Below are 113,438 nucleotides of genomic sequence, written 5' to 3' on the forward strand. Positions count from 1 at the left end.
CGTCTGAAAAAGGTGACTCGCCGTAAGGGCGAAACCGCCAGCAAAAACACCCGAAGCAACGGATATTCACCCAAACCAGACAAGAACCTGGTCGGCCCAGAGGCCGCCAAGTCCCCCCTAACCAACCCGTCCATACCCCCTTCTATACATATTCCTAAAAGTTAGTTTATTTAATTTTTACACAAGCTTAGGGTATATAAACCGGACCACCGGACATTCTTCCATTCGCCGCAAACCTGCGGCGTTTTTCATGAAATGTGAGGTAGGTAACATGGTCCGGAACCCAATCACCCCAGTGCAGATCGCCAGGGCATTGCGTGCAGCCAAGGAGCGGCACTGATGTCCAGTCTGGCAGACGCAAACGTCCAGAGTGACCTGGACATCGCCCCGTTGTTGTTGCCCGCGCAAGTCCTGCGCAACGACGCACAAGCCATCAAGGCCGCCCATGATCTGGCGCAAGTCGCCCGCGTGCAGGCCGCCAAACGCGACCGTCAGCGCAAGCTGCCGTGGTCGGAAATCGAACAGTTCACCCGCAGCGGCCTCGGCAGCATCGCCATTCCTCGTGAATACGGCGGGCCACAGGTCTCTTTCGTCACACTCGCCGAAGTATTCGCGATCATTTCCGCAGCGGACCCGGCCCTGGGGCAGATTCCGCAAAACCAGTTCGGCATCATCAATCTGGTGCTCGGCAGCGCCACCGAAGCGCAGAAACACCAGCTGTTCCAGAGCGTGCTCGAAGGCTGGCGCATCGGTAATGCAGGGCCGGAGCGCGGCACCAAAAACACGCTGGAACTGAAAGCGCGGATCACCGCCGATGGCGACGATTACGTGATCAACGGCCAGAAGTTCTATTCCACCGGCGCCCTCTTCGCCCACTGGGTCGCGGTCAAGGCACTGAACGATGACGGCAAACAGGTGCTAGCCTTCGTCAGGCGCGGCACGCCGGGTCTGCGCATCGTCGACGACTGGTCGGGCTTCGGCCAGCGCACCACCGCCAGCGGCACGATTCTGCTGAACAACGTGCGGGTCGAGTCGAACCTCGTGGTGGACAACTGGAAGATCAACGAAAAGCCCAACACCCAGGGCGCCGTGTCGCAGTTGATCCAGGCTGCAATTGACGCCGGCATCGCCCGTGGTGCCCTCGATGACGCCATCGAGTTCGTCAAGACCCGCGCCCGGCCATGGATCGATGCCAAGGTCGAACGCGCCAGCGATGACCTCTATGTGATCGCCGATATCGGCAGACTGAAAATCGAACTGCACGCCGCCGAAGCACTGCTGCGCAAGGCCGGACAAGTGCTGGATCAGGTGCATGCCGCGCCGCTCACCGCCGAATCCGCTGCCCGCGCCTCGATTGCCGTGGCCGAGGCCAAGGTGCTGACCACCGAAATCTCGTTGCTGGCCAGCGAAAAGCTCTTCGAGCTGGCGGGCAGCCGCGCCACCCTCGCCGAATTCAACCTCGACCGTCACTGGCGCAATGCCCGGGTCCACACCCTGCACGACCCGGTGCGCTGGAAGTATCACGCAGTCGGCGCCTATCGCCTGAACGGCACGTTGCCAGCTCGTCATTCCTGGATTTGACGACCAGAACATTTTTGACCAGATCTCTGGAGAAACACATGACTCTTTCTCATCCCGTCGCGGTCATCACCAGCGACGAGCAAGCCCTGATCGTCGCCAGCGACCTGGCCGAAGACTTCCAGCGCGACAGCAACCTGCGTGACCGCGAACGACGCCTGCCACTGGCGGAACTGGAGGTATTTTCCCGCTCCGGTCTGTGGGGCATCAGCGTGCCCAGGGAGTATGGTGGCGCCGCTGTGTCCAACGTGACCCTGGCCAAAGTCATCGCCCTGATCGCCCGGGCCGACGGCTCCCTCGGGCAGATCCCGCAGAATCATTTCTATGCCCTCGAAGTGCTGCGTGTGAATGGCAGCCACGAGCAGAAACAACGTCTCTACGCCGAAGCACTCGCCGGCCGGCGCTTCGGCAATGCGTTGGCGGAACTGGGCACCAAAACCGCCCATGACCGCATCACCCGCCTGACGCGCCATGGCGACGGCTTCCACATCAACGGGCGCAAGTTCTACGCGACCGGTGCGATCTACGCGCAGCGCATTCCGACGTTGGTGGTCGATGAAAACGGCGTGCAGCAATTGGCCTTCGTCCCTCGCGACAGCAAGGGCCTGACGGTGATCGACGACTGGAGCGGCTTCGGCCAGCGCACCACCGGCAGCGGCTCGGTGGTATTCGAGGATGTGTACGTCGCCGCCGAAGACGTGGTTGCGTTCCAGAGCGCTTTCGAGCGCCCGACCACGGTCGGCCCGCTGGCGCAGATTCTCCACGCCGCCATCGACACCGGCATCGCCCGCGCCGCCTTCGAGGACGCGTTGCACTTCGTGCGCAGCAAGACCCGGCCATGGATCGACTCGGGTAACGACAACGCCACCGAAGACCCGCTGACCCTCAAGAGCTTCGGCCACTTGAGCATCCGCCTGCACGCCACCGAAGCGTTGCTCGAGCGTGCCGGCGAATTCGTCGATGCGGCGCAGGCCGAGTCCAATGCCGAGACGGTCGCCGCCGCATCGATTGCCGTGGCCGAAGCCCGGGCGATCAGCACCGAAATCTCCCTCGCTGCCGGCAGCACCCTGTTCGAACTCGCCGGCAGCCAGGCCACCCTGATTGAACACGGCCTCGACCGGCACTGGCGCAACGCCCGGGTGCATACCCTGCACGACCCGGTGCGCTGGAAATACCACGCGGTCGGCAACTACTACCTCAACGATGAAAACCCTCCGCTGCGGGGGACCATCTGATGACGGCGGCAAAAAAGAAGATTCTGCTCAACGCGTTCAACATGAACTGCATCGGCCACATCAACCATGGTTTGTGGACGCATCCGCGCGATACCTCGACCCGCTACAAGACCATCGAGTACTGGACCGAACTGGCGCAACTGCTGGAGCGCGGACTGTTCGACGGCCTGTTCATCGCTGACATCGTCGGCGTGTACGACGTCTATCAGAACGCGGTGGACGTGACGCTGAAGGAGTCGATCCAGTTGCCGGTCAACGATCCGTTGCTGCTGGTTTCGGCGATGGCGGCGGTGACGAAAAATCTCGGTTTCGGCCTCACCGCCAACCTCACCTACGAGCCGCCGTACCTGTTCGCCCGACGCATGTCGACCCTCGATCACCTGAGCCGTGGACGGGTCGGCTGGAACATCGTCACCGGTTATCTGGACAGCGCCGCCAAGGCCATGGGCCTCAGCGAACAGGTCGAGCATGACCGGCGTTACGACCAGGCGGACGAGTACCTCGAAGTCCTCTACAAGCTTTGGGAAGGCAGCTGGGAAAACGACGCGGTGCTCAACGACCCGCAAGAGCGGGTCTACGCCTTGCCGGACAAAGTCCACAAGGTCGAGCACAAGGGCGAGTTCTATCAGGTCGAGGGTTATCACCTGTGCGAGCCGTCGCCGCAGCGCACACCCGTGCTGTTCCAGGCCGGCAGTTCGGATCGCGGCCTGCTGTTCGCCGGACGTCACGCGGAGTGCGTGTTCATCAGCGGTCAGAACAAGCCGTCGACCAAAACTCAGGTGGACAAGGTGCGCGCCAGCGCCGTCCAAGCGGGGCGCAATCCAGAGGACATCAAGGTGTTCATGGGCCTGAACGTGATCGTCGGCGCCACCGAGGAAGCGGCCTGGGCCAAACACGCCGAGTACCTGAGCTACGCCAGCGCCGAAGCCGGCGTGGCGCATTTTTCGGCGTCCACCGGGATCGATTTTTCCCAGTACGAGATCGACGAACCGATCCAGTACGTGAAAAGCAACGCGATCCAGTCGGCCACCAAGAACCTGCAGAACAACGACTGGACACGGCGCAAATTGCTCGACCAGCACGCCCTCGGCGGTCGCTACATCACCGTGGTCGGCTCGCCGCAGCAAGTGGCGGATGAGCTGGAATCGTGGATCGCCGAAACCGGCCTCGACGGCTTCAACCTGACGCGCATTGTCACCCCGGAAAGCTATGTGGACTTCATCGATCTGGTGATTCCGGAGCTGCAACGGCGCGGGTCGTACAAGACCGCTTATGACGACGGCAGCCTGCGGGAAAAGCTGTTCCACGGCACAGCGCATCTGCCACCGCAACACACGGGATCGGCGTTGCGCCGCTGAAAGTTTCGTGAGCAAGCCCGCTCCCACGGGCCTTGCCCGGACATAAAAACTCATGCACTGACTGGATAACCACCATGACCAAGAAACTCCTGACCCACCCAGTCAAAGCACTGGCCCTGGCCCTCGGCCTGTTCAGCCCGGCGGTATTCGCCGCCGATGCCCCATTGAAAGTCGGCACCACCGCCGCGTTCGCCATTCCGCTGGAAGCCGCCGTCGAAGAGGCCTCCAAACAAGGTCTGAAAGTCGAGCTGGTGGAGTTCACCGACTGGATCGCGCCCAACGTCAGCCTCGCGGCCGGCGACATTGACGTGAACTACTTCCAGCACATTCCCTTCCTGGAAAACGCCAAGACCGCCTCCGGTTTCGACCTGGTGCCGTTCGCGCCGGGAATCATCAACAACGTCGGCCTGTACTCGAAGAAATACAAGAGCTTCGACGAGTTGCCCGAAGGCGCCAGCGTCGCGATCGCCAATGATCCGATCAACAGCGGTCGTGGCCTGCAACTGCTGGCGAAGGCCGGCCTGATCACCTTGAAACCCGGCGTTGGCTACAAGGCCACCGAAGACGACATCGTCAGCAACCCGAAGAAGATCAAGATCCTGCAAGTCGAAGCCGTGCAACTGGTGCGCGCCTACGATGACGCCGATCTGGTGCAGGGCTACCCGGCCTATATTCGCCTGGCGAAGACCTTCGATGCCGGCTCCGCGTTGCTGTTCGACGGCCTCGATCACAAGGAGTACGTGATTCAGTTCGTGATCCAGCCGAAGAGCAAGACCGACCCGCGCCTGATCAAGTTCGTCGACATCTACCAGCACTCGCCAGCGGTGCGCGCCGCCCTGGATAAAGCCCACGGCAAGCTGTACCAGGCCGGTTGGGAAAGCTGAGCATGAGCGCCGCCATCCAACGGCGACTGGAGAATCCAGAGCCACACTCTCTTTCCGAGAGGCATGCCGACAGCACCGAACTGCACCCCGAGCTGAACCGCGCCCACGTGCGCTTCATCGGCCTCGGCAAGACTTACAACGGCGCCCAAGGCCCGGTCGCGGCGCTGCAAGGTATCGACCTGGCGATCCAGCGCGGTGAAGTGTTCGGCATCATCGGCCGCAGCGGCGCCGGCAAGTCGTCGCTGATCCGCACCATCAATCGTCTGGAACAGCCGACCTCGGGCCGGGTGCTGATCGATCAGGTCGACATCGGCGGGTTCGACGAGGACCGCCTGGTCGCCCTGCGTCGGCGGATCGGCATGATCTTCCAGCACTTCAACCTGATGTCGGCCAAGACCGTCTGGCAGAACGTCGAGCTGCCGTTGAAAGTCGCCGGCGTACCCAAGGAACAACGCGACAGGAAAGTCAGCGAACTGCTGGAGCTGGTTGGCCTGCAAGCCAAGCACAAGGCCTATCCGGCACAGCTGTCCGGTGGACAGAAACAGCGCGTCGGCATCGCCCGCGCGCTGGTGCATGACCCGGACATTCTGCTGTGCGACGAGGCGACCTCGGCGCTGGATCCGGAAACCACCCAATCGATCCTCGGCCTGCTGCGCGAGATCAACCGGCGCCTGGGCCTGACCATCGTGCTGATTACCCATGAGATGGCGGTGATCCGCGAAATCTGCGACCGGGTGGTGGTGCTGGAACACGGACGCATCGTCGAGCAAGGCCCGGTGTGGGAAGTGTTCGGCAACCCGCAGCACGAAGTCAGCCAGACCCTGCTCGCGCCGCTGCAGCATGCCCTGCCCGAAGAGTTGCAGAGCCGTTTGCAGGCGCAATCGCCCTCCCCCGACGCCGCCGTGGTGCTGCGCTTGCAGTTCACCGGCAGCAGCCAGGACGAACCGGATCTGGCGGCGCTGTTCGGCGCCCTCGGTGGCCGGGTGAGACTGTTGCAGGGTGGTGTGGAACGGATTCAGGGCCATACCCTCGGGCAACTGCTGCTGGCGGTGACCGGCTCAGGCTTGAGTGCCGAGCAATTGCGCCAGCGCGCCGCGCCATGGGCACAACGCACGGAGGTGCTGGGTTATGTGGTTTGATCGCTTGCTGCAGGGTTTCATCGACACGTTCCTGATGGTCGGTGTGTCGTCGTTGATCGCGTTGCTGGCCGGGATTCCCATGGCGGTGATTCTGGTCACCAGCGACAAGGGCGGCATCTACGAAGCGCCGGTGCTGAACCGCGCCCTGGGCGCCTTCGTCAATCTGTTCCGCTCGATTCCGTTTCTGATTCTGATGGTGGCGCTGATCCCGTTCACCCGGCTGATCGTCGGCACCACCTATGGTGTCTGGGCCGCTGTTGTGCCGCTGACGATTGCCGCGACGCCGTTCTTTGCGCGGATCGCCGAAGTGAGCCTGCGCGAAGTCGATCATGGCTTGATCGAGGCCGCGCAAGCCATGGGCTGCCGGCGCTGGCACATCGTCTGGCATGTGCTGTTGCCCGAAGCGCTGCCGGGGATTGTCGGCGGCTTCACCATCACGCTGGTGACGATGATCAACTCCTCGGCAATGGCCGGCGCAATCGGTGCCGGCGGGCTGGGCGACATCGCCTATCGCTACGGCTACCAACGTTTCGACAGCCAGATCATGCTCACGGTGATCGTGCTGCTGGTGGCGCTGGTGGCCGTGATTCAGCTCGGTGGCGACCGCTTGGCGAGGGGGTTGAACAAGCGCTGAAACACCCTGCCGATGAGCGATTTGGGCGTGGTCGGATCACAACGCGAATTCTCCGGAATTTCAGGCAATGTCCTCGGTGAAAAACCGACTTTTCCGACACGGAAAAGGCTGATTCGCCAGCCCGGATCAGGTTCGTTTGCAGGACGCTTCCGAGATGGTTTCCTGCGCTTGTGCCTGAAATTTGCGCTGGCTAATCTCCGATTATCACTGCCCTGCAGTGACCGGGTTCAGTCGTACGGATTTCGCAGGACACACAACCTCATCTGCTCCAGGGAGGCTGTGCGCAGCCTGGCGGTCAGTGACTGACCTGCGTGCAGCCGCTGCCCTGATCGTCCAGTCTCGGGACGGGCCGGCTCCCATCACCGCCAGGAGTTTGCTCATGGAAAAACGCCTTCCCGATCCGCCGTTCAACCTCGCGTCCAACAAGAGTTTCACCGAGGACTTGCTCAAGGATCGTTCCGCACTGTGCCGTGCCGTCGATTCCCACCTGACCGGCAACCCGGTCGCCGCTCCGGGGAATCTGCACATGTACAACATCAGCGACGAGGTGACACTCGAGGACGCCCAACTGTATATCGCCGATCTGCTGCGCTGCGCCTCGGTCACCGCGCATCAGTGTGGCGACCACCTCGATGGCGCGGACCGCGCCATGGTGTTCTCGGTCTGGCACTTGCTGGAGATCGCCAAGGCGATGGTCGATCGCTCGATCGATTGCCTGCACATCAAGCCACGCTGATCCCTTCTCGCTCCCAGCCGATCAATGTGGGAGCGAACCTGCTCGCGATGGACTGCACAGCAGCCGCCGGCCGCATGGCGTATATTCGGCCAATCTCCATCGCCTGCGCAGCCCGCCCATGAAGCAAAGTCCCGACGACCTCGAACAGATCACCACGACCACCCTGGGCCATTACAACGCCGTGGCCGAAAGCTTTCGCGAAGGCACCCGCGATCACGATGTCAGCCAGAACATCGATGCGCTGCTGCGACATCTCCAGAGATCGGCGCCGTGGCACATTCTCGATTTCGGCTGCGGGCCGGGGCGCGACTTGCAGACCTTCACCCGCCTGGGCCACGTCGCGGTGGGCCTCGATGGCTCACAGGAGTTCGCCCGCATGGCCCGCGAGGACAGCGGTTGCGAGGTCTGGCAGCAGGACTTCCTGAAACTCGATCTGCCGGCTGAGCGCTTCGACGGAATCTTCGCCAACGCGGTGCTGTTTCATGTGCCGTTGCAAGAATTGCCGCGGGTGCTCAGGCAACTGCACGGGACACTGAAACCGGGAGGCGTGCTGTTCAGTTCCAACCCGCGCGGGGACAACCGTGAAGGCTGGAACGGACCTCGGTACGGCGCCTATCACGATCTTGAGGCGTGGCGCGGTTTGCTGAACGCCGCCGGGTTCGTGGAGCTCGAGCATTACTACCGGCCGGCGGGGTTGCCTCGGGAGCAGCAACCGTGGCTCGCCAGCGTCTGGCGCAAGGCCTGACGCGGTTTTTCAGGGCTGCGCGCCGATCTGAAAATAACTCGACTCGCCCTGCGCGGAACGCACCGTAATGCTCTGCCCCGGCAATGTCAGCCCCTGAACTTCACGCGCCTGCACGGCGAAATTGGCCAGCAGGCGCGTGCCATCCGCAAAGGTCGTCTGCTGCACCCGCCGATCCTCGCTCAGCCACTGAAAACCGGTGAGCGCCTGAGTTGCGAGGCGTTCATGCAACGGGCGGAAAAAAGCATCCTGGCGCGCGATCAGCGGCAAACGCTGCTGCAACGTATCGGCGCTCAGGTGATAGAGCGGCGGCACGTTGTAGAGCAGTTGGGTCAACTCGTTTTCGACCCGCACATTGCTCAGTTTGAGATTGTCGAACAGCCAGTGATGGGTGGTGATCACCGAGCCGTGGAACACCGCCTGATACAGCGGCAAACGGGTCTGCGGGGCGAAATGCACCGTCCGGTAAGGCTCCTTGAGCGGCACGGTTTTGAAGAACACCTCGGGCCTTTCGTTGGGGAACCAGCGGCCCACGTAATACGGGGACTTGGGGTTCTTGCTCATGTCGGGGTCACCCCAGCCGATCACCGGGGTCTGCATGCCATGGGCAAACAGCACGCCTCGTGCCGTGGTGGCGTTGCCGTCCTCCGAGCCGGCCGGCAACTGCAAGGTCTCGTTCACCCAACGTGAGGCATCGACATTGCCCTCGGCGTTCTGCGCCTGGGTCATGGTCGCACCGGGGCCATAACTGTCGAACAGCATGCCGGTGGCGTAGGCATCGAGAAACCAGCTATTGAACCCGGCCCGGGCCTGAACGGCTTTGATCCGTGCCTCGAGCAATGGCCGCACGCACTGCGGCCGGGTGTAATGCCCCGATTGCTGAAAACCGCTCTTGAATGCGCCATTGCTCAAGACCACCACACACTCGCGGTTGGCCCTGGTGCCGAGGTGCGCGGTAGTCCAGTCGGAGTTTTCAGTGCTGGTCAGCGCGGTTTCGTATGAGTCGTAAGGCGCCAGCAGATACCCGGCTTCGACGCCCTGGCGCACGGTTTCAGGGTGCCAGAGACCGCCCTCCCAGCCTTCGCCGAGGCCCAGCCACAAACGCGACAATCCAGCGGCCTGCAACTGCTCGAGCGTTGCCGGTGACAACGTGCTGCCCCAGCGCTCCGGGGTTGTTGTCAGCGCGTCGGCAAACGTCTTCGCCACTTCCCCGCGCACCCGCCCGTAACCATCGGCCAGTGCCTGCATGTCCGGCTCGGCGACTGCCTGCCAGCCACTTCGGGCCTTCTGATTGATCGCCGCATTGAGGCCGCGCAGCAACGTGGTTTGCTGGTAGCGGTCGAGCGGCGGTTTGGCGCGGCTGAGGATCTGCAAGGTTTCAGCGTCGAAGCTACCACGCAACTCGCTGGCGAGAGCATCAGTGCTCCCCAGCCGTTTCAGCAACGCCGGCCAACTGCGAACATCGGCAGGGCCGAGCAGATCATTGCCCCACAGATAAACATGACTGGCACCGAGCAGCTTCTTCGCCTCGGGGGTTTTCCGCAGTTTGTCGCTCAAGGGTTCGTATTGGCGATTGTCGATCAGCCACTGACGATAGCGTTTGGCACCGGCCAGCGGGTCGGCATCACCCAGCGACAGGATGAACGTTAGCGCTGCATTTGGATCAAGCGAGGTGAATTGATGACGGGCGGTCAGCGCCAGGGCCTTGCCATCGGCGCTGAAACTCAATCGGTTGTTATAGGGATTGCTCAGCATCCAGTTCAGCGTGAAGCGACCATGATCGACGCCCCACAGCGGCAGGCTCAGGTCCTGGGTGGTATTGAACTCGCCCTGATCCAGCAGAAAGCCTTGCCACCCTGCATCCCCGGCAGGCACGTAATGCCCCTCCGCCAACGCCCAGATCAGGCCTTTGCCCATGGCGCTGCCCGGTTGCCTGAGGAAACTCAGCTCACCGGGATCGCGAGCGCGGATGGACAGCGACAGGTCACGCTGATCGAGACGAGCACTGAGCGTCCAGGCGCCGTCGTCCCATTGCCAGTCTGCGTGCGTGGCGCTCTGCGTGAGGTGGCTGACGGCGTGCGGATCGACGCCAGCCGAGGCCTGCACCGGTTTTTCCTGGGCGGGGGTGACGCGGATCGACAACGTTGCCGGGTCGAGTTCGACACGCCAGAACGGGTTTTCCAGCACAGTGCCGGCCGAGACCCAGGACGATGACAACCCGGCGCAAGCGAACAGGGCGTAGCGCAAAACGCGATGAAAAAGCTGCATGGGGATGGCCCTTCTGCGTCGAGAGCAGGGAGGGTAAGGGCAACCGGAACGGGATGTCTGTCAGCAAAATGTTGGAAATTTGTAGAGCGCTTTCGCGGGCATCTCGCCTCCAGGTTTTTGCCGAACAGTCCCGGTCGTTCGATCAAACCGACTGCCGGGCAGGTTCTTCGTGACATCTGACAGCCGTTTCACCGTTCGCCACCAGCCAGCGAAACAGCTCGCTGACCGAAACCGTATGGCTGCGCTCGATCCAGCGCACCAGCGCCGGGCCGTAATGCTCGCTGTAGCGGCTGAGTACCACCTGGCGGCAGTCGGGCGAAAAACTCAGGGTGATTTCACGGCAGTGCAGCGGTGCTTCCGGGTGGCGACTGACCTGTTGTTGAAGCAATTCAAAAACCATCGGCCGCGGCTCCTGTGCATTGAGTTTGCGTCGCCTGCGGGGAACCCTGCTTGCCGTCCATCACGAAACCGGCGCGATGTTCGGCGACCACATTGCGCAACGCGCTGTAGTAGTCCGGCAGCTTTTGCAGGCTGTCGGTCAGCGGCAAGGCTTCGGCGCGACCATCGACGATGTCGCCAGCGGTGTTGATCGTCGACAGCGTGTCCACGGTGTCGCTGCTGTCGCCGAACGGATCGACCACAAAACTCAACACCCGTCCGACCGCGTCGCGGCTGTTGGAGGTGCCGAGCAGCGGCAACTCGACAATCGGCCCGTTGCCGATGCCCCACACACCGAAGGTCTGGCCGAAGTCTGCCTGATGGCGGGCGATGCCGAGTTTGCCGGACACATCGAACAGACCGGCCACCCCCGCCGTGGTGTTGATCACGAAACGCCCCAGGGTGTTCGCCGAACGCCGTGGATTGCCTTGCAGCAGGTCGTTGATGAACACCTTGGGCTCGCCGAAGTTGGCGACGAAGTTATGCACTCCGGTCTGGAAGACATCCGGCAGGTAGCGATAGCCCCGGGCGACCGGTGCCAGGGCGTAGTCATCCACCACCCGGTTGAACGCGAAGATCCCGCGATTGACCGGCTCCGCCGGGTCGTACACGGAATAGGCAATATCGGCGCAACGCACATCGGCCGGAGCCGACGACTGGCTGCTGCAACCGGCCAGCCCGACGGCCAGCACGGCAATTGAGGTGTTGCGGGCCAGCCAGGGAGCACAGGTGTAACGCGGCATAGGGCAAGTCTCGGGAGAAATTCGCCGTGATGCTGAGCCCAGAGTCTTGCGCAAAAATGTCTGGTTTATTGCGCCGCTGACGCTTTGTTGCACGATTGAAATATATGACGCGCCGCCACGAATGGTTTTAGATGGCGGTTCCATTCACGCCCCTAAGTGACCCTCGGTGAACAGCCTGCTGATTGTCGACGACGACCTTGAAGTCCTCGACCTGCTGAAAAAATTCTTCGTGCAACACGGCTACCGCGTCGACGTCGCCACCGACGGCGCGTCGTTGTGGGCGGCCATCGAACGCCAGCCGCCAGACCTGATCATTCTGGATGTGATGTTGCCGGGCGACAGCGGATTGATCCTGTGCCAGCAACTGCGCATTCGCCACGCCATGCCGGTGATCATGCTCACCGCCATGGGCGAACTCAGCGACCGCGTGGTCGGGCTGGAACTGGGCGCCGACGATTACCTGACCAAACCCTTCGACGCCCGCGAGTTGCTGGCTCGGGTGCGCGCCGTGTTGCGCCGGGTCGACGAACGCCGCCCGCTGGCCGAGGAACGGCCACGGCCGCTGATCGACTTCGCCGGGTGGCACCTCGACGTCACCCGCCGCGAACTGCGCTCGCCGGACAACGTGATGATTCCGCTGTCGGCGGGCGAGTTCGACCTGCTGCTGGTGTTCGTCGAGCACCCGCAACGCATCCTGACGCGCGAACAGTTGCTGGACCTGGCTCGCGGTCAACGTCACGACGCCTATGACCGCAGCATCGACGTGCAAGTCAGCCGCCTGCGCCGCAAGCTGGAGTCCGACACCAAGCGCCCGGCGATGATTCGCACCGTGCGCAATGGCGGCTATCTGTTCACCCCCGGCGTGACGCGCCGATGAACTGGCTGAAGCGGATTCGCCGGGACACGGTGGCCCGCTGGGTCGCCCTAACCATCATTCTGGCCATGCTGATTTCACTGGCGCTCAATGGCCTGTTTATCCAATTGGCCGGGGTTTGGGCGCGACCGTCATTGACCGAGGCCGGCATTCTGGAAAACGCGGCGACCATCGCCCGCCTGGTCGATGCGGCGCCGCCATCGGTGCGTGCGCAATTGGCGCGCTCGGTGACGGAGGACGGTTTCACGGTCAGTTGGCACCTTGATCGGCAGGACCTCAAGTTGCCGACCGTGGACGATCCGGTTTCCGAGGAAGGCTCGAAGATCCTGCTGCCATTGCTGCACGCCACGAGCCGGCGGATCGAAGCCTATGAGCCCAGTGATTGGGCCGAAGCCCCGGAGCAGGCCCGATACATGCTGGTGATCCAGTTGTCGGATGGCTCATGGCTGAGCTTCTCGGCGCCCTCGCGCAGTTGGGGCCTCAACGAAACGCCGCGCGTGCTGATCATCATCCTGCTGGTGCTGATCTCCACCGCCCTCGTGGCTCTGGTCGCCACCCGCCGCCTGGCCACCCCGCTGCAACGCTTCACCGAAGGCGCCCGACGTTTCGGTACAGACTTCCGCGCGCCGCCCATCGAACCCCTCGGCCCCCAGGAAATCCGTCAGGCGATCCTCGCGTTCAATGCCATGCAGGCCCAGTTGCAGCACTTCATCCGCGACCGCACGCAAATGCTCGCCGCCATCTCTCACGACCTGCGCGCGCCCCTGACCCGCATGCGCTTGCGCGGCGAATTCATCGACGACGTCGAGCAACAGCAGCGGCTGTTTCGCGACGTGGATGAAATGCAGGCCATGATCAATTCGGCGCTGGAGTTCTTTCGCGATGATGCGCGGCTGGAACCGGCCACCCAGTTCGACCTGGCGGAGCTGTTGCAGACACTGGAGGATGATTACCGCGATCAAGGCATCGAGATCGCTTTCAGCGGGCCGCAGCGCCTGGTGTATTTCGGCCGGCCGCTGGGGCTCAAGCGGGTGATGACCAATCTGCTGGATAACGCGATCAAATACGCCACGGAACCGGAGATGAAGCTGGTGGCCGACGCCGGGGAAGTACGGATCAAGGTGCTGGATCGCGGGCCGGGTATTCCGGACGCCAGCCTTGAACACGTGTTCGCGCCGTTCTTCAGGTTGGAAGGCTCGCGCAACAAAAGCACCGGGGGTGTCGGTCTGGGCTTATCCGCAGCGCGGGCGATTGTGCTGGAACATGGTGGGGAGCTGACCTTGCGCAATCGCTGGAAGGGCGGATTGCAGGCGCTGGTGATATTGCCTGTGCATTTTTGACCGGTGACTGGCGCTGAAGCGCCAGATCCGGAGGCTCTGCGGGAGCGAGCGTGCCCGCTCCCGCAGGTTTTTATTCGCGGTCCTTCTTCGGCTCACGAATCTTGTACCAGGCCACATACAGCGCCGGAAGAAACAGCAACGTCAGCAGCGTGGCGATGATGATGCCGCCGATCATTGCGTAGGCCATCGGCCCCCAGAACACTTCCCGGGCAATCGGAATCATCCCCAGGCTCGCGGCAGCGGCCGTCAACAGAATCGGTCGGCGCCGGTGTTCCGTGGCCTCCACCACCGCATCCCACGGCGTATAGCCTTTGCTCTCGTAATCATCGATCTGGGTCACCAGAATCACCGAGTTACGGATGATGATGCCGATCAGCGCGAGAATCCCCAGGATCGCCACGAAGCCCATCGGCGTGCCGGTAGGAATCAGCGCCAGCACCACGCCGATCAGCCCCAGCGGCGCGACGCTCGCCACCAGGAACAGCTTCTGCACGCTGTGCAACTGAATCATCAGAAAGGTCGCCATCAGGAACAGCATCAGCGGCACGACCTTGGCAATCGGCCCCTGGGCCTTGCCGCTCTCCTCCACCGTACCGCCGGTGGCGACCTTGTAACCCACCGGCAGGCCGGCGGCGAACTTCTCGATGTCGGGCTGCAACTGCTTGACCAGGTCGGTCGGCTGAATTTCGTCGCGCACCGCAGCCTTGATGGTGATGGTCGGCTTGCGGTCGCGGCGCCACACCAGCGGCTGCTCCAGCTCATAGCGCACGGTGGCGAACGCCAGCAACGGAATCGAAGTGCCGCTCGGCGTGACGATTTGCAGATTCTGCAAGGTTTCCGGCGTGCCACGCTCGGCGTCTTCGGCGCGGCCGACCACGTTGATCAGATAGATGTCGTCATCGACCTGAGTCACCGGCGCGCCGACCACGATGCTGTTCATCAGGTTGGCGACATCTTCCGAGGACAACCCGAGTTGCCGCACCCGGTCCTGGGCGATGTCGATGCGCAGGACCTTGCCCGGTTCGTTCCAGTCGTAAATGATCTCGCCGATGTGCGAGTTCTTGTCCAGTTCGGTTGCCAGTTCGATGGCATGCTTGCGCACCTGATCGATGTCCTTGCCGCTGACCCGGTACTGGATCGGGCGCCCGACCGGTGGACCCATTTCCAGCGCCTGCACGTAGCTGCCGATGCCGACGAAGTCCTTGCGCAGGCGCTCGCGCAAGCGCTGGCTCAGAGCCTCGCGGGACTCGAAGTCCTTGCTGACGATCACCAGTTGCGCGTAGTACGGGTTCTGCAATTGCTGGTCGAGGGGCAGGTAGAAACGGATCGCACCCTCACCGATATAGGTGCTCCAGCGCACAATGTCCGGGTCGCCCTTGAGCGTGGCTTCGAGCTTGTCCACGGCTTTGCGGGTCTCGGCCATCGAGGCGTTTTGCGGCAGGTTCAGGTCAACGAGGATTTCCGGCCGGTCCGATGACGGGAAGAACTGGTTCTGCACGAACTGCATGGAGAACACCGACGCCACAAACAGCGCAACGGTGATGCCGATCGCCCACCAGCGGTTGCGCATGGCCCACAGCATGCTCGTGTTGAACGCGCGGCCGATGCGCCCCGGCTCGGCGTCGTGGGGTTTCACGTTGGTGCTGAGGATGTGCACGCCGATCACCGGCGCGAACAGCACCGCGACGATCCACGACACCAGCATCGCCACCGCGATCACCGCGAACAGGGTGAAGGTGTACTCCCCCGCCGAACTGGCGTTGAGGCCGATCGGCACGAACCCGGCGACCGTCACCAGGGTGCCGGTGAGCATCGGGAACGCGGTCGAGGTGTAGGCGAAGGTCGCGGCCTGCTCCTTGGTCTCGCCCATCTCCAGACGCGTGACCATCATCTCCACGGTAATCATCGCGTCGTCCACCAGCAGGCCGAGGGCGATAATCAGCGCGCCGAGGGAAATCCGCTGCATGGTGATGCCGCTGTACTCCATGAACACGAAGACCATCGCCAGCACCAGCGGGATCGAACACGCCACCACCAGCCCGGCACGCACCCCGAGGCTGACGAAGCTGACGATCAGCACGATCACCACCGCCTCGAACAACGCGCTGGTGAAACCGCCGACGGCTTTTTCCACCACCTCGGCCTGATCCGAAACGTTATGCACGCCGACGCCCACCGGCAGGTCGGCGGTCAGTTCGTCCATGCGCGTATGCAGGGCCTTGCCGAACTCCTGGATGTTGCCGCCCTTCTTCATGGCAATCGCCAGGCCGATGGCAGGGGTGCCGTTGAAGCGAAACTCCGGGCTCGCCGGATCGACGTAACCACGGCTGATGTTGGCGATGTCGGCCAGCCGATAGAAGCGGTCGTTGAGACGCAGGTTGACGTCGGCCAGGTCTTTTTCCGAAGCGAACTGCCCGGACGTGCGCACGGAAATCCGCTCCGGCCCCGCCTCGATCACCCCGGCCGGGGTCACCGCGTTCTGCGATTGCAGGCTCTGCACCACCTGGCGCTGATCGATGCCCAGCGCCGCCAGCTTGCGCGTGGAGAAATTCAGGTAAAGGACTTCGTCCTGCTCGCCGACCATCTCGACCTTGCCCAGGCCCGGCACATCGCGGATCTCGGCGCGCACCTGCTCGACATAGTCGCGCAACTGGCGCATCGACAAGCCGTCGGCGGTGAACGCATACACCGAACCGAACACATCGCCGAACTCGTCGTTGAACCCCGGCCCTTGCAGGCCTTTGGGGAAGTCGCCGCGAATGTCGTTGATCTTCTTGCGCACCTGATACCAGATTTCCGGGATGTCCTTGGCGCTGGTGGTGTCGCGCAGGTTGACGAACACCGTGGATTCGCCGGGGCGCGTGTAGCTTTTCACGTAGTCGAGGGAGTCGAGTTCTTCGAGTTTTTTCTCGATGCGGTCGGTGACCTGCTTGAGGGTTTCTTCCTGGGTCGCGCCGGGCCAGCGGGTCTGGATCACCATGGTCTTGATGGTGAACGAAGGGTCTTCCTCGCGGCCCAGGTTCATGTACGAAAACACGCCCATCAGCAGCCCGACGAACATCAGATACCACACGAACGACTGATGCTTGAGAGCCCACTCGGATAAGTTGAAAGGCCCTTTCATCGTGGACTGTCCTCGTCGATTTTGACTTTCTGCCCCAACTTGAGGCTGTTCACTCCTGCGCTCACCACCCGCTCACCGGCCTTCACCCCGGCGGTCAGCACCACCGTGCTGTCGTTGCGGCTGATCAGGCTGACGTCCCGTGGCGACACGGTTTGCGACTGCGGGTCGATGACCCAGATCCGCGTCTTGCCGTCGACCTCCTGCAACACGCTCAGCGGCAGTTCCAGACGCGGCTTGATCGCCGAACTGAGGGTCACGCTGACCGCCGTGCCGAGGCGAAAGCCCGGCGGCGTGTCGGTCATGGTCAGGCGTGCGCGGCGGGTGCGGGTGGCGCTCTGCGCCTGGGGTTCGATTTCGCGAATGATCGCGGTGGTGTTGACGCTCGGATCGAGTTGCGCGGCCACCAGAAACACCACATCCGCCGGCAGTTGATCGACCAGGGTATCGGGCAGATCGATCACCGCTTCCTTGATGTCCGGTTGCGCCAGGGTCACCACTTGCTGACCGGCGGTGACCACCTGCCCGGCCTCGGCATTCCAGGCCGTGACGATCGCCTTGTGGTCGGTGCGCAATTGCACGTAATCGAGCTGATCCTTGGCCTGGCTCAGTGCAGCCTTGGCCTGATCCAGCGAGGCCTGGGTGGTTTTCAGGTCGGTCTGGGCAATGTCCAGTTGCGCCTGGGCGCCGACTCCCCGGTCGAACAATTGCTGCTGGCGACGGGCATTGGCCTGGGCGTTGATGTATTGCGCCTGAATGCGCGCCAGGTCGCCCTCGGCGGCACGCAACTGGTTCTGCTGGTCGGTCGGGTCGAGGGTGGCAAGCAACGCGCCTTTCTGCACTTCGGCGCCGACATCGACGTTGCGGCTGGCAATGCGCCCCGGCACGCGGAAACCGACGTTGCTCTCATAGCGCGCCTGAATGCTCCCGGCGAAACGACCGAGGTCTTCCTGATCGAGAGCCTGGACCTCCACCGACAACACCGGACGCACCGGCTCCGGTGGCGGCTCCTTTTTCGAGCAGGCGCCCAGCGCCAGCAGCACGGATAACAACAGCACGCGCTTCATGGCCGGGCTCCTACTTGCAGATCCTTGTAGACGCCTTCGGCGACCTCGACCTTGATCCCCGGATGCAACAACTGGCCGCCGGCGATGATGACTTTATCGCCCGCCTGCAGGCCATCGCTGACGATCACCTTGCCGGTCAGGTAGCGGCTCACCGTGACGTTATGCAACTGCGCCCGGCCTTCACCGTCGATGATCCACACCGCCGGTTCGCTGAGGTTCTTGGTCAGGGCCGACCAGGGCAATTCGACGGCGGATTTGCCGGCAGTCTTAGCCGTGGCGCTGACCACCGAGCCAAGCTGCATGCCATCCGGCAAGCCGTCGAGGGAGACTTTGACCTGCACGGTGCCGGTCTGCGCCGATACCGCCGGGGTGATTTCGCGCACGGTGCCGTTGGTTTTGATGTTCGGGTTGTCGAGCAGGCTGACCACCACCGTGCGATTCGACGGCGGGTTGCTCAGCAGTGATTCATAGACGTTGAACACCGCGTCGCGCTCGCCGTCCTTCGCCAGGCTGTAGATCGGCACGGTGGCCTGCACCACCTGGCCGACTTCGGCCTGGCGCGCGGTGATGATGCCCGGCGCGTCGGCGATCAACGAGGTGTAGCTCAATTGCTCACGGGCGTTGGCCAATTGCGCCTGGGCGGCGGTCAGCGCGCTCTGACTGCTGCGCAGGGCGGCCTGAGCGGCGTCATATTCGGATTGGCTGGTGTAGCCCTTGGGCAACAATTTCTGCTGGCGGACGAACGCCGCCGCGCTCTGCTTGACCCGCGCCTGTTCGGCCAGCACCTGGGCCTGGGCGGAATCGACGTTGGTCTGCAGATCCTTGGGATCGAGTTTGGCCAGCACCTGTCTGGCCGAAACCCGGTCACCGACATCGACCATGCGCTGGATGATCTTGCCGCCGACCCGGAACGACAGCTCGGTCTGCACCCGCGCCTGAACATCACCGGTGAGGGTCACCGACGCCGCGTAATCCGCGGGCTTGACCTCTTGCACGAACACCCGGGGCAAGTCCTTCGCCGATTGCTCCTTTTTGCCGCACGCCCCCAGGAGGGCGAGCAGGCTCAGCATGACCACTGTTTTCAATCCGGGACTCGCCATGCAGACTCCTTCCTGTGTACGAACGTGCAAGTGACGATACGACTGTGAGCTTAGAACAGGGTTCCGGCTTCGCTCGCGTGAACGTAGTATTTCCTCCCGGACATTGATCGTTACCACGCTCTGCGTAATGAATGATCAATCTACACAAGGATTCAGCGTTTCATAGAGAAGGACTTTCATGCTCAAGACCCTGGCGGTCGCCAATTACCGCTCGATCAATAAACTGGTGATTCCGCTGGGTCGGCTGAACCTGATCACCGGCCCCAACGGCAGCGGCAAGTCCAACCTCTACCGGGCCTTGCGCCTGCTGGCGGAAACCGCCCAGGGCGGCGTGGTCAATGCGCTGGCGCGCGAGGGCGGGCTGGATTCGACCTTCTGGGCCGGACCGGAAACCATCAGCCGGCGGATGCGCAACGGCGAAGTGGCGATCGAGCCGACGGTGCGCCAGGGCGTCCGCCGCCTGCGCCTGGGTTTTGCCGGGGAGAATTTCAGCTACGCGATAGCCTTGGGCCTGCCCGAGCCGAGCCGCTCGTTTTTCGCTCTCGATCCGGAAATCAAAAAGGAATGCATCTGGGCCGGGCCGCTGTATCGCCCGGCCAGCCTGCTGGTGGATCGCGACGGCCCGATGATCCGCGCCCGTGAAGGTCGCGGCTGGGATGTGCTGGCCCAGCACACGCCGAACTTCGACAGCCTGTTCGATCAGGTCGGCAGCCTGCGCAACTCCCCGGAAGTGTTCCAGATGCGCGAGTTCATCCGCCGCTGGCGCTTCTATGACCACTTTCGCAGCGACGCCGACGCCCCGGTGCGCCAACCGCAACTGGGCACGCGCACGCCGGTGCTGCACCATGACGGGCGTGATCTGGCGGCGGCGTTGCAGACCATCCGCGAAATCGGCGATCCCGAGGCGCTGCAGGCAGCGATCAGCGATGCCTTCCCCGGCGCCCGGCTGAACATCGCGCCACTGGCCGGCGGACGGTTCGCCATCGAGTTTTATCAGGAAGGGTTGCTGCGACCGTTGTCGGCGGCGGAGTTGTCGGATGGCACGCTGCGTTATCTGCTGCTGGTCGCCGCCCTGCTGACGCCACGCCCGCCGTCGCTGATGGTGCTGAACGAACCGGAAACCAGCCTGCACCCGGATCTGCTGCCGGCGCTGGCCCGGCTGATCATGCGGGCTTCGCAGGAGTGTCAGGTGTGGGTGGTGTCCCATGCGCGGCGGTTGATTTCGGCGTTGCAGGAAGATCCGGAGTGCAATTGCATCGTGCTGGAGAAGACCCTCGGGCAGACCGGGATTGTCGGCCAGCGGGTGCTCGATGAGCCGGCGTGGAATTGGCCCTCACCCTGACCCTCTCCCAGAGGGCCAGGGCCTGATAAAAATCTTCAAAGCACAGGAATCGGCTCCCTCTCTCTCCGGGAGAGGGCTGGGGTGAGGGGATAGCCTCACCGCCAATCCAACAGGCAATCAAATCACCCTTGCCACTTCCCACCTTCGACAATCACGCTCTCAGGTCTGGTGTCATCGCTCAGCTCTTTACGCACATATTGGTCATACAGCTTGAGCAGATACTTCTCCTCGCCCAGTCTGGCCAACTCGGCATTCACCCAGTCACGCAGTTCGATATTGCCCTTCTTCACCGCCGGTGCAATCGGTGCCTCGGCGCCGAGTTTCTCGTCCAGCACGCGGTAGCCCGGGTTCTGCTTGGCCCAGCTGAACAGCACCAGATTGTCCTGCGCATAGGCATCGCCATGACCATTGGCCAGTGCTTGCAGGGACTCGGAGTTTTTCTCGAATTTCAGCAGTTTCCAGTCCGGGTGATTCTTGGTCAGCCAGATATCGGCGGTAGTGCCCGTGGTGACGATGGTGGTACGGGTCGCCAGGTCATCGAGGCTTTTCACCGTGCTGCTCTGCGGCACCAGCGCCTGCACCGCGACCTTCAGATTGGGGTTGGTGAATTCCACCGCTTCCTTGCGCTCCGGGGTCACGGTCATGTTGGCGAGAATCAGGTCGACCTTGTCGCTTTGCAGGAACGGAATCCGACTGGCCGGCTCCACCGCAACGAATTCGACCTTGTTCTCGTCACCCAGCAGATCCTTGGCGAATTGCCGGCCGATGTCGGTATCGAAACCGACGTAACGCCCGGCTTCATTGACGAAGCCGAACGGCGGCTTGTCGGTGAACACGCCGACGATGAGTTTGTCGCGGGCCTTGATCTTGTCCAGGTAACCGGCCGGCGCAGTGCTTTCGCTGGCGACTTTCGGCTTGGCCGGTTCTTCGGACTTATTGCAGCCGGCCAGCAAGGCCAGGCCGAGCAGTGGCAGGACAAACAGTGATTTGGCAGTTTTCATGGCAGTTCCAGTTCCTTTGTTGGAGTCGTTTTGGGCGAAGCCGTCGAGGTCAGGGCCTCGACGTAGGAGAACTTCTCCAGGAACTGCTGCGCGCGTGCGGTTTGCGGGTTCGTAAAGAAAAGCTCGGGCGGGTTCTGTTCAAGGATGCGCCCGCCATCCATGAACACGATGCGGTCGGCCACCGCGCGGGCGAAGGCCATTTCGTGGGTGACGATCAACAGGGTCATGCCTTCGCGGGCCAGGCCCTGAATCACTTCCAGCACCTCCTTGACCATCTCCGGATCAAGGGCGGCGGTGACTTCATCGAAGAGCATGACCCGAGGGTTCATGCACAACGAACGGACGATGGCGATGCGTTGCTGCTGGCCGCCGGAGAGCTGACGCGGGAAGGCGTCGCGCTTGTCCGCAAGGCCTATACGCTCAAGCAAGGCTTCGGCTTGCTGCTGTGCTTCGCGACGCTCGCGCTTTTGCACCTTGAGCGGGCCGAGCAGCAGGTTGTCGAGCACGCTCATGTGCGGGAACAGGTGATAACTCTGGAACACCATGCCGATCTGCTGGCGGATCTCGCGCCAGTCGGTGGCCTTGTCCAGCAGCTCGCGCCCGGCAAAACGCAGATGGCCGCTGTGGGCGCTTTCCAGGCCGTTGAGGCAACGCAACAAGGTACTTTTGCCGCAGCCGCTGGGGCCGAGGATCACAATGACCTCACCGGCCTGCACTTGCAGGTCGATGCCGTTGAGCACCTGTTGCTCGCCGAAGAATTTGTTGAAACCCTGAAACTCGATCAATGCGCTCATGCTTGCGTCCAGCGCCGCTCCAGCACGCGGGACGCGGCCGACAGCGGGTAGCAGATGAAAAAGAAAAACAGAAACAGCGCGCCGTAGATCAACACCGATTCGTAGGTACGCTCGATGATCTGCTGGCCGACCTTGATCACGTCCACCACACCGATCAGCACCGCCAGCGAACTGGTCTTGATGATCCGCGTGTAGACGTTGATGGTCGGCGGCGTCATGCGTTTCAACGCCTGGGGCAGCAACACGTAGCCGTAGAGCTGCGCCGCGTTCAGGCCGATCGACAGCCCCGCCTCACGCTGCCCGCGCGGCAACGAATGCAATGCGCCGCGCGCCACTTCGCCGACCTCGCTGGCGCCCCACAGCGACAGCACCAGCACCGCGCACCAGAAGCTCGGCAGACTCAGGCCAAAGAAAATCGGCAGACCGAAAAACAACAGGTACAACCAGACCAGCACCGGGATCGCCCGGAACAGCTCCAGATAAACCCGCAGCACCGCGTTCAGCCACTTCACGTTGAGCGTGCGCAACACACCGTAGAGCACGCCGCCGACGGTGCTGATGGCGATGCTCAGGAACGAGATCGACAGCGTTTGCCCGGCGCCCTTCGCCAGTTGCGGCAACGACACCCAAAGCAGTTCAAGACCCGAACTGGCCATGCTGGAGCCTCCTTTCCAGACGGCTGAGCAACAGCGACAGCGGCAAGAACAGCAGCACGCAAATCAGCGTCAGCACGGCGAGCATTTCGTAGGTTTTGTAATAGAGCGCGATGTAGCTCTTGGTGGTGTAGAGAATCTCCGGCACCGCCACCGCCGACACCACGGTGGTTTCCTTGAGCAGGAAAATGAAATTGGCGAACAGCGACGGCAGGCTGAGGATCCCCGCTTGCGGCAGGATCACGTAGCGCAGCAACTGGCCGTGGGACAAACCGATGGAGCGGCCCGATTCCAGTTGCGCCTGAGGCACCGCGTCGACCCCGGCGCGCAGCACTTCGGTGAGGTAGGCGCCGCCGAGGAAGGTCATGGTGATGATCGCCGCCGCAAAACCGGACACCTTGATGCCCAGCGCCGGCAGCGCGAAGTAGACGAAAAACAACTGGATCAGCAGCGGTGTGTTGCGCGCCAGCTCTACATACAGGCCTACCAGTTTTTGCAGGTAGGGGGTGCGAAACACCAGAATCGTTGCGTTGATCAGCGCCACCACCAGGGAAGTGCCGATGGCGATCAAACCGACCTGCAGCGTCACGCCCACAGCTTTGAGAAACGCCGGCAGGGTGCTGAGGATGAATGCGTAATCGAAGGTCATGAAACGTCCTGACGCCGCTCGGTAAGCGACGGTGGTGCAGTCCATGGACAGCGGGTAACTGTCCGGCAGGCACCGACTTTAAAGGTATAAAAAGAAGAATTTAAATACCGTTAAAGCATATTGATATCACTCAAAAAACTATTCCTGTGCGTTTGCCGAGAAGGAAGAAGAAGGCTATTTTTCCTTGCGCTGTAGGAAGGATCTTTTTTTCAGGAAAGCCCTCCAAGGACGAGCAGCTTTTGGCCAGACTCCCCCGGCCAAACCCATAACAAGGAAGAGAACATGGACGTAAAAGTGCCGCAGCGCCTGGATCCGCAGGACATCGTGAAATTGCTGGTAGCGTTGCGCAGGGCTCTCAATGCCCGGCCGTGAGGGCCGCTTTCCCCCGCACACAAAAAAACGCCGATGACCATCACTGGCCATCGGCGTTTTGCAAACCTTGAAGGGGTTTTGCTGCTGCGTCAGATCAGAACGCCGGCAATACCGCGCCGTTGTATTTCTTCTCGATGAACGCTTTGACTTCCGGGCTGGTCAGCGCCTTGGCCAGTTTCTGGATGGCGTCGCTGTTCTTGTTGTCCTCACGGGTCACCAGGAAGTTCACGTAAGGCGAGTCGGCACCTTCGATCACCAGGGCATCCTTGGTCGGGTTCAACTTGGCTTCCAGCGCGTAGTTGGTGTTGATCATGTCCAGGTCGACTTCTTTCAGAACACGCGGCAGCAGGGCCGATTCCAGTTCCTTGAACTTGAAGTTGTGCGGGTTCTTGGCGATGTCTTTCGGGGTGGCCAGGGCGTTTTTCGGGTCTTTCAGCTCGATCAGGCCAGCCTTCTGCAGCAGGATCAGCGCACGACCGCTGTTGCTGCCTTCGTTTGGAATGGCGATGGTCGCGCCGTCAGGCAGTTCGGCCAGGGTCTTGTACTTGCTCGAGTAGCCGCCAAACGGTTCAACGTGAACACCTTGCACGGTCACCAGGTACTTGGACTTGTCGTCCTTGTATTTGCCGGCGTTGAAGCTGTCCAGGTACGGCTTGGTCTGGAAGTAGTTGGCGTCCAGACGCTTCTCGCCCACTTGCACGTTCGGCTGTACATAGTCGGTGAAGACTTTGACTTCCAGATCCACGCCTTCTTTGGCGAGGGTCGGCTTGATCAGTTCGAGGATTTCGGCGTGTGGGACCGGGGTCGCTGCGACCACCAGTTTCTCGCCGGCCTGGGCCAGAGAAGCGCTCAGAGCAGCCGCCAATGCGGTAAACAACAGAACCTTTTTCATGCAGTGTCCTTATCGAGAATCACGGTCGTCATCGACGACGGCATTTAATACGAGTGCCAGTGAAGTGCTATCGCTGGCGTGAGTCGGACAATACCGGGATTTTTTATTCCCGGACAATAACGTTTATTCAGCTTCATATTCCATTTTGTTCATGTTGCACAAAAGGGGTTACAACGCCTCGCTCAGGCTTAACAGTAAATCTTTCAATGCCTTACGTTCGGCGGCACTGCCGTTGAGGCTGATGCTCGCCACCTGACGCTCGATCTGAACCAGCGGGCCAGACACCTCGGGCAGGTTCAGGTGCTCCGGCAGAATCTCGTCGCCGGTGCTCACCAGCAAGGCAAAGTGAATGACGTTTTCCAGCTCGCGGGTATTGCCCGGCCAGTTGTGTTGTTCCAATACCTGCTGCGCCGATTCGCTGATGAGCGGCACAGGCAGATCCAGACGCTGGCTGTAGATACCGAGGAAATACTCGGCCAGCGACAGAATGTCGCCGATGCGCTCACGCAGCGCCGGCAGTTCCAGATGCCCTTCGCTGAGGTAGTGATACAGGCGCTCGTGGAATTTCCCCGCCGCCACCGCTTGCGCCAGATCGATGCTGGTCGCCGCCACCAGGCGCACATCCACCGGGCTTGGCTGATGGGCACCGACGCGGGTGACCTCATGGTTTTCCAGGGCGGCGAGCAATTTGATCTGGATCGGCAGCGGCAAGTCGCCGATTTCATCCAGGTACAGGGTGCCGCCATTGGCCGAACCGAACCATCCGGCACGGCTGCTGGCCGAGCCGCTGTAACTGCCGGCGGCATAGCCGAACAGTTCGGCGTCGGCGTAGGTCGGGCTGATCGCCCCGCAATTGACCGACACGAACAGGCCGCTGCGATCACTGGCGCGGTGGATGTGGCGGGCGAGCAATTCCTTGCCGGTGCCGGTTTCGCCGCGAATCAGCACCGACGTCGAACGCGGCGCCAGTTGGTTCATTTCCTCGCGCAACTGGCGCGAGCGGGGATCGACAAACACCAGCGCCTTGGCGCGAATGCTCAGGGGGCTTTTTTCCGCATCGGGAAAGGTCAGCAGCGGCTGGCCGAAGGTTTCGAAACTCATGGCAGACTCCCGCCCAGAACCGCCGGGAGACGGGGGCGTTCATAGAAGAAAAATAGTGTTCAAGCGCGACGCCGGGCGTGATGTTCCATGCGGTTTTGCAGGCGATACAGATAGGCGAATCCCTGCTCCCAGCGCTGATGCCCGGATTTCACGTTGATGTGCCCGGCACCGGCGAGAATCCCCGCCTCGGCACCCCAGTTGCGCGCCAGTTCCAGAGCGCGCGGCGCGCTGACCGCAGCGTCGTTGTCGGAGCTGACCACCTGGCTCGGGAACGGCAGCAGGTCGCTCGGAATCGGCGCAAAATTGCGCAGCGCCGGAGCGCAGGCCGGACGCTCGACATCCGCCGGCGCGACCAGCAACGCTCCGCGAACCTGACGCAAATGATGCAACGGCGCGGTGGCCGCCCAATGGGCAACGGTGATGCAACCGAGACTGTGCGCGATGAGGATCACCGGCGAGCTGTCGGCAGCGATTGCTTCGGCCAGCGCGGCCACCCAGTCCTCGCGGCGCGGCGTCAGCCAGTCGGCCTGCTCCACCCGTGCGCTGTTGGGCAGGCTGTTCTGCCAGTGGGTTTGCCAATGATCTTCTGGCGATCCTTGCCAGCCCGGCACAATCAGATAACGGATTGATTCGTTGCGCATGGGGAAGCTCTCCTGCGTCGTGTCTGTTCCTGATCGAGTATAGGGACGGGATTTATATTCGTTAAGGAATAAGAAGCTATTTATTAATAACCGAATTGCAGCATCAATCTGCGAGCCTCAAGCTGCTAGCGAAACGGACGTTTTCTGGACGCTTATGGCTTATTTCACTTGAGGCAAAAAAAGGGGCCGCACCCTGCCAAGGAGACGGCCCCGGAAAAACGAAAATCCCTTATCGCGCAGTAATCACCGACAGCTTGGTGATCCCTGCCCTCTCGATCGACGCCATGGCTCGCGCCACTTCGCCGTAATTCACCCCGTCATCCGCCTGCAATTGCACGCGCACTTCCGGGTCCTTGGCCTTGGCCGCCGTGAGGTTGAATTCCAGCAGGTCCGGCTGGATTTCGTCCTTGTTGATAAACAGTTTTCCCGCCCCGTCGATGCTCACCACCAACGGGTCTTTCTGCTCGACCGGCGCTACCGCCTCGGTCTTGGGCAGGTTGATCGGAATCGCGTTGGTCAGCAGCGGCGCGGTGACGATAAACACCACCAGCAGCACCAGCATCACATCCACCAGCGGTGTCACGTTGATCTCGCTCAGCACCTCATCGCTGTCTTGCGTGGAGAAGGCCATATCAGGACGCCTCCTTCACTTTCTGCCCGTTGCCCTGGGCCGCGACCTTGTGCGCGGTCGGGTGGATCAGCACGCGGAACGCACTCTTCTGCGCCAGGCTGTAGAAGTCGTGGGCGAAGTCGTCCAGGTCCGCCGCCGTCAGTTTCAGGCGACGTAAAAAGTAGTTGTAAACCAGCACCGCCGGCACCGCGACCGCGATCCCCACCCCGGTGGCGACCAGTGCCGCACCGATGGGGCCGGCGACCGTTTCCAGGCTTGCCGAACCGGCCGCGCTGATGCCTTTCAGCGCTTCCATGATTCCCCAGACCGTGCCGAACAGACCAATGAACGGCGAGGTGCTGCCAATACTCGCGACCACCGCCAGACCGGTTTCCAGCGAACGCCGCTCGCGCACGATCTGCTGGCGCAACGCACGTTCGAGGCGATCCTGATGGTTGATCGCCTGGCTCAGGTCCGCCGCCTGCGGCGCCTCGCCGACCTGGATTGCCGCATAACCGGCCTGCGCCACTCGCGCCGCGGCGCCGGGCTGGGTTTCGCTCAACTCGGCGGCGGAATCAAGACTCGACGCCGCCCAGAAGCGTTTGTGAAATTTGCGATCCTGGGATTTCAGGCGACCGAACTGCACAGCCTTGAGCAGCGCCAGTCCCCAGGTGGCGACGGAAAAAACCACCAGCAGCCAGATCACCGCGCTTTCGATGGATTCCAGTGGAGAGGCCAGTAACGTCATGATGTGTTCCCTCGTGTAAACGTTTAGCGCGAAATTGGTTTCGGTTTAATGAATCTTGAAATCGATGGGGACGCTGACCCAGCCGTCCTGGGCGACATCACCCTGCTTGGCCGGTACAAAACTCCAGCGCTTCACCGCAGCCAGCGCCGCATCGTCGAGTTGCTGCCGGCCACTGCTTTTCTGAATCTGGATCTCACCCGGTTTGCCGCTGGCCAGTACGTGAACCCGCAGCAGCACGCTGCCTTCCCAACCGCGACGCTGGGCCAGCGACGGATACTCCGGCGCCGGATTTTTCAGGTACGCGGCGTTGGCCGAGGCTGGCGTAACCGGTGCCGGCGCGGGCGGAGCGGGTGGAGCCGGCGCCGCGACCGGGGCGGCCGGTTGTGGCGGTGCCGGTGGTTGCTCGACAGCCTTGGGCGCCGGTTTCGGTACGGGTTTGGCGACCGGTTTGGGCTTGGGAATCGGTTTCGGTGGCGGCGGCTTCACGGCCAGTTCGTCTTCCACCGGCGGTGGCGGCTCGACCACCGGCGCAGGAGGTGGCGGCTGCACCACGGGCGGAGCCGGCGGCGCGGGGTGCGAAAACTCGATGGTCATCGGTGGAATTTCCGGCGGCACGATCGGCAGCGCCGGCGTCGGATGCTGGTTGATCCAGTAGATCACCGCGCCATGCACCACCAGCGCCAGTACGCCGAGCAGAATCGTTTCGCGCCGGCTCAGAATGCCCCTGGGCGCACGCTGCAAACGCAGCTGCCCCAACGGCACGCGATGGGGCCGGCCAAGATCGACCAATTCGCCACCCGGCGCCTGGCGCCACAGCGCTTCCTGAGCACTGGCGGCGGTCTGGACATTGCCCATTGCTTCACTCCCTGCGGTCTCTTTCGTTCGGTTTCGCACACGCGGTCGATGCGCCGTTTTTTGCAGCCCCCACGGCGTGATCGATGGCTCAATCATTGGCTGTGCGGCTTATCTCCGAAAGTAATCTTTGATGTTATGGATAGACATTTATGGAATATGAAAAATGATCATTTCCGGCAAAGCCACGGCCCGCAAGGCGTTCAGCGAGGTGCCTGAAAAAGCATGCTTTTGCGGCATTGAAAATATTCGTGCAAGGCATTGGATGGATTGATGATCCGGAAAACAGGGACAACTAATACCAATTGAATAGTTGCCATGCTTTTTCATATAAAAATAAAAAGGCCGATGCACAAATGCGCATCGGCCTGACTGTAACGGAATTACGTTATTGCTTTTTAAACTCACCACCCAAATTAACTACTTCACCGTCGAAGTTTACGCGAGAACCTGTGGCGCGGAGTGTCGCGTAATTATGATCTGGGGAAAACAGAGTCCATGTCTGATAACCGCTATTACCATTCTGAGCCAGGACCGCGATCGTGGTCGGGTTGCCGGTGCTGTTCTGGAAGTGGTAGTTCCCGTAGCGGATGTCGTAGTTTACGCCGCCTTGGCTCAGGGTGCCGCTGAAGCTGCCGTTGGAATCATTACCATCGGTGATTACCAGCTTGGCGCCCGAGTTAGCGTTTACATAAGTTCCGTTAATGCTCGACATAACAAGATTTCCTTAATCGTTGGTTAAGTATCTTCCGATGAGAGCAAGTTTCCTCCTGGAAACTCACGAGACACAGAATGGTTGGTGATTCCTTTATTGTCCACGCAACTTTTCAACGAAATTGCTATAAGCACTAATCATCTCGAAATTAACTTTCCCTGTGATTTGGCTTCGATCAGAAATCATAACGACCGGTGACGCCAAGAGTACGCGGCGTGCCGAGCAGACCTTCATAGCCGCCGTTGCCGCCGGTCCACAGGGTCGTGTAGTAGGTCTTGTCGAAGGCGTTTTTCAGCCACAGCGAGACGTCCCACTGGCCCTGATTGAAATCGCCGCGCAGACCGGTGGAGAAGTTGACCACCGCATAGCTCGGGATCTGGCCAAAATCGGAATCCTCCACCGTACCCACCGCCTTGGAGCGGAACGCATAGCTGGCGGTGACGTAGGGTTCGAAGCCGTTATCCAGGTTCCATTTGTATTCGCCGTTGGCGTTGCCGATCCATTTCGAAGCGCCGACGACCTGGTGCCCGCTGAGGTCGCAGGACGCCGGGGCGCCCGGCGCCTGACTGACTTCCGGCGGGCACGGCGCATCCTTGTACGAGAGATAGCGGACGTCGTTGTAGGAGCCGTTGATGTTCAGGGTCAGGCCCCGCAGCGGGATCACGGTGCTTTCGAACTCCACCCCGCGCGAGCGCACGGAACCGGCGTTGGTCAGGTATTGCACGCGGTTGGCGGCATCGTAGGCGTTGGTCTGATAGGCATTGACCTGAGTCCAGAACACGTTGGCGTTGAGCTGCAAACGGCGATCCCAAAGTGTGCTTTTGAAGCCGAGTTCGGCGTTGTTGGCGCGCTCGGTGCCGATCAGCAACGAGTCGGCGCCAGCGGTCGGTGCCGAGCCCACGGCAAGGTTGACCCCACCGGATTTTTCGCCGTGGGACAGCGTCGCGTAACCGAGCAAATCGTCGGTAATGCGATAACTGAGGTTGAGCAGACCCGAGGGGCTGGAACTGTACTGATTCAGATCGCCGGAATCGTAGACGCCGACACGATTGCGCCGCGCCGTAGCCGCCGCGCCAGCCACCGCTGCACCACCGAGCGGGGCATCCCGCGTGACGTCGGCAGTCTTCTCTTCATAGGTGCCGCGCACCCCGGCAGTGAAGTCCAGGCGTTCGGTGAGGTGCCAGGTGCCCTGGGCAAACAACGCGAAGCTGTCGGTCTTGATGTGGCCATGGCCGTAGCTGTCGATGTTGGCCAGGGCGCCGGCCGGTGTGCCGTTCCAGATATCCGCCTGCGGCCCATAGTTGAGGAAGGATGTGTTATCCAGATCCGAGCCGAAGTAGTACGCGCCAAGCACGTAGTCGAAGAATTCGCCCTTGGGCGAAGCCAGGCGAAATTCCTGGGAATACTGTTTGTCTTCCACCGAAACCCCGGCGTTGTAGCTCGCCGGAACGTTCAGGCCATCGTCGTTGCGCGGAGTGAAATTCCAGAACCGATAGGAGCTGACCGAGGTCAGGGTGAAGTCACTGGGCAGCGTCCAGTTGGCCTCCACCGAAGTGCCGCCCTGATGCACGGTGACGTGCTGGTCGTTGTCCAGATTGACCTTGCGGTGCGAGCCGTTGACCAGGGTCGCCCCTGCCGTGGCAGCCCGCGCCGAGTAGAGATTGACGCCGTTGATGGTCGGCCCGGTGCTGTACAACACGCGGGTGCCGGCACTGGAATCTTCTTCGTTGTAGTCGCCGATCCAGCGCAGGTTGAACGATTCGTTGGGCTTGAACAGCAGTTGCGCGCGAAATCCCTCGCGCGAGCCGCCGTTGAGGTCGTGGCCGTCGAATTCGTTCTTGATGTCGCCGTCGCTGCGGCTGCGATAGGCAGAAAAACGGCCGGCCCACTGATCGTTGAGCGGCCCGGAAATCGTGCCCTTGGTCTGGAAGTAACCGTCCTCGCCGACCGAGGTTTCGATGCTGCGCTCCGGGGTGAAACTCGGTGCACGGGTGCTGATGTTGATGACCCCGGCAGTGGTGTTCTTGCCAAACAACGTACCCTGCGGCCCACGCAGAACCTCCAGTTGCTCGATGTCCATCAGGTCGAACACCGCCATCCCCGGACGGCCCAGATAAACGTTGTCGATGTACAGGCCGACGCTGCCTTCCAGACCATCGCTGGCCGGGTTATTGCCCAGACCGCGAATCGACACACTGGACTGACGCGCATGCATGTAGGCGACATTGACGCTGGGCACCAGTTGCTGCAAATCCTGAATCCGATAGACCCGCTGCGTCTCCAGCGTCTGGCCACTGACCACGCTCATCGGGGTCGGCACGTCCTGGGAGCTTTCTTCGCGGCGGCGGGTGGTGACGGTCACGGTTTCCAGCTGCGAGCTGTCGGCAGCCGTTTTGTCGGCGGGAGCCGGTGCCGGGGTTTCGGCGTCGGCGGCGTAGCTGTGAGTCCAACTGGCGCTCCCCGCCAGCAGCAGGGCCAAAGGCAGGCGCTTGAGCCGTCGGGGCGTTAGCGGGGACGCACGTTTCACTGGACTCATAAGACGCTCCTGGTCAAAAAACACACAGACATCTTCAGTGCTGCATATTCTTTAAAGTTATTTATTTATGGATTTACAAATATTTACTGCATAAGAGATTGCCTTTATAAGGAGTCGACCTGATGCATATCCAATGCATTTCCCGGATATTTTTTATGTGAAAAATGCATATCGACTTGCGCCAGCTTCGCCACTTCATAGCCCTCGTCGAACAACGCAGCTTCGTCGCCGGCGCGCAGGCGGTGAATCTGTCGCAGTCGGCGTTCAGCCGCAGCATCCAGGCGCTGGAGCACAGCGTCGGTTGCCAGTTGGTTGATCGCGGACGCAAGGATCTGCCGCCGACCAAACAGGGCCTGGTGCTGCTTGAACACGCGCGGCGACTGGTCAGCGGCGCGCAGCAGATGGCCAACGAAATCAGCCAGTTCAATGGCCTGGAGGCAGGAGAGTTGCGCTTCGGTTGCGGCCCGGCGCCCGCAGCGGGATTGATCCCTCGGGCGATCGGCAGTTTCATCGGCCGCTACCCGAAAGCGCGGGTGCAGTTTCAGGTCGATGACTGGCAGAGCCTGAGCAAGCGGTTGCTGAACGAGGAGTTCGAATTCTTCGTTGCCGACACGCGTTACTTCGAAGCCGATCCGGACTATCTGACCCACCGCTTGCGCCCGCGAAAGTGGCATTTCTGCTGCCGCGCCGGACATCCGCTGGCGACGCACGAACGGGTGAGCGCGGCGCAACTGATGAGTTATCCGCTGGCGGTGAGCATTCGTCCGCCGAATCTGCGCAAGGTCATCGTCGACCTCAGCGGCCGCCCGGACTTCACCCCGAACGTGGAATGTGAAAACAGCACCAGCCTGCTCGGCGTGGTGCTGCACTCGGATGCGATCGGGATCGTCGGGACGTATTCCGATGCCCTGCATCAGGCCAGGGGCGAACTGGTGCGCCTGAAGATCGAGGGGCTGGCGGATGATCTGGAAGAGTTGTACACGCGCTACGGGATCGTCAGCCGGGCCGGCTATCGCTTGTCGCCGCTGGCGGAGGCGATGATCGAACAGATCAAGGAAATGGATCAGCAGGATGAGGAAGTGTGCTCACTGGCGGGGCTGGCGGTCTGATTCAGCACCGATGCACCTTCTGCATAAAACCCATTCCCCGAATGCACTTGCCGAACACCACCGCCGAAAGCGAAAACCCTCACCTGTCCTTCTGACCGGTGAACCTCATGACCACCTCGCAAAACCCCGTGCGCAACGTGCTGTACATCATGTGCGACCAACTGCGCCGCGATTACCTGTCCTGTTACGGCCATCCACATCTGCACACGCCGAACATCGATCGCCTGGCCGCTGCCGGCGTCCGGTTCAGCCGTGCCTACACCCAGGGCACGATCTGCGGGCCATCGCGGATGTCGGCGTACACCGGCCGCTATGTCAGCAGCCATCAGGTGGCATGGAACGCGGTGCCGCTGCCATTGGAAGAACTGACCCTCGGCGATTACCTGCGGCCCCACGGCATTCGTACTGCGCTGGTCGGCAAAACCCACGCCACGGCCAATGTGGATGCCTTGCAACGGCTGGCGATCGATCCCCGGAGCGAACAGGCCGAGGTGCTGAACGAGGTCGGTTTCGAGCCGTACTTTCGCCACGACGGCATCTTCCCCGACGGCCCGCTGTTCGATGACAAACGCGAATCCGCGCCCTACACCCATTACCTGCGCGAACAGGGTTTCGACGGACGAAACCCCTGGCACGACTGGGCCAACGCCGCCGAAGGCGAGCACGGGGAAATCCTCAGCGGCTGGCAAATGCGCCATTCGCACCTGCCGGCGCGGATTCCCGAGCAACATTCAGAGACCGTCTACACTACAAATCGCGCCATCGACTTCATCGGTGAGCAAGGTGAAAAATCCTGGTGTTTACACCTCTCGTACATCAAGCCGCACTGGCCCTACATCGTACCGTCGCCGTACCACACTTTGTACAGTACGAAATCGATTCTCAAACCGGTCCGATCGGACCTTCCAAGCGACCATCCGGTCTACAAGGCCTTTCGCCAGCATGAGGAAAGCCTGAATTTCTCCAAAGATTCAGTACGAAACAACGTGATCCCGACCTACATGGGCCTGGTCAAACAGGTCGATGACCAGCTCGGGCGGCTGTTCGATTTCCTGCAAAGCAGCGGACGCTGGGATGACACGTTGATCGTGTTCACCAGCGATCACGGCGACTTCCTGGGCGATCACTGGCTGGGCGAGAAGGAGTTTCTGCTGGAGCAGGCGGTGGGCGTGCCGTTGATCGTGCGCGATCCGCGTGCGGCAGCGGATGTCACTCGCGGTTCGGTGGATGAGCGGCTGGTGGAAACCATCGACGCGCTGCCGACGTTTCTTGATGCGCTGGGATTGCCGGGGGCGGAGCATCGCCTCGAAGGCCGTTCGTTGATTGCCTTGTTGCACGGCGAAAACCCCGATTGGCGCCGCTATGCCATCAGTGAATACGACTATGCGTTTCAAGCCCCCGCGCGAGAGCGACTGGGCCAGCCGATCGACCGCTGCCGCATGACCATGGTGCGCAGTGAGCGCTGGAAATACCTGGCGTACGACGGCTTTCGCCCGCAGTTGTTTGACCTGCTGAATGACCCGCAGGAATTGCATGACCTGGGCGATGACCCGGCCTGCGCGGCGGTGCGCGAGGAGCATGCGGGGTATCTGTTTGAATGGGTGCGCGGGTTGAAGCGGCGTACCACCATCAGCCATCAGGAGATCGATGTGCGCGGGCAGCGGTTTCGTTATGGGGAGCCGGAGAGCGAGAAGGTCGTGCAGATTGGCGTGTGGTAGCAGGCAAAAGCCCTCACCCGTTGGGGTGAGGGCTGCTGATTTTCAATCACGCCCTTTGATGGTCTGACTCCGCTGCCCATTGACTCCCACCGGCACTTCCCCTTTGAGCGTCACCCGGCGCACCACGCGATCCTGAGTGCCGTAATCATCGATCGCATAATGCTGGGTCGAGCGGTTATCCCAGATCGCCACGTCACCGGCCTTCCAGCGCCAGCGCACGGTGTTTTCCTGACGGATCACATGGCTCTGCAACAACCCGAACAAGTGCGCCGAATCGGCCTGGGAATAGCCCTTGATGCGTTTGACGAAATGCCCCAGCAGCAAGCTTTTCTCGCCACTGACCGGATGCACGCGCACCACCGGATGCTCGGTCTCGTAGACGGTCGATGTGAAGACCTTGCGGTAGCGCTCAAGCTTCTCCGCCGAGACGTCCGGCTTTGCGGAGGCGTAGTCGTATTCGTTGCTGTGCACGGCCACCAGTTTGTCCGCCAGCTCACGCAACTCGGTCGGCAGGCCGTTGTAGGCGGTCGCGGTGTTGGCCCACAGGGTATCGCCGCCGAATGCGGGGGCCACGACGGAACGCAGGATCGAGGCCTTCGGATAAGCGTCGACAAAGGTCACGTCGGTGTGCCACGAGTTGGCGCGCTGGCCCTCGGCGCCGTCCAGTTCCAGCAGATAACGGGTGCCCTCGCGGGACGGCACGGTCGGATGCGCCACCGGCTCGCCGAGCAGATGGGCGAAGGCTTCCTGGCGTTGATCGTCGAGCTGGGTCTGCTCGCGGAAGAACACCACCTTGTACTGGATCAGCGCCTGCTGGATCGCCTCGACCGTGGCGGCGTCCAGCTCGCCGGACAACTGCACACCACGGATTTCAGCACCGATACGACCGGCCACCGGATGAATGTCCAGCGCGTGGACAGCGGGTTTTACAGCGAGTGCGGCATTGCTCATGGGTAGACCCTCATCGACTGCTTGCGGTTGGCGGCAGCGAAACAACGCTCTATCTATATTCCATATACATCTAATAGATATTCACATGCTTCGTTGACGGAATAAGAGCTTGCATTTAAAACCTCAGGCAACCCTCGTCGCAAATGCCTTCGAGCTATTTTTAGGATGCCGGAAAAGCATATGGATCTTCGCCAGCTGCGCTACTTCATCGCCCTCAACGAGCACCGCAGCTTTGTCCGCGCGGCGGACGCGATGGGCATCACGCAACCGGCGTTCAGCCGCAGTATTCAAGGGCTGGAGCAGGAGTTCGGCTGCGTGCTGGTGGATCGCGGCAACAAGGATCTGCGCCCCACGCCCGAAGGCCAGGTGGTGTTGCAACACGCTCTGACCCTGGTCCAGGGCGCGGCATTGCTCAGCGCCGAAGTGACGCAAATGACCAAGCTCGATGCCGGCGAACTGCACTTCGGTTGCGGCCCTGCGCCGGCCGTGAAACTGGTGCCGGACGCCGTGGCGCAATTCATCAACGCTCACCCGAAAGTACGCACCTGTTTTCAGGTGGATAACTGGGAAAAACTCAGCCGCGCCCTGAGCCGCGAAGAGATCGAATTCTTCATCGCCGACATCCGCCATTTCGAGTCCGACCCGAACTTTCAGACCCGTGCGTTGACACCCAAGCGCGGGGTGTTTTTCTGCCGCCCGGGGCATCCGTTGCTGAGCAAGGAAAGCCTGTCGACCAACGACATGTTCGATTACCCGCTGGCGACCACATTGATCCCGCCGGGCATTCGCAAACTGCTGGCGAACCTCAGCGGGCGGATCGACTTTTCACCGACCATCGAAACCGAGCATTTCCCGGCACTGGTCAAGGTCGTGCTGCAATCCAATGCGATTGGCGTGGGCACCGAAGAGGCGTTTGTCGAGGACATCGCCCAGGGCTCGCTGGCGCTGCTGCACTGGCGCAATCTGCCGCAGAACCTGGAGAGCATGAATGCGCGGTGCGGGATCGTCAGCCGGACCGGGTTTCGCCTGTCGCCGGCAGCACGGGCGATGATCGAGACGCTGGTGGCGGTAGACCAGCAGGACATCGGCGTCGCGGTTTAGGGCCTCTTCGCAGGCAAGCGCGCGAAGAGGCCCTCAAGAGCACCGAAAAATCAGAGTTGGGCCGCCGCCAACCCAGGCGCCACCCAATCGCTCACCTTGAACGGCTTGCGGATCAGTTTCTGTTGCGCCGCCAGATCCACCTTGCCCTGCAAGCCTTCGAGGAACAGCGGATCGAGCGTCGACGGGAACACTTCGCTGAGATTCTGATCCTTGAGGTCCTGCGTCAGGATCACCGACGGATAACTCGCCAGGCCCGACACCAGTTGCACGTAAGCCTCCTTGTTTCTGTCCTGGGTCAGCCAGTCCACTGCCTGCTGCTGAGCCTTGAGCAGTTTCGCCACTGCCTCCGGGTGCGCATCGATGAACTTGCCGGTGCCCAGCAATACCGCCTGTACGCTGCCGGCACCATCGAGGTCCTTGGTATTGAGTGGCAGCTCGGCCAGCCCTTTGGCCTGCAATGCCGTCAGTCCCGAACTGCCCCACGACGCATCGATCTGCTTCGCCGCCAGTGCGGCGACCGCCGCGTTGAAGTCGAGGTTGATCACCTTCACATCCTTCTCGCTCAAGCCCGCGCTCGCCAGCGCCGCATCGAACGACAACTGGGTCGCGGTGCCACGGAAGATCGCCACACGCTTGCCCTTGAGATCCTGCAAGGTCTTGATCCCCGATCCCGGCACCACACCCAGATACTGTTTCACCCCACGGGCGGTGGCGCTGAGCAGGCGCGTGTCCAGACCGTTGGACTTGCCGATGATCGCCGCCAGGTCACCCAGATAAGCCAGATCCACCTGGCCATTGGCGAACGCCTCGTTGATCACCGGCCCCGCCCCCTTGAAGAAGCTCCACTGAATCTTGATGCCCTGCTCGGCAAACGCCTTTTCGAAAATCTGCTGATCGCGCAAGACATCCACGATGCCCCCGCCGCTGTGCTGGGCACCGGCGCTCAGGTCGGGCACGGCGATCCTGATTTCCTTGAGTTCCTCGGCGCTGGCGCTGAACGCCAGCAGGCCCGCCAGCGCCGGGGCGGCGAACAGACTGATGACGCGTTTGAAGGGAAGGTTCATGGGTGCGGCTCCTTGGGTCACGACGGGCATTGAGGAGCCGAAAGTAGGCGGAATGTGCATCTGCGCTTAAATACTATAAATGCACATTTTTATAGCTTTTAACGCTAAGCGAGCGGCACCGGGACTTCCACAGCGATATGCATGGAGAGCATCGAAAATATTCTTCGAATGCATTGGATGCGTATCGGGCTGTAAGCCTTAAATGGTCTGGCTTATCTCCCAATAGTATTGATTTGAATTTTTATAGATCAATTCTGCATACACCGTTTCTGTCTCGTGGGAGCGGCTGCCATGCAACCCGACAACGGAGGTCACCCATGGCCCGAGAATCCTTGCTCCGCCTGCCACTCGCCGCCCCGCCGCTGAATCGACGGAGCTGGCCGACGTTGAGCCAGCGTCTGCTGCCGTGGCTGCTGCCCATCGCCCTGTTCGCTCTGTGGTGGCTCGCCGCGCGCCATCAATGGATGAGCGAGCAGATCCTGCCCGCGCCATCACTGGTGTGGAACAGCGCCGTCGAACTGTCCCGGGGCGAGATCTGGAGCCATTTGTGGATCAGCCTGCAACGGCTGTTCTGGGGACTGCTGGCGGGGATTACCGCCGGTGCCGTACTGGGCGCGACGCTGGGTTTCAGTCGACGTCTGGAGCGCTTGATCTTCCCGACCTTCGCCGGGCTGGCCCAAGTGCCGACGCTGGCATGGATTCCGCTGTTCATGGTGTTCTTCGGCATCGGCGAAGTGCTGAAACTGGTGGTGCTGGTCAAGGCGATCGTGGTGCCCGTCACCCTCCACACCCTGGTCGGCGTGCGCGATGCACAACCCAAATTGCGCGAAGCCGCCGCCGTGTTGCGCCTGCCGCCACGGCTGTTGATCCGGCGCCTGGTACTGCCCGCCGCCCTTCCGGCATTCATGGCCGGCGTACGCCTGGCCCTGGCCGCCGGCTGGACGTCGCTGCTGGCGGTGGAACTGCTGGCGTCGAGTGAAGGCATCGGTTTCCTGATGGTCTGGGCGCGGCAGTTGTTCATGCTCGACATCGTTTTCGTGTGCATTGTGCTGATCGGCGTGATCGGCGTGGCAATGGATCGCGGCATCGGTCTGCTGGACAGGAAACTGGTGTACTGGCCGCATCCGGCCACCGCTGAAATTCGTCGCGGCCCGCGCCATGAAGGCTGGCAGCGTCTGCAACCGTGGCTGTTGCCGCTGGCGCTGTTCGCGCTGTGGCAACTGGCGACCGATCAACAATGGGTCGACCCCAACATTCTGGTCAGTCCGCTGACGGTGCTGGAAACCACGTACCACGGACTGCTCGACGGCACCTTGATCAGCGCAATGGCCCTGAGTCTCGGCCGCACCCTTGGCGGCCTGCTGATCGGCGGCGGACTCGGCCTCACGCTGGGTCTGTTGCTCGGCCTGTCGCGCACCAGCGAACGCCTGCTCGGCCCGACTCTCGCGGCGCTGCGGCAGATCGCGATTTTCGCGTGGGTGCCGCTGCTCACTGCATGGTTCGGCCTCGGTGAACTGGCGAAATGGGTGTTCGTCGCCCTCGCCGCGTTTTTTCCGCTGTTTGTCGCCACCCAGCGCAGCGTCGCCAACCTGTCGCCACAACTCAACGAAGCCGCGCAGGTACTGCGCCTGAGCCTTGCTCAACGCCTGCGCCGCCTGGTGCTGCCGGGCGCCGCGCCGGGGATTTTCGCCGGCCTCAGGCTGAGCCTGATCTACGCCTGGCTCGGCACCATCGGCGCCGAATATTTCATGCCGTCCAACGGCGGCATCGGCAGCCAGATGATCGGCGCGCAACAACTGCTGCGCATGGACCTGATCATGGCCGGGATGCTCCTGGTCGGCCTCATCGGCGCCCTGCTCAACCTCATTGGCCAACGCCTGGAAATCCGCGCCACCCGCTGGAGACACGCATGAACGCACCGATTGTCAGCTTCACCCACGTAGGCAAATCCTTCGACGTCGACGGTTTCGAACTGGAGGCGATCCGCGAATTCAACCTCGACATCGCCGAGGGCGAATTCGTCGCCATCGTCGGTTCCAGCGGCTGCGGCAAATCCACCCTGCTGCGTCTGCTGGTGGGCCTCGACACGCAATTTCGCGGGCAGATCAGCGTCGACGGCAAAGCCGTCAGCGGCATCGGCGGCGAGCGCGGCATCGTGTTTCAGGAACACCGTTTGTTCCCGTGGCTGACAGTGGCCGACAACATCGGCCTGGGGCTGGTCAACGAGCCGCTGAGCGCCGCCGAAAAGCAGCAGCGGATCAACGATTTCATCGATCTGGTGGGCCTGCGCGACTTCGCCCGCGCCTATCCGCATCAACTTTCCGGCGGCATGGCGCAGCGGGTGGCGATCGCTCGCGGCCTGGTGGCGAGCCCGCGAATCCTATTGCTCGACGAGCCCTTCGGCGCCCTCGACGCCCTGACCCGCCAACAGATGCAGGACGAACTGCTGGCGATCCGTGACCGGGCCAGGATCACCACGATTCTGGTCACCCACGACGTCGAGGAAGCGATCTTCCTTGCCGACCGCGTGGTGGTGATGGAGCCGCGTCCGGGACGGATCAAGCAAGTGGTCGACATCGCCCTGCCCCATCCGCGCCAGCGCAGCAGTTTTGACTTCCATCAGTTGCGCGAGGAGCTGCTGCACGAACTGACCAGTGACGATCACTATCAACCGAACGAGCCCGCGCAGATCCGCGATCTGCCGCTGTCGTTCATCGCCTGCTGAACAGGAGCTCTCGCGAATGCCGCAACGTCCCAATTTCCTGGTGATCCTGGCCGACGATCTCGGTTTCTCCGACATCGGCGCTTTTGGCGGCGAGATCGCCACGCCGAACCTCGATGCGCTGGCCAGCAACGGCCTGCGCCTGACCGATTTCCACACCGCCCCGACGTGCTCACCGACCCGCTCGATGTTGCTCACCGGCACCGATCACCACATCGCCGGCATCGGCACCATGGCCGAAGCATTGACCCCGGAGCTGATCGGCAAACCGGGTTACGAGGGTTACCTCAACGACCGTGTCGTCGCTTTGCCAGAGCTGCTGCGCGAGGCCGGTTACCAGACGTTGATGAGCGGCAAATGGCACTTGGGCCTGACCGCTGAACTGGCGCCCCAGGCGCGCGGTTTCGAGCGTTCGTTCTCGCTGCTGCCGGGCGCGGCGAACCACTATGGTTTCGAGCCGACCTACGACGAACACACGCCGGGTCTGCTGAAGTCCACCCCGGCGCTGTACATCGAGGACGACACGTTTCTCGATGAATTGCCGAAGGATTTCTATTCCTCCGACGCCTTCGGCGACAAGTTGCTGCAATATCTCAAGGAGCGCGACCAGAGCCGGCCGTTCTTCGCCTACCTGCCGTTTTCCGCACCGCACTGGCCGTTGCAGGCGCCAGCGGATGTCGTCGCAAAATACCGTGGCCGCTACGACGCGGGGCCGGAAGTGCTGCGTCTGGAGCGCCTGGAAAAACTCAAGGCACTGGGGTTGATCGAGGCGGATGTCGAGCCGCATCCGCTGATCCGGTTGACCGCGCAATGGGACGCCCTGAGCGATGAACAGCGGCAGATCTCCGCGCGGGCGATGGAGGTCTACGCGGCGATGGTCGAGCGCATGGACTGGAACATCGGCCGGGTCGTCGACTATCTGCGCCAGCAGGGGCAACTCGACAACACCTTCATCCTGTTCATGTCCGACAACGGTGCCGAAGGTGCGCTGCTCGAAGCCTTTCCCAAGTTCGGCCCGGAGCTGCTGACCTATCTGAACCAGCATTACGACAACAGCCTCGACAACATCGGCCGTGGCAATTCCTACGTCTGGTACGGGCCGAGCTGGGCGCAGGTGGCGACCGCGCCGTCACGCCTGTTCAAGGCCTTCACCACCGAAGGCGGGATCCGCGTGCCGGCGCTGCTGCACTATCCGCAACTGCCGCTCAAGGGCCAGATCAGCCACGGCTTCGGCACGGTGATGGACATCACCCCGACCATCCTCGACCTGGCCGGCGTGCGTCATCCGGGCAAGCAATGGCGCGGCAAACCGGTGGCGCCGCTGCGGGGTAAATCCTGGCTGGGATTCCTGTCCGGCGAGACGCCGCAGGTGCATGACGAACACACCGTCACCGGTTGGGAATTGTTCGGTCGGCGGGCGATTCGGCAGGGGCAATGGAAAGCGGTGTACATCCCCGGACCGGTGGGGCCGGCGACGTGGCAGCTTTATGATTTGCGCAGTGATCCGGGGGAGATTCATGATCTGGCGCTGAGTCAGCCTGACAGACTCAGCACCTTGATCGGGCATTGGCAGCAGTATGTCGAAGAGACCGGGGTGATTTTGAGTGCCTCGCCGTTTCAGCCGGATTGAGGGTGCTTGAGAAACAGCTATCGCTGGCAGGTTGGCTCCCACATTTGGAATGCATTCCAAATGTGGGAGCTGGCCCTGCCAGCGATTAGGCCTTTGCAGTCAACCATCAAGCCCGGGCTGTACGCACCTCTTCACTCACCACGTCAGCCTGCCGAACAAACCGGTTCGCCCGCCCAAACGTCCCGAAATCATTGAACCGTACCCCCATCTCACGCATCACTTTATGCGCCACAGGCACGGTCATCTGGCGAATGTAGAACGGCTCCTTCACCACAAAATGGTGAATCCCGTGGCTGCTGCCGAAGTTGAAGCAGAACGCCTGCAGCGGCCACAACCACCAAGGGTTCAACACCTGGCATTGCTGCAGCACATTGCCCGGCTCGACATCGCCGTAGTAGTGCATGTTCGAACTGATGAAGTGCAGGCAGAACGTGCGCAGCACATTCGGGCCGATGATGACGACCGCCGCGATGTCGATCACCTGCATCACCGACAGCGTGGTCGCCGACCATTCGATCGACGAGCCCATCAGCCAGGCAACGCCATTGGCCCCATGGAAACCGAGGAACACGTACCACGCGCCCCAATGCAGCAGCGCCAGCGGCGCGTAGACCTTCAGCGAACGCTTGAGGATGTTGAGCTTGTGCGCCCAGGTCTTGGCCCGAAGCATGCGGATGAACGCCGACATCACGTTGTCCCCGACCATCAGCAAGCGTGCAAAACCCCAGGGCTCGCCGTTGGTGATCGCCCGTTCTTCCATGTCGGTCTCGGTGCCGGAAACCTTGTGGTGATTGAGGTGCAAGTGGCGGCGGATCCACGGATTGATCGTGCTTGGCCGCGCCAGCCACACCAGGCCCATCATCAGGTTGTGCGGCACGCGCTGCTTGCGGAAATACATGCTGTGGATCAGGTCGTGCTCCAGCTCATGGGTCAGCGAAGCGAAAAAGGCGTTGAGCAGCAGGCACGCCCACCACGCCATGTGGCCGCTGATGTACAGCGCCGCCGAACCGATCATCCCGGCCAGGGCAAAGGCCAGAATCCCCGCTCCGAGCGCGTCCTGGTGCTTGAGAATCGGGTAGCGCTCACGCAGTTCGACGCCTTTGGCCAGCACCACTTGGCGAATATGCGCTGATCGCTGGGCAGCATTGTGTCGCTGGGGACTTGCAGAAGTACGGTCCATGCTTCCATCCTCTGGTTATCGATGTTCGCATCCTGCCTTGCAAAGGTTCTGAACGCGGTAGCCGAGAACGCCAACCTGTTGACCGGAAGCGCCAATCAGCATGAAGGAACCCACTTCTCTCGCCAGCTGGACCCGTGCCCTGCGCAAGCAACTCGACGCGCTGGGGCTGGACAGCATCGCCCTCTGTCAGCAGGCCGGCCTCGATCCGCAATTGATGGACGACCCGAACGCACGCTATCCGCTGTCCGGCACCACCCGCCTGTGGCAGATCGCGGTGCAGGTCAGCGGCGATCCGGCCATCGGTTTGCGGGTGTCGCGGTTCGTCAGCCCGACCACGTTTCATGCGCTGGGTTACGCGCTGGTCGCCAGTGGTAGCCTGCGTGAGGTGTTCGAGCGGATCGTGCGTTATCACCCGGTCGTCAGCGATGCCCTCGAACTGGAACTGAGCCGCAACGATGACCGTTACCTGTTCCGCCTGAAAATCCCCTCCGGCAATCCCGCGCCAGCCTTTGAGGCCATCGATGCGTTCGCCGCGATCTACGTGCGCACCTGCCGCAATCGCCTGGGCCGCGACTACGCGCCGCTGGCGGTGTACCTGCGCCGCCCGGTGCCCGAGGATGATCACCCGTGGCACAAGGTCTTCCGCGCCCCGGTGCATTTTGGCGCCGCCGAGGATCGCCTGGAATTCGCCCTTGCCGACTTCGACAGCCACCTCGACGACGCCAACCCGGAACTGGCCGAACACAACGAGGCGGTACTCAAACGCACCCTGGCCCAACTCAAGCCACTGACCTGGGAGCGCAAGGTACGCGATGCGATCGAAGAACAACTGCCCGACGGCGAACCTTCAGCCGAACGGATCGCCGAAGCCCTGCACCTGAGCCTGCGCAGCCTGCAACGGCACCTGGCGGACGAAGGCTGCCGCTTCGACACGCTGCTCAACGAAAGCCGCGAGAACCTGGCGCTGCTGCACCTGCGTGATCCGCAATGCTCGCTGAGCGAAATCAGTTATCTGCTCGGGTTTGCCGACACCAGCAGCTTCAGTCGCGCGTTCAAGCGCTGGACGGGGATGACGCCGGGTCAGTTTCGGGATCAGTTGCGCTGACAGGTTTTGCATGATTGATCAAATGGTCGCCAACGCCCGCAATCGCTGCGCATCCAGAATCACGATCTCGCCGTAAGCCAGTCCGATAATCCCCTGCCCCTGCAGCTCCTTGAGAATCTGATTGGTGGTCTGGCGCGACAACGACAGCATCGACGCCAGTTGCTCCTGAGGCAGTTGCAGAACCCGGCGTGGTGGATCGAGTTCGCCGTAGCCTTCGGCGATCATCAGCAATCGGTGAGCGAGGCGGGCCGGGGCCGGCAGCAGGCTCAGTTGTTCGAGGTTGATGAAGGTCAGGCGTAGTTTGTGGCTCATCAGCAGCGCCAGGTGCCGCCAGTACACCGGCTGTTCCTCGAGCAGTTTGAGCAACGTGGACTGCGGGATATTGATGAGGGTGCACGGGCCGACGGCATAGGCGTCGTGGGTGCGGGGCTGGCCGTCGAACAGGCAGATTTCGCCGAACCAGTGCGGCGCTTCGACCAGGCTCAACAGCGCCTCCTTGCCCTGCTCGCTGACCGCGCCGATGCGCACCGCGCCATCCAGCACGGCGTACAGCCCGCAGGGCGGATCGCCGCGCTGAAACAGCCGCTGCCCCGCCGCCAGCCGCCGCTCGCGGGCGTTCGCCAGCAGACTATCCTGAAAGGACAACGGCAGATGACTGAACCATTGCCCGGTCATCAGGCGTTCGCGCCAGACCTTTTCCATGCACTCTCCTGAAGATTGTCGCCTGCCTGACAGAGCGAACCATAAACCCGGCGCATGATTCGATCACCCTACAGGAGGAACAACAATGAAAAGCCTCGTCGATCATTTGAGTCAATACGCCGCCTACCACCGTGACCCGCGCAACATCGCCAGCCACTTTATCGGCATTCCGCTGATTGTGGTGGCCGTGGCGGTGTTGTTGTCGCGCCCGGAAGGGTCGGTGGGCGGTTTGTGGTTATCGCCGGCGGTTGTGGTCGCACTGGCCTCGGCGTGGTTTTACCTGCGCCTGGAACTGCGGCTCGGGGTATTGATGACCGTGCTGATGGGGCTGTCGGTCTGGGCCGGGCACACGCTGGCGCAACAGAGCACCCTGGTCTGGCTGAGCAGCGGCCTGGGGATGTTCGTGATCGGTTGGGCGATCCAGTTTGTCGGCCATCACTACGAAGGGCGCAAACCGGCGTTCGTCGATGACCTCACCGGGCTGATCGTCGGCCCGCTGTTCGTGGTGGCGGAACTGGCGTTCATGCTCGGCATGCGCCACGAACTCAAACGCACCATTGAAGAGCGCGTCGGGCCGGTGATGCTTCGCGGGCACAGGACCGTCCATTGAGAGAACCGGGCGACGCGCATTCCAACGCACGTCGCCCGGCCTGTTTCACAACGCGCCGAAGGTCACCTGCACCGTCAGCGCCCCCTGATTGTCGGCAAGCCCGACACCGTAGCGTCCCTCCAGATCATCGTTGATGCACAGCTGCAACTCGCCTTGCTGGCCGGCAGGAATCTGCGCCAGATCACCGATCAGAAATGGCTGGCCGGAACTGCCGATCCGCCCGATCAACGCCCCTTCACTGGCCCCCGGCAAGGTGTAGCCGGGTTTGGCGATCAGTCCCGGACTGCCATTGCCATCGACCCTGCCGCCGGCCGGACTGGCAAACCACAGACCGCTGACATAACGCACCAGACGCGGACTCGGCCCGTTGATCTGCACCCCGGTGCCTTGCCACGGCTGATTGGCCTGGACCTGGACCGTCGCCGCTTTCAGATCATTGGCCAGGGTGTCGCCGGCCTGAATCGACAACGCGGCGATGGTCAGGCTCGGGTTCGACGTGCCGGTGCTGGGGAATACGCCATCGCCCACCAGGAACAGGTTTTTGTGATCCCAACTGCGCTGATCCTTGTCGACCACCGACTTGCCCGGGTCATCGCCCATGCGGTACGTGCCCATCAAGTGTCCGGCGCCCTGGAAGCTGTAATCCTCCCCCTTGTAGGTGAACAGCCCCGGCGGCAGCGGCTTGGTCAACTCGGTGGCGCCCAGCAGTTCGGTGATGATGTGGGTGGCGAGAATCTTCGCCTGCCGGAAGCCTTCCTTGGTGTAGTCGGACAAGTCGTAGTGGATCTCCGGCCGAGGGATGCCCAGCCGATCCTTGTACTGCGTCGACGGCACGATGTAGCAATCGGCATTGTCCGGATCGTCCTCCACCTGCTCCACCAGAAAGCCGATGCGGAATTGACGGATCAGCAGGTCGTTGAGCTTCTGCACCAGCGCCGTGCCGTACAGCACCTGCTGTGGCCCCGAGGCGGGAGGCAGCGGGTTGGTGGCGCTGTTGTTCGCGCCATCGATCAGGTCCGCGACGGTGACATACGGATCGCCCACCGGCCAGTTGAAGCCTTCATTGCCGATTTCGATCCGCCATGCCGCGCGCTGGCTACGGAATTTACCGTCGCGCAGGCTTTCGATGCCGGCCGTGGACACTGGCCCACGATACGGGAACACCTGCTTGCCTTCCGGCATCAGACCCCAGGCCAGATAAATCGGGTGATCAGACAGGCTGCGCCCGACCTGGCCACTGCTGTTCGCCACACCTTTGGGCCACGCCGGGCTGGCGGAGTTGAGCAGCAGTTTCGGTGTTTCAATGGCATGGGCGGCGATCACGTAACGCTGGCCGATCGCAACGCCGGTGCCGGTAGGCGGGCCATCGCCCAACTGATACTGGATGAACTCGATGCCGCTGATGGACTTGTCCGCCGCCACCGTGACCTTGCTCGCCACGGTTTTGTAGAGCACCCGCACATTGCCGGTGTTCAACGCATTGTTCAGGGTGACCGTGGCATCGTACTTGGCCTGGATCGGGCAGATCGGCGTGCAGTTGGTGTTGCCTGCGCACACCCGGCGGCCGGCGTACGGCTGCGAGTTGCGTCCCGCCGGTGTCGGGCTGACCACCAGCGGCAAACCGTCGAACGACTGCCCCTGCACCGCCGCGACAAAACTGCCGTCGACCAGCGACAACGGAATGCTGGTCATCGGGAATTGGTAGCCGGTGGGAAACGTCATGCCCAGATAGGCCTGATCGGCGACATTGGCCGCCACGCCGATTTCCGCTTCGGCACGGCAGTAGGCGCTTTGCAGATCGTTGTAGCTGATCGGCCAGTCCACCCCCACGCCGTACAGCGACTTCAGGCGAAAATCGTTGGGCACCATGCGCAGGCAGGTGGCTACCCAGTGCCAGGTGGTGCCGCCGCCGACCCGCTCATAGGTGCTGGTGAAGGCCAGCGGACCTTTCTGCACCAGATAACTGACCTCGGGGTTGTCCCAGCCGAGAATCAGATCGGCGATGGTGGCCCGGGGGGCGTTCTCCTTGGCCGGGTCCCGAGGCGTGTCCAGGGTACTGACCGGTGGATAAGGTGACTCCGGCGTCTTCAGGGTCGCGGTGTAGAAGCGCTCCAGATATTGATTGCGATTGGCCGGAACCTCAGGCCCCGACTCCAGCACCAGCACTTTCACCCCGGCCAGGCCCAACTGATAGGCAATGATGCTGCCTGCGAGGCCCGCGCCGACGATCACCACATCTGCTTGTTCGGTACTCATGACGACGCTCCCTGTTGTCCGCTGGCCGGAACCCCGGTGAAGTCTTCAAGGCTCGGCGGCTCGCTGTTCCAGTAACCGAAGAAAAACTCGCTGTAACCCATCGGATGGGCCTGGGCGATTTTCCATGCCCAACTGTTGGTGTAGGCCTGATCGGAGACCACGGTCTGATCGCCCGTTTTGGCGACCTTGTCCACGTCATAGGGCTGATACCAGACGCCCAGCAGCCAGAGCTTCATGATCGCGCGGGCGGCCTGGGCCGCTTGCGTGGTGGCCGGCTGCGTGCCGTTCATCAAAATGGCCTGGGCGATCTGATCCGGCGGCACCTTGTCCGCCGCCAGCGTCGCGTACTGGGTCAACAATCCCTGCAATACGCTGATGGTGATGCGTGGCCCGACGAAGGCCAGGAACTGGGTCGGCAGCCCGACCGGGTCGACCTGCGGCGCAATGAACGATTGCGGGATGCCGGTCAGGGCCGATGACAGACCGGCGAAATTGTCCAGATCGGTGCTCATGGCTGACTCCTTGTCGCGCCCGTGGATTGCGCGCGTTCGAGCAGGTAGGTGAAGTCCGCGAAGCTGGTGCGCGGCGACTCGGTGACATGGGTGGCGGCGTTGCCGTGACAGGCGATGCAGCTGGAGGACGCCTGCGGCACGGTGCCCTGGATGTAGGTTTCCAGGGTGGCGTTGGCGAGGAACGAAGGTGCCGGCCGGCCCAGCGGTTCGGTTTTGGAGATCTGGCACGGCGGCTGCGGCGTCAGCGTCGGCCACTGGGTGCTGATCAATTGATAGTTGGCCCACACGCTCTTCGGATTCACCGTGCGCAGCAGCGTCTGGTAAGTGCTGTTGAGGGTCTTGGTAGCAGCGGTCAGCGGTTCTTCACGAACGATCTGCGAAGGCGTGGCCTTCACCGCCGGGTTCCATGGCCGGGGCGGTGGCTGATTGACTTCGGCCTTGCTGCTGGCGTTGTAGAACAGGTACGGGCCTTTGCGTTCGGCCTCGGGCGTGGTTTTTTCCGGCACGTTATCGACGTGTTCGAAGGTCGACCAGACCCACTGCGGTGCGCTGCTGGTCTTGTGTACGATGTGCAGCCCCACCAGCCCGACCGGTTCGGCCTTGCAGGACTCCGGCACCACCGGCCCTTTGCTCGGGTCGCTGTTGCCCGGCGTGTAGACCAGCGCATCGACGGTGTGGAAGTTCTCGCGTTTGTCATTGCCGTCGAGGACTTTCCACGACGCCTTGACCATCAGCGAACCGACTTCACTGGTTTTCGGATCGCCGCAACTGAACGCCACGGTATTGCTCGAACTGGCCTTGAAAAACGCCTGTTGCCCCTCGACGCTGTACAGGCCGTTATTGACGATATCGTTGAACATCGGCTGGTTGACCACGATTTCGTTGCGCGTGTAGACGCCGGCCTGGTCCACCAGCGGTCCGCTCTGGAAAGGCTGGATAAATTCGTCGAGGACATCCGGCACCTTGCCCATCTGTTGCAGAAGGCGCCCTTCTCCGAGCCCCTCGCACGCCTTGGGAACATTTGCCGACGCGCTCCAGGACGCCGGTTTCTGGCCGTTGGGCAGGAAGATCTGATAACTCTCTTTCCAGCTTTCCCAGACCGTCGCGGCGTCCTGCTGGCCGATCTGGGTGCCGCTGTTCGGATCGCCGTTATCCAGCGCCGGCCAGTTCAGCGCGATGAACGTCTGCCATGACATTTCATCGAAGTTCTGTTGCAGGCTGGTCAGGGAAAACGGTGGTGTGGCCGTGACATCGAAGGGTATTTGCATGGACAGCGTGGGGTCGGCATAGGCCAGGGGACTGAGGATTGCGCCAAACAACGCACACCCCAGCCACGGCCGGTGCCTGTGGACTTCCATTCTCATCGTTATCTCCTTGGCATCAGGGTCCAGGAGATACGCCGGTCCGTCATGGACTCTTCACTGCGCCTCCTGGCACAGACTGGAGATTAGGTAAGGAATAAGTCCGGGTTGGCAGGCGGTTAGATCGAATCGCGCTAACAGTAATAACTGCATCAGCAACGACGCTCCCACAGTGGATCGGTGTACACCGTCCACCCGTGGGAGCGGGCTTGCCCGCGAAGCTTTTGATCTCAGAGATTGGCGACTTTCTGCCAGACCTTCGGCTTGAAGAACAGCGTCTCGCCCTTCGCCAGCCCCGTCAGGCTGTCGTGATCCTTGACCACTTCGGCCTCGATCAGATCGGCCTGCCCTTCGACCTTCAGCGTCACCCGTGTGGTGGCGCCCAGCGGCCGGATATCGCGCACTTCGGCCGCATGGTGATCCGCCAGTTCATGCCGCGACAGCGACACTTCGTGGGGACGGAACAGCACATGATTGTCATCACCCAGGTGCAGGCGGTTCGAATCGCCGAGGAAGTGATAGACGAAATCGCTGGCCGGGTTTTCGTAGACGTCGCCCGGTGAACCGATCTGCTCGATCACGCCCTTGTTCATCACCACGATGCGGTCGGCGACTTCCATCGCTTCTTCCTGGTCGTGGGTCACGAACACCGAGGTCAGGTTGATGTCTTCGTGCAGCCGTGCCAGCCAGCGGCGCAGCTCCTTGCGCACCTTGGCATCGAGGGCGCCGAACGGCTCGTCGAGCAGCAGCACTTTCGGCTCCACCGCCAGGGCGCGGGCCAGGGCGATACGCTGACGCTGGCCACCGGACAGTTGTTCCGGATAGCGATCCGACAGCCAGTCCAGTTGCACCATGTTCAGCAGTTCGTGAACCTTGGCAGCGATCTGGCTCTCGTTCGGGCGCTGGTTTTTCGGCTTCATCCGCAGGCCGAACGCGACGTTGTCGAACACCGTCATGTGGCGGAACAAGGCATAGTGCTGGAACACGAAACCGACGTTGCGATCACGCACGTCATGGCCGGAAACGTCTTCGCCGTGGAACACGATGTTGCCCTGATCCGGAGTTTCCAGACCGGCGATGATCCGCAACAGGGTGGTCTTGCCGCAGCCGGACGGGCCGAGCAGCGCCACCAGCTCACCGCTGCGAATGTCCAGGCTGATATCGTTCAGCGCCTTGAACGCGTTGAAATTCTTGCTGACGTTACGCACTTCGATCGACATGAATTATTCCTCCGCGGCGCTGGCGCGCAGGCGGTTGATACGGTTTTCGCTCCACTGCTTGAGCAGCAGGATGAAGAGCGCCAGGATCAGCAACAGGCTCGCCACGGCGAACGCGGCCACATGGTTGTATTCGTTGTAGAGGATCTCGACGTGCAGAGGCAAGGTGTTCGTCACCCCGCGAATGTGCCCGGAAACCACCGACACCGCACCGAACTCACCCATGGCCCGCGCGGTACACAGCACCACGCCATAGATCAGGCCCCATTTGATATTGGGTACGGTGACGTGCCAGAACATCTGCCAGCCATTGGCGCCGAGCAGACGCGCGGCTTCCTCTTCCTGAGTACCTTGCTCCTGCATCAGCGGAATCAGCTCACGGGCCACGAAAGGCACGGTGACGAAGATCGTCGCCAGCACGATACCCGGCAGGGCGAAGACGATCTGGATGTCGTGATCCTGCAACCACGGTCCGAACAGGCCTTGAGCGCCGAACATCAGCACGTAGACCAGACCGGCGATCACCGGCGATACCGAGAACGGCAGGTCGATCAGCGTCACCAGGATGCTCTTGCCACGGAACGAATATTTGCTCACGCACCACGCGGCGCTGACACCGAACACCAGGTTCAGCGGCACCGAAATCAGCACGGCGATCACCGTGAGTTTCAGCGCCGACAAGGCATCAGGTTCAAGGATCGCGGTGAAAAATTCACCGATGCCGTTCTTCAGACCCTGGGACACCACGATGAACAGCGGCAGCAACAGGAACAGGGCGAAGATCAGCCAGCCAAGGCCGATCAGGACTCTGCGCGACGTGGCGCTGCCACGGCGCGCGGCGTTGGCCGAGGACGCGGCCGCAATAGACGATTGGGACATGGTTCGCGCCTCCTTATGGGGTTTCGATGCGCCGCTGCAACAGGTTGATCAGCAGCAACAGGACGAAGGAAACCACCAGCATCAGCACGCCGATGGAGGTGGCGCCGGTGTAGTCGTATTGGTCGAGCTTGACCATGATCAGCAGCGGCAGGATCTCGGTTTTCATCGGCATGTTGCCGGCGATGAAAATCACCGAGCCGTACTCGCCGACGCCCCGGGCGAATGCCAGGGCAAACCCGGTCAGCCACGCCGGCAGCAGTGCCGGCAGCAGAATGTGGCGGAACACCTGCAACGGTTTCGCCCCCAGGCAAGCAGCGGCTTCTTCGACTTCACGGGGAATATCGGCGAGCACCGGCTGCACCGTGCGCACCACGAACGGCAGGGTCACGAAGGTCAGGGCGAGGGTAATCCCCAACGGGGTGTAGGCGATCTTGAACCCGAGGTCGGCGGCGAACTGCCCGACCAGCCCGGTCGGCGTGTACAGCGCCGTCAGGGCGATACCGGCCACCGCTGTCGGCAGGGCGAACGGCAGGTCGATCATCGCGTCGATCACCTTGCGGCCCGGGAAGGTGTAGCGCACCAGCACCCAGGCCAGCAGCGTGCCGATGATGCCGTTGATGATCGCGGCACACAGCGCAGTGCCGAAACTCAGCTTCAACGCCGCCAGCACCCGTGGCGCGGAGATGATCGTCCAGAATTGATCCCAGGTGAGTTGGGCGGCGTGGACGAACATCGCCGCCAGCGGGATTAGCACAATCAGGCTGAGGTACACCAAGGTGTAGCCCAGCGTCAGCCCGAAGCCGGGTATGACGGGGGAGATACGACGCGACATAAAAGTCCCTGGTTTGAGAACGCGCAAAGCCCCGAACATAAATCCGGGGCTCGTTTTAGGCTATTGATACTTACTGCGCCTGATAGATCTGGTCGAACACGCCACCGTCATTGAAGAATTTCGGTTGCGCGGTTTTCCAGCCGCCGAAGTCCTTGTCGATGGTCACCAGCTCCAGTTTCGGGAACTGCTGGGCGTACTTGGCAGCAACGTCCTTGTCACGCGGACGGTAGAAATTCTTCGCCGCGATTTCCTGGCCGGCCGGGCTGTACAGGTGCTTGAGGTAGGCTTCGGCGATCTGCTCGTTGCCTTTCTTCTCGGCGTTCTTGTCGACCACGGCCACCGGCGGTTCGGCGAGGATCGACAGGGACGGCACGACGATGTCGAACTTGTCGGCGCCGCCATCTTCTTTCAGCGCCAGGAACGCTTCGTTCTCCCAGGCCAGCAACACGTCACCCTGACCGTTGTTGACGAAGGTGATGGTCGAGCCACGGGCGCCGGTGTCCAGCACCGGAACGTGCTTGAACAGGGTCTGCACGTATTCCTTGGCCTTCTCTTCGTTGCCGCCGTTGGCTTTCAGGCCGTAGGCCCACGCCGCGAGGAAGTTCCAGCGGGCACCGCCGGAGGTTTTCGGGTTCGGGGTGATCACCGAGACGTCGTTCTTGACCAGGTCGCCCCAGTCCTTGATGCCTTTCGGGTTGCCCTTGCGCACCAGGAACACGATGGTCGAAGTGTACGGCGTGCTGGCTTCCGGCAGACGCTTCTGCCAGTCGGCCGGCAAGGTCTTGCCGAGCTTGGCGATTTCGTCGATGTCGCCCGCCAGGGCCAGGGTCACGACGTCGGCGCGCAGGCCATCGATCACCGCACGACCCTGCTTGCCCGAGCCACCGTGGGATTGCTGGATCTTCACGGTGTCGCCGGCATGATCCTTCTGCCAGAACTTGATGAACTCGGCGTTGTAATCCTGATACAGCTCACGGGTCGGGTCGTACGACACGTTGAGCAGTTCGTAATCCTTGGCAACCGCAGAACCGGCAAACACAGCGCTGGCCAGGGCGGCCAAAGCGTAACGGCGAATCGACGACATGGTGAAAGCTCCTGGAATTCTTGGTGGTGGCTTTTTCTTATGTGCTGCTGGAATCGGTTGCTCATTCAAAGATCGCCGCCTGCGGCAGCTCCCGCATTCATCCCCTGCGGAAACTGCCGCAGGCTGCGATCTTTTGATTTCAGCCCGGCTTGTTGCCCGGCTGCTGCAAGCGGAATTTCTCTTTACGCTCGATCTGGACCACTTGGGCGTTATGCACAGTGATTTCCACCGCACCGAAACGCAGGTCGCGCAAGGCGCTCTGGATTTCGCGCAAGATGGTGGTTTCGTCCTGACCGTCAACGCTACGCAGGGATGCGCTCATGGTGCTGCTCCTTTGTATGGGATATGCCTGGCAGTGGGCGGCACTGCGTTCGGCGTGGATGCAATATAAAAGAGCCTTGGATATTCTTAAAAAGACTATTTAAGAATGTTTATATAACCAGAAAACATTATCTGGCGGGACAAGGGTTTGCGCTTCGCACAGGCGCAAGAACACGCCTTGAGAGCCGGCACCAAAAGCCGGGGATTCAGCCAATCACCGGCGCATTCATCCAGTCCAGTTGCGCCGCCGGCACCGGCCGCCCGAACCAGTAGCCCTGGCCCAGATCACATTCCTGCGCCAGCAGAAACGCCGCCTGCTCGCCTTGCTCGATGCCTTCGGCGTGTACCTGCATGCCCATGCTGCGGGCCAGCGCAATGATGACCCGGACGATTGCCGCGTCATCCTCGTCCCACGGCAGCCCGGCGACAAAACCCTGGTCGATCTTCAGCTTCTGCACCGGCAGGCGCTTGAGCCGCAGCAGCGACGAATACCCGGTGCCGAAATCGTCGATCGCCAGACGAATGCCCAACTCGCGCAGGCGATGCATCTGCTCCAGTGCCACTTCCGGGTCGTCCATTACCGCGCTTTCGGTGACTTCCAGTTCCAGACAGGCCGGATCCAGTCCGGTGTCGTGCAGCACCTGCGCCACCTGCTGATACAACTCGCGGCGGGCGAACAGCCGCGACGAGACATTCACCGCGACAAACGACAGCACCACCCCGGCCTGCTGCCATTGGCACATCTGTCGACAGGCCTGCTGCATGACCCAGGCGTCGATCTCGGCAATCATCCCGGTGCGCTCGGCAATCGGGATGAACTCCGCCGGCGAGACCAGTCCGCGCTGCGGATGCTCCCAGCGCACCAGCGCCTCGACACCGATCAGGCGACTGCTTTTGAGGTCATGCACCGGCTGGTAATAAACCCGCAGCTCCTGCTGCTCCAGCGCGCGGCGCAGTTCGAAAGCGATTTCGACCCGTTGCTGGGCGTGGGCAGTAAGTTCTTCGGTGTACAGCGCGTAGCCATTGCGCCCGCTGCTCTTGGCCTTGAACAACGCCGCGTCGGCGTTGCGCAACAGTTGTTCGGCACTCAGGGCATCGCTGGGGAACAGGCTGATGCCGATGCTGGCGTCGATGAACAGTTCGTGGCCGTCCAGGCAGAACGGCTCCTTGAGTCCGTCGAGAATCCGTTGCGCCAGCGCGGCCGCCTGCACCAGTTGGGGACAACTTTCTGCCAGCACGGCGAACTCATCGCCGCCCAGCCGCGCCAGGGTGATTCCCGGCCCGAACAAGTCCTGCAAACGCGCGGCCACCGCCTTGAGCAAGCGGTCACCGACGTTGTGACCGAGGCTGTCGTTGATCAACTTGAAGTGATCCAGATCGATCATCAGCAACGCGCAACCGCGTTTGTGGATCTGCGCCGAAGCCAGCGCCTGCTCGGCGCGATCACTGAACAGCAGGCGGTTGGGCAGGTCGGTCAGGGGATCGTGATGGGCCAGGTGCTTGAGTTCGTGCTCGGAGTCCTTGATCGCGCTGATGTCGGAAAACACCGCCACGTAATGGCTGAGACGGCCGTCATCGTCGTGAATGACGCGGATCGTCTGCCATTGTGGATAGATCTCGCCGCTTTTGCGTCGGTTCCAGATTTCCCCGCTCCATTCTCCGCTCGCCCCCAGTTGCGCGAACATCGCCTGATAGAAGCCCGGCGGATGATGGCCCGACTTGAACAGGCTTGGCTGGCGTCCGAGGACTTCCTCGCCCTGATAACCGGTGATTTCCATAAAGGCGCGGTTGACGTGAACAATCAGCCCCTGGCGATCGGTGACCAGCACGCCTTCACGGGTGCAGTCGAACACCGCCGCAGCCTGGCGCAGGCGTTCGCGATCGGCCTGACGCTCACGCAGACGGGCACCGATCCCCAAACATTCGAACAATCGTGCCCGGGCGAGAAAGATCAGACCGGCGCTGAGCGCCACAAACGCATAACCGTTGATCAGTTGCCAACGCAGCAGATCCCCGGAGCTATCGAAGAAACTGTTCAATAAGTAACCAGTGCCCTGCAGCCAGACCACTGCAAGAACCAGATAAAGCAGCGCTGCACGCAAGGCATCGCGATAAGTGGCAGACATTCGGCCGTCCATGTCCCTACAAAAATGTCGGGATTATAGGTCAAGAAACATCCAGCCAACTCTTATCTGAAAGGCCGACTGGTTTTATCTGTGTGCTTGGTGATAATGCAGCGGCTGTTTTTTTATTTATCGAGGGCCCCATAGCCTATGTGGTACGAAGGTTTTCTTGGCTTGTCGGCCTGGTCACTGGTCGCCGTGACCCTGCTGATGACCCACGTGACGATCGTCAGCGTCACGGTCTACTTGCACCGCTACTCGGCCCATCGCTCCCTTGAGCTGAGTGCCGGGCTGAAGCATTTTTTCCGTTTCTGGCTGTGGCTGACCACGGCGCAGAACACTCGCGAGTGGACCGCCATCCACCGCAAGCACCACGCCAAATGCGAAACCGAGGATGACCCGCACAGTCCGGTCATCAAGGGTCTGTCCACCGTGCTGCGCAAAGGCGCCGAGCTGTACCGCGAAGAGGCACAGAACCCCGAGACCCTGCGCATCTACGGCAAGAACTGCCCCGAAGACTGGATCGAGCGCAACCTCTACAGCCGCTATCGCCTGCTCGGCGTGGCGATCATGGCGGTCATCGACCTGCTGCTGTTCGGCACCATCGGCATCACCATCTGGGCCATCCAGATGATGTGGATCCCCGTTTGGGCCGCCGGCGTGGTCAACGGCCTCGGCCATGCCATCGGCTACCGCAACTTCGAATGCCGCGATGCCGCGACCAATCTGGTGCCGTGGGGCATCCTGATCGGCGGTGAAGAACTGCACAACAACCATCACACCTACCCCAACTCGGCCAAGCTGTCGGTCAGGAAATGGGAATTCGACCTCGGCTGGGCGTGGATCAAAGTCTTCAGTTTCCTGCGTCTGGCCAAGGTGCAGCGGGTCGCGCCGATTGCCCACCGCGTCGAAGGCAAGGGCAGCCTGGACATGGACACCGCCATGGCGATCCTCAACAACCGCTTCCAGATCATGGCCCAGTACCGAAAACTGGTGATCGGGCCGCTGGTCAAGCAGGAGCTGGCGAAGGTCGATCATTCCGTGCGTCACCAGTTCCATCGGGCCAAGCGCCTGCTCTCGCGGGAAACCAGCCTGCTGGAGGATCGTCATCACGTGCGCATCCAGAACATGCTCGAGCACAGCCAGGCGCTGAAGGTAATTTACGAGAAACGTCTGGCCTTGCAGCAGATCTGGGTCAAGACCAGCGCAAATGGCCACGACATGCTCGCGGCCATCAAGGAATGGGTCCACGAGGCCGAAGCCAGTGGCATTCAGTCCCTGCGCGACTTCGCCGACCAGTTGAAGACCTACTCGCTGCGTCCCGCCGCCGTCTGATGCCGTTGATCGGCGCGCCCGGTTCCCGGGCGCGCCCTTCGGAACTTCACCCCCGATCCCCTATCTCAATGACACTTCGCCATCCCCGGCGGGCTGTACTGTGGCCGCTGTCGAATCGCGGCACGCCCTTTGAGATATGTGCCGATGGTCAACAACAACCAAAAAGACTCATCCCCCCCGCAGTGGCCCGAAGCCGCGCAAACCCTGATGGCGCTGATGCACGCCCAGGGTGAGGTCGCGCGCCTGAGCGAACGCGAACAGCTGTTCAGTTCGCTGCTGGTCAGCGTCAACGCCGTGCTCTGGGCGTTCAACTGGGAAACCCGCCAGGTGCTGTACGTCAGCCCGGCCTACGAAAGGATCTTCGGCCGCTCCGCCGGATTGCTGCTGGCCGACTACAACCAGTGGCGCGATAGCATCTACCCCGACGATCTGGAATACGCCGAACGCAGCCTCGCCGAAGTGCTGCACAAGGGTGCCGTGGAAGATCGCGAATACCGGATCATCGATGCCGACGGTCAGGTGCGCTGGCTCAGCGACAAATGCTTCATCAATCGCCTGGAAGAACCGGGACAGCCGGTGATCATCGTCGGCATCGCCGAAGACATCACCGAAAAGAAGCAACTGGAAACCGAGTTGCAGCGCCTGGCCACCACCGATGTGCTGACCCAAAGCAGCAACCGCCGCCACTTCTTCGAATGCGCCAACCAGGAATTCGAACAGGCCCGCCTGCAAGGCGCGCCGTTGGCGTTTCTGCTGCTGGATATCGATGACTTCAAGGTGATCAACGACACCTACGGCCATCCGGAAGGCGACACCGTCCTGCAACGGATCGCCGAGTGCGGGCGGGCCTCATTGCGTCGTGGCGATCTGTTCGGGCGCATTGGTGGCGAGGAGTTCGCCGCGGTGTTCCCCGGCTGCGCGCCGGACATGGCGATGCAAGTGGCCGAGCGGCTGCAACGGGAGATTCAGCGGTTGAGCTTCAGCCATGAAGGGCAGACATTCAGCGTCACCGTCAGCCAGGGCCTGACCAGCCTGACCCCGGAAGACGAAAACCTCGACAGCCTGTTCGCCCGCGCCGACACGGCGATGTACGAGGCCAAGCGCCAGGGCAAGAACCGGATCATTTCCGGCTGACACAGCTTGCTGGACAGACCCAAAACCAAGGTGGGAGCCGGGCCAATCCGGCTCTCATGGCTTTTGGCAGCGCCGACTATTTGCGCATCCGCATCAGTTCCGGCAGCCCGATCTTGAGCAGCCGCGCCGTGCGGCTCTTCGCCAGTTCTTCGATGCCCTCATGCTCGGTCAGGCGCGCCATCTGCGCCGCCATGTTCATCACCAGCGCCTCGCGGGAATACACTCCGCCCCCAAGCTGATAGACCGCCGCGATCAACTCGCGCAGTTCCAGCGGCAGACGCCAGCGGGTACGCAGGGCTGAACCATAGGCCGCGCCGAACTCCACCAGCGCCTCGCCCACTTCCTCTTGATCGTCAAGCTCGCCGCCCGCCTGCTGCCATTCCTGCAAGCAACGCAGCAACGCCAGGTCGCCAAGACGATGCAGCATGCCCGCGCAATAACAGCGCTCCTGATCCAGATCGAGCAACCGCGCCAGCGTCCGCGCATATTCGGCGGTGTGCAGCGACAGGCCCCAATAACGCTCGGCGTAATCCGCCAGGCACGGGTCACTGAGTTTGGCGCTGCGCTTGAGTGCCAGACCGAGGATCAGGTTCATGCTCTGCCCGGTGCCCAACCGGTGCAACGCCTGGCCCAGTGTCTGCACCGGCGCGCCGTGATGCTGCGCGGCGCTGTTGGCGGCAGCGATCAACACTGCGGTGATCTGCGGGTCGGTGCGAATTTCGTCTTCCAGCAATTTCAGATCGAGGCCGTTGGGATTGAGGCTGCGTTTGACCGCGACTTGCACGTCGGTCATCAGCGGCGCGCCATCGGCCTGCTCACGGCGTCGTTCGAGGAACACCGCGAGGGTCATGCCCGGCGCCAGCGACGGCACTTCGCAAAACACTTCTTCGCCCGCATGGAGCAGCAGATCCTGCAACCGCTGGGTCAGGCTTTCCATGTTCAGGGGTTTGGCCAGATAGGCCGTCGGCGCCAGCGGCAGGGCTTCGCGCACGCTGGCGCTGTCATTGCGACTGCTCATCAAAATGAACGGCAGCGGCGGATTGCGTTTGCGCTGGCGAACACTGCGCAACACGTTCAGGCCATCGACGCCGGGCAACTCCCAGTCAACGATGGCCAGGTCATACGGTACTTCGCTGAGCAGCGACAGCGCGTGCTGGCCATCGGAGCACAGATCCAGCCGCGCATCGCAGCGTACGTTCAACAGCACCTGCTTGAGCAGATCGCGAGACCAGGGGTCGGCCTCGGCAATCAGCACCCGGGGTACGGCGGGTAATTCAACGGCAGTCATGCGCGCTCTCCCTTGCAATCCCTGAACCTTAGCCAATGCTGGCCATTCGATACAGCGCAAAAGCCCCGGAAGTGTTTCGAGGGTATGAAAAAACCCGCCGAAGCGGGTTTTTTGTCGATCCGATCACACAGCGCCCGGGCTTACAGCTCCGCGAAGCACTCTTCGATGATCGCCAGGCCTTTGTCCAGTTGCTCGTCCGGCGATGTCAGCGGGACCAGGACGCGCAGCACGTTGCCGTAAGTGCCGCAGGACAGCAGGATCAGGCCCTTGTCGCGAGCCTTGGCAACCACGGCTGCAACGGCAGTCGGGTTAGGCTTGTGGCTGTCGCCGTTTTCGAACAGCTCGACCGCGATCATCGCGCCCAGGGCACGTACTTCACCGATCACCGGGTATTTGGCCTGGATAGCCTTCAGGCCAGTCACCAGACGCTCGCCGACCGCTTTGCAGCGATCCAGCAGGTGCTCTTCTTCGAACACTTCCATCACTGCCAGGGCAGCGGCGCAAGCGATCGGGCTACCGGCGTAGGTGCCGCCCAGACCGCCTGGAGCGATGGCGTCCATGTATTCGGCCTTGCCGCAGACACCGGCCAACGGGAAGCCGCCAGCGATGGATTTGGCGAAGGTGGTCAGGTCGGCGGCAACGCCCATCTGTTCCATGGCGAAGAAGGTGCCGGTACGGCCGGCGCCAGTCTGCACTTCGTCAGCGATCAGCAGGATGCCGTGCTGGTCGCACAGGGCACGCAGGCGCTTCATGAATTCTTTCGGCGCGACATAGAAACCACCTTCACCCTGCACAGGCTCGATGATGATCGCGGCGATGTCTTTCGGCTCGGCGTCGTTCTTGAAGATGCGTTCGATGCTGGCGATCGAATCGTCGATGCTCACGCCATGCAGTTCGTTCGGGTACAGCGCGCGGAAGATGCCGCCTGGCATCAGGCCCATGCCGGCCGAGTAAGGCACGACTTTACCGGTCAGACCCAGGGTCATCATGGTGCGGCCGTGGTAAGCGCCGGTGAAGGCGATCACGCCTGCGCGGCCAGTGGCGGCACGGGCGATCTTCACGGCGTTTTCAACAGCTTCGGAACCGGTGGTCACCAGCAGGGTTTTCTTGGCGAAATCACCCGGAACACGGGCGTTCACTTTCTCGCACAGTTCCACGTACGGCTCGTAGGCCAGTACCTGGAAGCAGGTGTGGGTCAGCTTGTTCAGTTGCTCGGTCACGGCGGCGATGATTTTCGGATGCACGTGGCCGGTGTTCAGCACGGCGATACCGCCGGCGAAGTCGATGAACTCGCGACCTTCAACGTCGGTCACGGTCGCGTTCTTCGCGGACTCGGCGAAGATCGGGTGGATCTGGCCAACACCACGTGGAACAGCGGCTACACGGCGGGCCATCAAATCAGCGTTAGTCTTGCTCATTACATTCCTCATTCGCCGCTCATCGGTCGGCGTGGTTCAAGGATTACGCGGCGGGGAGCAACTACGGCAGCATGCGATGATCGACTGCCACAGCGTTCCCGGCCGCAGAGAAAATTCCGTTTTGAAGCGACGCAAAGGGACAGCGCTCTCGTGCCCTTTGCGTTTGAAGCAATCCCTGGCCGGGCTTAGATGCCCAGGCAGAGGTATTTGATTTCCAGGTAATCCTCGATGCCGTACTTGGAGCCTTCACGGCCCAGGCCCGAAGCCTTGATACCGCCGAACGGCGCGACTTCGTTGGAGATCAGACCGGTGTTGACGCCAACCATGCCGTACTCCAGGGCCTCGGCCACACGGAACACACGGCCCAGGTCGCGAGCGTAGAAGTACGAGGCCAGGCCGAACTCGGTGTCGTTGGACATCGCGATCACGTCGGCTTCATCTTTGAAGCGGAACAGCGGCGCCAGCGGGCCGAAGGTTTCTTCCTTGGCGACAGCCGCGTTGTTCGGCACGTTGGTCAGGATGGTCGGTTCGAAGAAGTTGCCTTCCATCGGCTTGCCACCGGCCAGCAAGGTTGCGCCTTTGCCCACGGCGTCGGCGATATGCTCCTGCACCTTGGCCACGGCCTTCTCGTCGATCAGCGGACCGGTGGTGGTGCCTTCTTCCAGACCGTTGCCGATCTTCAGTTTGGCAACCGCCGCTTTCAGCTTCTCGGCGAATGCGTCGTACACACCGTCCTGAATGTACAGACGGTTAGCGCAGACACAGGTCTGGCCGTTGTTGCGGTATTTGGAAATGATCGCGCCTTCGACGGCCTTATCCAGGTCCGCGTCGTCGAACACGATGAACGGTGCGTTACCGCCCAGTTCCAGGGAAACTTTCTTGATGTCCTTGGCGCATTCCGACATCAGTTGGCGACCGATTTCGGTCGAGCCGGTAAAGGACAGTTTGCGCACGATCGGGTTGCCGGTCAGCTCGCTGCCGATGTCGCCGGCGCTGCCGGTGACCACGCTGAACACACCTTTTGGAATGCCGGCGCGCTGGGCCAGCTCGGCCAGGGCGAACGCGGAGAAAGGCGTTTGCGAAGCAGGCTTGAGCACCATGGTGCAACCGGCGGCCAGGGCCGGGCCGGCTTTACGGGTGATCATCGCCGCCGGGAAGTTCCACGGGGTAATGGCGGCAGTCACGCCGATCGGCTGCTTCATCACGATCAGGCGCTTGTCCGGCTGGTGGCCCGGAATCACGTCACCGTAGATGCGCTTGGCTTCTTCGGCGAACCACTCCAGGAAGGAGGCGGCGTAGGCGATTTCGCCCTTGGCTTCGGCCAGCGGCTTGCCTTGTTCGAGGGTCATCAGGCGAGCGAGGTCGTCCTGGTTCTCGATCATCAGTTCGAACCAGCGACGCAGCTTGTTCGCACGCTCTTTGGCGGTCAGTGCACGCCAGGCCGGCAGCGCCTTGTCGGCGGCTTCGATGGCGCGGCGGGTTTCGGCAGTGCCCATCTTCGGCACGGTGCCCAGAATTTCACCCGTTGCCGGGTTGTTGACCTTGATCGTCTGACCGTTGTCCGCATCGACCCAAGCGCCATCGATAAAGGCTTGCTGGCGGAACAACAGGGTGTCTTTAAGCTGCATGTCGGCTTTCCTTAACAGCACCGCTTACTGAAGCGGAGCAAATTATGATTGTAGAAAGGCGCCTCGCAAGGCTGCCGTCAGGGAAATCATTTACCGGGTGAAACACATAAATAGCGCACGATTCGAAACCCGTGCGGCTCAGCACCCAGACAAGGAGCGTTTGAAATCTCAAACGAATCCTAGGTTCAAAGGGGGTTAAAGGACAATAGTCTGTTCAAAAAAAAGAACAAAAACGCCGCATTTGCACAGACTTTCAGATCAACGAGCAACAAGCCCCGCCAGACTCACGGGGCTGCCCGTTGCGGGGAGTCTCAGGACTTCGCTGTCTTGGCGGCAGAATCCTCGAGGATTTTCTGGGCCGCGACGGCCTCGGCTGCGGTATCGACGCTGTAGATCTGCATCACGCCCTGATTGGTTGCGGCCTGCGCCAGCACGTTTTGTTGCTGCTGGGCGTTGACGGCATTCTCGAACATGAGGCCTGTCGAGTGCGCCATGCTTTGATAAAGCGAGCCCATCGCCAGGGCCGGCGCTTCGGCCACAACCTTCACGCTGGTCTGGGTGACTGCATCGGTGATCTGATCATTCACGGTTGCCATGTTCCGACTCCTTTCACGGGATGGTGGGTGTTGCAAATACTGCTCAGGCGGTGGGTGTACGTTCAGGTTGACTGGCGCTGAACTGGGCAATGCTCTGGTTGATTCGCTCCAGCGCCTGATTCACACCCTCGGCATCCAGCACGCCGCTGGCGGCAGCCACCGCCGCAGCACCGCCCACCAACAGGTGTGTGTTCAGCGCCCCCAGCGCACTTTCGGTGGCGGCATCGAGGTCGTCCTTGATAATGCTTTCGGTCATCTGTCGCAGCAAAACGCCTTGCGAGGCCAGGGCCAGTTTGGTGACACCGTCGAAATAACTTGCCGCCGACTGCGCCACCAACCCGCTGGCCTGACGAATCAGCAGCTCCGGCCCCAAAGACGCCAGGGTGGGTGCATGGGCAGCCAGTTGGGTGTTGAGCAGATTGACCGCCTCGACGATCTGCCGGTTCAAGGCGTCGGCGCCCACGCCCTGGGCGGTCTGCGTGAGCAACTGCTCGTTGAGCGAGGCCAGCAAAGCGGCCGCTGCGGCGGCAGGATCGACTGCCGGCTGCTCAGTATTATCGGTCTGGGCCTGATCCTTCGCCGTCATGACCGCCCTCCTACCGCCAGAATCTGCTGCACCGCAGCGGCCACGGTGGCGTTGCCGATAATGTTCAGCGCCTGTTGCTGGCTGACCGCATTCTCCAACGCCAGACTGATCGCATGGCTGGTGACCTGCGTCAGCGTGGCGATGGCCGTGGCGGGCGCGGAACCGACCACCTGCACGCTCGATTGGGTAACGGAATCGGTGATCTGAGGATTGACGACGCTCATGCATTTCTCCTGAAGGAAGGCGATCGAGGAACCCGCCGCAGGAAAACAATAGATCAGCCTCGCCAAACTGCCACGAGAGCGTTTTGCAGGACGTTACCGCCTTTTGAAATGCACCCTCGCGGACACGACCACTGACAATTAGCCAGCGAAAACCGGCATGGACGCCCCGAGCCGACCTAGGTATGATGTCGCCCGCTGCACCAGTAGCTCAGCTGGATAGAGTACTGCCCTCCGAAGGCAGGGGTCGTGGGTTCGAATCCCGCCTGGTGCGCCATGAACAGAAACGAGAAAGCCCCGGATCGAAAGGTCCGGGGCTTTTTTGTGGATGGCAATTCAACACTGAACCGCTACGGCTCACTCCGTCGTCCAGTCAAACTCATCGTATTCATCATCCTCGTCCTCAACCTCCTCAAACACGTCGTCCTCATCAACAACGTCTTCTTCCGGCTGATTCAGCAGAAACTCCTTACGCGTCTCGGTAATCGCTCGCCGCATCTCTTCGCCCTTTTCCGGACAGTTGAGGAGTTGGGCGATGCGGTCGATTTTTGGTGCCACGGTGTTCTCCAGCGCATCGGCAATGCCCCGATAGTGCGCGTTTTTGCGGGGCAATGCCAAATGGCTGGAGGTTGTGCGGTCAGTTCTGGCGGATTTGTTCGAGGCGCAGGTCGAGGTTTACGTTCGGATAGCGCTTGTGCAGGTTGTTGAACAGCGCATCGGCGGCTTGCGGCTGGCCGTTTTCGCGCAGGCGCAGGACTTCGCGCAATTGCTCGTCGAGGCCGTTGACCGAGGCAGGAGCCGGGGCGCGTTTGCTGGATTTGGCTTCGTCAGCCATGTCGGCGCTGATCGATTCGCTTTGCATCGGCGCGGCCATCTCTGCCATCGGTGCGGGAGCGGGCATGGCGGCGGACGGCGCGGCGAGGGCGCGCGGTTCGGCGGCTTGCTTGCGCGCCAGCGGTGCGGCGGGCTTGGCGGCCGGGGCAAAGTCGTATTGAGCCACCGGTTCCGGTGCGCGTTGCACCAGCGACAGCATCAGCGCCACGCCGATCAGGCTGGCGAAGGCGACTTGCCAGCGCGGTTTCTGACAAGCCTGAAGCCAACGCTGCCACAGACCGGGTTTCGGTGCCGGGGTTTCGCGGCGAGCAGCGTCGAGGATGAGCGCGTCGAGATCCGCCGGCGGTTCGCCGTTCTGTTGTTCGCGGAAGTGCTTGAGCACTTGCGCCTCGGGTGTCTGGCGGGCGTCAGTCATGTCAGTACCTCCTCGGCCAGCAGCCGACGCAGTTTTTGCTGGGCGTAGCGCAAGCGGCTCTTGACGGTTTCCAGCGGTGTTTCGGTGAGGCTGGCGATTTGCGCCAGGTCGAGGTCGCCATGGGCGCGCAGCAGGAACACTTCGCGCTGATCGGCGGGCAAGGTTTGCAGAGCACTTTCCAGGCGCTGATTGTCGTGGCTGAGACTCAGCAGTTGTTCAGGATCGGTCGCTTCGTCGCTGACCGCATGGGTTTGCTCATCGTAGCTATCGTGCAAGGGCTGGTGGGCACCGTGCTTGCGCCAGTGATCGATCAGCCGATTGCGGGCAATCTGGAACAGCCAGGTACGAAAAGTCGCCCGACCTTGTGGCTGACTGCCGCTGCGGATCAGGCTCAGCCAGGTTTCCTGAAAGACCTCATCGGCCAGTTCCGGTTTGCCGCTCAACCCGAGCAGAAACCGGTACAGACTCTGGCGATGGCGGGCGTAGAGCATCTCGAACGCCGCGCCGTCACCCTCGCGATAACGGGCCAGCAACGACTCATCGCTGCTGGCCTCAAGGCTGCTTGCAGGCGCAAACAGCTGACTGATAAAGCCCTTCAAGCGGCTCACTATTCAATCCGTCGGTCAGTGGGCATCCCGTTCGATGCGGTTGTCGTGCGCAGGCTCTGCGCCAGCTCCACCAGTTGCACGAACTCGTTGCGCAAGCCGAAGCGGTCATCGCCACGGGCACCACGGGCCAGGGTTGCGGTGTCCTTGAGGCTGAAGTCGCCGGTGTAGCGGCCGTCCTTGAGTTGCTGGGCAAATGCGGCCACGGCGGCGGCAAAGCGCAGATCCTCGCTGGCCGTTGCGACCTGATTGGCGATCGGGCGCTCAATCAGAAGACTTTTCCCACCTTCGGGCTGTTGATAACGCACACGCAGCATCGCCAATTCTCCGTTCTTTTCGGAAACGACCGCGCCCGACTTGCCATAGCGCAGCGGCTCCAGCCACCCCTTCTCCCCCGCCGGAACAATTTCATACAGCGCCGTCACCGTATGTCCTGCGCCGACTTCCCCGGCATCGACCTTGTCATTGCTGAAGTCCTCACGCTGCAACGCGCGGTTCTCGTAACCAAGCAGGCGGTATTCGCGGACCTGCGCCGGGTTGAACTCCACCTGCAATTTGACGTTTTTCGCCACCACGGCAAGGGTCGAACCGAGTTGATCCACCAGTACCTTGCGTGCCTCGCGCAGGTTGTCGATGTAGGCATAGTTGCCGTCGCCGGCATCGGCCAGTTGTTCCATCAGATGTTCATTGTAGTTATCCACACCAAAACCCAGGGTGGTCAGAGAAATCCCGGTCTTGCGTTTATCCACAGCCATTTGCTTGAGGCTGTCGAAGTCGCTGATGCCGACATTGAAGTCACCGTCGGTGGCCAGCAGGATGCGGTTGATGCCTTTCGGGATGAACGCCTGTTGGGCCATCTGGTAGGCCAATTCGATGCCGGAAGCTCCGGCGGTGGAACCGCCCGCCGTCAGCTGCTCGATGGCTGTGCGAATTTTCGCCTTTTCCCGTCCGGATGTGGGTTCGAGGACCACCCGTGATTCGCCGGCATACACCACCAGCGACACCCGATCCTGTTCGCGCAACTGATCGACCAGCAGTTTCAGCGTGCTTTTGACCAGTGGCAGACCTTCGCGACGGTCCATCGAGCCGGACACATCCACCAGAAACACCAGATTCGCCGGGGCCAGTTCAGCCACCGCGCGGTCGGAAGCCTTGATGCCGATGCGCAGCAGGCGTGTGTGCGGGTTCCACGGCGAGGCAGCCAGTTCGGTGGTCACACCGAAGGGCGAGCCGTCGCTGGGCAACGCATAGTCGTAGGGAAAGTAATTGACCATCTCCTCCAGCCGCACCGCGCCGTCCGGCGGCATTCGGCCCTGATTGAGCAGCCGCCGGACGTTGGCGTAGGCGCCCGTGTCGACGTCGGCGCTGAAGGTCGAGACCGGCGCCTCGGCAACGCTGTGGATCGGATTGTCGGTCAGGGTCTGGTATTGCTCGCGCTGCGCATCGCGGTAGCCCTGTGGATAACTTTCTCCGGCAGGCATCGGGGCGACACTTGCGATGGGAGCCGGGCGCAGGCTGCGCTTGGCCATCACGCTGTCGGCCATGACGGCTTCCTGCATGACCTCGGATTTGGGTTCAGGCTGTGAGGCGGAGGGTACAGGCGGCACAACGGCGGATGGCGGGTTGGAGGGAACACCGCAGCCGGCGATGACCAGCAGCACGCCGACGGCAACCGGTCGCAGCAAGACAGAAGGAAAGGACATGGGGGCTGACCTCAGAGGAAATTGATCCATTCATCCTCTGAGACGGTCAGCCCTTTCGGTTCGGGTTAAACACCGCTGAAAATTTTTTCAGCGGTGATAACGCCGCACCGCACTGCTGTTGCGCAGCACATGACCTTTGATTTTTTCCATCAGTTCGGCACGGGTCAGACCGGCGGGCAAGGCGTCCGGAGCCAGGTCGAGGGCGTAGATCTGAATAATGTAGTGGTGCGCGCTGTCGCCAACCGGCGGGCACGGCCCCATGTAATGGGTGTTGCCCTTGCTGTTGGTGCCGCCGACACCTTCGAGCGCGGATTTGGCGCCGACGCCCGCCGGAATCTGCCGGGTCGTGGACTTGATGCCGTAATGAATCCAGTGATCGACGCCCAGGCCTTTCTGGCCGTCCGGGTCGTGCATGACGATGGCGTAGCTTTGGGTGCCGGTCGGGCCGGCATTCCAGCTCAAGGCCGGCGACTGGTTCTTGCCGCCGCAACCGGCCGCATCGCTGGCCGCCGCCGAGGTGAACAGACGGTTATCGGAAACACCAGGGATGTTGAGGGTGAAGCGCTCCTGGGCCTGCGCGGGGAACTGCACGCAAAGGGCGACGGCAACGGCCGCCAGCCAAGGGTTGAGAGAGGTCAATCGGGTCATTCCGGGCACCTTGTGCAGTTGGGCCGTCGTCGGCCTGCAAACTATAGCCGTACCGTTCATGCCGTGGCAGTAGCAATTGGATGAACCTCGTATTGCGGCGCAAACTCGTAAGAGAAATGCCCGCGAGGAGCCAGATCATGTCCCTGCACCGTGTCGCCCGTTTCGCCGATGTCCCTGAAGACCGTGGCCTGCCCGTGCAGATTGGCGATTGCAAGATCGTCCTTCTGCGCGCCGCCGGCCAGTTGCGCGCGTTTCAGGGTGAATGCCCGCATGCCGGCGCGCCCTTGGCTGACGGCGCGCTGTGTCACGGACGACTGATCTGCCCATGGCACAAAGCCGCGTTCCGGGTGGAGGACGGTGCGTTGTGCGAGCCCCCGGCCCTCGACAGCCTGACGCGTTACCCGCTGGAATTGCGCGGCGATGAAGTCTGGGTCGACGACCAGCCATTGCCCGATCCGCATAGGCCGCCTGCCGACGACCCGCGAGCGTTCGTGATTGCCGGTGCCGGAGCCGCCGGGACCGCGTGTGCGGCGGCGCTGCGGGAAAAGGGCTTTGGTGGCCGGATCCTGATGATCGACCGCGAGCCTGACGCCGGTTACGACCGCACGGTGCTGAGCAAATTTGTCCTCGCCGGCGAAATGCCGCCGCAGGAAACCCCGGCGTTGCGCGACGACGGCTTCTATAAGGAGCAGCGCATCGAGCGCCTGCAAGGTGAAATCACCTCGCTGGACGCCCAGGCCAAAACCCTTCACCTGAACAACGGCCAAACCCTCGCTTATGATGCAGCGGTGCTGGCGACCGGGGGCGAACCCAATCCGTTGGAGCTGCCCGGCGCCGATTTGCCGCACGTCTTCGTTCTGCGTTCGAAGGCCCAGGCCGAGCGGATCATGAGCGTGGCCGAAGCGGATCAACGGGCGGTGATCATCGGCGACAGTTTCATTGCCCTCGAATGCGCCTCGGCCCTGCGCCAACTTGGCCTCGACGTGACGGTGCTTGCACGCCACGCCATCCCGTTCGCCGCCCAGTTCGGCGAAGCCGTGGGCCGCGCGATCCGCGCGCTGCACGAAGCCAACGGGGTGAAATTCATCAACGGCCATGAAGCAAAAGAGGTCACCGGCGACGGCAAGGTCGAGGCGGTGCTGCTGGACAACGGTCTGCGTCTTTCAGCGGATCTGGTGCTGGCGGGGATCGGCGTGCATCCCGCCACCGAGGCGTTTTCCAGCCTGCCTCGGGAAAAAGACCGCTCGCTGCGGGTCGATGACGGCATGCGCGTGACCGATGGCTTGTGGGCGATTGGCGATATCGCCACGTTTCCGTTGAACGGCCAGCCGCAGCGCATCGAACACTGGCGCCTGGCCCAACAGCATGCGCGCATCGCCGCCGCCAATATGCTCGGCGGCGAGGAACACTACCTCGACGTGCCGTTCTTCTGGACCTGGCATTTCGGCAAGAGCTACGACTACCTCGGCCACGCCGGGCAGTGGGACGAAGTCGAATTCAGCGGCGCGCCAGAGCAGCCGCCGTTCATTGGCCTGTTTGGCCGAAACGGCGTGGTGGTGGCCGCCGTGGCCTGCGAAGAAGAGCGGGCCATGGCGCTGTTGGCGGAGCGGATGAAACAGCCGCTGCCGATGGAGCAGGCATGGCGGTTGATTCGCGAAGTCAGGTAATGCGGTTGACCGGCTCGCGATTGTCGTCGTCCTCGGCGTGCAGAAAGATCACTCGCGGGTGCTCCAGCGGCGCCAGGGGCGGCGGGATTTCCGACGGCTCCACCGGCCAGAAGTGCGGCACCACATGGCTGACATCACCGTCCTGATTGTTGTGAATGGTGATCACGCCGGGGCTGCGCAGCTTCTGCAAACGCTCATCGCACAGCTTGAAGCTCTTGGTCAGCCCTTCGTCGTCGACCATCGGCGCCGCCAGACGACGCTGGGAGAAACTTTTGCTTTTGCGCTGCTGGTAACGCGCCCAGGAAATCAGAATGACCGCGTTGACCAGCGCCACCCACAAGTAAATCTGCAACGTGCCGAGGGCTTCGAACGCCGAATTGTCGATGCGCGGCCCACCGGCATGCGTCTCGATCAGCGGCCATAGCCCGCGCACCAGCAGAAACAGCAGGCCGATCCAGGCTATTACGGTGAGGATCACATCGACCACGACCATGAAGGGTCGTTGACGAGTTCGGATGATTTTCATTTGATGACCTCCTCTTCGTCGTCCCCGATCGGCTTGATGCCCCGGTCAGGACTGACCCAGCGCGCACGCTTCTGATGCTGACCGAACAGCACCTTGGGAAAGCTGACCAGCGTGGTCAGCAGGCTGACAAACCAGAATGCGATCGGATACCAGACCACCCAGAACATGGTTTTGCCCAGGCCCGGTTCGTAACGCCGGTCGATGATGATGCTGACCGCGAACTGCACCAGGCAGACAAACGCCAACAGCAGCCCGGTGAACGCCGGCGGCATCAGGTGATGGACGGCGATCGCTTCGGGCATGACCACGAATTTGCCCACCGCCCAGAAGATCACCGACAACAGGAAGGTGAACGCCCAACCGGTGGACAGGCAGTATTCGAACAGCAGCGGCCACAGGTAACGGTGGCGGTATTGCCAGATACCGCGAATGTTCTTGAACAGCACTTCGGCACCACCCTGGGCCCAGCGCAGGCGCTGCTTCCACAAGCCGCGCAGGGTTTCCGGCATCAGGATCCAGCACAGGGCGCGGGGCTCGTAGAAGATGCTCCAGTGATCCAGTTGCAGCTTCCAGCTGATGTCGATGTCTTCGGTGATCATGTCCGGGCTCCAGTAGCCGACCCGGTTCAGCGCCGTGCGGCGGAACGCGACGATCACCCCGGACACGGTGAAGATCCGGCCGAATACCCGCTGAGTACGCTTGATCAGCCCGATGATCGAAGAGAACTCACCAACCTGCACCCGCCCGACCAGCGTCGAACGGGTGCGGATACGCGGGTTGCCGGTCACGGCGCCGAGGCGTGCGTTGTCGAGCATCGGCGCGACCAGATAGGCGGCGGTGTTCGGTGCCAGCAGCGCGTCACCGTCGATGCACACCAGATATTCGCTGCGCGCGGCAATCGCGCCCATGCGCAGGGCCACGGCCTTGCCTTGGTTTTCCGCCAGGTGCAGCACGCGCAGACGCGAGTCTTCCCGGGCCAGCGCGTCCAGCACTTCGGCGGTGTTGTCCTTGGAGCCGTCGTTGATCGCGATCACTTCGATGTTCGGGTAATGCTGGGCCAACGCCGCGTGGATGGTATCGGCCGCATTGTCGCCTTCGTTGTAGCAAGGAATCAGGATCGAAATCAGCGGCTCGCCTTCCAGCGGCGGCGGCAACGTATCGTCCTTCCACGGCCAGTGCCGCTCCCAGTGCAGCCAGAAATACAGGCCACCGGAAATCCACAGCCCGGACATGAACAGCGGGTAGAAGAACACGAAGTCCATCAGGAACTGCCCGGTGACCAGGAAGATCAGTCCCAGCGGCACGCCGAGGACGAGCGCCAGAACAAGCAGGGCTAACAGTCTATCCAGCATGTTATGGATTCCATTTGTTGGAGAGCGCAGGCCGCACGTTTTTCAGGTCCGGCAGGTTCTCGAGAAAATTGTCCGGGTAGTAACCGAAACTCGCCGCGCCCTGGCGCTTGAGACGGTTCATCCAGTCGGCCAGTTGGGCACCGTCGATTTCGTTCTGATCCTTTTTCGTCCAGTCCCGGGCCTGCAATTCAAATACGGTGCGATCAAGCGCACCGGGGCGTGCCTTGACCGTCGCCACCAGCGACTCCAGCCACTCGCCGGATCGCGCCAGCGGCTGTTTTTCCATCAGCGGCATGGCCATCGGCGCGGTCCAGTCGTAGGTCACGAGGAAGTCGTCGAGGTTCTGCGCGAACCACGCTTCGCTGTGCGGATTGAGCATCGGCTCGGCAAAGATGTTGCGTGCGGTTTCCACCTGCGGGCCACGGATGGCGCGGACCTTGGCGGTCAACTCCTTGGTGAAGTCGATCAGGTAACGGCTCTTGAACCGCGTCCAGCGCTGCATCGCCGCCGGATCGGCGCGCAGGGCGGCAATCGAGCCTGGCAAGCCGTTGGCGGCGTAGGTTTTCAGCGCCTCGGGGCCGGCGTCTTCGAAATCCGAGAGCACCGCGTCGTCGTGGTAGAGGACGCCGTCGACCGACGTCAGGCGCGCCAGGTCTTCGTAGATTTCGCCGATGACCTGCCGGACTTGCGGATCGAACGGCGACAGACGCTTGTACTGATCCGGGTCGACGGACGTGGCACCGGTCTGCGGGTCCCAGCGTGTCACCCGTGGCAGCTTCGAATCCAGGGCGAAACTCAGCACCGGCATCCAGGCAAAGACTTTCACATGGGCACGGGTACGCAGTTGCCACGCCACCCGGTCGAACAGGTCGGCGCGCACCGGCAGGTGGCGGTTGGGGAAATACAGCGAATGCACCAGGCCATCGCCCTGCGGATCAGCGAAGGCTTGCAGGAACACGGTGTTGGCGCCCATGTCAGCCATGCGCTGGATCAGTTTGCCGAGGTTGATTTCCTGTTGCGCCGGATCCGGGTCATAGACGTTGTCCAGATCCACATGCACCACGCGCATGGTGAAGTCCGATTGCACGCCGACGACACTGTTGGCGAAGTGCTCGCCGTCAGGGTCGGATGCGACGAGGAAACGCGGGCTGCTCATCAGGTTGTCGAGGGCATCGAGACCGTCATCGAGGGTCAGGGCCATTTCGTAGCCCTCTTCGCCCACCACGGTCAGCGACGTGCCGTCCGCCGTACCATACGGCCAGACCCAGATCCTTGGTTTTTTGCCGGTGACCTTGCGGATTTTTTCCGAAATGGTCGCCACGTCGGTGCGAATCCGTGCCTGGAAATCCGCTTCGGATTCATAGCGCTTGCTCACCGGATCGTAACGTCGGGTGGCGGCGGCCGGCTGCATGTTGCCCTGCGGGTTGGCGAGGATGCCCTTGTGGTTGGCATCGGTGTGCGCGGCGATTTCCACCAGCCCCGATTGCGAGATTTCCCGCACCTGGTCCCAGGTCAGGAAGTCGGCGCGCGAACGCGGGGTGCCGGCGAAGTCCACCGGCTGATTCAGCGGGGTATCGATCCAGGTGCCGACCGGCGCCAGCAGCGCATGCCAGTTGTAGGCGCGCAGCACCGGCAGCACGCGGGTGTAGAAGCTTGAGTAACCGTCGTCGAAGCTCAACAGGATGGCTTTGGGCGGCAATTCCGGCCCACCCTTGCGCGCCGCCATGATCTGGTCGACGGTCACCGGTTTGTAATTGTTTTCCCGCAGCCACGCGAGCTGCTCGATCAGACGCTCGGTGCGCACTGCCACCACCGCCTGATCGGGATCGCGATCCTCGACGTCGTGGTAGGCAATGCCCAGGACATGGTTTTTCGGCCAGGGCTTTTCATTGGCCGCCAACGGGCGCTCGGACGGCGGCGCGAAGGCTGGGGCTTGCTGGGCGCAGGCGCTGACCAGCAGCACTCCCAGCAGAAGGATGAAACGCGAAATCAAAGGCATCTTCAAACTCTTCTAGAAGCGGAAAGTGAGGTCGACGAGCAGGCGCAGATCGGTTTCCCGGTCACCGTCGTAGGGCCGGTTGATCACGCTGAACAGACCGCCCACCTCGAACACGTCGTTCCAGGCGTAGCGCTGGCCGTAGCCGAGCAAGGCCATGCCGCCAGTGCCGTGGTCGCGCTGGCTGTACGTACCGGCGCCGGCCTGGAACTGCTGGCTCCACGCCGTTTCATAGCGGTGGTAGAGCACATGGTTGACGTTCAGCAGCGGCATCACGCTCAAGTCCGACTTCGGGTTGAAGTACGGCACATCGTCGGATTTGGAGTTGTGGCTGGTGCCGACTTCCAGGCCGGCGTCGACCTGGATGTTCGGTGCGCTGTAGATCCCTTCCCGCCCGGTGAGCAAGGCTTCGACGCGGTTGTTGCCGTCGCTGAAGTGCGACGGGCTGACGGACAGTTTCCACTCACGGCTCTCGTTGGCGCGCCAGCGGATGAAGCCGCTGCCGCCGTTGGCCTTGATGTCGCTGTTGAGCGCCCGCAGCGGGGTTTGCTCGGACAGGTATTCGAGGCTGCCGCCGTATTGCCAGTGGTCATTGATGTCGCGGGCGATCGCCAGACGCGCGCCCTGCTTGTCGCCGAAGCCGTAGGAATGGTTGGAAATTTCCGCCTCGAGGGTCATGTCGCGGGTGCGACGCTCCAGACCGACCCGCTGGAAACGATGATTACCGGTGCCTTCGGCGAAGTCGCCGGTGGCATAACCGACACCGGCGAATACCCGCCAGTCTTCATCGATCGGCGGACTGTAGAGGGTGCTCTGGATTCCAAAGTCCCGACTGCCGCTGACCGCGCCGGCATTGCCATTGCCGCCGCCATTGGCCTTGCCGCCGTAGGCTTCGACACGCAGTTCGGACATGTCATGCACTTCGCGCTCGCGGGCCAGACGCTGCACCTGACGGTTGTCGGGGAAACGCGCGACCACGTCATCGGTCAGCGCATCCATCTGCCGCCATTCCTGCAAGTCCATGGCCGTCCGCGCCTGAGCGATCTCCAGACCCATGTCGCGCGGCACCATGCTCTCGGTTTCCTTGAGCTGGTTTTCGGCGCGGCGCGGCCAGTTGCGGGCCAGGTACAGGTCAGCCTGGGCCAGGCGCAGGCCGACATTGCCCGGCGCCTGATCGACCAGCGCCTGCAAACGCTCTTCGCCGTGGGGCAAATCGGAACCGTAGGTGCCGGCCTGCGCCGCGAGTTGCTGGGCGTCCATCCATTCGTCGTTGGGGTTGCCGATCGGCAAACCCTTGAGTTCGATGCGCGGGCGCTGGGATTTGGCCAGGTCTTCGGCGACCTTGCGGGCCTCGGCGGCGCGATCGCTTTCCAGCAGCGAGTAGTACAGCGCCGTGGTGTCTTCCAGGCGGTCGCCGACATCGGCGTCCGGTGCCGCGAGTACCTGACGATAGAGATCGGTAGAGATTTCCGGTTGGCGCTGGTCGAGGTACGAGGCCGCCACCCAGCGCAGGGCATAGGTCGGAATCTGCACGCCTTCGGCTTGCAGCTTCTGATACTCGCTGATGACGTCGGCGGTGCGCGCCCGGGCCTTGAGCGCGCCCATGCGGTCGATGCGCCAGCGCGTCACGTCGTCGTGGGCAGCGGCGTCCGGGGTCCAGGTGGCGAGCAGTTGGTCGTAGTCCGCCAGCGCCCGGTCGGCGATGACGTAGCGTTCTTTTTCGCTGCGGGTGGCGAGTTCGGCGAGGCGCACGCGCTCGGCGGCCAGATCGCCTTCGAGACGGCGCTGGGTCACCGGATCAATCAGCCCCGGTCGTTGCCTGACCAGACGCAGGGCTGGTTCCGGCAGACGCGCCTTTTGCAGGGCGACCACGTATTCGCGGGCGACCTCCGGCTTGCTGCCGGCTCGGATGAAGGCCTGATCGTATTCGAACAAGGCGTCGTACTGCTTGCCGGCGCGGGTCAGGGCATAACCCAGGGCGAGGCGACGGGCAGGATCATCGGGTTTGGCCGCCACCAGTGCCCGGGCGCGGATCACCGCCTCGTCGGGCTTGCCCGAGTCCGCCTGGGTCAGGGCCAGGCCGAGTTGCAGATCGGCATTGTCCGGGTCCTGCGCCAGGGCCTTGTTGTAGACCTGCGTCGCTTGATCCCAGCGCTTGAGGTTGCGATAGGCCCGCGCGGTGGCGGTCAGCGCCTGAACCGGCAGCGCGCGGTCGCGGCCCTCGGTTTCATAGACCTTGACCACTTCGGCATCGAGTCCGGCCCAACTGGCGATCTGCAAGTGATCGCTGACTTGCCCGTTGGTCGACTGACCGGGCGGCACCTGGCGCAGCACCGTCAGCGCAGGCGTGTAATGCCCTGCCCGGGCGTCGAGCACCATCTGATCGTAGGCCGTATCGGCGAACGCGATGGCCGGCCAGAGCAACTGGCTGCACAGCGCGACTCGAAACAAAGGGCGTAAACCACGATGTAATACGGGGACATCAATACGCGGCATTTGTCAGCATCCTTACATGGCCAGCCGGGTCGCAATGCCCTCCTTGCCCATTCGTAACAGTGGCCGAACAGCTCACGGCCAATTTCAGTCAGGCAGTCTTGCACGCAAGCGTAGACCAATATCCAGAACACAATAATTGTTCAGATTCGTGACGAATTTTCCCGAATGGACCGCCAATCCGGATGCCGGACAGCAAAACGCCCGGCGTTTGCGTTGCGCAAAGGCCGGGCGTCGCTTTGGAGCGTGGGGTGTTACTGATCGGGATCCTGGGTCACGGTGATGCCCGCGAACTTGCTCATCAGGAAACCGACGAACTGCTCAACGGTCATCTTCTGGCCGTTGAATTCCACCTGATTGGCGGCGTAATGCAGTTTGGTGACAACGTTGGCGCCATCCAGCGTCGCCATTTGCGAGCCGACGGCCATGCCGGCAAACATGTCGGCGGCGGCGCTGGCCTGATCGACGATGGCCTTGGCATCGGTCTGACCGTCAACCTGCGCCTGCACGCTGAGCAGGTCGATCAGCATCGGCTTGGACACCAGCACATTCAGGTCCAGCAGCGCGATCAACTGTTTGCCCAGTTGATCCGGCGGCAGGTCCATCGAGGCCGGTTTGGTCAGGTCGAGCACCAGGTTGGCGCGACTTTCGCCGTTGGCGGTTTTCAGCGACAGGTTTTCCAGCGCCAATTGCGGGCCGGCGGCCAGCAGTTTCTGCAGGTCAGCCTTGACCTGTGCCGACTCGGCTTCGGTCAGGTTCAGCTCCGGCGCCGGCAGGCCGGCGGCAGTGGCTTCGGCGGCCGCTTTCTCGTAGGGCTGCAACTTGGTCTGGTAGATCTGCATCAGCGACATGGTCGACGGAATGTCGAGGTTTTTCAGGCTCATGACCATTTGCGCGGAGCCGATTTTCTTGTCGTTCAGTGTCACTTCACTGATCGAGTAGTCCGCACGGCCGGAGGCGTTGGTGCCGGTTTCCTCGGTCTGGTTCTTCATTTCGAAGTTCTTCACGCCCAGCACCGATTGTTTGGCGCCGAAGGTGGTCTTGCTGCTGGTCAGCTTGAGCACGTTTTCGCCGGTGTAGTAGCCGTAGCTGCTCTTGGCGAGATTGCTGGCCAGGGTCAGACCATTGAGCTCGATCTGTACCGGGCTCTGGTCTTCGGCGACGGTGACCAGATGCAGGCTGTCCATGTAGCCATCAGCCTTGACCTTCTGCGCCTGGGCGCTGGCGGAGATGTCCATGTTCAGGCCGGAGAATTTCAGGCTCGACTTGTCGTCCAGCGCGGTTTCCAGCGGCAGCAATTCGAGGTTGCCGGTGGTGGATTCGTCGTAGCCGATGTTGACCACGCCTTTGAGTGGCGCGGCGTCCTTGGTGGCGGCGAACCATTTTTCGGTGACCGGGGTCTTTTTCAGCTCATAGTGACTGGTGGCCATGACCGGCAGCCACTTCAGCGAAACAAGACGCGAGAACGGCAGCGGGCCGTGTTCGATATGGTCTTCGAACTCCAGCTCGACCGGCGCATCACCGAACATTTCGCCTTCGCCCTTCAGGCGATAGTGCGCGATGCTGCTGAACGTGTTGCGCTCCAGCGACACCAGTTCCAGGGTCGCGCTGCCGTTGGAGCCGGCCATGGCGGTCTGCAGTTCTTTGTTCGCGTTGACGACGGCGTTGTTGAGCACACCTTCGATCTTGGTGCCGGTGTACCAGGCCCCGCCCGCGCTGATGGCACCAATGGCAACAACAATTCCGAGAAGCACGCCTGCTGATTTATTCATGAATGACCTGATCGATTCCGTGGCTGAAAGTGTGGTCGTCTTCCCTGAACCCGTGACCGGGTCGCGGCTCGACTCCGCTGAAATTAGCGATGGAGATTAGCACCGGGCAGGCAATGCGGCCCAATGTTTAAAGGTTAAAGAGTGTCTATGGGGTGTGCGAAAAATCAGCAGGCGGCAAATGTTGCAGGTTTTTGCAGCCGCTCTCGCGAGGGAGCCCGCTCACGAAAACGGCTGGTTGATGTGACAGAGAATCAGGAATACTGAACCTCGATCTCATCAAGCTGATGATCGAAGCTTTTCAGCCGCGCGGTCCAGGTATACACCAGCACCTCGAAATCCCGATCGATCACCGCCCCGCCCGGCCCGTCGGCACGGGGGTCGCAGAAATCCAGTTGATAGCGTTCGCGGGCCATGGCCGTGGCGACGTCGGACAGTTCACGGGCGTTGTTGAGCCAGTGCCAGCCTTCGTCGGCAATCTGTTTGTCCAGTTCCAGGCATTGTTTTTTCAGGGCTTCGAGGCTTTTTTCCAGCGGCGTGCCGGTGAGTTCGCCCATGACTTCGGCGAAGGTGCGCCCCGGTTGCCAGTAGCTGCCCCAGAAGTAGCGGTCGAATACGGTTTCGACCCGGCGCAGGGCGACTTTGGTGTCCCAGATCAGCACCAGGGTCCGGCCCTGTTCGAGCTGTCTTTTTTTGACCCGCTGCACCTGCACCGATGCCCAGGCAACCACCACGATGGCCATGACCGCGATCAGCGCGGTCGCGCTGTCGAGGAACACCATCGCCTTGTCGATCTGGTGGGCCAGCATGATGCCGTAGAAGTAGGTGGCCGACAGCAGCACCAAGGCTGCGAGGGCGCACCAGAAGCCGAGAGCATAAGGGTTTTTCATTATTGGTTTCCCCCTGACCTGCGCATGCCTGAAGCGTTGCAGGGACGCTTTGCACGGGGCGCCCCTCCAACACTTCAAAGCATAGCTACGGCCTCAGGGTTTGCTCGCGCTCGACGCTTGCGTTCGTCCGCTTTCCCAACCGCCACCGAGGGCAAGGAACAAATCGATCTGGCTCATGGCAACCTGGGTGTTGGCGGCAGCCGTTTGCGCCCGCACATCGGTGTAGGTGCGGGTGGCTTGCAGGTCGGCGAGGAACGACTCGCGGCCGGCCTGGAAGAAGCGGTGGGTCTGATCCGCCGCCCGTTGCGCCGATTGCTCGGCATCGGCCAGTGCGTCGCGGCGTTGCAGCAGCGCGCCGTACTGGGACAGACCGGTCTGCGCCTCACGAATGGCGTTCAGCACCACGCCGTCGAAATGCGCCAGCGCGCCCTGAGTGGTGGCCTCCGCTTCACGAATACGCGCACGGGAGCCGTTGGTCGGAACCTTCCAGCTCAGCGACGGGCCGAAGCCCCAGCGGTTGGTGGAAGGCTTGCCGAGATCGTCCAGCAGACCGACCGTGCCGATCGTCGCGCCGAAGCTGATGTCCGGATACAACTCGCCGGTGGCGATGCCGATGCCCGCTGTCGCGGCCGCTAGATGACGCTCGGCCTGACGCACATCGGGACGGCGCTTGAGCAGCGCGGCGCCGTCGCCCACTGGCACCAATTGGCTGATTTTCGGCAGTTCGGCACATTGCGCGGTGCCGGCCGGCAGTTGATCGACCGGTTTCGCCAACAGCATCGACAAGCGATACAAACCGGCCTGGCGTGCCGCTTCATAGCGTGGCAGATCGGCGCGCAGGGATTTTTGCTGGGTCTGCGAGCGCGTCACCTGGGTTTCGTCGCCCCGGCCGGCGTCACGCAGGCGCTGCACGAGCAAGGTGCTTTGATCCTGCAAGTCGAGGGAGTGCTGGGCGATCTCGCGCTCTTCATTGGCCGCACACACCTGAGTGTAGGCGCGGACCACGTCCGCCACCAGCGTGATGCGCGCGGTGTCGGCGGCAGCCTGGGTCGCATCGGCGCTGGCCTTGGCCGCTTCGATGCCGCGCTGCAACTTGCCGAACAGGTCGAATTGGTAGGACGCACTGATGCCAATGTCGCCGATGTTGTCCACCGGCACTTTTTCCGGCAGCAGAAACGCCTCGCCGGACTCCTGCAAGCGCTGGGCGCCCATCTTCACGCCGGCGCTCCAGCCACCCGCAGCCTCGGCTTCTTCCACTTGCGCCCGGGCGCGGGACAGGTTCGCCGCCGCCACGCGCAGATCGGTGTTGGATGCCATGGCCTGCTGCACCAGTTGATCCAGGCGCGGGTCCTGATACAGCCGCCACCAGTCCGCCGGCACCGGCGCCGAGACCACCGGTTTGCCATTCACCGCCAGTTCGCCTTGCAGGTCTTCACGGTGAACGGCCGCTTCGTCAGGCAGGTGATAATCCGGCCCGACCACCTGACAGGCCGAGAGCATCACGCCCAGACCGGCGATCATCAGCGCCCTGCTCATGGCCGGGGCTCCTGCTGCCCGTCTTCGATGATCGAGACGGTGGCGGTACGCCCGGCGATCATGCGGAAATCTTCCGGCACCTCGTCAAACGCGATGCGCACCGGGATCCGCTGCGCCAGGCGCACCCAACTGAACGCCGGGTTGACGTTGGGCAGCAGGTTGCTGCCGCTGGTGCGGTCACGGTCTTCGATACCGGCGACGATGCTTTCGACATGGCCGCGCAAGCGTGCGCGGTCGCCGATCACGCGGATGTCCACCGCCTGGCCGACACGGATGCCGTCGAGTTTGGTTTCTTCGAAATAGCCGTCGATGTGAAACGAATTGCTGTCGACCACCGACAATACCGGACGCCCGGCCGTGACGAACTCCTGGGAGCGCGGCGCACGGTCGTTGACATAGCCGTCCACCGGGCTGCGGATCACCGAGCGATCGAGGTTGAGCTGGGCGCTGTCCACGGTTACCAGCGCCTCGGCCAGCGCCGACTGCGCACGGGCCACCTTCGACTGGCTTTCTTCCAGCTGTTCGGCCGGCACCAGATTGCCCAGGCCACGGTTACGCTTGGCCTCGCGTTGCGCCTGGGCCAGGGTTTCCTCGCGGTCGGCGACGGCGGCTTTGGCCTGGCGCAGGGCGAGTTTGAAGCGATCCTGGTCGATGCTGAACAGCACCTGGCCACGCTTGACCGGCTGGTTGTCCTTCACCTCGACTTGCTGGATCAGCCCCGACACGTCCGGGGCGATCTGTACGATGTCGGCACGGATGTGGCCGTCGCGGGTCCAGGGCGCAAACATGTAATACATCACCATGCGCCAGACCATGACGACGGCGAAAGTCACGATCAGCAGAGTCAGCACCACGCGACCAAGGGTCAAAAACGGTTTTTTCATGTCATCAGGTATCGACTGAGTGAGTCCACGCCGTACAGCAGCACAGCGTAGAGAGCCACGTTGAACAATGCCCGGTGCCAGACCAGACGGTAAAAGTGCAGCCGCGTGAGCACGCCGTGCACCAGCAGAAACAGCACATAAGTGATGCCCATCAACACCAACAGGGTCGGCAGGAAGATGCCGCTGATGTCCAGATCACCGATCATAGGGGCGCTCCATCAATGCCATGGGGCAGCGGTTCTTCGGGTTCGGCGTTGCCGAGAAACTCGACGCCGGGCAGCAACGCCAGACGCAAGCCGCTCAACGCGTGCAGCAGGTGCAGACGGGTTTCGTCATCGCCGTGGCCATGCAGTGCGCGGCGGGTGCGATCCATGGTCATCAGTAGTGGACTCGGCGCCGGCAGGCGTTCGCCGGCCTTGAGGCACGCGCGGAAATAATCCCCGACCTCGGCCACCACCTGACGCAACAAGGCGTGCGGCACGCCCTGCACACGCGGGGTGTAGGCCAGCAGGTCGAGCAGGTTCAGCGCCACCCGCACTTCGCGCAGGGCGATGCCGGTGTCCTGGCCGGTCAGGGCCAGGCGCGGCAGGTGCTGCATCAAGCGGTCGAGGACCTGCACGCCGAGTTGCCGGTGTTCGGCCAGGGTCGCCGGTTCGCTGAGTTCGACGATGTCCTTCCAGCTGAAACGGGTCAGGCGCTTGGCCGCCAGTTCGGCGCCGAACGGGCGGGCGACCAGGGTCCAGATAAACGCGAACAGCAGTCCCATGGGACCGGCCAGGTTCGAGTTGACGAAGGCAAAGAAGTCCGCGTCGTAGGCACCCGAAATACTGATGAACGACGAGGTGTTGACCAGCGTCAGCAGCATCCCGAGGTAGAAGCGCGGCTGCACGGTCAGCGTGCCGACGCAGATGAACGGCACGGCAAACGCCAGCACCAGCATCGGGAAGTCATGCAGGTTCGGCAGCACCAGAAACAGATAGAGGCTGGCGAACAGCACCGACATCCCGGTCCAGAAAAAGAACCGGTAAATCTGCGGCGCCGGGTCGTCCATCGAAGCGAAGAAACTGCACGCCACCGCCGCCAGAATCACCGCGCTGCCGCCGTCGGTCCAGCCGAGCAGGATCCACAGCACCGAGGCGACGATGATCGCCAGAATGGTCGAGGCCACCGAGTAGGCCATCAGGCCACGGTCAAGAAACGGCGTCAGGCGACCGAGGCGCCAGTGGCGGTACACCGCGCGCCAACTGTCCTGGCGTTCGCAGAGAATCGCGTCCTGCAGACTGCGGCAGTCCTGCCACAGATCGATGAACTCACCGAGGCGATACAGCGCGTTGGAGAACAGCAATTGCTTGCGCTCTTCCAGTGCCTCGAAGCTCGGTTGCAGGGCTTCGAGGCGGTCTTTCAAGGCTTGCCAGCGATCCGGGTCGGCGTCTTTGTGGCCGAGCCAATCGCTGGTCGCGGCGAGCAGTGGCGCGAACTTTTCCACCAGCTCAGGGGTACGCCGCTCCAGCGCGTAGAGGGCATCGTCGAGGGCGTCGATCACCGGCAGCAAGTGAATCATCCGCCCGCGCAGTTCCTTGGTATTGCGCACCGTTTGCGGCCGCGCGCCTTCGTGGGGCAACTGGCCGATCATCAATTCCAGACTGTTGAAACTGCCGACCATGGCCATGCGCAAGGCCGTGACTTCTTCGGGGCGCACGTCGCGATTGAGGAAACGCAGACTGTAGGTCGACGCATCGCTGAACCACTTGCCCACGGCGTCGTTGAACACCGGCGCCAGACGACGCGGCCAGAACATCGCGCCAACCACCGCCGCCACTGCAATGCCGAGAAAAATCTCTTCGGTCCGCGCCTCGGCCACATCCCACACCGCCAGCGGGTTGTCCACCACCGGCAAGGCAATCAGCGGCAAGGTGTAGCCGGCAAGCATCAGCGCGTAGTTGTTGGCGGTGCGCAGGTGCAGGGACAGGAACAGCAGAATCCCCGTCCACAGGGCGACGACCACCACCAGCACGTAGGGGCTCTGGACGAACATCGGCACGAACAGCACCGCCGCCGCGGCCCCGAGAAACGTCCCCGCCGCCCGGTACAAGGCTTTCGAACTGGTCGGCCCGAGAAACGGGCTGGAAACGATGTACACCGTCGCCATCGCCCAGTACGGACGCGGCATTTGCATGAGCAAGGCGATGTACAGCGCGATCATCGACGCCGCAAAGGTACGGATCCCGTAGAACCAGTCCCGGGCCGGAGGCATGCCGGAGAAAAAACCGTTCAAGGGTTGACCACCGCTGGCGGGCTGGCCGCCTCAAAAGCCTTCAGTACCCGAAGCGTAGCTTCCAGATCACTCTGGTCGATGCCTTCCAGCACTTCATGGCGCAGGCGCACCAGTTCGATCTCCACCGCCTGCACCAGCTCGCGCCCGGCGTCGGTCAGGCTCAGGCACTTGGCCCGACGATCCTGGGCATCTTCGGTGCGGCAGACGTAGCCGGCGTGACACAACTGATCGAGCAGGCGCACCAGCGAAGGACTTTCCATCCCCGCCGCCTGCGCCACCTGCACCTGACGCACACCCTCGCCCAGGCGCCCGATCATCAACAACGGGACGGCGCAGGCCTCGGAAATCCCATAGTTGACCAGCGTGGTCTGGCAGATTTTCCGCCAATGCCGGGCGGCTACCACCATGGCACTGCTGATGTTCATCTGGAGAGCGTCGAGAGAGTTCGGCACGGGACAATGTACACACTGTTAGTTTGCTAACTATCAATATCGCATTGGCAGGGAAATTCAGTCAAGTTTTGAAACAAATCACGCCGTTGGTCGCTCTCAAAACATCAACATTCCCTAACTTGGATATACAAGGTATATACATTATCAGTACGACTATTCGTGAGGATTCGACATGTCAAAGCAAGCCGTTTTCACAATGAAACTTGAGCCGGAGTTGCGCGAGCAATTCATGGCCGAGGCCGAAGCCACGCACCGTCCTGCATCGCAGATCGTCAGGGAAATGATGCGTCAGTTTGTTCAGACACAACGAGAAGCCCGAGAGTACGAGGCCTTCTTGCAACGCAAAGTGGACATCGCACGAGCCTCCATAACCTCCGGCGATGGCCTGTCAAATGAAGAAGTTGAAGCGGAATTTGCCGCGAGGCGCAGGCGGGCAGGCAATCAGGAATGAGGATTATCTGGACGCAAGCCGCTGCAAAGGAACGCGCACAAATCTGGGATCATCTGTACACCTTGAATCCAAGAGCCGCCGCTGAAATGGACAAACGTTTCAGCGACGCGGTATCCCGCCTCTCCCACAATCCGAAAACAGGCCAGTTCGGCATTATCGCTGGCACCCGTGAACTCATTCCACACCCCAGTTATCGCCTCGTTTACCAGATTGAACAGGATGCTGTGTGGATTCTGACGTTGATTCATACCGCTCGAATGTGGCCGCAACCCGACAGCAATTAGCCCACCCGTCCCTTGCGCAACATCACATCCAACTGATCCACCACCTCCGCCCAATCCGCATCCTCCAGAATTTCCCCACGCAGGAAATCCGCCTGGCTCGTTGTCCAGAAAAACGCATCGGCCAGGTGCAGTTCCGGTTTGAGCGGGGAATGGCTGGCGATGAATTGGTCGATGCTCAAGGCATCACTCGCCAGGCCGAGTTGCTTGAACAGGGCGGGCAGGCTGTGGGTCGGGTTTTCCATGATCGGACTCCTTCAGGAAAGTGTCGGGTGAAGTGCAGGCAAGCCGTCGCCCACAGGACACGATGCCCTGTGGGCGACGGCCTGCCCGCGAAAGCGTCAGCTCAAACGCCGCCGACCTAATCGGTCAACTCCCGCACCTGAGCATGGGGCACCATTCTCAGGTACTCGGACATGTCCATATGCAGCAGGTTGTTGTGGTTGCCGGCCTCCAGATAAATATCTTTCTGCCGGGTGACGAGCGGATCGATGACCACATCCAGGCCATAGGAATCGCCCAGCGGCGGCACCGCCCCGCGTTCGCAGTCGTCGAACAGATGTGCCAGCGTGCTTTCACGGGTGATCTGCCACTCGCCGCTGCTGCGCACCTTGCTCAGGTCCAGATGGCGGCTGGCGGGCAGCACGGCCATCAGATAGTGGCCGTGGTGGTCGTCGAGGATCACCGATTTGGCCACCCGTTCCGCCGGAATCCCGGAAACCCGCGCCGTTTCCAGGCTGCTGGACGAGTGCGGGTGGGCGACGATGTCATATTCGCAATGCGCCCGGGTCAGGCTGCTTTGCACCTTTCTTGCCATACGCATGATGCACCTCGGTGCCCGCCGCCATTGCGCGGCGGGCGGCAATGAAACGCTGTTGCCGTCCTTGAAAGTCTAGACCCGCGAGCTATCCACGCCGGGAAATCCGCTCACTGGCGCCTGGCAAAAGCTGATCAGAATTCGACCAATGACAGGCTGAACTAGACTGTAAGAAGAACCCCCTGACTCTCCCGGAGGGTCACGTGAACATCCGTTGCTGTACGTGTGCCTTGCTCCTGCTGCTCAGTGGATCGGCCATCGCCGCCGACACCACGTTGACGGTGGTCAATCCGGTCGGCCTGTGGCTGATCACGCTGGGCATCGCGTTTCTGATCGCCGAAGCCGCGCTGCCCAATTACGGAGTGATCGGTCTGGGCGGGATTGTCATGTTCGTGATCGGCGCGCTGATCCTGAGCAATACCGAGCTGCCGGTGCCGATGATGATCGGCCTCGGCCTGATCAGCGCCCTGATCCTGATCGCGCTACTGATCCGAGCCTTGAAGACCCGACCGCGTCATCCGGTCAGCGGCGATGCCGGCCTGCTCGGCAGCGTGACGGCGGTCACCACCGTACAACCGGACGATGCCCGCAACGGCTGGGTGCAATTGCAGGGAGAACGCTGGCAAGTGCTGAGCGCCACGCCGCTGCACACCGGGCAACCGGTGCGGGTGGTGGGCCGCAAAGGCTTGTTGCTGCAAGTGGCCGCGACTGACGCGGCGCCGCTCGGAGAGTGATCATGGGTCTGCAAATCGGTTTTTTCGCGCTGCTGCTGTTGCTGATCGCCCTCGCCGGGTCGACGTTCCGCATCCTGCGTGAATACGAGCGCGGCGTGGTGTTTCAGCTCGGGCGCTTCTGGCAGGTCAAGGGGCCGGGGCTGATCCTGCTGATTCCAGTGGTGCAGCAAATGGTCCGGGTCGATCTGCGCACCATCGTTCTCGACGTCCCGCCGCAGGACGTGATCACCCGTGACAACGTTTCGGTGAAGGTCAATGCGGTGCTGTATTTCCGGGTGCTCGATCCGCAGAAAGCGATCATTCAGGTCGAGGACTTTCTCGCCGCCACCAGTCAACTGGCCCAGACCACCCTGCGTGCAGTGCTCGGTAAACATGAGCTGGATGAGCTGCTGGCCGAACGCGAACAACTGAACATCGACATCCAGCAAGTGCTCGACGCCCAGACCGATGCCTGGGGAATCAAGGTCGCCACGGTTGAAATCAAGCATGTGGATTTGAACGAATCGATGGTGCGCGCCATTGCCCGGCAGGCCGAAGCCGAGCGGGAACGGCGGGCCAAGGTGATCCACGCCGAAGGCGAATTGCAAGCCTCGGAGAAACTCATGCAGGCCGCTGAAATGCTCGGTCGCCAGCCCGGCGCCATGCAGTTGCGTTACATGCAGACCTTGAGTTCGATCGCCGGGGACAAGAGTTCGACCATCGTGTTTCCGCTGCCGATCGAATTGCTCAAAGGCATGGCGGATCTATCGGAGAAATCCTGAAAGCTGCAATTTTCTATGCTGTTCCAGCGCCTCATAAGGCGCCCGCGCAAAGTGCTGCAACCGCGACTGCAACAGCGCCGAAGCCTCGCGGCGCTTGTCCTCGCCATCGGGGATAAACACTTGGGACAGTTGCTTGGAATGTTGCGCCGTTGCCGCCAGTGCCTGTCGGCGTTGCTCGTCAGCCAAGCCGAAAAACCTCCCCAGGCGCCCGCCCATGGCCTCGGGCAACTCGCTGTAGTTCAACGCCAGCCCGCCGCCGTCACGACAGTGAGTCCCGCCCGCTTCGAGCAATCGCCCCAACCGACGGGCGATGAAATCCTCGCGGCCTTCGAACGGTAAATCGTCGTCGAGCACGCAGTCGCCAAGCATTCCCGGCACCATATGCAGGCCGGGGCGGCGCAGATGGGAGACGGCGATTTCCAGCGGATCGCGATAGACGAACAGCCACGGTGTATCGGGGAAGCACGCGCGCAACAACGGCCATTCGCCGATGTTCCAGGCATCGAGCTTGATCACCAGCCGCTGCTCGATGCCGCGCCGGCGCTGGCCGTAGGCCGAGAGCAAGCCGCTGATCGCGGCGCGCCGCTCGCCGTCGGGCAAATCAGCGCGCAGCAGGGTATCCAGCGGCGGCGGTTCCGAGACCACGATGTGATCGTCGAGCCGGGCGAGCATCTGGCTGATCAACGTCGAACCGCAGCGCGAGGCGTGCAGGATAAACGCGCTCGGCGCCAGACCCGGACTTTGCGCCTGCCACTGGCCCAGCGCCGACAACGGCGTCTGCCGCCGGAACGCCTGATTGAACGGCAAGCGCAACGCATCGTCGACCGCGTCGCGAAAAAACGGCTGATGCAATGGCGTGGCGCCGAACCAGCACCAATCGACCCGCCACTGCCCGGCGTCACGATAGACACGGGCAGGCAGCCAGCCATCGAAGCTCAGGCCTGCCATTGCTCGTTCCACTGCCGACGGCCATGGCGCATCGCCGCGCGCAATTCTTCACGGGTAAACGACAGGCCACGCTCGGCGGCCAGTTCCAGGGTGCGGGCGATAAAGGCTTCAGGGTCGTGCAACGCCTGCAAGGTCGCGGACAACGACTGATCGGCCGCCACCAGATGCTGGAAGCGCTGCAATGTGCTGTCCGCGCCGTCCGGCTCAGGCGTACCGGGCAAGCCTTCGGCGATCATCTGCGCCAGCCAGGCGCCGGGGCGACAATCGAGCACCAGATGAATCCGCGCCGAGGTGTCGCGATTGTCCACCCGATGCGGTCGGGCGAGGTCGAGAAACCAGCACTCCCCCGCCGTCATCGGCATGCGCCGGCCGTCGAGCCAGAAATCCACCGCGGGCGGACTGAGCAGCGGAATGTGCAGACGCAGGTCGGCCTCCGGACCGTCGAGATCGTAGTCACGATGCTCGTGAATCTGCCCTCCCGGGCCGAGACGCAGCAGCCGCGCACTGACGATTTCCAGCGACAGCGCACGCAACGCCTGCTGCCAGCGCGCATCCCGCAACCAGGGCGCGCGCTGCAACGGCTGACCTTGTCCGGGCGACAGCTCGGTCAGCGCATCGGCAGCGGAAATCAGCGCCACACCACTCCAGTCCCCGGCGAAATACGCCGTGTTGAAATGGCTGCGCCACGCGCCGTCGTCAATCGCCGCCAGCGCCTGCAACAGCAGCGGCAGATCCACCGACACCGGCAGGCGCGAAAACGCCGGCCGGTTCATGAGTCAACCGACACATCACCGCGCAGGGGCATGCGCCACCGGCACCGAGATATCACCCGAGGCCCACGCCGACTCGCGGCTGGCCAGCGCCGTGGCGATCGACTGGACTTCGGTCGATTGCACCTGGTCCGGCAGCGGATCGAGGCCGGCACTGGCGAAGATCTGCCCATAGGCATTGCGCAGATCGGCGTAGGACAGGTCACGGCGCAGATCGGCCTGCAGGTTGTTCAGTTCGCCCTGGATCAGATCCAGTTCACCGATGCCCGCCGCCTGATGACGGTTGCGCAACTGACCGACGATTTGCCCGTCGATGTCCGACAGTTGCTGGTTGGTCTTGAACTGACGCAACGCTTCCTGATAGTTCGCGTTGGCGACGTACAACTGCGCCAGCACGGCAATCGACATCGCCTGACGACGGGCAGCGGCGACTTCTTCGCCGGCCTTGGCAACGTCGATGGCGGCCGGGGCCGAGATCACGTTGAACAGGTTCCAGGTGACTTTGACGCCATAGTCGGCCCAGCCCTGTTCGACCAGGAACGAGTTGCTGTCGTAATGCCCGCCGGCGGAAAACTCCAGGCCCGGCAGCAGACGCAACATGGCCTTGCGGGTTTCGGCGGCGCTGATCCGCGTCTGGTAATCCTGCTCGCGCAGTTCCGGGCGGCTGGTCAGTGCTTCCTGTTCCAGTTTCGCCAGATCGACCTTGAGCTCCGGAATCTGATAACCGTCGTCGGTGGCGAGGGTCAGTTCGGTGCCCAGCGGCAGGTTGATCAGGGTCGCCAGCTCGGTCTTGGCCAGCGACAGGGCGCGGCGCTGTTCTTCCAGTTGCCGGGTGGCCTCGATCAGCGAACGCTGATAACCGAGCGATTGCACCGGGTCGCCGATGCGCTGGTCGCTCATGCTCTGGCTGTTACGGCGGGCGGTGTCGACCCGCGCCATCAGGCTGTCGATCTGCTTGAGCAGGCGTTCGGCGGCCATCGCGCGCCAATAGGCCGAGCGCACGTCCTGGACGATGGTGTTGATCACCTTGCGCCGACGCTCCTGGACGATCAGCCGCTGATCGCCCTGCTGCTTGGCGCTGATGTAGCTGACGCCAAAGTCGAGAACGTTCCAGACCATGGTCAGGTCGGCGACGTCGCGGTCGCGATCCTGGGAGGTCGACGGTTCCAGAGACTGGGTGCCGGTGCGCACACTCTGGCTGCTGGAGGCGTTGACGTTGTTACGCCCGACGTACCCGGCGTCCAGCGCCATGCGCGGCAGCATGTCGAAACTGGCGAGGTCGAGCTGCCGCTTGGCGAGCGCTTCCTCCATGATCTTCAAGCGGCCTTCGAGGTTGTATTTCACCGCCCGGGCCATGGCTTGGTGCAGGGTCAGCGGGCCACGCAGCGGCTCCTGATCCTTGTACATGCTTTGCAGGTCGGCCCTGGCCCGCTGCTCACTGACGCTGCGTTCAATCGGTTCACTGGTTACCGCACACCCGCTGATCGCCAGCGCCAGCAGGCTGGCGCCGAACAACTTCTGACTTCTTTTCATCCCTGGATCGCCCCTAGGTCCCGCACAGATTGAGTTGTTGTGTTTTTCAGGCCGGTATTTCGCTGATGCCGACCTGTTTCAGAGCGGCGGCCAGATCGTCGACCCGGTGCTGCTCAGTGTCTTTGAGCTGTTGCAACTGCTGACCCAGTGTAGGCGCGCCAAACACACCGCGCAGGCCCTGGGAAACATCACTGCCTCTGATCGACTGGCTGCCGAAGGTATTCAGCGAATCACGCTCGGCGCCGCTGTTCTGGTTGAACAGGCTCGACAGCGTACTGGCGCCGAACACTCCGCCATCGCCGCCGCCGAAACCGAGGAAGCCATGACCCGAACCATCACCCCCGCTGTCGCTGCTGCTGAAGACCTGAGCAATGAAGCTCGGACTCAGTGCGCCGTGGTTGATGAAAATATCGCCGAGCGGCCGGATGCCGTTGCCAAGCACGCGCTGCTCGAACAGCGGCGTGAACGTCAGCGGCGACCCCAGATCACCGGTAGGTGGCGTGAAGACGATCGGCTGCAACGGCACGAACGGCGCCGGTGGCGGCACCACCGGGTCGCTGCTGCGCATCAGGGGATCGGGTGTCACCACCACGGTTGGTGTGGTAGGCGGCACCACCGCCGGCACGGTGTTGATCGCGTAGTTGTTGGAACTGCTGACCCCGCTGCCGCTGTTGCCGGACAGATCGCTGACCCCGGCGCTGTTGACGCTGATCGCGTTGCTCGCGCTGTTGACGTTGGCGTTCGGTGTCAGGGTCGCGGTCCAGGTCCTGCCGCCGTCGCTGCTGCTCAGGTTGGACAAGGTGCCGTTGGGGACGCTGATGTCCGCCAGGTCGAAACCGCTGACCGCCTCGTTGAAGGTGATGGTCACAGGCGAGGTCTGGCCGACGCCGATGTTCGGATTGCCGATCACCACGGTGGCGGTCGGCCGCTCGCTGTCGAGCGCATAGTTGTTCGACACCGCCACCGTGCTGCCGGCGTTGCCCGCCAGGTCGGTGACGTTGCTGGTGTCGAGCGCGATGAAATTGCTCGGATCGGTGATGTTCGCCGTCGGTGTGAAGGTCGCCGTCCAGGTTTTGCCGCCATCGCTGCTGGTGAGGTTGCTCAGATCGCCGTTGGTCACGCTCAGGTCGGACAGATCGAAGTTGCTCACCGCCTCGCTGAAGGTGAAGGTCACGGTGGTGGTCTGGCCGATGCCCAGGCGTGGATTGGCGACCACGATGTCCACAGTCGGCCGCGTGGCATCGAGGATGTAGTTGTTGGAAATCGCGATGCTCGCGCCAGCATTGCCGGCCGCGTCCTGCACGCCGCTGGTGTCGAACACGATCAGGTTGGTCGCGTCGTTGATGCCGGCGGTCGGCGTCAGGGTCGCGGTCCAGGTGACACCGCCGTCGCTGCTGGCGAGGTTCGACAGCACACCGTTGGCGACGCTGATGTCCGACAGGTCGAAGCCGCTCACCGCTTCACTGAACGTGATGGTCACGGTGGTGGTTTCACCGATGCCCAGGCGATTGTCGGCGACCACGACGGTGGCCGTCGGCAGCGCGGTATCGATGGCGAAGTTATTGGAATCGGTGGTGCCGACGCCGCTGTTGCCCGAGATGTTGCTCACCCCGGCGTTGTTCAGGGTGATCAGGTTGGTCGCATCGGTCACGTTGCCGGTCGGGGTGAACGTTGCCGTCCAGGTGATGCCGCCGTCGCTGCTGCTGACCGCGCTCAACGTGCCGTTGGCGATGGTCAGGTCGCTGTTGTCGAAACCACTTACCGCCTCGCTGAAGGTGATGGTCACCAGCGAGGTTTCACCGGCCTTGAGCGCCGTGTCGGCGACCACGATGGTGGCGGTCGGGACGAGGGTCTGTACCCCGTAGTTGGTCGAACTGGTGGTGCCGGTGCCGGCGTTGCCCGCCAGGTCGGCGATCCCGGCATTGTTGAGGATGATCAGGTTGGTCGCGTCGCTGACGCCGATGTTCGGCGTGAAAGTCGCCGTCCAGGTGATACCGCCATCGCTCGACGAAACGTTGCTCAGCGTGCCGTTGGCGACGCTCAGGTCGGAATTGTCGAAACCGCTGACCGCTTCGCTGAAGGTGATGGTCACCAGCGAGGTTTCGCCTGGGCGCAGGTCGGTGTCGCTCATGACGATGGTGGCTGTCGGCCGCTGGCTGTCGATCACATAGTTGTTCGAATCGGTGGTGCCGCTGCCCGAGTTGCCCGCCAGGTCGGCAACGCCGGTATTGTCCAGAGTGATCAGGTTGCTGGTGTCGGTGATGCCCGCCGTTGGCGTGAACGTCGCTGTCCAGGTGACACCGCCGTCACTGCTGCTGACCGCGCTCAACGTACCGTTGGCGATGGTCAGGTCGGCGTTGGTGAAACCGGTCACCGCCTCACTGAAGGTGATGGTCACCAGCGAAGTCTGGCCGACGCCCAATGCCGGGTTGGCCAGCACGATGGTCGCGGTCGGACGCTCGGTGTCGATGGCGTAGTTGTTGGAGTCGGTGGTGCCACTGCCGGCGTTGCCGGATGCGTTCTGTACGCCGCTGTTGTCCAGGGTGATCAGGTTGCTGGCGTCGGTCACGTTGCTGGTCGGGGTGAACGTCGCCGTCCAGGTGATGCCGCCGTCGCTGCTGCTGACTGCGCTCAATGTACCGTTGGCGATGGTCAGGTCGGCATTGGTGAAGCCAGTCACCGCCTCACTGAAGGTAATCGTCACCAGCGAGGTTTCGCCGATTCTCAGCGCGTTGTCGGCCACCACGATGGTGGCGGTCGGCAGCACGGTGTCGATGCTGAAGTTGGCGGAGTTGGTCGTGCCGGTGCCGGCGTTGCCGGCCAGGTCGGTAATCCCGGTGTTGTTCAGGACGATCAGGTTGGTCGTATCGTTGACCCCGACGTTCGGCGTGAACGTCGCCGTCCAGGTAATGCCGCCGTCACTGCTGCTGACCGCGCTCAAGGTGCCGTTGGGCACGCTCAGATCGGCGTTGGTGAAACCGCTGACCGCTTCGCTGAAAGTGATGGTCACCAGCGAAGTCTCACCGGCGCTCAGGGTCGGATCGGACATGACAATCGTGGCCGTCGGACGCTGACTGTCGATCACATAGTTGTTCGAATCGGTGGTGCCGGTGCCCGAGTTGCCCGCCAGGTCGGTAACGCCGGTATTGTCCAGGGTGATGAGGTTGCTGGTGTCGGTGATGCCCGCTGTCGGGGTGAGAGTGGCGGTATAGGTGATGTTGTCCGACGTGGTCAGCCCGGACAGCGTGCCGTTGGCCACGGTCAGATCGGCCAGGCTGAACCCGGTCACCGCCTCGCTGAAGGTGATCGTCACCAACGAGGTCTGACCGACGCCCAGTGCCGCATCGGCGACCACGATAGTGGCGGTCGGACGCTGGGTGTCGATGGCGTAGTTGTTCGAATCCGTGGTGCCGCTGCCGGCGTTGCCGGACGCGTTCTGTACGCCGCTGTTGTCCAGGGTGATCAGGTTGGTGGCATCGGTGATGTTGCTGGTCGGCGTGAAGGTCGCCGTCCAGGTGATGCCACCGTCGCTGCTGCTCACCGCACTCAATGTACCGTTGGCGATGGTCAGGTCGGCGTTGGTGAAGCCAGTGACTGCTTCGCTGAAGGTGATGGTCACCAGCGACGTTTCGCCGATTCTCAGCGCGCTGTCGGCGACCACGATCGTGGCGGTCGGCAGCACGGTGTCGATGGTGAAGTTGGCGGAGTTGGTGGTGCCGGAACCGGCGTTGCCCGCCAGGTCGGCGATTCCGGTGTTGCTCAGGGTGATCAGATTGGTGAAGTCGCTGACCCCGACGTTCGGCGTGAAGGTTGCGGTCCAGGTGATGCCGCCGTCGCTGCTGCTCACCGCGCTCAACGTGCCGTTGGGCACCGTCAGGTCGGCGTTGGTGAAACCGCTGACCGCTTCGCTGAAGGTAATGGTCACCAGCGAGGTTTCGCCGGCGCTCAGGTTCGGGTCGGCCACGACGATGGTCGCGGTCGGACGCTGGGTGTCGATCGCGTAATTGTTCGAATCGGTGGTGCCGCTGCCGGCGTTGCCCGCCAGATCGGAGATACCGGTGTTGTCCAGGGTGATCAGGTTGGTGGTGTCGGTAATGCTGGCGCTCGGGGTGAAGGTCGCGGTCCAGGTGATCCCGCCGTCGCTGCTGCTCACCGCGCTCAATGTGCCGTTGGCAATGGTCAGGTCGGCATTGGTGAAGCCCGTGACCGCTTCGCTGAAGGTGATGGTCACCAGCGAGGTGTCACCGATTTTCAGGGCGCTTTGCGCGACCACCACGGTGGCGGTCGGACGCTGGGTATCGATCGCGTAGTTGTTCGAGTTGGTGGTGCCCGTGCCGGCATTGCCGGACAGATCGACGACCCCGGTGTTGTCCAGGGTGATCAGGTTGGTGGTATCGGTGATGCTGTTGGTCGGGGTGAAGGTCGCCGTCCAGGTGATACCACCGTCGCTGCTGCTCACCGCGCTCAGCGTGCCGTTGGCGATGGTCAGGTCGGCGTTGGTGAAACCGCTGACGGCCTCGTTGAAGGTGATGGTTACCAGCGAGGTTTCACCGATTTTCAGCGCGTTGTCGGCCACCACAATCGTGGCGGTCGGACGCTGGGTGTCGATCACGTAGTTGTTCGAATCGGTGGTGCCCGCACCGGCGTTGCCCGCCAGGTCGGCGATACCGGTGTTGTTCAGGGTAATCAGGTTCGTGGCGTCATTGATGCCTGCGGTCGGCGTGAACGTCGCCGTCCAGGTGATACCGCCGTCGCTGCTGCTCACCGCGCTCAACGTACCGTTGGCGATGGTCAGGTCGGCATTGGTGAAGCCCGTGACCGCTTCGCTGAAGGTAATGGTCACCAACGAGGTTTCGCCAGCGATCAGGTTGGTGTCGGTCACCACGATGGTCGCGGTCGGACGCTGGGTGTCGATCGCGTAGTTGTTGGAATCGGTGGTGCCCGTACCGGCGTTGCCAGCCAGGTCGACGACCCCGGTGTTGTCCAGGGTAATCAGGTTGGTGGTATCGGTGATGCTGTTGGTCGGGGTGAAGGTCGCCGTCCAGGTGATACCGCCGTCGCTGCTGCTCACCGCGCTCAACGTACCGTTGGCGATGGTCAGGTCGGCGTTGGTGAAACCGCTGACGGCCTCGTTGAAGGTGATGGTCACCAGCGAGGTTTCACCGACTCTCAGCGCATTGTCGGCGACCACGATGGTCGCCGTCGGACGCTGGGTATCGACTACATAATTGTTGGAGTTGGTGGTGCCCGTGCCAGCCGCACCGTCCGATACCGCCGTCACTCCGGTGTTGTCGAGCGTGATGAGGTTGGTGGTGTCGCTGATCCCGTTGGTCGGGGTGAAGGTCGCCGTCCAGGTGATGCCGCCATCGGCACTGGACACGGAGGTCAGCGTGCCGTTGGCAATGGTCAGGTCAGCGTTGGTGAAACCGGTCACGGCGCGGCTGAAGGTGATGGTCACCAGCGACGTTTCGCCGATGCTCAGGGTCGTGTCGGAGACCACGATGGTCGCGGTCGGCGGTTCCACATAGGCGGTGTTGAGTACGCCACCGTTGTTGAAGATCGCCGCGAACGCCGTCGCCGATGCCCCCGTGGTCCCTCCGCCCAGCGCAACACCACCGGCACCGCTGCCGGCGGCGTTGCCGCTGATGGCAGCGAAGTTGGCAGCGGTCATCAATACGACGCCGCCCTGGTTCCAGATCGCACCGACGCCACGTCCGGCAGCACCACCGTTGGAGGCGTTGCTGCTTTGACCGCCGCCACCGCCACCGCCGCCGCCGGCGCCGATGTTGTTGCTGATGACCGAGGTGCCGACGATTTTCAGGGTGCCGGTCGCGGCGTTGTAGATACCGCCGGCGGCATTGCCACCCGCTCCGCCGACCTTGTCCCAGCCCGCGCCGCCACCGCCGCCACCAATGGAGATGGTGCCGTTGCTGGCCGTGCCACCGTTGCCGCCGTTGCTGTAATAGGAGACGCCCAGGCCACCGGTGCCGCCGGTGCTGGAACCGCCTCGACCGCCCATGTGGGTCGCGTCGTAACCGCCACCGTAGCCACCGACACCGGCGTTGCCGGCACTGCCACCCAGCGTGCCGACGCCCGGCCCGGCCGAGCCGCCATGGCCGCCGCCCTGCCCGCCGAGTCCGCCACCGCCACCGCCACCGCCGCCGTAGAAGGCGCCGGTGACACCGCCACCGCCGCCACCACCGGCCGCCGCGTTACCGGTGACCGTGACGTTGTTCAGGGTCAGGGTGCCGGCGTTGAAAATCCCGCCGCCAAACGCGCCGGTCGCACCATAGCCGCCATTACCGCCGTTACCCGACACCAGGCCCCGGGTAATCACCAGCCCGTCAAGCGTCACCGTATTGCTGGAGGCGATTTCCACCACCCGGGTCCGGTACTGACCATCGAGGGTGACATCGGCGACACCGTCGTTGTTCAAGTCACCATCGACGGTGATGTTCTTGTTGATCAGCAGTTCGGAGGTCAGTTGCACCGTCATGCCGGTGCTGAACGTGACAATGTCGCCGTTCTGCGCCGAGGCCAGCGCCGCGCGCAGCGAGCCGACACCGGTGTTCAGGTTGTTGGTCGCGGTCCAGGTCGCCAGGCCCCACTGGTATTCGCTCATGGCCTTGGTGGACAGGACGTTGGCGCTCTCGATGGTGCCGGTGGCGATTTCCAGATTCCAGTCGCCACCCACGCCGGTACGGTTGTTCGAGGCCGCCACGTCGCGACCGGTAAATTGCGCCAGGGAGTCGACGAAACTCAAGCCGCGCTCGCCTTCAGCGGTGTAGCAGCCGTAGATCAGGATGTCGCCGCCGGCATTCATGTCCTTGCCGATTTCGGCCAGGACCGCGCTGCGCTGAGCCACGTTGTCTGCCGACAGATAGCTGTCGCCCAGCCAAAGATCGCCGGCGTTGCCGTGAGCAATGATCTGCACCGAGCTGACGCCGTGGTGCTGGTCGAGGTAGTCGGCGATCTGCTGCAAGCCGTCCTTGCCGGCCACCAGCTTGACCACCTGGGTGCCAGGGGCGATGCCCTGGAGCAGGCTGTCGGCATCCTTGACCCGCGAATCGACGAACACCACGCTCTGGCCCGGCACCGCGACGGGGCTGGCGGCGGGCGTGGCATCGGCCTGGCCGTGGGTGTCCTTGCTCGCCACCGGATGATCGGCGGTCGGCGTCTTGGCGGCGTCGGCGGTGGAATGACTGTCAGCCTGGGCCTGAGCGGCCGTGTCGGCCACCGTCGCGGCAACGGCGCCGTCGAACAGCATGCGCGGCTCCAGCGACATGATCATCGGCGTGGCCAGCGTCCGTTGGCCTTCGGTTACCCGCGCTTTCTTATTGTTCCACCACATGCTGCTCACCCGGACTCGAACACAGTTGTTGACGCATCAATGAAAAACGCCGCGATCAACTGATCGCGGCGTCGGACTTCATACGAATGACATTGGCGGCGCTGGCTGAGCCATCGAGCCAAAAGGACAAATCGGCGTATTGCTTGAACAGGTCCGGCGGCAGGATGGTGCGCCGGGACTCCAGGGCAACCCTGGGCTTGACCTTGTGCAGACCGGCCACCCCGAGGGCTTGATCGAACGCCGGCGCATCGTAGGCCAGACGCTCGAAATCGTGTTCGAACCAGGGTTCGCCGATGAACTCGTAGACCAGCCGCAGCACCCGTTCCGGGGCCTGGCTCAACAGGTCGTAATCGATGATCAGCAGCGAATCGGCATGCTCGCCGTAATAGGCTTCCTTGAGCGCTGCCCAGGCAAAACCCACCAGGCGATTACGCTGGGCCAGGGTTTCGCAGCGGCTGTAGACGGTGTTGCGCTCGACGGCATCGCCGAACAGCTTGGTGTTTTCATAGGGATTGGCACGGTACAGCCGCTCCAGGCTGTCCATCACCCAGGCGACGTTGCGCACACAGGCGATGACCTTGGCTTTGGGAAACAGATCGTTGATCGCCGGCAGCCGGGCGCTCCACTGCCGGTTAGTGTCGAACACCACCGGTTTGTCAGCCTTGTCGGCGTAGTAGGAATCGAACAGGCCGCGCAACAGACGGCGGCGCATGTCGGTGTCGATGACGGCGCCGAATTCGCTGCCGGCGCTGCACTGCTCGAGGACACCGGAAAACAGCGAACCCACCGGGCTGGTCATGCCGGCGTGAAAGCGCGGGTTCTGCAAAAGGATTGCAGAGAGGAGGGTCGAGCCCGAGCGCGGCAAGCCGGAGATAAAGTGAAACTGCTGCAATCCCTTCACCATCTAGGTAATTCCTTTTGTCCGACAAAGCGTAGCTCAAGGATGACCATACGACTAGTGGTGTTTTGATATCAAATGTAGGTTAAATCGCTATAAAACACCTTTTGGCAGAATGACCCGGCGGATGAATCGTTTAAGCATTATTCCCCCGGTTTCCCGGCCTCTGGCTGCACATACAGACGCGCGTAGACGTCGCCGCCGTGAACATCGCTGGCGCGCTGCCATCCCTGGGGCAACGGTGCGAACTCGTCCGGCTCATCCAGTGCGCCAACCAGCCAGACCCGATGGCTGCCCTTGGGCAGATCGGCCAGATGATCGAGGTACACGTCGCTGTTCACCAGGGTGCCGAAGCCGTATTCGTTAGGACGCATCGAGCGACCGTCGGCGGCCGGCGGGGTGTACAGGCGCACCTGGGCACCGGTGCGGTCGTAGTAGAGGTAACTCAGGTAAAACATCATGTCGCTGGTGACGATCTGGTCGCCGCTGACGAAGTGCCGGTTGACGAAATCGACCATGACGTTGAACTGATCGTCGCGGTCGACCGTGGCGTTGTTGTTCACCCCGATCAACTCTACCGCGACCAGAGAAACCAACACCCCCAGCGCCAATACCCGCACGCGAGCGTACAAACGGTCGACGGCCAGTGCCGCCAGCATTGGCAGGCCCAGCGCGTAGGCGGTCAGATAACGCTCGATGAACACCGGGGTGACGAACGACACCGCGAACACCAGCAGCAGCGGCACACCGGTGTAGAGTGCGAGCAGCACGCTGCCGTGGTTCACGCTGCGATCACGGGCCACGGCCACGCCCGCCAGCACCAGCACTGCCAGCGGCACGGCGCCGAACACCAGCAGCGGCAGTTGCTCGCCATCGTCCTGGATCAGCCAGGTCCAGATCATCGACGGCAGTGAAGCCAGGGTCACCGGATCTTCCCAGCCCACGTCGCCGCCGACCTTGAGCTGCTCCATGTGTTGCAGCAGGTCCACCAGGTTCGGCAGCCACGGCAGATACAGCACGACGATGCCCAGATTCGCCAGCCACCAGTCCCGCCGCTGGATATGCCGCAGGCGAAAACCGGGCAGCAGGCGGATCAGCCCCAGGTACAACCAATGGCTGAGCGCCGCCAGCACGGCAAAGTAATGGGTGTAGAACGCCGCGCTCATCAGCAGCGCGTAGATCAGCAGATAGCCCTTGCGTTGCGGGCGCCGGACCCAGTAGACCAGCGCCAGCGTGGCGGCAATCAGCAACAACCCGAGCAGCGCGTACATACGCACTTCCTGGCTGTAGCGCACCGCCGTTGGCAGCAACGCCAGCAACACCCCGGCCATGACGGCGGCGCGGCGGGTAGCCAGTCGATCCACCAGCCACACCCCCAGGCCGACCGTAGCAATTCCGGCCAGCGCGCTGAAACAGCGCACGGCAAAGATCCCGTCACCGAACAGCGCCATCCAGCCATGCAACAGCATGAAGTACAGCGGCGGATGCACATCGAACGCGGCATGGTTCCAGATGCCACTCAGCGAATACCGCGCCAGCAGCAGGCTGGAGGCTTCGTCGCCCCAGATCGCCGCCGCCGTCAGGTCATAGAAACGCACCAGCGCCGCCAGCAGCAGGATCGGGATCAACCCGTGCTGGCTCGCCCAGCGCAGCAGGCGCCGCAGATGCGCGCCCGGTGCGGCGAACGGATCCTGGGTATCGCCCAGCGGTGTTTCGCGACGCGCTTCCATCAACCTCCCCTTGTCGTTCTTGATCAAAATCAGCCGGCGGCCCAGCGCTCACTGTAGGCCAGTGCCGGAGACGATGCGCTCGCGCGACGACATCCGGCAAGTCCGTCGATCCGGGTCTACGCTACGGCATGGCGTGACCTGCCCGCGCAAAGGGAAGGAGTCAGCAACGTGTTTCGACCTGCCCGGCAACAGGGCTACCGCGCGGCGCGCCGACCACCTGACAGAAGGATGAGGAACCATGGAAGTCTTTATGGGTACGATTCAACCGTTCGCCTTCAACTTTGCTCCCAGTGGCTGGGCGCTGTGCAACGGGCAGATCCTGGCGATCTCGCAATACAACGCCTTGTTTGCCTTGCTCGGCACTTACTACGGCGGTAACGGCACGACCAACTTCGCCCTGCCCAACCTGCAAGGCCGCTTCCCGATGGCTCAGGGCACAGGGCTGGGGTTGACGCCGCGCACCATCGGCGAAGTGTCCGGCACCGAAAACGTGACCGCGACCATCGCCAACATGCCCAACCATACCCACGCTATGACCGGGCTCACGGCCAACACCGCCCTGCAACTGGCCGTACCGGCGAGCAACCCGGCGACGCTGCCGACCGCCACCAACTGCTACATCGGCGCATCGGGTGGCGGTCCAGGCTCGGCGAATATCTACTCCGACGCCCAGGGTGCGACGCCCGTACCGCTCAAAGGTGTGAGCACCACCGTCACCGGGGATATCTCGCCTGTCGGCGGCAGCACGCCGATGGGCATCATGAACCCCTACCTGGTGCTCAACTTCAGCGTTGCCCTGAACGGCCTCTTCCCGTCGCGTAACTGAGTCGATGGCCGGGGGCTGCGCGCTCCCGGCCGTTTTCAGATCATCGGAGCCAGACCATGCTGCAAGCGATTCAAAGCCAACATTTCGAGAGCCTGCCGGGGCACTCCACCACCCTTCACCTGCCGGACGGCACAGCGCTGGCGATTCATATCGAACACTTCGAAGAAGTCCCCTCGGCCAAATTGCGCTACAGCGAACGCATGCCGTTCAGCCTCGAATTCAAAAGCCTGGTGCCGACCGAATTCGTCGACGGTCTGTGCGCGCTGGAATTGCCGGAACTGGGTCTGGTGCAGGACATTTTCGTCTCGCGGGTGCCAGCCATGGGACGGGACCCGCAACTGGGGTATTTCTGCATTTCCTTCAACTGACCCGCTCAGTTTTCAACGTGGAGCGGGCTTGCCCGCTCCCACGGCTTTCAGCCCTGCGGATACCACACCAGCCGCTCTGCGGTCGGCGTACGCTCCTCGACCGCAAACCCCAACGCCAGATAATGCTGACGCGCATGGGGATTGCTGGTCCAGACCACCGTCGCCACCGGGCAGCGGACCTGCTGGGCAGCCTTCTGCACACCTTGCAGCACTGTGCGGCCGAAACCCTTGCCACGGGCCTGAGGAATGAAAGCGAGGTACAGCACCCGGACTTCGTTGGCACCAAAATCGGTGCTCAACGAGCCGATGGCCGTACCGAGCTTTTCGATCACGTAGTGCATGGCGTTCGGGTAGCTGTCACCCATGCCCTGCTCCTGCACCTGAAACTGCTGGGCCACCACCTGTTGCAGCCGTTCCTGTTCATCGTCGATCCATTGCAGATCCGGCCGCGCCGACTGATACAGGCTGTGCAGGAAGGGTGCGTCCGTGGCCCGTGAAGGCCGCACCACCAATCCGTCTGCCGCCACCGCTGCGTTGTCCGCCATCGTCGCTCTCCCTTAGAAACCGCTTTCCCTGACCCCCAGTGCCGCCATTCGACGCCAGGCCACGCCGAGCAACGATTCACCGCTGCCCTGCAACACCACCACCCCGCGCAATGGCTGCACGGGCGTGGGTGCCTGATCCAGCGTAGTCAATCGCGCACCGTATTGCGCCTGCACCGGCTCCGCCCGTTGCTGTTGATCGCGGCGCACGGCGATCGGCCCGTGGTGATCGGAGGTCAGCGCTTCCTGATCGATAAAGGCCACGCCATTGGTGTCGATTTCGTTGAGTTGCACGCTGATGGCCGGGTGCATCGGATCGTCGGCGATGAAGCGCCCGGTGGCGCCCGACTTGACCCGCCACAACTCGGCCTCGGCCAGATAACCCCGCAGCCGCGTGCCATCCTCGACCACCCGTGCCAGCGCATCCTTGCTCGACAGCCAGCGACCGACCGTCAGGTTCGGCAGCAGATCGCGCACCGTGCCGGCGTGCGGCGCACGCAGCAGCAAGCGTTCGCGCTGGGCCGCCAGCCCACGGTACTCGGCCACCGCTTCGGCCAGCCGTTGTTCGACGATACCGGCGTCCGCAGCAGTTTCGCTACGCCCGGCCTGACGGCGCATCAGCAACTGCTGGATCTGGATTTCCTTGCGCACGATGGCCTGGCGCGAATCGAGATCCGGCGATTCCAGTTCGATCAGCACCTCGCCCTGCACGACCTGCTGCCCGTCCTCGACCCTGACCGCTTTCACCCGCGCCGACACCGGGGCATGCAAGGCACTGGCGCGACCGCTCTCCAGCATCGTCGGCAGTTCCACCGCGCTGCGCCACGGCACGATCAGCACCAGCAACAGGCCCAGCACCGCCAGGCTGCTGAGCAGCACCCGTGGGCCGTGAGCCTGCTCGCGGCGGCTCCACCACTGACGCCACTCATTCATGATCGGCAGGAAGATGAACCACACCAGTTCCACCAGCATCAGGAAGATCCCCAACACTTTGAAGAACAGGTGATAGACCGCCAGCGCGATCCCGAAAAACAACGCCGCACGCCATAACCACGAGCCATACCCCCAGATCAGCAAACGCCGCTGCATCGTCGGCGACCAAGGCTCCGGCGCCGGGGCACCGTAACCGAACAGAAATTCCCGCAACCGCCAGCGACACAGGGCAAAGGCCCGGCCCTGAAGGTTGTCGACTTCCCACAAATCGCTGAGCAGAAAGTAACCGTCGAAGCGCATGAACGGATTGAGATTGACCACCAGCGTGGTGATCCACGTCGCACTGGCGAGCATGAACGCCGCCGTACGGCCGGGACCGTCGGGCAGGAACGACCACACCAGCAGGGCCAGACACGCCAGCACCAGCTCCGCCATCACCCCGCCGGCGCCGATCAGCAAGCGCGCGCGCCGGTCGTTGACCCGCCAGGCGTCGCTGACGTCGGTGTAGAACATCGGCAACAGCACCATGAACGCCACGCCCATGCTCTGCACCCGACACCCGGCGCGCTTGGCCATGAACGCATGGCCGAATTCATGACAGAGCTTGGCGAAAAACAATGACACGCCGAATGCGATTGCGCCGCCAAGGCTGAACAGGTGCGGAAAGGTGCCGACGAAACGCTGCCAGTCCCGCGAGACCAGAAACACCCCGAGCGCCAGCGTCGCCGGCAAGCCGTAGCGCAGCAGTTTCGGGCCGAAACGCTCGAGCCATGGCCAGACGCGGTTGAGAAAGGCGTCCGGGCGCCACAGCGGAATCCGGAAGAACAGGTATTGATGCAGCAGGATCTGCCACAGGCTCTGCCGTTGCGCGAGCGCCTTGACGTGGTAGCTGGCGCGTTGCTCATCGTCGACGGCGCTGATCAGATCGTGGCCGCGCAAAAACACCAGCAAATGCGCCAGCTCATTGCCATCCAGCGGCAACCCCGGCTCACGATTGGCCGCTCGCAGTACCTGCTCCGCGTCGCCCAGCGACCAATGCCGCAACAGGCGCATCGCGGCGCTGCCGAGTTTGAAATAGCGGCCGCGAACCGGGTCAGCAAGAGTCCAGCGCGGCGAACCGTCCAATGCCGGCGCCGCGGGCGACAATTGCAGGTCGGCACGCAGGCTCGGCAGGTTCATTTACAGGCCCACGCTCTGACGCAGGCCTGCCAGTGGCCGGCGCAGCAGATACAGCGCCAGCGGCGCGCGGTCACCGAAAATCTTCGCCGTGCCGCGCAGGCCGATGCGCGGCGGCGCATCGGCGAAATTGGCGTCGAGCCGGTAAGCCAGTTGCCCGCCAGCGGTGGGCTGCGCTTCGTAAGCCGAGCGCTCAAGCGTAGCGAGATGGCGTTGCAGCGGATCGCTGTCGAGAAACAGCGCGACTTCGGCGCCGGGTTCCAGGGCGATCGCATCGCCCACCGCCAGTTCGATGCGCAACTCGGCCTGGCTCGGGTCGGCGATTTCCATCAGCCGCTCGCCGGTCTGCACCGGTTTGCCGGTCCAGCGCTCGGCGTCGGCGAACACCGCGATCCCGTCACGCTCGGCGCGCACTTCACTGCGGTTGAGCAGCTCGCGGGCGTAATCACGCTCGGCGCGCTTTTGTTCGACCCGGGCCGCCAGCAGATCCACCCGGGAGCTGGATTCGGCATCGGCGAACGAACGCTGGGAATTGGATTTGAGTTCGGCTTCGGCAACGCCCAACGCACGTTCGGCGACATCGGCCTGAGCCTTGAGCGTGGTGCTTTCGAAGCGCAGCAGCAGGTCGCCGGTCTTCACCGACTGGTTGGGTTTGACCAGGAACTCGGCAATCACCCCGTCCAACGGCGCAGCGACCACGCGGCCACCCTGAGGCACCACTTCGGCCGGTGCCAGCACTGACTGACGCACCGGGATCAACAAGCCGAGCAACAACACCGCGACCAACGCCACCTGACGCTTGCGCGTCCAGCGCAGGCGCCACGGTTTGCGCGGTTGCAAGGCCAGCCAGGCATGACTGTAGGTGTCACCCAGTTGCGAGAGCAGCACTTGTTCGGACGGGTTCCACGGCACATCGCGGGCCAGCCACAAACCGCCGAAGACCTCGCCCTGACGGTCGATCAGCGGCAACCAGAAGACTTGCGCCGCCGACAGACTGCGCCAGTCGGCCTGAATCGATTCGTTCACCAGCTCCGGCGCAATCACTCGCGCCTGCTTCAGCACATTCTGTTTGAACAGTTGCGCCACAGCCTGCTCGACGAAGGCCACGAACGGCGCATTCGGTTCCACCGCGCTGACCCCGGTCACCGCCTGCACCTTGCCGGCAATCAGCAACGCCGCGTGGCGAAAACCGAACAGCGACTGGCCGTCGTTGACCAGGCTGTAGGCCAGTTGCGGCGCATTACGGGACGCGCGGGTCTGACGTTCGAGGTCGAGAAACCGCGCGAACACCTGCTCGGCGCCACCGTTCACCGGGGCGTTCATTTAAGCTCCGAGAAATGCGCGGTGCCGCTCATGCCGGCGACCAGGCCCTGGACTTGCGGCAGGGTCGCGACCAGCAACAGGGTCTGACTGCCTTCATCGATGCGTGCGCCCAGGCGCTTGACCGTGGCGTCCAGCGGCTGACCGGTTTCATCGGGGACGAAGCTGAACGTCTGGCCGGGCTTGAGCTTCGCCATCCAGCGCGACGGCACCAGCAGATGAATTTCCAGAGTGCGGTTGTCGACAACATCCAGTAGCGGCGACCCGGCCGGCACGCTCTCGTAGCGCTTGACCTTGCGCTCGACCACTTGCCCGTCGAACGGCGCGATCACGCTGCAGCGCTTGACCTGAACCTGATAAACCTGGGACTGCGCCTGGGTTTCGCTGACCTTGGCCTCGGCCCGCGCCACCTCGAAACGCCCGACGGAATTGAGCGCGGCCAGTTGCTTGTTGTGCGCCAACTCTTCACCGGCGCCACGACTGGCGGCTTGCGCGGCATTGAGCTGGGCCTGATAGGCCGAACAGTCGAACCGCGCCAGCGTATCGCCCTTTTTGAACGATTCGCCCTCGCTGAACGGCAACTCGACAATCCGCCCGGACAACTCACTGGCGAGTACCGCCTGGTCCCGCGCCCGCAACACACCCCGCGCATCACTGCTCGCCGACACATTGCCCGCCGCGCCGTTATCCAGCAGCGGATCGTCTGGCCCGGGCGTTTGCGCCTGAACAGCACTGGTCAACAAGGTCAATCCGATAGCCCAACCACGAAAACGCCGCATAACCGCTACTCCCTGTCGGATGTGCGGAGTCTACGACAGCGGGGTTTAGCGTCAAGCGAAAGGCCATCACTGCTTGGAAATGTCCTGGTGCAAAAACCACAGTTTGATCAACTTAGCTGCGGAATTGATTCAATCCTGTAGGAGTGTTGTTTTTTCCTACACGCGTCACAGACGCAGCCTATTCGACAAAGTGAAGATAACGACAAGGTGAGGGCGTACTCCTGCTTTATCGCAACAACTGCTGACACAGACGACGATGAATGGCTTGACCCACACTGAAGTGTGTAACCAAAACTGGAGGGCCGGCGCTGGTTAGAATCCAGCAGATTGAGTCGTTGGAAAAACCACGGTTGACCTGCATGACGAACTCAATCAAGATTGCCTTACTCAGCCCCGTACGTAGCGATTCAGTTCGCTGGCAGTTGGGGATGAAAAAACCGGCTTAGGCCGGTTTTTTCGTTTCTGAGGATTTTTTGTGCGCACAGCTTGCTTTGTTGATGGCTACAACCTGTTCTACGGATTGCTCGCCGGTACACCTTATAAATGGCTGAATCTCAGGAGCCTGCTTTCGCATATCACGCACATCGAAAATCCGAAAAGCTCGATTAGCTCGATTGATTACTTCACGTCCCCCATCAAGCCCCAACTGGCAACGCTTGGAAGAATATCCAAGGAAGCTCAAGACTCTTATATAAAGGCGTTGCGAGCCAGCAATGTCACTGTGCATTTTGGTCGTCATCAGCTCGAACCCGCCAAAGCTCCAAGGTTCGTCGGCAGACACACTCCTGCTTCCCGCCAAGACAAAGTCGATATCTGGAAGTTGGAAGAAAAAGAAACCGATGTTCACATCGCCATTAGCATGTACCGCGCTGCCAGCCGACAGACAGCATGTGCGGCTCACGAGTGCATTGAACAGATTGTGCTGGTATCTGGCGATACAGACATGACACCTGTCCTGAAAGCCGTGCGAGCAGACTTTCCCAATGTAATCATCGGGATCATTCTCCCTTATCGCGCGGATTCTGATCGACCAGCCCCTGGCGCCCTGAAAAACCACTCACACTGGATACGGCGCGTCATCACCGCTGACGAGCTGTTGTCGCATCAATTCCCGGACCGGGTTCCCACTCACAAGAAACCCGCCATCAAACCGGATTACTGGTAGCCGCCAAAGCCTCCGGATACACCGACTCCCATCCCCCACCCAGCGCCTTGTACAACCCGACCATCGCCAGTGAAACGCCCGTGGAGCTTTCCACCCACTGCTCCTGAGTCGCGAGCAACGCGCCCTGCAAGGTCAGGACGTTGACGAAATCGACCACACCTTCGACGTATTGCTGTTGCGCGGTGCGCAGGGCGATCTGGTTCTGGCGTACGGCTTCGGCGAGGCTGTCGCGGCGGCGTTGACTGGCGTTGTAGGCGGTCAGTTGATCGTCGATTTCATGCCAGGCGCGCAAGACGGTTTGCTGGTAGGCGATGGCCGCTTCCTGTTGCTGGGCTTCGCGCAGTTGCAGCACACCACGCAGGCGTCCGCCGTCGAACAGCGGCAGGCTCAGTTGCGGGCCGATACTGAAGGCGCGCGAACCCCATGAGCCGAAATCACTGAGCTGCATGGCCTGCGAACCGAGGTTGCCGGACAGGGTGATGCGCGGATAGAAATCCCCCTTTGCCACGCCGATATTGGCGGTGGCGGCGTGCAGACGCGCCTCGGCCTGGCGAATGTCCGGACGGCGTTCGGCCAGTTGCGAAGGCAGGCCGATGGCGACTTGCGGCGGCGACTGCGGCACCGGCGCGTCTGTGGAAAGCGCCTGGTTCAATGCTTGTGGCGGCTCCCCCATCAACAGGCTGAGGGCGTTGATCAATTGCGCCTGACGCTGCTCCAACGCCGGCAGGCGCGACTCGATGGCCGCCACCTGAGCGGCGGCTTCGGCGACATCCAGATCCGTCGCCACGCCATCGTTCAAACGCAGCTGCGAGAGTTTCAGGCTGTGCCGGGCGACGTCGAGGTTCTGCTCGGTGACCGCACGGGTGTTCTGTACGCCTCGCAGCTGGATGTAGTTCTGCGCCGTGTCGGCGAGTACCGCCAGCAGCACGCCGCGCCGGTCGTTCTCCGCAACTTGCAGAGTGGCATCGGCGGCTTCGGTTTCCCGGCGCACACGGCCCCAGAAATCCAGCTCCCAGGAAGCGGAAAAACCGGCGTCCCACAGGTTGAAGGCCGAGTCGCCGTTGTGCCCGGACGGATCGTTCAAGCCCTCGCCGCTGTTACGCTTGCGCCCGTAGCTGCCGGTGACGGCGGTGTTGGGATAACGATCGGCAGTCATCACCTGGCGCACGGCGCGGCTTTGTTGCAGGCGACTGCTGGCCAGTTGCAGATCCAGGTTGCTGCGCAAGGCGCGCTGGGTCAGGGCCGAGAGCTGTGCGTCGTGAAAGACCTCCCACCAGCGTTCGTTCAAAGGATCGCTGACGGCCTGGCCCGGCGCGGATCTGGCGGGCTTGGCCCAGTCGGCGATTTGCGTGGCCTGGGGTTTGTGGAAGTCAGGGCCGACGGTACAAGCCGTCAGGCTGCCGGCAAGCAGGGCGCCAACGATAAGTGGCTTGAGCCGGCCTCTTCGCGAGCAAGCCTGCTCCCACAAAAAATGCCCCGCCGCGAAGGCGTCAGTCCGGTCATCACGAATCATCGCTGAGTCACCTCACGCGCCGACGTCGCCGAACTGGCGGTGTCGATGCTCGCCTCCACCGACATCCCCACCCGCAGCCGCTCGGTCAAAGGCTGACCCGGCTCCAGCAGGATCTTCACCGGAATGCGCTGCACGACTTTGGTGAAATTGCCGGTGGCGTTGTCCGGTTTCACCGCTGCGAACGTCACGCCGGTAGCCGGGGCGATGCTTTCGACGCGGCCGTTCAGGGCTTCACCGCCGAGGCTGTCGACCCGCACTTGCACGTCCTGTCCTGGCTGTACGTCGGTGAGCTGGGTTTCCTGGAAGTTGGCGACCACATAGGCCTGGCGCAGCGGCACCACCGCCAGCAGTTTGCTGCCCGGCGTCACATAGGCGCCGACCCGCACCGCGCGCTCGCCGATCATGCCGTCCTGAGGTGCGGTGATGCGCGTGTAGGACAGCTCGAAACTGGCGATTTCCAGCGCTGCTTGCGCACGCTTCAAGCCCCCTTCGGCGGCATCACGCTGAGCGGTGAGGATCTCGACCTGCTTGCGCTCCGCCGCCAGTTTCGCGGTAGCGGTGTCGAGACTCGCCGTCGCCTGATCGATGCGGGTACGCGCCTGTTGCGCGTTCTGCACCGTGCCGGCACCGACGCCCGCGAGGTGGTTGTAGCGATTCAATTCCTGCTGGGCGAACGCCATCTGTGCTTTCGCCGAAACCACCGAAGCCTGCGCCTGAGCAATCACCGAAGCCTGACGCTCCAGCGTCGCCCTGGCGTTTTGCAGTTGTGCGCGGGCCACCAGGGTTTGCGCATCCGCCGCTTCGGCGGCGGCGCGCAGGTCACGGTCATCGATCAGCGCCAGCAACTGTCCGGCCTTGACCTGCTGGTTGTCCTCCACCAGCACTTGCTTGATGAAGCCCGCCACCCGTGGCACCACCAGGGTGAAGTCGGCGGAAATATAGGCGTCGTTGGTGCTCTGCTGGGTGCGTTTGCCGAACAGGCCCGGCATCGCCAGGTACAGCAACACCCCGACAGCCAACGTGGCGGCCACCGCGACCGCGATTTTTTGCTTTGCTTGCGTCGTCATAAAAACCTTCTGTTTCAGTACAGCCATCAGGTTGGCGCGCGCGGCGGATAAATCCGCGTCGGCAGCCAGAAAATCAACAGGATCAGCGCCACCGCGACGCCCGCCATGCACAAATAGAGATCGGAGGACGTCAGCACCAGCGCCTGTTCGTGCAGACGATGGGCAAGACCGGCGCTGTCGGATTCGGCCAGCGGCGAGTTGCCGAGGCGATCGACCAGCATCGTCGAATGAAAATGCAGGCGCGAGGTGGTCAGCGCTTCGATCACCCCGGTGGCGACCACCGCCGCCAGGCCCTTGACGGTGTTGAACCAGGCCGAAGCGAACGGCCCGTCCAGCGGCGTGATGCTGCCGGTGGAGAGCATCAGCAGCGGCAGCACCGCCATCGGCTGACCGAAGATTTGCAGCCACTGCAGGACATAGAAGTCATCGCGAATCCACGCCGAGGTCAGTTGCGAACCGCCCAGGCACGACAGCGCCAGCATGCTCAGACCGATCCCCAGCACCCAGCGGCAATCGACCCAACGCAGGTTGCACAACGCCGCCACCAGCGGCAGCGCAATCAGTTGTGGCAGCGCAGCGATCAGCATGATCGGCGCCGTCTGCACCGGGCGATAACCCTGCACCTGCGCCAGATAACTCGACGGGATCAACACCACCGCCAACAGAATCACCAACACGCCGGCCAGGGTCATCAGGGCGAACGACAGGTTGCGGATGCCGAGCATCTGCAACTTGAAGAACGGAATCGGCTGCGACCATTCATTGATCAGGAACGCCACCAGCAGCAGCGAGCCGGCGCCGAGCAGCGCGCAAATCAGGTTCGATTCGAACCAGTCCAGACGATTGCCCTGCAACAGGCCGATCACCAACATGCAGATCGCCGGAAAACCCAGCAGCAGGCCTTTCCAGTTGAAGGACTTGAGCCGTTCGAGTCGCAACGGATCCTGCGGCAAGCCATACGCCACGGCGACCATGGCAATCAGGCAGGGCACGATGATCTGCCAGAATGTCCACTGCCAGCCGACATGCTCCGTCCACATCCCCGCCAGTGGCGTGCCGAGGCCGGGGCCGAAGGTGGCGGTCAGCGCGTAACCGGCCAGGCCATACAGTTTGATGTTCGCCGGCAGGAAGCGCAGGGCCACCGTCATCAGCATCGGCGGCAACGCACCGCCGGCCAGCCCCTGCAAGGTACGCATCAACAGCAGGCTTTCGTAGTTCGGGGCGAACGGACAAAGCACGCCGAGCAGGGTGAAGACGCTGATGGCAACGAGGGTGAAGCGGCGCAGGGAGAAGGTCACCGAGCACCACGGCGCGAATGCCATGGCGGCCACCGAGGTGGCGGTGTAGCTGGCGACCAGCCAGGTGCCTTCGTCGTAGCCGATACCCAGGGCACCACGAATGTCGGCGAGGGCGACCTTGGTCACCATCTCGTTGAGGCCGGACACCAGCACCGCCAGCAGCACGCCGACCAGGCCGATGATGATCCGCGCTCCGAACACCGGTGGCGAAGCCGTCGCCGGAGCGGCTGCGGCCACCGGTGCCGGAACCGTCAGGGATGTCATGGACGCTAACTCCGGATAGAAAAATACCGGAGCATCTTAGTCGGGCTTGGCAATGACGAAAATTGACTTGTCGGAAGGTTATAAGTGCGTTTGACGCAGCAATAAAAGTTCAGCGTTTTGTGGGCGCTTAAGGCTCAAGGCTGTGCCGCCCGCCAGGTTTCATCGCAGCAGGTCTTGAGGGTTTCCCGCAGCCAGCGGTGGGCCGGATCCTTGTCGAAGCGTGGATGCCAGGCCTGGGTCAGCATCAGCGTCGGCAGCGGGATCGGCAGGTCGAACGAGCGCAGTTTCAGCCCCAGTCGCCGCACGCTCAACAGCGCTTCCTTGGGCACCGGCAGAATCAGGTCGGAGTCCGGTAAGGCGAACATCGCCGCGTGAAAACTTGGCGCGATCACCGCAACCCGCCGCTCCAGGCCCAGCGCGTTGAGCGCCGTGTCGATCGGCCCCCTGGCGATGCCACGGCGGGACATGCTGATGTGGGAAAACCCGGCGTAACGCTCGGCGGTGATTTCCTGATCGAACAACGGATGGTCTTCACGCACCAGGCCGACGAAGTGGGTGGAAAACAGATTCTGCACCTTCACTTCCGGCGTCACCGGGCGCGTGTTGCTCACGCTCAGGTCAATCCGCCCTTCGCGCAGCGCCTCATCATCACCATCGCCTTCCGGGACGAAGCGCAACTCACAGTGCGGCGCCTGACGGTCGAGGGTGTCGAACAGTTTGCCGCCGTACACGCCGACGAAAAAATCGTTGGCGCGAATGCTGAACCGCCGGCGCAGGGTGCCCAGCTCCACCGCATCCGCCGAACGGAACAGCAACGCCGCCTGCTCGACCACGTCGCGCACTTGCTCGCGCAACTCCAGCGCCTTGGGCGTCGGCACCAGGCCTCGGCCAGCGCGCACCAGGATCGGATCACCGATGGCTTCGCGGATGCGCGTCAGGGTCCGGCTCATCGCCGCCGGGCTCAGGTTCATCCGCCGCGCGGCGCCGACCACGCTGCCCTCGTCGAGCAAGGCGTCGAGGGC

At 62.5% G+C, this 113,438-nt stretch carries 98 protein-coding genes and 1 tRNA gene (1 of these 99 running past the window's edge); 30 read left to right on the forward strand and 69 right to left on the reverse strand.

The window, feature by feature from the left end:
• Positions 1-339 precede the first annotated feature (339 nt).
• From KVQ74_RS20450 to KVQ74_RS20485, 8 genes are all read left to right on the forward strand, one after another.
• Positions 340-1,581, forward strand: coding sequence for an SfnB family sulfur acquisition oxidoreductase (locus KVQ74_RS20450; RefSeq protein ID WP_217832968.1), 1,242 nt, complete (start codon positions 340-342; stop codon positions 1,579-1,581).
• Positions 1,582-1,619: 38 nt separating this feature from the next.
• Entirely contained in the window at positions 1,620-2,813 is a 1,194-nt protein-coding gene (locus KVQ74_RS20455) for an SfnB family sulfur acquisition oxidoreductase (protein WP_217832969.1), read from the forward strand.
• Positions 2,813-4,171, forward strand: a complete 1,359-nt coding sequence (locus KVQ74_RS20460; protein WP_217832970.1) for an LLM class flavin-dependent oxidoreductase — start codon at positions 2,813-2,815, stop codon at positions 4,169-4,171. Before KVQ74_RS20455 ends, KVQ74_RS20460 begins: the two co-directional genes overlap by 1 nt.
• 74 nt (positions 4,172-4,245) lie before the next feature.
• Positions 4,246-5,055: a MetQ/NlpA family ABC transporter substrate-binding protein gene (locus KVQ74_RS20465; protein WP_217832971.1), complete on the forward strand. Its 810-nt coding sequence runs from the start codon at positions 4,246-4,248 to the stop codon at positions 5,053-5,055.
• A 2-nt stretch (positions 5,056-5,057) separates the two neighbouring features.
• On the forward strand, positions 5,058-6,194 hold the full coding sequence (locus KVQ74_RS20470) for a methionine ABC transporter ATP-binding protein (RefSeq protein WP_217832972.1): 1,137 nt from the start codon (positions 5,058-5,060) through the stop codon (positions 6,192-6,194).
• Complete coding sequence (locus tag KVQ74_RS20475; protein ID WP_065261159.1) at positions 6,184-6,828, forward strand: methionine ABC transporter permease; 645 nt, start codon at positions 6,184-6,186, stop codon at positions 6,826-6,828. Before KVQ74_RS20470 ends, KVQ74_RS20475 begins: the two co-directional genes overlap by 11 nt.
• A gap of 379 nt (positions 6,829-7,207) precedes the next feature.
• Positions 7,208-7,564: a DUF6124 family protein gene (locus KVQ74_RS20480; RefSeq protein WP_217832973.1), complete on the forward strand. Its 357-nt coding sequence runs from the start codon at positions 7,208-7,210 to the stop codon at positions 7,562-7,564.
• A gap of 118 nt (positions 7,565-7,682) precedes the next feature.
• A complete protein-coding gene (locus KVQ74_RS20485; RefSeq protein ID WP_217832974.1) occupies positions 7,683-8,309 on the forward strand; it encodes a class I SAM-dependent methyltransferase in 627 nt (208 codons plus the stop codon).
• 9 nt (positions 8,310-8,318) lie between these two features.
• On the opposite strand, the gene KVQ74_RS20490 is transcribed toward KVQ74_RS20485, so the two are convergent.
• The 3 genes from KVQ74_RS20490 to KVQ74_RS20500 all read right to left on the reverse strand — a co-directional run bounded on the left by KVQ74_RS20490 (position 8,319) and on the right by KVQ74_RS20500 (position 11,755).
• Positions 8,319-10,574, reverse strand: a complete 2,256-nt coding sequence (locus tag KVQ74_RS20490) for a glycoside hydrolase (protein WP_217832975.1) — start codon at positions 10,572-10,574, stop codon at positions 8,319-8,321.
• A 142-nt stretch (positions 10,575-10,716) separates the two neighbouring features.
• A complete protein-coding gene (locus KVQ74_RS20495) occupies positions 10,717-10,974 on the reverse strand; it encodes a hypothetical protein (RefSeq protein WP_217832976.1) in 258 nt (85 codons plus the stop codon).
• Positions 10,964-11,755, reverse strand: a complete 792-nt coding sequence (locus KVQ74_RS20500) for an MlaA family lipoprotein (RefSeq protein ID WP_217832977.1) — start codon at positions 11,753-11,755, stop codon at positions 10,964-10,966. The genes KVQ74_RS20495 and KVQ74_RS20500 overlap by 11 nt, the downstream gene beginning before the upstream one ends.
• A gap of 166 nt (positions 11,756-11,921) precedes the next feature.
• Here KVQ74_RS20500 and KVQ74_RS20505 point away from each other — a divergent pair, with 166 nt between their 5' ends.
• Both KVQ74_RS20505 and KVQ74_RS20510 read left to right on the forward strand, forming a co-directional pair.
• Complete coding sequence (locus KVQ74_RS20505; protein WP_217832978.1) at positions 11,922-12,632, forward strand: response regulator; 711 nt, start codon at positions 11,922-11,924, stop codon at positions 12,630-12,632.
• Complete coding sequence (locus tag KVQ74_RS20510) at positions 12,629-13,969, forward strand: ATP-binding protein (protein WP_217832979.1); 1,341 nt, start codon at positions 12,629-12,631, stop codon at positions 13,967-13,969. Before KVQ74_RS20505 ends, KVQ74_RS20510 begins: the two co-directional genes overlap by 4 nt.
• A 70-nt stretch (positions 13,970-14,039) precedes the next feature.
• Here KVQ74_RS20510 and KVQ74_RS20515 read toward each other — a convergent pair whose 3' ends face one another.
• The 3 genes from KVQ74_RS20515 to KVQ74_RS20525 are packed head-to-tail and all read right to left on the reverse strand — an operon-like array spanning position 14,040 to position 19,257.
• Positions 14,040-17,093 (reverse strand): efflux RND transporter permease subunit, encoded by a 3,054-nt coding sequence (locus KVQ74_RS20515; RefSeq protein ID WP_217832980.1) that lies wholly within the window; start codon positions 17,091-17,093, stop codon positions 14,040-14,042.
• Entirely contained in the window at positions 17,090-18,157 is a 1,068-nt protein-coding gene (locus KVQ74_RS20520) for an efflux RND transporter periplasmic adaptor subunit (protein WP_217832981.1), read from the reverse strand. Before KVQ74_RS20520 ends, KVQ74_RS20515 begins: the two co-directional genes overlap by 4 nt.
• Positions 18,154-19,257, reverse strand: a complete 1,104-nt coding sequence (locus KVQ74_RS20525) for an efflux RND transporter periplasmic adaptor subunit (RefSeq protein ID WP_217832982.1) — start codon at positions 19,255-19,257, stop codon at positions 18,154-18,156. The genes KVQ74_RS20520 and KVQ74_RS20525 overlap by 4 nt, the downstream gene beginning before the upstream one ends.
• Positions 19,258-19,435: 178 nt before the next feature.
• Between KVQ74_RS20525 and KVQ74_RS20530 the strand changes: the two genes are divergently transcribed.
• Positions 19,436-20,599, forward strand: coding sequence for an AAA family ATPase (locus tag KVQ74_RS20530; RefSeq protein WP_217832983.1), 1,164 nt, complete (start codon positions 19,436-19,438; stop codon positions 20,597-20,599).
• Positions 20,600-20,721: 122 nt separating this feature from the next.
• Here KVQ74_RS20530 and KVQ74_RS20535 read toward each other — a convergent pair whose 3' ends face one another.
• The 12 genes from KVQ74_RS20535 to KVQ74_RS20590 all read right to left on the reverse strand — a co-directional run bounded on the left by KVQ74_RS20535 (position 20,722) and on the right by KVQ74_RS20590 (position 32,163).
• Positions 20,722-21,600: a transporter substrate-binding domain-containing protein gene (locus KVQ74_RS20535; protein ID WP_217832984.1), complete on the reverse strand. Its 879-nt coding sequence runs from the start codon at positions 21,598-21,600 to the stop codon at positions 20,722-20,724.
• Positions 21,597-22,394 (reverse strand): amino acid ABC transporter ATP-binding protein, encoded by a 798-nt coding sequence (locus tag KVQ74_RS20540; RefSeq protein WP_217832985.1) that lies wholly within the window; start codon positions 22,392-22,394, stop codon positions 21,597-21,599. The genes KVQ74_RS20535 and KVQ74_RS20540 overlap by 4 nt, the downstream gene beginning before the upstream one ends.
• On the reverse strand, positions 22,391-23,050 hold the full coding sequence (locus KVQ74_RS20545) for an amino acid ABC transporter permease (RefSeq protein ID WP_217832986.1): 660 nt from the start codon (positions 23,048-23,050) through the stop codon (positions 22,391-22,393). The genes KVQ74_RS20540 and KVQ74_RS20545 overlap by 4 nt, the downstream gene beginning before the upstream one ends.
• Positions 23,031-23,696 (reverse strand): amino acid ABC transporter permease, encoded by a 666-nt coding sequence (locus tag KVQ74_RS20550; RefSeq protein ID WP_217832987.1) that lies wholly within the window; start codon positions 23,694-23,696, stop codon positions 23,031-23,033. Before KVQ74_RS20550 ends, KVQ74_RS20545 begins: the two co-directional genes overlap by 20 nt.
• Before the next feature lie 466 nt (positions 23,697-24,162).
• On the reverse strand, positions 24,163-24,960 hold the full coding sequence (locus tag KVQ74_RS20555; RefSeq protein ID WP_217832988.1) for a MetQ/NlpA family ABC transporter substrate-binding protein: 798 nt from the start codon (positions 24,958-24,960) through the stop codon (positions 24,163-24,165).
• A 168-nt stretch (positions 24,961-25,128) separates the two neighbouring features.
• On the reverse strand, positions 25,129-26,061 hold the full coding sequence (locus KVQ74_RS20560; RefSeq protein WP_217832989.1) for a sigma 54-interacting transcriptional regulator: 933 nt from the start codon (positions 26,059-26,061) through the stop codon (positions 25,129-25,131).
• Positions 26,062-26,120: 59 nt separating this feature from the next.
• The gene (locus KVQ74_RS20565) at positions 26,121-26,702 is read right to left on the reverse strand and encodes an alpha/beta hydrolase (RefSeq protein WP_217832990.1); all 582 of its coding nucleotides are present in this window, start codon (positions 26,700-26,702) and stop codon (positions 26,121-26,123) included.
• Between the two features lie 229 nt (positions 26,703-26,931).
• Positions 26,932-27,333: an ExbD/TolR family protein gene (locus KVQ74_RS20570; RefSeq protein ID WP_217832991.1), complete on the reverse strand. Its 402-nt coding sequence runs from the start codon at positions 27,331-27,333 to the stop codon at positions 26,932-26,934.
• Between the two features lies 1 nt (position 27,334).
• Positions 27,335-28,060, reverse strand: coding sequence for a MotA/TolQ/ExbB proton channel family protein (locus KVQ74_RS20575; protein WP_217832992.1), 726 nt, complete (start codon positions 28,058-28,060; stop codon positions 27,335-27,337).
• A gap of 45 nt (positions 28,061-28,105) precedes the next feature.
• Positions 28,106-28,915, reverse strand: a complete 810-nt coding sequence (locus tag KVQ74_RS20580; protein ID WP_217832993.1) for an energy transducer TonB — start codon at positions 28,913-28,915, stop codon at positions 28,106-28,108.
• A 385-nt stretch (positions 28,916-29,300) separates the two neighbouring features.
• Positions 29,301-29,627: a hypothetical protein gene (locus KVQ74_RS20585; protein ID WP_217832994.1), complete on the reverse strand. Its 327-nt coding sequence runs from the start codon at positions 29,625-29,627 to the stop codon at positions 29,301-29,303.
• Positions 29,628-29,802: 175 nt separating this feature from the next.
• Positions 29,803-32,163 carry a TonB-dependent receptor gene (locus KVQ74_RS20590; protein ID WP_217832995.1) on the reverse strand — a complete coding sequence of 787 codons (2,361 nt, stop codon included), beginning with the start codon at positions 32,161-32,163 and terminating at the stop codon, positions 29,803-29,805.
• Between the two features lie 164 nt (positions 32,164-32,327).
• Between KVQ74_RS20590 and KVQ74_RS20595 the strand changes: the two genes are divergently transcribed.
• Both KVQ74_RS20595 and KVQ74_RS20600 read left to right on the forward strand, forming a co-directional pair.
• Entirely contained in the window at positions 32,328-33,272 is a 945-nt protein-coding gene (locus tag KVQ74_RS20595; RefSeq protein ID WP_217832996.1) for a LysR family transcriptional regulator, read from the forward strand.
• Positions 33,273-33,379: 107 nt separating this feature from the next.
• Complete coding sequence (locus KVQ74_RS20600) at positions 33,380-34,990, forward strand: alkaline phosphatase family protein (RefSeq protein WP_217832997.1); 1,611 nt, start codon at positions 33,380-33,382, stop codon at positions 34,988-34,990.
• A 42-nt stretch (positions 34,991-35,032) separates the two neighbouring features.
• On the opposite strand, the gene KVQ74_RS20605 is transcribed toward KVQ74_RS20600, so the two are convergent.
• Entirely contained in the window at positions 35,033-35,941 is a 909-nt protein-coding gene (locus KVQ74_RS20605; RefSeq protein ID WP_217832998.1) for a TauD/TfdA dioxygenase family protein, read from the reverse strand.
• Positions 35,942-36,121: 180 nt separating this feature from the next.
• Here KVQ74_RS20605 and KVQ74_RS20610 point away from each other — a divergent pair, with 180 nt between their 5' ends.
• Positions 36,122-37,042 carry a LysR family transcriptional regulator gene (locus KVQ74_RS20610; protein ID WP_217832999.1) on the forward strand — a complete coding sequence of 307 codons (921 nt, stop codon included), beginning with the start codon at positions 36,122-36,124 and terminating at the stop codon, positions 37,040-37,042.
• A gap of 50 nt (positions 37,043-37,092) precedes the next feature.
• Here the strand turns inward: KVQ74_RS20610 and KVQ74_RS20615 are convergent, their stop codons facing one another.
• Complete coding sequence (locus KVQ74_RS20615; protein ID WP_217833000.1) at positions 37,093-38,106, reverse strand: ABC transporter substrate-binding protein; 1,014 nt, start codon at positions 38,104-38,106, stop codon at positions 37,093-37,095.
• Positions 38,107-38,423: 317 nt separating this feature from the next.
• Between KVQ74_RS20615 and KVQ74_RS20620 the strand changes: the two genes are divergently transcribed.
• From KVQ74_RS20620 to KVQ74_RS20630, 3 genes are read left to right on the forward strand one after another with little or no spacing between them, the layout of a single operon-like run.
• A complete protein-coding gene (locus tag KVQ74_RS20620; protein ID WP_217833001.1) occupies positions 38,424-40,019 on the forward strand; it encodes an ABC transporter permease in 1,596 nt (531 codons plus the stop codon).
• Entirely contained in the window at positions 40,016-40,831 is an 816-nt protein-coding gene (locus KVQ74_RS20625) for an ABC transporter ATP-binding protein (protein ID WP_217833002.1), read from the forward strand. Before KVQ74_RS20620 ends, KVQ74_RS20625 begins: the two co-directional genes overlap by 4 nt.
• Positions 40,832-40,847: 16 nt before the next feature.
• Positions 40,848-42,458: an arylsulfatase gene (locus KVQ74_RS20630; protein WP_217833003.1), complete on the forward strand. Its 1,611-nt coding sequence runs from the start codon at positions 40,848-40,850 to the stop codon at positions 42,456-42,458.
• 106 nt (positions 42,459-42,564) lie between these two features.
• Here KVQ74_RS20630 and KVQ74_RS20635 read toward each other — a convergent pair whose 3' ends face one another.
• Positions 42,565-43,638, reverse strand: coding sequence for a fatty acid desaturase (locus KVQ74_RS20635; RefSeq protein WP_217833004.1), 1,074 nt, complete (start codon positions 43,636-43,638; stop codon positions 42,565-42,567).
• 100 nt (positions 43,639-43,738) lie between these two features.
• On the opposite strand from KVQ74_RS20635, the gene KVQ74_RS20640 reads away from it, so the two are divergent.
• A complete protein-coding gene (locus KVQ74_RS20640) occupies positions 43,739-44,743 on the forward strand; it encodes an AraC family transcriptional regulator (RefSeq protein WP_217833005.1) in 1,005 nt (334 codons plus the stop codon).
• 18 nt (positions 44,744-44,761) lie between these two features.
• Here the strand turns inward: KVQ74_RS20640 and KVQ74_RS20645 are convergent, their stop codons facing one another.
• Positions 44,762-45,445, reverse strand: a complete 684-nt coding sequence (locus KVQ74_RS20645) for a Crp/Fnr family transcriptional regulator (RefSeq protein WP_217833006.1) — start codon at positions 45,443-45,445, stop codon at positions 44,762-44,764.
• Between the two features lie 85 nt (positions 45,446-45,530).
• On the opposite strand from KVQ74_RS20645, the gene KVQ74_RS20650 reads away from it, so the two are divergent.
• Positions 45,531-46,055 (forward strand): Mpo1 family 2-hydroxy fatty acid dioxygenase, encoded by a 525-nt coding sequence (locus KVQ74_RS20650; protein WP_217833007.1) that lies wholly within the window; start codon positions 45,531-45,533, stop codon positions 46,053-46,055.
• A 45-nt stretch (positions 46,056-46,100) separates the two neighbouring features.
• Here the strand turns inward: KVQ74_RS20650 and KVQ74_RS20655 are convergent, their stop codons facing one another.
• From KVQ74_RS20655 to dibA, 9 genes are all read right to left on the reverse strand, one after another.
• A complete protein-coding gene (locus KVQ74_RS20655) occupies positions 46,101-48,311 on the reverse strand; it encodes a GMC family oxidoreductase (RefSeq protein WP_217833008.1) in 2,211 nt (736 codons plus the stop codon).
• A complete protein-coding gene (locus tag KVQ74_RS20660; protein ID WP_217833009.1) occupies positions 48,308-48,823 on the reverse strand; it encodes a sorbitol dehydrogenase in 516 nt (171 codons plus the stop codon). Before KVQ74_RS20660 ends, KVQ74_RS20655 begins: the two co-directional genes overlap by 4 nt.
• A complete protein-coding gene (locus KVQ74_RS20665; protein WP_217833010.1) occupies positions 48,820-50,187 on the reverse strand; it encodes a cytochrome C in 1,368 nt (455 codons plus the stop codon). Before KVQ74_RS20665 ends, KVQ74_RS20660 begins: the two co-directional genes overlap by 4 nt.
• Positions 50,188-50,414: 227 nt before the next feature.
• Positions 50,415-51,404 (reverse strand): sulfate/molybdate ABC transporter ATP-binding protein, encoded by a 990-nt coding sequence (locus tag KVQ74_RS20670; RefSeq protein WP_217833011.1) that lies wholly within the window; start codon positions 51,402-51,404, stop codon positions 50,415-50,417.
• A 3-nt stretch (positions 51,405-51,407) separates the two neighbouring features.
• The gene (cysW, locus tag KVQ74_RS20675) at positions 51,408-52,280 is read right to left on the reverse strand and encodes a sulfate ABC transporter permease subunit CysW (RefSeq protein ID WP_217833012.1); all 873 of its coding nucleotides are present in this window, start codon (positions 52,278-52,280) and stop codon (positions 51,408-51,410) included.
• 13 nt (positions 52,281-52,293) lie between these two features.
• Positions 52,294-53,112 carry a sulfate ABC transporter permease subunit CysT gene (gene cysT / locus KVQ74_RS20680; protein WP_007952818.1) on the reverse strand — a complete coding sequence of 273 codons (819 nt, stop codon included), beginning with the start codon at positions 53,110-53,112 and terminating at the stop codon, positions 52,294-52,296.
• Positions 53,113-53,182: 70 nt separating this feature from the next.
• The gene (locus KVQ74_RS20685; RefSeq protein WP_217833013.1) at positions 53,183-54,196 is read right to left on the reverse strand and encodes a sulfate ABC transporter substrate-binding protein; all 1,014 of its coding nucleotides are present in this window, start codon (positions 54,194-54,196) and stop codon (positions 53,183-53,185) included.
• Between the two features lie 139 nt (positions 54,197-54,335).
• Positions 54,336-54,518, reverse strand: coding sequence for a sulfur starvation response protein OscA (gene oscA, locus KVQ74_RS20690; protein WP_127648463.1), 183 nt, complete (start codon positions 54,516-54,518; stop codon positions 54,336-54,338).
• Positions 54,519-54,723: 205 nt separating this feature from the next.
• Complete coding sequence (dibA, locus tag KVQ74_RS20695) at positions 54,724-56,643, reverse strand: phosphodiesterase DibA (protein WP_217833014.1); 1,920 nt, start codon at positions 56,641-56,643, stop codon at positions 54,724-54,726.
• Between the two features lie 147 nt (positions 56,644-56,790).
• Between dibA and desA the strand changes: the two genes are divergently transcribed.
• Together desA and KVQ74_RS20705 are read left to right on the forward strand one after the other, a co-directional pair.
• On the forward strand, positions 56,791-57,975 hold the full coding sequence (gene desA / locus KVQ74_RS20700; RefSeq protein ID WP_217833015.1) for a delta-9 fatty acid desaturase DesA: 1,185 nt from the start codon (positions 56,791-56,793) through the stop codon (positions 57,973-57,975).
• A gap of 144 nt (positions 57,976-58,119) precedes the next feature.
• Positions 58,120-59,109, forward strand: coding sequence for a GGDEF domain-containing protein (locus KVQ74_RS20705; RefSeq protein WP_217833016.1), 990 nt, complete (start codon positions 58,120-58,122; stop codon positions 59,107-59,109).
• A gap of 76 nt (positions 59,110-59,185) precedes the next feature.
• On the opposite strand, the gene KVQ74_RS20710 is transcribed toward KVQ74_RS20705, so the two are convergent.
• The 6 genes from KVQ74_RS20710 to KVQ74_RS20735 all read right to left on the reverse strand — a co-directional run bounded on the left by KVQ74_RS20710 (position 59,186) and on the right by KVQ74_RS20735 (position 64,849).
• Positions 59,186-60,397, reverse strand: a complete 1,212-nt coding sequence (locus KVQ74_RS20710) for a response regulator (RefSeq protein WP_217833017.1) — start codon at positions 60,395-60,397, stop codon at positions 59,186-59,188.
• Between the two features lie 140 nt (positions 60,398-60,537).
• Entirely contained in the window at positions 60,538-61,815 is a 1,278-nt protein-coding gene (gene gabT, locus KVQ74_RS20715; protein WP_217833018.1) for a 4-aminobutyrate--2-oxoglutarate transaminase, read from the reverse strand.
• 185 nt (positions 61,816-62,000) lie between these two features.
• Entirely contained in the window at positions 62,001-63,443 is a 1,443-nt protein-coding gene (gabD, locus tag KVQ74_RS20720) for an NADP-dependent succinate-semialdehyde dehydrogenase (RefSeq protein ID WP_217833019.1), read from the reverse strand.
• Between the two features lie 311 nt (positions 63,444-63,754).
• Positions 63,755-64,039 (reverse strand): RebB family R body protein, encoded by a 285-nt coding sequence (locus KVQ74_RS20725; RefSeq protein WP_217833020.1) that lies wholly within the window; start codon positions 64,037-64,039, stop codon positions 63,755-63,757.
• A 43-nt stretch (positions 64,040-64,082) separates the two neighbouring features.
• The gene (locus KVQ74_RS20730) at positions 64,083-64,625 is read right to left on the reverse strand and encodes a hypothetical protein (protein WP_217833021.1); all 543 of its coding nucleotides are present in this window, start codon (positions 64,623-64,625) and stop codon (positions 64,083-64,085) included.
• Positions 64,622-64,849 (reverse strand): RebB family R body protein, encoded by a 228-nt coding sequence (locus KVQ74_RS20735; protein ID WP_217833022.1) that lies wholly within the window; start codon positions 64,847-64,849, stop codon positions 64,622-64,624. Before KVQ74_RS20735 ends, KVQ74_RS20730 begins: the two co-directional genes overlap by 4 nt.
• A 197-nt stretch (positions 64,850-65,046) precedes the next feature.
• On the opposite strand from KVQ74_RS20735, the gene KVQ74_RS20740 reads away from it, so the two are divergent.
• A tRNA-Arg gene (locus KVQ74_RS20740) sits at positions 65,047-65,123 on the forward strand.
• 80 nt (positions 65,124-65,203) lie between these two features.
• On the opposite strand, the gene KVQ74_RS20745 is transcribed toward KVQ74_RS20740, so the two are convergent.
• From KVQ74_RS20745 to KVQ74_RS20765, 5 genes are all read right to left on the reverse strand, one after another.
• A complete protein-coding gene (locus KVQ74_RS20745; RefSeq protein WP_217833023.1) occupies positions 65,204-65,464 on the reverse strand; it encodes a hypothetical protein in 261 nt (86 codons plus the stop codon).
• Positions 65,465-65,483: 19 nt separating this feature from the next.
• Positions 65,484-66,095: a hypothetical protein gene (locus tag KVQ74_RS20750; RefSeq protein ID WP_217833024.1), complete on the reverse strand. Its 612-nt coding sequence runs from the start codon at positions 66,093-66,095 to the stop codon at positions 65,484-65,486.
• The gene (locus tag KVQ74_RS20755; RefSeq protein WP_217833073.1) at positions 66,092-66,673 is read right to left on the reverse strand and encodes an RNA polymerase sigma factor; all 582 of its coding nucleotides are present in this window, start codon (positions 66,671-66,673) and stop codon (positions 66,092-66,094) included. Before KVQ74_RS20755 ends, KVQ74_RS20750 begins: the two co-directional genes overlap by 4 nt.
• A 29-nt stretch (positions 66,674-66,702) precedes the next feature.
• Positions 66,703-68,403 carry a vWA domain-containing protein gene (locus KVQ74_RS20760; protein WP_217833025.1) on the reverse strand — a complete coding sequence of 567 codons (1,701 nt, stop codon included), beginning with the start codon at positions 68,401-68,403 and terminating at the stop codon, positions 66,703-66,705.
• 87 nt (positions 68,404-68,490) lie between these two features.
• On the reverse strand, positions 68,491-69,051 hold the full coding sequence (locus KVQ74_RS20765; RefSeq protein WP_217833026.1) for a YbhB/YbcL family Raf kinase inhibitor-like protein: 561 nt from the start codon (positions 69,049-69,051) through the stop codon (positions 68,491-68,493).
• 137 nt (positions 69,052-69,188) lie between these two features.
• Between KVQ74_RS20765 and KVQ74_RS20770 the strand changes: the two genes are divergently transcribed.
• Positions 69,189-70,718, forward strand: a complete 1,530-nt coding sequence (locus KVQ74_RS20770) for an FAD-dependent oxidoreductase (protein ID WP_217833027.1) — start codon at positions 69,189-69,191, stop codon at positions 70,716-70,718.
• Here KVQ74_RS20770 and pgaD read toward each other — a convergent pair.
• The 11 genes from pgaD to KVQ74_RS20825 all read right to left on the reverse strand — a co-directional run bounded on the left by pgaD (position 70,711) and on the right by KVQ74_RS20825 (position 84,864).
• On the reverse strand, positions 70,711-71,244 hold the full coding sequence (gene pgaD / locus KVQ74_RS20775; protein ID WP_217833028.1) for a poly-beta-1,6-N-acetyl-D-glucosamine biosynthesis protein PgaD: 534 nt from the start codon (positions 71,242-71,244) through the stop codon (positions 70,711-70,713). The genes KVQ74_RS20770 and pgaD overlap by 8 nt on opposite strands.
• Entirely contained in the window at positions 71,241-72,596 is a 1,356-nt protein-coding gene (gene pgaC, locus KVQ74_RS20780) for a poly-beta-1,6-N-acetyl-D-glucosamine synthase (RefSeq protein WP_217833029.1), read from the reverse strand. The genes pgaD and pgaC overlap by 4 nt, the downstream gene beginning before the upstream one ends.
• A 1-nt stretch (position 72,597) precedes the next feature.
• A complete protein-coding gene (gene pgaB, locus KVQ74_RS20785) occupies positions 72,598-74,595 on the reverse strand; it encodes a poly-beta-1,6-N-acetyl-D-glucosamine N-deacetylase PgaB (RefSeq protein ID WP_217833030.1) in 1,998 nt (665 codons plus the stop codon).
• A 12-nt stretch (positions 74,596-74,607) separates the two neighbouring features.
• The gene (gene pgaA, locus KVQ74_RS20790) at positions 74,608-77,088 is read right to left on the reverse strand and encodes a poly-beta-1,6 N-acetyl-D-glucosamine export porin PgaA (protein WP_217833031.1); all 2,481 of its coding nucleotides are present in this window, start codon (positions 77,086-77,088) and stop codon (positions 74,608-74,610) included.
• A 251-nt stretch (positions 77,089-77,339) separates the two neighbouring features.
• Positions 77,340-78,857 (reverse strand): YdgA family protein, encoded by a 1,518-nt coding sequence (locus KVQ74_RS20795; protein WP_217833032.1) that lies wholly within the window; start codon positions 78,855-78,857, stop codon positions 77,340-77,342.
• A gap of 251 nt (positions 78,858-79,108) precedes the next feature.
• On the reverse strand, positions 79,109-79,744 hold the full coding sequence (locus KVQ74_RS20800) for an NADH:ubiquinone oxidoreductase subunit N (protein ID WP_141126874.1): 636 nt from the start codon (positions 79,742-79,744) through the stop codon (positions 79,109-79,111).
• Between the two features lie 93 nt (positions 79,745-79,837).
• On the reverse strand, positions 79,838-81,280 hold the full coding sequence (locus KVQ74_RS20805; RefSeq protein WP_217833033.1) for an efflux transporter outer membrane subunit: 1,443 nt from the start codon (positions 81,278-81,280) through the stop codon (positions 79,838-79,840).
• The gene (locus KVQ74_RS20810; protein WP_217833034.1) at positions 81,277-82,164 is read right to left on the reverse strand and encodes an efflux RND transporter periplasmic adaptor subunit; all 888 of its coding nucleotides are present in this window, start codon (positions 82,162-82,164) and stop codon (positions 81,277-81,279) included. Before KVQ74_RS20810 ends, KVQ74_RS20805 begins: the two co-directional genes overlap by 4 nt.
• Entirely contained in the window at positions 82,161-82,370 is a 210-nt protein-coding gene (locus KVQ74_RS20815; protein WP_027611129.1) for a DUF1656 domain-containing protein, read from the reverse strand. Before KVQ74_RS20815 ends, KVQ74_RS20810 begins: the two co-directional genes overlap by 4 nt.
• Positions 82,367-84,439 (reverse strand): FUSC family protein, encoded by a 2,073-nt coding sequence (locus KVQ74_RS20820; RefSeq protein WP_217833035.1) that lies wholly within the window; start codon positions 84,437-84,439, stop codon positions 82,367-82,369. The genes KVQ74_RS20815 and KVQ74_RS20820 overlap by 4 nt, the downstream gene beginning before the upstream one ends.
• Positions 84,436-84,864, reverse strand: a complete 429-nt coding sequence (locus KVQ74_RS20825) for a MarR family winged helix-turn-helix transcriptional regulator (RefSeq protein ID WP_217833036.1) — start codon at positions 84,862-84,864, stop codon at positions 84,436-84,438. Before KVQ74_RS20825 ends, KVQ74_RS20820 begins: the two co-directional genes overlap by 4 nt.
• Positions 84,865-85,063: 199 nt before the next feature.
• Between KVQ74_RS20825 and KVQ74_RS20830 the strand changes: the two genes are divergently transcribed.
• Together KVQ74_RS20830 and KVQ74_RS20835 are read left to right on the forward strand one after the other, a co-directional pair.
• Complete coding sequence (locus KVQ74_RS20830) at positions 85,064-85,342, forward strand: antitoxin of toxin-antitoxin stability system (RefSeq protein WP_217833037.1); 279 nt, start codon at positions 85,064-85,066, stop codon at positions 85,340-85,342.
• Entirely contained in the window at positions 85,339-85,626 is a 288-nt protein-coding gene (locus tag KVQ74_RS20835; protein ID WP_217833038.1) for a type II toxin-antitoxin system RelE/ParE family toxin, read from the forward strand. The genes KVQ74_RS20830 and KVQ74_RS20835 overlap by 4 nt, the downstream gene beginning before the upstream one ends.
• Here KVQ74_RS20835 and KVQ74_RS20840 read toward each other — a convergent pair.
• Complete coding sequence (locus tag KVQ74_RS20840) at positions 85,623-85,868, reverse strand: DUF2789 domain-containing protein (RefSeq protein WP_217833039.1); 246 nt, start codon at positions 85,866-85,868, stop codon at positions 85,623-85,625. The two genes, KVQ74_RS20835 and KVQ74_RS20840, sit on opposite strands and share 4 nt — an antisense overlap.
• Positions 85,869-85,984: 116 nt before the next feature.
• Positions 85,985-86,446, reverse strand: coding sequence for an aminoacyl-tRNA deacylase (locus tag KVQ74_RS20845; protein ID WP_217833040.1), 462 nt, complete (start codon positions 86,444-86,446; stop codon positions 85,985-85,987).
• Positions 86,447-86,643: 197 nt separating this feature from the next.
• Between KVQ74_RS20845 and KVQ74_RS20850 the strand changes: the two genes are divergently transcribed.
• Together KVQ74_RS20850 and KVQ74_RS20855 are read left to right on the forward strand one after the other, a co-directional pair.
• Positions 86,644-87,174, forward strand: coding sequence for an NfeD family protein (locus KVQ74_RS20850; RefSeq protein ID WP_217833041.1), 531 nt, complete (start codon positions 86,644-86,646; stop codon positions 87,172-87,174).
• A gap of 2 nt (positions 87,175-87,176) precedes the next feature.
• Positions 87,177-87,935, forward strand: a complete 759-nt coding sequence (locus KVQ74_RS20855; RefSeq protein WP_217833042.1) for a slipin family protein — start codon at positions 87,177-87,179, stop codon at positions 87,933-87,935.
• On the opposite strand, the gene KVQ74_RS20860 is transcribed toward KVQ74_RS20855, so the two are convergent.
• The 6 genes from KVQ74_RS20860 to KVQ74_RS29425 form a co-directional block, all read right to left on the reverse strand.
• Positions 87,918-88,883 (reverse strand): sulfotransferase family protein, encoded by a 966-nt coding sequence (locus tag KVQ74_RS20860; protein WP_217833044.1) that lies wholly within the window; start codon positions 88,881-88,883, stop codon positions 87,918-87,920. The genes KVQ74_RS20855 and KVQ74_RS20860 overlap by 18 nt on opposite strands.
• Complete coding sequence (locus KVQ74_RS20865) at positions 88,871-89,656, reverse strand: aspartyl/asparaginyl beta-hydroxylase domain-containing protein (protein WP_217833045.1); 786 nt, start codon at positions 89,654-89,656, stop codon at positions 88,871-88,873. The genes KVQ74_RS20860 and KVQ74_RS20865 overlap by 13 nt, the downstream gene beginning before the upstream one ends.
• A gap of 15 nt (positions 89,657-89,671) precedes the next feature.
• Entirely contained in the window at positions 89,672-91,186 is a 1,515-nt protein-coding gene (locus tag KVQ74_RS20870) for a TolC family protein (RefSeq protein ID WP_217833047.1), read from the reverse strand.
• 46 nt (positions 91,187-91,232) lie between these two features.
• Entirely contained in the window at positions 91,233-98,537 is a 7,305-nt protein-coding gene (locus tag KVQ74_RS20875; protein WP_217833048.1) for an Ig-like domain-containing protein, read from the reverse strand.
• 55 nt (positions 98,538-98,592) lie between these two features.
• On the reverse strand, positions 98,593-99,438 hold the full coding sequence (locus KVQ74_RS20880; protein ID WP_217833074.1) for a sulfotransferase family protein: 846 nt from the start codon (positions 99,436-99,438) through the stop codon (positions 98,593-98,595).
• 140 nt (positions 99,439-99,578) lie between these two features.
• On the reverse strand, positions 99,579-101,165 hold the full coding sequence (locus KVQ74_RS29425) for a glycosyltransferase family 39 protein (RefSeq protein ID WP_217833050.1): 1,587 nt from the start codon (positions 101,163-101,165) through the stop codon (positions 99,579-99,581).
• 238 nt (positions 101,166-101,403) lie between these two features.
• On the opposite strand from KVQ74_RS29425, the gene KVQ74_RS20890 reads away from it, so the two are divergent.
• Positions 101,404-101,991: a phage tail protein gene (locus tag KVQ74_RS20890; RefSeq protein ID WP_217833051.1), complete on the forward strand. Its 588-nt coding sequence runs from the start codon at positions 101,404-101,406 to the stop codon at positions 101,989-101,991.
• Positions 101,992-102,047: 56 nt separating this feature from the next.
• Positions 102,048-102,359, forward strand: a complete 312-nt coding sequence (locus tag KVQ74_RS20895) for a DUF6916 family protein (RefSeq protein ID WP_217833052.1) — start codon at positions 102,048-102,050, stop codon at positions 102,357-102,359.
• Between the two features lie 47 nt (positions 102,360-102,406).
• Here the strand turns inward: KVQ74_RS20895 and KVQ74_RS20900 are convergent, their stop codons facing one another.
• The 4 genes from KVQ74_RS20900 to KVQ74_RS20915 are packed head-to-tail and all read right to left on the reverse strand — an operon-like array spanning position 102,407 to position 107,109.
• Positions 102,407-102,904 carry a GNAT family N-acetyltransferase gene (locus KVQ74_RS20900; protein ID WP_217833053.1) on the reverse strand — a complete coding sequence of 166 codons (498 nt, stop codon included), beginning with the start codon at positions 102,902-102,904 and terminating at the stop codon, positions 102,407-102,409.
• A gap of 12 nt (positions 102,905-102,916) precedes the next feature.
• Positions 102,917-105,013 (reverse strand): biotin/lipoyl-binding protein, encoded by a 2,097-nt coding sequence (locus tag KVQ74_RS20905; RefSeq protein WP_217833055.1) that lies wholly within the window; start codon positions 105,011-105,013, stop codon positions 102,917-102,919.
• Positions 105,014-106,333 carry an efflux RND transporter periplasmic adaptor subunit gene (locus KVQ74_RS20910; RefSeq protein WP_217833057.1) on the reverse strand — a complete coding sequence of 440 codons (1,320 nt, stop codon included), beginning with the start codon at positions 106,331-106,333 and terminating at the stop codon, positions 105,014-105,016.
• Positions 106,330-107,109, reverse strand: coding sequence for an efflux RND transporter periplasmic adaptor subunit (locus KVQ74_RS20915; protein ID WP_217833058.1), 780 nt, complete (start codon positions 107,107-107,109; stop codon positions 106,330-106,332). Before KVQ74_RS20915 ends, KVQ74_RS20910 begins: the two co-directional genes overlap by 4 nt.
• 475 nt (positions 107,110-107,584) lie before the next feature.
• On the opposite strand from KVQ74_RS20915, the gene KVQ74_RS20920 reads away from it, so the two are divergent.
• The gene (locus KVQ74_RS20920; protein WP_217833059.1) at positions 107,585-108,274 is read left to right on the forward strand and encodes an NYN domain-containing protein; all 690 of its coding nucleotides are present in this window, start codon (positions 107,585-107,587) and stop codon (positions 108,272-108,274) included.
• Here KVQ74_RS20920 and KVQ74_RS20925 read toward each other — a convergent pair.
• From KVQ74_RS20925 to KVQ74_RS20940, 4 genes are all read right to left on the reverse strand, one after another.
• Positions 108,255-109,787 (reverse strand): efflux transporter outer membrane subunit, encoded by a 1,533-nt coding sequence (locus tag KVQ74_RS20925; RefSeq protein ID WP_217833060.1) that lies wholly within the window; start codon positions 109,785-109,787, stop codon positions 108,255-108,257. The two genes, KVQ74_RS20920 and KVQ74_RS20925, sit on opposite strands and share 20 nt — an antisense overlap.
• The gene (locus tag KVQ74_RS20930) at positions 109,784-110,854 is read right to left on the reverse strand and encodes an HlyD family secretion protein (protein ID WP_217833061.1); all 1,071 of its coding nucleotides are present in this window, start codon (positions 110,852-110,854) and stop codon (positions 109,784-109,786) included. The genes KVQ74_RS20925 and KVQ74_RS20930 overlap by 4 nt, the downstream gene beginning before the upstream one ends.
• Positions 110,855-110,880: 26 nt before the next feature.
• Positions 110,881-112,416 (reverse strand): MFS transporter, encoded by a 1,536-nt coding sequence (locus KVQ74_RS20935; protein ID WP_217833062.1) that lies wholly within the window; start codon positions 112,414-112,416, stop codon positions 110,881-110,883.
• Positions 112,417-112,550: 134 nt separating this feature from the next.
• A protein-coding gene (locus KVQ74_RS20940) for a LysR family transcriptional regulator (protein ID WP_217833063.1) crosses the window boundary here: on the reverse strand, positions 112,551-113,438 show its 3' portion. Its footprint extends 30 nt past the window's final position; only the last 888 of its 918 coding nucleotides appear in the window; its start codon lies off the right edge, out of view; it ends in the stop codon at positions 112,551-112,553.

Source organism: Pseudomonas botevensis (assembly GCF_019145475.1).
In the GTDB taxonomy this organism is placed as follows: Bacteria; Pseudomonadota; Gammaproteobacteria; order Pseudomonadales; family Pseudomonadaceae; genus Aquipseudomonas; species Aquipseudomonas botevensis.

What these genes read in the sequence shown, in the direction of transcription:
- KVQ74_RS20840 (WP_217833039.1), bottom strand. Translation starts at nt 85,868, where the DNA reads ATGGAAAACCCGACCCACAGCCTGCCCGCCCTGTTCAAGCAACTCGGC.
- KVQ74_RS20645 (WP_217833006.1), bottom strand. Translation starts at nt 45,445, where the DNA reads ATGGAAAAGGTCTGGCGCGAACGCCTGATGACCGGGCAATGGTTCAGT.
- pgaA (WP_217833031.1), bottom strand. Translation starts at nt 77,088, where the DNA reads ATGCCGCGTATTGATGTCCCCGTATTACATCGTGGTTTACGCCCTTTG.
- KVQ74_RS20825 (WP_217833036.1), bottom strand. Translation starts at nt 84,864, where the DNA reads ATGAACATCAGCAGTGCCATGGTGGTAGCCGCCCGGCATTGGCGGAAA.
- KVQ74_RS20705 (WP_217833016.1), top strand. Translation starts at nt 58,120, where the DNA reads ATGGTCAACAACAACCAAAAAGACTCATCCCCCCCGCAGTGGCCCGAA.
- KVQ74_RS20490 (WP_217832975.1), bottom strand. Translation starts at nt 10,574, where the DNA reads ATGCAGCTTTTTCATCGCGTTTTGCGCTACGCCCTGTTCGCTTGCGCC.
- KVQ74_RS20895 (WP_217833052.1), top strand. Translation starts at nt 102,048, where the DNA reads ATGCTGCAAGCGATTCAAAGCCAACATTTCGAGAGCCTGCCGGGGCAC.
- KVQ74_RS20795 (WP_217833032.1), bottom strand. Translation starts at nt 78,857, where the DNA reads ATGAATAAATCAGCAGGCGTGCTTCTCGGAATTGTTGTTGCCATTGGT.
- KVQ74_RS20620 (WP_217833001.1), top strand. Translation starts at nt 38,424, where the DNA reads ATGGCCCGAGAATCCTTGCTCCGCCTGCCACTCGCCGCCCCGCCGCTG.
- KVQ74_RS20460 (WP_217832970.1), top strand. Translation starts at nt 2,813, where the DNA reads ATGACGGCGGCAAAAAAGAAGATTCTGCTCAACGCGTTCAACATGAAC.
- KVQ74_RS20815 (WP_027611129.1), bottom strand. Translation starts at nt 82,370, where the DNA reads ATGATCGGTGATCTGGACATCAGCGGCATCTTCCTGCCGACCCTGTTG.
- cysW (WP_217833012.1), bottom strand. Translation starts at nt 52,280, where the DNA reads ATGTCCCAATCGTCTATTGCGGCCGCGTCCTCGGCCAACGCCGCGCGC.
- KVQ74_RS20520 (WP_217832981.1), bottom strand. Translation starts at nt 18,157, where the DNA reads ATGAAGCGCGTGCTGTTGTTATCCGTGCTGCTGGCGCTGGGCGCCTGC.
- oscA (WP_127648463.1), bottom strand. Translation starts at nt 54,518, where the DNA reads ATGAGCGCATCCCTGCGTAGCGTTGACGGTCAGGACGAAACCACCATC.
- KVQ74_RS20450 (WP_217832968.1), top strand. Translation starts at nt 340, where the DNA reads ATGTCCAGTCTGGCAGACGCAAACGTCCAGAGTGACCTGGACATCGCC.
- KVQ74_RS20495 (WP_217832976.1), bottom strand. Translation starts at nt 10,974, where the DNA reads ATGGTTTTTGAATTGCTTCAACAACAGGTCAGTCGCCACCCGGAAGCA.
- pgaC (WP_217833029.1), bottom strand. Translation starts at nt 72,596, where the DNA reads ATGCTGGATAGACTGTTAGCCCTGCTTGTTCTGGCGCTCGTCCTCGGC.
- KVQ74_RS20470 (WP_217832972.1), top strand. Translation starts at nt 5,058, where the DNA reads ATGAGCGCCGCCATCCAACGGCGACTGGAGAATCCAGAGCCACACTCT.
- KVQ74_RS20480 (WP_217832973.1), top strand. Translation starts at nt 7,208, where the DNA reads ATGGAAAAACGCCTTCCCGATCCGCCGTTCAACCTCGCGTCCAACAAG.
- KVQ74_RS20830 (WP_217833037.1), top strand. Translation starts at nt 85,064, where the DNA reads ATGTCAAAGCAAGCCGTTTTCACAATGAAACTTGAGCCGGAGTTGCGC.
- KVQ74_RS20865 (WP_217833045.1), bottom strand. Translation starts at nt 89,656, where the DNA reads ATGAACCGGCCGGCGTTTTCGCGCCTGCCGGTGTCGGTGGATCTGCCG.
- KVQ74_RS20540 (WP_217832985.1), bottom strand. Translation starts at nt 22,394, where the DNA reads ATGAGCGCATTGATCGAGTTTCAGGGTTTCAACAAATTCTTCGGCGAG.
- KVQ74_RS20845 (WP_217833040.1), bottom strand. Translation starts at nt 86,446, where the DNA reads ATGCGTATGGCAAGAAAGGTGCAAAGCAGCCTGACCCGGGCGCATTGC.
- KVQ74_RS20930 (WP_217833061.1), bottom strand. Translation starts at nt 110,854, where the DNA reads ATGACGACGCAAGCAAAGCAAAAAATCGCGGTCGCGGTGGCCGCCACG.
- KVQ74_RS20910 (WP_217833057.1), bottom strand. Translation starts at nt 106,333, where the DNA reads ATGAACGCCCCGGTGAACGGTGGCGCCGAGCAGGTGTTCGCGCGGTTT.
- KVQ74_RS20900 (WP_217833053.1), bottom strand. Translation starts at nt 102,904, where the DNA reads ATGGCGGACAACGCAGCGGTGGCGGCAGACGGATTGGTGGTGCGGCCT.
- KVQ74_RS20475 (WP_065261159.1), top strand. Translation starts at nt 6,184, where the DNA reads ATGTGGTTTGATCGCTTGCTGCAGGGTTTCATCGACACGTTCCTGATG.
- KVQ74_RS20860 (WP_217833044.1), bottom strand. Translation starts at nt 88,883, where the DNA reads ATGGCAGGCCTGAGCTTCGATGGCTGGCTGCCTGCCCGTGTCTATCGT.
- KVQ74_RS20640 (WP_217833005.1), top strand. Translation starts at nt 43,739, where the DNA reads ATGAAGGAACCCACTTCTCTCGCCAGCTGGACCCGTGCCCTGCGCAAG.
- KVQ74_RS20580 (WP_217832993.1), bottom strand. Translation starts at nt 28,915, where the DNA reads ATGGGCAATGTCCAGACCGCCGCCAGTGCTCAGGAAGCGCTGTGGCGC.
- KVQ74_RS20935 (WP_217833062.1), bottom strand. Translation starts at nt 112,416, where the DNA reads ATGACATCCCTGACGGTTCCGGCACCGGTGGCCGCAGCCGCTCCGGCG.
- KVQ74_RS20870 (WP_217833047.1), bottom strand. Translation starts at nt 91,186, where the DNA reads ATGAAAAGAAGTCAGAAGTTGTTCGGCGCCAGCCTGCTGGCGCTGGCG.
- KVQ74_RS20500 (WP_217832977.1), bottom strand. Translation starts at nt 11,755, where the DNA reads ATGCCGCGTTACACCTGTGCTCCCTGGCTGGCCCGCAACACCTCAATT.
- pgaD (WP_217833028.1), bottom strand. Translation starts at nt 71,244, where the DNA reads ATGAAAATCATCCGAACTCGTCAACGACCCTTCATGGTCGTGGTCGAT.
- gabT (WP_217833018.1), bottom strand. Translation starts at nt 61,815, where the DNA reads ATGAGCAAGACTAACGCTGATTTGATGGCCCGCCGTGTAGCCGCTGTT.
- KVQ74_RS20730 (WP_217833021.1), bottom strand. Translation starts at nt 64,625, where the DNA reads ATGACGGCGAAGGATCAGGCCCAGACCGATAATACTGAGCAGCCGGCA.
- KVQ74_RS20625 (WP_217833002.1), top strand. Translation starts at nt 40,016, where the DNA reads ATGAACGCACCGATTGTCAGCTTCACCCACGTAGGCAAATCCTTCGAC.
- KVQ74_RS20650 (WP_217833007.1), top strand. Translation starts at nt 45,531, where the DNA reads ATGAAAAGCCTCGTCGATCATTTGAGTCAATACGCCGCCTACCACCGT.
- KVQ74_RS20525 (WP_217832982.1), bottom strand. Translation starts at nt 19,257, where the DNA reads ATGGCGAGTCCCGGATTGAAAACAGTGGTCATGCTGAGCCTGCTCGCC.
- KVQ74_RS20660 (WP_217833009.1), bottom strand. Translation starts at nt 48,823, where the DNA reads ATGAGCACCGATCTGGACAATTTCGCCGGTCTGTCATCGGCCCTGACC.
- KVQ74_RS20855 (WP_217833042.1), top strand. Translation starts at nt 87,177, where the DNA reads ATGGGTCTGCAAATCGGTTTTTTCGCGCTGCTGCTGTTGCTGATCGCC.
- KVQ74_RS20805 (WP_217833033.1), bottom strand. Translation starts at nt 81,280, where the DNA reads ATGAGCAGGGCGCTGATGATCGCCGGTCTGGGCGTGATGCTCTCGGCC.
- KVQ74_RS20750 (WP_217833024.1), bottom strand. Translation starts at nt 66,095, where the DNA reads ATGACTGACGCCCGCCAGACACCCGAGGCGCAAGTGCTCAAGCACTTC.
- KVQ74_RS20710 (WP_217833017.1), bottom strand. Translation starts at nt 60,397, where the DNA reads ATGACTGCCGTTGAATTACCCGCCGTACCCCGGGTGCTGATTGCCGAG.
- KVQ74_RS20915 (WP_217833058.1), bottom strand. Translation starts at nt 107,109, where the DNA reads ATGCGGCGTTTTCGTGGTTGGGCTATCGGATTGACCTTGTTGACCAGT.
- KVQ74_RS20555 (WP_217832988.1), bottom strand. Translation starts at nt 24,960, where the DNA reads ATGAAAAAGGTTCTGTTGTTTACCGCATTGGCGGCTGCTCTGAGCGCT.
- KVQ74_RS20530 (WP_217832983.1), top strand. Translation starts at nt 19,436, where the DNA reads ATGCTCAAGACCCTGGCGGTCGCCAATTACCGCTCGATCAATAAACTG.
- KVQ74_RS20485 (WP_217832974.1), top strand. Translation starts at nt 7,683, where the DNA reads ATGAAGCAAAGTCCCGACGACCTCGAACAGATCACCACGACCACCCTG.
- KVQ74_RS20810 (WP_217833034.1), bottom strand. Translation starts at nt 82,164, where the DNA reads ATGAAAAAACCGTTTTTGACCCTTGGTCGCGTGGTGCTGACTCTGCTG.
- KVQ74_RS20760 (WP_217833025.1), bottom strand. Translation starts at nt 68,403, where the DNA reads ATGTCCTTTCCTTCTGTCTTGCTGCGACCGGTTGCCGTCGGCGTGCTG.
- KVQ74_RS20550 (WP_217832987.1), bottom strand. Translation starts at nt 23,696, where the DNA reads ATGACCTTCGATTACGCATTCATCCTCAGCACCCTGCCGGCGTTTCTC.
- KVQ74_RS20515 (WP_217832980.1), bottom strand. Translation starts at nt 17,093, where the DNA reads ATGAAAGGGCCTTTCAACTTATCCGAGTGGGCTCTCAAGCATCAGTCG.
- KVQ74_RS20565 (WP_217832990.1), bottom strand. Translation starts at nt 26,702, where the DNA reads ATGCGCAACGAATCAATCCGTTATCTGATTGTGCCGGGCTGGCAAGGA.
- KVQ74_RS20600 (WP_217832997.1), top strand. Translation starts at nt 33,380, where the DNA reads ATGACCACCTCGCAAAACCCCGTGCGCAACGTGCTGTACATCATGTGC.
- KVQ74_RS20510 (WP_217832979.1), top strand. Translation starts at nt 12,629, where the DNA reads ATGAACTGGCTGAAGCGGATTCGCCGGGACACGGTGGCCCGCTGGGTC.
- KVQ74_RS29425 (WP_217833050.1), bottom strand. Translation starts at nt 101,165, where the DNA reads ATGGAAGCGCGTCGCGAAACACCGCTGGGCGATACCCAGGATCCGTTC.
- KVQ74_RS20615 (WP_217833000.1), bottom strand. Translation starts at nt 38,106, where the DNA reads ATGAACCTTCCCTTCAAACGCGTCATCAGTCTGTTCGCCGCCCCGGCG.
- KVQ74_RS20905 (WP_217833055.1), bottom strand. Translation starts at nt 105,013, where the DNA reads ATGAACCTGCCGAGCCTGCGTGCCGACCTGCAATTGTCGCCCGCGGCG.
- KVQ74_RS20630 (WP_217833003.1), top strand. Translation starts at nt 40,848, where the DNA reads ATGCCGCAACGTCCCAATTTCCTGGTGATCCTGGCCGACGATCTCGGT.
- KVQ74_RS20570 (WP_217832991.1), bottom strand. Translation starts at nt 27,333, where the DNA reads ATGGCCTTCTCCACGCAAGACAGCGATGAGGTGCTGAGCGAGATCAAC.
- KVQ74_RS20575 (WP_217832992.1), bottom strand. Translation starts at nt 28,060, where the DNA reads ATGACGTTACTGGCCTCTCCACTGGAATCCATCGAAAGCGCGGTGATC.
- KVQ74_RS20670 (WP_217833011.1), bottom strand. Translation starts at nt 51,404, where the DNA reads ATGTCGATCGAAGTGCGTAACGTCAGCAAGAATTTCAACGCGTTCAAG.
- cysT (WP_007952818.1), bottom strand. Translation starts at nt 53,112, where the DNA reads ATGTCGCGTCGTATCTCCCCCGTCATACCCGGCTTCGGGCTGACGCTG.
- gabD (WP_217833019.1), bottom strand. Translation starts at nt 63,443, where the DNA reads ATGCAGCTTAAAGACACCCTGTTGTTCCGCCAGCAAGCCTTTATCGAT.
- KVQ74_RS20925 (WP_217833060.1), bottom strand. Translation starts at nt 109,787, where the DNA reads ATGATTCGTGATGACCGGACTGACGCCTTCGCGGCGGGGCATTTTTTG.
- KVQ74_RS20890 (WP_217833051.1), top strand. Translation starts at nt 101,404, where the DNA reads ATGGAAGTCTTTATGGGTACGATTCAACCGTTCGCCTTCAACTTTGCT.
- KVQ74_RS20725 (WP_217833020.1), bottom strand. Translation starts at nt 64,039, where the DNA reads ATGGCAACCGTGAATGATCAGATCACCGATGCAGTCACCCAGACCAGC.
- KVQ74_RS20655 (WP_217833008.1), bottom strand. Translation starts at nt 48,311, where the DNA reads ATGAGTACCGAACAAGCAGATGTGGTGATCGTCGGCGCGGGCCTCGCA.
- KVQ74_RS20455 (WP_217832969.1), top strand. Translation starts at nt 1,620, where the DNA reads ATGACTCTTTCTCATCCCGTCGCGGTCATCACCAGCGACGAGCAAGCC.
- dibA (WP_217833014.1), bottom strand. Translation starts at nt 56,643, where the DNA reads ATGTCTGCCACTTATCGCGATGCCTTGCGTGCAGCGCTGCTTTATCTG.
- pgaB (WP_217833030.1), bottom strand. Translation starts at nt 74,595, where the DNA reads ATGCCTTTGATTTCGCGTTTCATCCTTCTGCTGGGAGTGCTGCTGGTC.
- KVQ74_RS20465 (WP_217832971.1), top strand. Translation starts at nt 4,246, where the DNA reads ATGACCAAGAAACTCCTGACCCACCCAGTCAAAGCACTGGCCCTGGCC.
- KVQ74_RS20770 (WP_217833027.1), top strand. Translation starts at nt 69,189, where the DNA reads ATGTCCCTGCACCGTGTCGCCCGTTTCGCCGATGTCCCTGAAGACCGT.
- KVQ74_RS20800 (WP_141126874.1), bottom strand. Translation starts at nt 79,744, where the DNA reads ATGAAAAACCCTTATGCTCTCGGCTTCTGGTGCGCCCTCGCAGCCTTG.
- KVQ74_RS20685 (WP_217833013.1), bottom strand. Translation starts at nt 54,196, where the DNA reads ATGTCGTCGATTCGCCGTTACGCTTTGGCCGCCCTGGCCAGCGCTGTG.
- KVQ74_RS20610 (WP_217832999.1), top strand. Translation starts at nt 36,122, where the DNA reads ATGGATCTTCGCCAGCTGCGCTACTTCATCGCCCTCAACGAGCACCGC.
- KVQ74_RS20835 (WP_217833038.1), top strand. Translation starts at nt 85,339, where the DNA reads ATGAGGATTATCTGGACGCAAGCCGCTGCAAAGGAACGCGCACAAATC.
- KVQ74_RS20605 (WP_217832998.1), bottom strand. Translation starts at nt 35,941, where the DNA reads ATGAGCAATGCCGCACTCGCTGTAAAACCCGCTGTCCACGCGCTGGAC.
- KVQ74_RS20535 (WP_217832984.1), bottom strand. Translation starts at nt 21,600, where the DNA reads ATGAAAACTGCCAAATCACTGTTTGTCCTGCCACTGCTCGGCCTGGCC.
- KVQ74_RS20590 (WP_217832995.1), bottom strand. Translation starts at nt 32,163, where the DNA reads ATGAGTCCAGTGAAACGTGCGTCCCCGCTAACGCCCCGACGGCTCAAG.
- KVQ74_RS20665 (WP_217833010.1), bottom strand. Translation starts at nt 50,187, where the DNA reads ATGAGAATGGAAGTCCACAGGCACCGGCCGTGGCTGGGGTGTGCGTTG.
- KVQ74_RS20545 (WP_217832986.1), bottom strand. Translation starts at nt 23,050, where the DNA reads ATGGCCAGTTCGGGTCTTGAACTGCTTTGGGTGTCGTTGCCGCAACTG.
- KVQ74_RS20875 (WP_217833048.1), bottom strand. Translation starts at nt 98,537, where the DNA reads ATGTGGTGGAACAATAAGAAAGCGCGGGTAACCGAAGGCCAACGGACG.
- desA (WP_217833015.1), top strand. Translation starts at nt 56,791, where the DNA reads ATGTGGTACGAAGGTTTTCTTGGCTTGTCGGCCTGGTCACTGGTCGCC.
- KVQ74_RS20560 (WP_217832989.1), bottom strand. Translation starts at nt 26,061, where the DNA reads ATGAGTTTCGAAACCTTCGGCCAGCCGCTGCTGACCTTTCCCGATGCG.
- KVQ74_RS20765 (WP_217833026.1), bottom strand. Translation starts at nt 69,051, where the DNA reads ATGACCCGATTGACCTCTCTCAACCCTTGGCTGGCGGCCGTTGCCGTC.
- KVQ74_RS20595 (WP_217832996.1), top strand. Translation starts at nt 32,328, where the DNA reads ATGCATATCGACTTGCGCCAGCTTCGCCACTTCATAGCCCTCGTCGAA.
- KVQ74_RS20635 (WP_217833004.1), bottom strand. Translation starts at nt 43,638, where the DNA reads ATGGACCGTACTTCTGCAAGTCCCCAGCGACACAATGCTGCCCAGCGA.
- KVQ74_RS20585 (WP_217832994.1), bottom strand. Translation starts at nt 29,627, where the DNA reads ATGTCGAGCATTAACGGAACTTATGTAAACGCTAACTCGGGCGCCAAG.
- KVQ74_RS20735 (WP_217833022.1), bottom strand. Translation starts at nt 64,849, where the DNA reads ATGAGCGTCGTCAATCCTCAGATCACCGATTCCGTTACCCAATCGAGC.